The organism is Dickeya sp. ws52 (assembly GCF_007210685.1).
GTDB lineage: Bacteria > Pseudomonadota > Gammaproteobacteria > Enterobacterales > Enterobacteriaceae > Dickeya > Dickeya chrysanthemi.
In genome coordinates, this window is sequence record NZ_SZVX01000007.1 from 57,672 (window position 1) to 173,014 (window position 115,343).

Genomic DNA, 115,343 nt, shown 5'->3' on the forward strand with positions numbered 1-115,343 from the left:
GCGCCAGCAGCCGGATTTCTGGCACTATTTCTTCTGGGTTGAACATATTCAGCGCTTTGCCGATTCCGAAAACGCTCAGCACAAAGCACCGTTCTGGTATTACTTGCCGGTGTTGATAGCGGGCGTGCTGCCGTGGCTGGCGTTGTTGCCGTCGTCACTATTGCAGGGCTGGCGTGAGCGGCGTCAGGATAACAGCGTCTTCTATCTGCTGGGTTGGGTGGTGATGCCGTTGCTGTTTTTCAGCATCGCTAAAGGGAAACTGCCGACGTACATTCTGCCTTGTTTTGCACCGCTGGCGATCCTGATGGCCCGACGCGCCACCACCTTGCTGAACCCGCGAGTGCTGACCATCAACGGTTGGATCAATCTGGCGTTTGGTGTGCTGTGCGCATTGATTGTGGCGCTGGTGTTGGCGCCGTGGGGGCTGTCGCATCGCCCGCTCTATCAGCCGCAGGAAACCGTCAAGGTGGCGCTGGGCATCGCGGCGTTTCTGTTCTGGGGGATGATCGGCTGGTGGACGTCGCGTCAGGCGGCCGCTCGCTGGCATTGGGCGGCGGTCTGCCCGCTGGGTATTGCGTTGCTGATTGGCATGGCTATCCCGCAGCGGGTGATGGAGAGCAAGCATCCGCAGTGGTTCCTGCGTGCGCCCGAAGTGGCGTCCCACCTGGCGCAGAGCCGCTACATTCTGGTGAACAGCGTTGGCATCGCCTCTGCCGCCGCCTGGGAACAAAAGCGCAGCGATATTCTGCTGTACGATAATCAGGGCGAGCTGGAATACGGCTTGTCGTATCCGGATAGCGCCGATCGCATGGTGCCTGCCAGCGCATTTGCCGACTGGCTGGCGGCGCATCGCCGTGAAGGTAATGTCTCGCTGGTGCTGATATTCTCTTCGGCAACTGATCCGATCACCGGCGTACCGCCAGCGGATTACACTGACCGGAAAGGACGTGTCGCCTTATTGTGGTATCGTCAGCAATGATCAATTACCTGCTGATTTTGCTGGTCAGTTTATTGACCTGCGCCGGTCAGCTTAGCCAGAAACAGGCCGCCAGCTGGCAAAGCGGCGGCCGTTCTCGTCGTGCCCATATTCTGTTATGGATGGGGATAAGCCTGCTGCTGCTGGGGCTGGCGATGGTATTGTGGCTGGCGGTGCTGCAACGGGTGGCGGTCAGTGTGGCGTATCCGATGCTGAGCCTGAATTTCATTCTGGTGGCGCTGGCGGCGCGTTGGCTGTGGCGGGAAGCCATCAGTTTGCGTCAATGGGCAGGCATCGTGCTGATTGTTATCGGTGTCATTTTGATGGGAGGGAGTGCGTGAAAGGCTATGGATGGGCATTGTTGAGTGTGTTACTGGTCAGCGCAGCACAGCTGTCGATGAAATGGGGGATGTCTCAATTGCCCTCGCTGACGGAGCCGCTGCCGTTTATGTTCGCCATGCTGGTGTTACCGATCGCCGCCGCTGCGGTACTGGTGGGGTTGGCAGCCTATGCTTTCTCGATGCTGAGTTGGTTTAACGCCTTGCGCTTTCTGCCGCTAAGCCGAGCCTACCCCTTGTTGAGCCTTAGCTACGTACTGGTATGGGGACTGGCGGTGGCGTTGCCTATTTTTCCCGATACGTTCAGTACCGGCAAGTTGCTGGCTATCGCGCTGATTATTGCCGGCGTATGGCTGGTGTGCAGCCGGCAGGCTTCACAGCTGGATGATGAATCCTGATGTCTGTCTGACATGACGATGCCGGGTGGCGTCAGTTTCTCTTTTCCATTCCTCACTTCCCGGTTATCGTTTTCGATTTGATTCACTGGACTGTTCTTATGACCTTACATATCCGTTGGGCGGCGCAGCAGGATTCCGCCACCATCCTGAACTTTATTCGTGAACTGGCTGAATACGAGAAAGCGCTGCACGAAGTGAAGACCAATCAGCAGGAAATTGAGCAAACGCTGTTTGGCGAAGGGGCGTCAACTGAAGCGTTGATCTGTGAATGGAATGGCGAGCCGATCGGCTTTGCCGTGTTCTTCACCAGTTACTCTACCTGGCTGGGTCGCAATGGTATTTATCTGGAAGATTTGTATGTCTCGCCGCACTATCGCGGTTACGGTGCAGGTAAGGCATTGCTGAAATATATTGCTCGTCTGGCGGTTGAACGCGGTTGCGGGCGGCTGGAGTGGAGTGTGCTGGACTGGAACCAGCCTGCGATTGATTTTTACGACAGCCTGGGGGCGGCACCGCAAAACGAGTGGATCCGTTACCGGCTGGAAGGCGATAGCCTGCGACAGGTCGCACAAGAATAATCCGGGGCTATTTATAACAGGAAAAAACAGGCGGTGGAAAATCCGCCGCCTGTCGAGGGTAAAAGGGACACAGCCTGAACACAGGAAGCTAATCCCCCGTATGACTCAGTAACCAACGGTGAAACGCTGGCGGATGTGCTGCGGTTTTTCTACTTCATCCACCAGTGCAATGGCGTAGTCTGCGAAAGAGATACTACTGCCTTGCTCATTGGTCAGCAGATCGTCCTTACCGAGGCGGAATGTGCCGGTACGCTCACCGGGGATGAACATCATGGACGGCGACAGGAACGTCCAGTCCAGATCGGTAACGGTTTTCAGCAGATCGAGAAAATCGGCGCCCTTGGTCGCTTCTGCCTTATACTCCTCCGGGAAACCGGGTTGATCCACCAGACGCTGGCCCGGTGCCACCAACAGGCTGCCCGCTCCGCCGACCACCAGATAGCGTTTCACACCCGCAGCGCGTACCGCCTCGATCAAAATCTCCGGGTCGCTGCTGGTAAAGTGCACCGAACTGATGACCGCATCGTGGCCTGCCAGCAGCGCCGTCAGTCCTGCTACATCAAATACATCCCCTTGTTTGGCGGTCACGCCCGGCAGCGCGGCGATTTTTTCCGGGTGGCGGGCGATAGCGGTTATCTGGTGACCACGTTCAGACAGTTCTTTGAGAATTTGTGAGCCAGCGTTGCCGGAAGCGCCGATAAGTACAATATGAGCCATGTTCTGTTCCTTATATACCCGTCATACTTCAAGTTGCAGGCCCGTTGGCTTTCCTCGCTCACCCCAGTCACTTACTTATGTAAGCTCCAGGGGATTCACTGCGTCGCCGCCTTCCTGCAACTCGAATTATTTAGGGTAATGTCTTCATTAATGGAAAGGTCTACTATGTAGACCAGTGGAGGGATTATGCGTAAGGTCCAATCGTTGCGCAAGAAGTTACCTGTGTGTTATCTGGTCACCAAAAACTGACTATTGTGGAGTGTGCGATGCCAAAAACCGTGGTTGAGAAAGAGGTTTTTATCTTTGAACAGGCTTGCCCGATACGCGATGTACTCGATCGTATCGGCGATCAGTGGAGCTTGCTGGTGCTGGAAACCCTTAGTGGCGGCACGCTGCGGTTTAATGAGCTGATGCGCGATATCGGCGATATTTCCAGGCAAATGCTCTCTAAAACGTTAAAACTACTCGAGCAAGATGGCTTCATCAGCCGTACGGTTTACGCAGAGGTTCCGCCTCGGGTGGAATATCAGCTCACCGAGCTTGGGCGTTCTTTTTTACAACCCATGAAAGTGTTGGTGGAATGGGCGGATGCGCATCACCGTACTATTTGTGAAGCCCGCAAAACCTATGAGCAAAAAACGGATAACGTCTGATATCAACGGGCAACTGAGCGCCCGCGCGATGATTGCCAATGCTGCTGGCATGTAATCGATAGTAAGAGCCTATCCCTGTAGGCGTTAGCGGCCTTGAGCTGCTCAAGGCCGCGCCTGATACAAGCAGGGGGGTTAGACCGCTTCTGTCGTGACTTTGATTTCCCCGCGAGCCAGTTGGTCGCGCTCCATAGATTCAAACAGCGCCTTGAAATTGCCTTCGCCGAATCCCTCGTCCCCATCCCGTTCGATGAACTCAAAAAACAGCGGGCCGATCATCGTTTCCGAGAAAATTTGCAGCAGGAGTTTTTTCTGCCCGTTACGGGTATTGCCGTCAATCAGAATGCCGCGTGCCTGTAGTGCTGCGGTATCACGGCCGTGCCCAGGCAGGCGCTCCTCCACCATACGGTAATAAGTCTCTGATGGTGCAGTCATCAGCGGTAATCCCGCCTGGCGCAGCTGATCGAGCGTCGTCAGAATATCGTCGGTTTGCATCGCGATATGCTGGATACCTTCGCCATTAAACCGGCGCAGAAATTCCTGAATTTGCCCATTGCTGCCCTCTGCTTCTTCATTCAGCGGAATACGGATTTTACCGTCAGGGGCCGCCATCGCTTTGGAATGCAACCCTGTATATTCCCCTGCAATATCAAAATAACGAATTTGCCGGAAATTAAATATTCGGGTATAGAATTCAGACCAGTAATCCATTCTTCCCTGATAGACATTATTGGTCAGATGATCAATGGTATGCAGCCCAAATCCCTGCGGATTTCTTTCTACGCCGGGAATAAATGAAAAGTCGATATCAAAAATATCGATATCCGTATGATATTTTTCGATGAAATAGATTCTTGAACCGCCAATGCCTTCGATAGCCGGCACCCGAATTTCACCCGGATTGACGGTCTGCTCTACTGGTTTTGCACCGGACTGAAGCGCCCGCTCATAAGCCCGGTGTGCGTCTTTGACATAAAAACCCACGCCGCAGGCCCCGGCGCCATGCTCCTGTAAAAAGGTCTGTGGAAAACCGGTGGCTGTATTATTGACAAGGAAATTGATGTTGTTCTGCCGAAAGAGTGCAATATCACGGTGGCGATGGTGTGCAACACAGGTAAAACCCAGCGAAACGAATAATGTTGAGAGTGTTTCTGGGGTATCGGTAACAAACTCGACAAAAGCAAATCCATTCAAATCGAGAGGGTTGATTACTAATTCAGTCATACTATTTCCTTTGTCCATAAAGGAGGTGCATAAAATAAATCGACGACAGACATGTCGGAATAAATAATAGCGGCATTACTCATTTCCTGATAACAAGTTTTTCTTATTAAAATGATAATTAATAAATTCAAAGTAGTTTCATCTATTAATATTTATTCCTTAGGGAATAGATAAACAGTTGAACAGCCAAGGGTTGACGCTCGATCATGGATTGGCCCGAACGTATCGATAAATGACCTTTGGGCCACTGCCGGTGACGTGGGTTTTTAAGCAGAATGACGGTAATCCGCCATTTTTGTCTTAAAAAAGAGGAATACCACGATGAACATTACCCAGATCAGGAATGCGACACTGAAAATTGGCTTTGCCGGTAAAACGTTTCTCATCGACCCGATGCTGGCCGAAAAAGGCGCTTATCCCGGTTTTGAAGGGACGCTGAACAGCCATTTGCGTAACCCGTTGGTGGATCTGCCTGTTACGCTGGAGGACCTGTTTGCCGGTGTGGATGCGGTGATTGTCACCCATACCCATCTTGATCACTGGGATGATGTGGCGGTGGCCCGATTGCCGAAATCACTACCGATATTTACCCAACATGAGCACGACCAGGAAATGATTCGCGCCGCCGGGTTTAGCGATGTTCGGCTGTTGAGCGAGCAAAGCGCTTTTGGCGATGTCACACTGAGTAAAACACCGGGCCAACATGGCAGCGATGCCATTATGGAAAAACTGGGCGACAGGTTGGGTGAGGTATGCGGCGTCGTGCTGCGCCATCCGCAGGAAAAAACGCTGTATCTGGCGGGCGATACCGTCTGGAATGCGGAAGTGGCTGAAAACCTGCGCAGTTATGCACCGGAGGTGATTGTGCTCAACTGCGGCGATGCACAGGTCGTCGGCTTAGGGTCGATCATCATGAATCAGCAGGATGTGCTGGCCGTGGCGCAGCACGCACCGAATGCAACCCTCATCGCCAGCCACATGGAAGCGGTTAACCATTCGGCGTTGAGCCGTACGGCTCTGGCGGATTTTTTGCAGCAAAACGGTGTGGCGCATCAGGTATTAATCCCGGCTGATGGCGAGTCCTGTATGCTGTAGCGGGTATGATAAACGGGCGGCGATAACGCAGGGGAGAATGCAACGTGAGTAAGCCTATTCCGTCGGTCGCGGTGGTCGCCTGCGATCAGTTCAGCCCGTTTCATTTATCGGTGCCCTGCATGATTTTCGGCGATGTACTGCCGGGACAATCGTTATTCCGGTTGCATCTTTGCGCTGGTGAAGAGGGTGTATTGCGTTCCGCACAAGGGTTGCAGATTGATACCCCGTTCGGGCTGGATACGCTGGCACAAGCCGATATCGTGGTGGTGCCTTACTGGCGTAACCCGCAGGAGATGCCGAATCCGGCGTTGCTGGAGGCGTTGGCCGCCGCTTATGCGCGCGGCAGCCTGTTGGTTGGGCTATGTCTGGGCACCTATGTGCTGGCGTGGGCCGGGCTGCTTACGCAGCGCAACGCCGCGACGCACTGGGAGTTTGCGCAGGATTTTCAGCAGCGTTTTCCGGATGTACTGCTGGATACACAGGCGTTATATGTAGAGGACGAGCGGCTGCTCACCTCGGCAGGCACGGCCGCCGGGCTGGATTGTTGCTTACATTTGGTCAGGAAGTACCACGGTAGTGTGATAGCCAATAAAATCGCCAGAAGAATGGTGATTCCCCCGCATCGGGAAGGTGGTCAGGCTCAGTTTATTGAGCGGCCGATGCCGGCATCGACGCAGGACACCAGAATCAACGCATTGCTGGACTACCTGAGAAGCCGGCTCGACCAGCCCCATCACCTTGATGAATTGGCGCGCCGCACGCTTATGAGCCGTCGTACTTTTACCCGGCAGTTTCACAAGGCTACCGGTATGTCGGTCGGCGAATGGTTGATGGCCGAGCGCCTGCAACAAAGCCAGACGTTGCTGGAATCCACCACGTTGTCGATTGAGGCCATCGCCGGGCAGGTCGGCTTCGGCACCGCGGCGTCATTGCGCCAGCACTTTCGCCGCCAGTTTAACGTCACGCCCGGCGAGTGGCGCCGGACGTTTCTGGGTTGTAGGTGAAAATAGATAGAAAGTAGCGTCTTAGTTGGCTAGAGGCGCGATTGAGAGAAAACATAGTCTCCACGTGAGTCATTTGAGAATTCAGGGTAACTCATTGGACGCAATTCATTTGCGTCGACACGGTACACATGGAATCCTTTGGACTCGAAGAAGTTGGCAATTTCAGCTCCGATTCCAGGTCTCATGACAGACTCAGCCATAACCTTTTCGTATTCCATTAGGAATCGAACCTGAGGATAGTCCCGAATAGTTTTTTTACATCCTTCAAGAACTGAGGATTCAAAACCCTCCACATCTATTTTAATTAGGTCGGGAATGATGTTATAGCGGGATACCAAGGTATCAATTGTAATCGTATTTACTTCGGTTCGCTCTATTGTTCCGTTGAATTTTTCTAGTATTTCTTTTGATATTTTTAGTCCTGACATAGCCGGATGCTCAGCAAAGTACTCAAAAAGTACAGTACAGTTATCTTCATTTGAAACGGCTAGAGGAGATATTGTAACTCGATCCAGAAGACCGTTAATTTCGAGGTTTTTTCTCAGGATTTCTCGTGTAATTGGATGCGGCTCTAGCGCAATAATACGGCCCGATTCACCAATCAGTGTTGAAGCATACAATGTATGCAATCCAATGTTGGCACCCACATCAATGAATGTACTTGTAGGGGTAAGTAACCGTCGGAGTTCTCTGCGTACAGGGGTTTCCCATTCACCATGTTCAAGTAAATGTAATGTCATAAATGGCTCTTTAGCGTCAACAAATAGCCGATGTCCATCATTTGTATGGATAAAAGTTTGTCCATTTTCACTAAATTGAACCGGGAAGCGCCATCGAAAATAGAAATTGAGTTTCTCATCAAGCCTTTTTTGAATTAATTGATCAAATAGTTCTATCTGATCAATTTTATTATTATAAGATTGTGCTTGTATCGAATTCTGATTCAATTTACTAATTAATGTTCTTATCTCGTTAAGTTCTATATTGTTTTGGTGTAATTCTGAATGTAATTTATTTATTTCGGCGTGTATTCTGTTTAGTCCAATTGCTTTGAATATTAATTCTCTTATATTTCTTAACATGTTGTCCCTTAATTATTTACCATGCTATCTTGATAATAAAATCAACTATATAGGGAGCATAGTCCTTATCTATGTAAATTTTCAAGTGGTATTTTCAGAAAATAATCATGAATAAGTATATTAGTTTGGAGTTTCTGGATTTATTAGATAAAACTCCTGGTTTAAGGCGTTGAATGATAGGTGTAAAATCATAGGTTCATTTCTATATTATCCTCCCTAAATCACATTGAGCAGACTACAGATACAAAAATCCCGCATAGCGAGAAGCTATGCGGGATGAGTGGACGCTTACAAACTCAGCGTCACTTCCCAATACAAAAACTGGAGAAAATCCGCCCCAGCAGGTCATCGGAAGTGAATTCGCCGGTGATTTCACTCAATGCCTGTTGCGCCAGCCGCAGCTCTTCGGCCAGCAATTCACCGGCATAGGCACCGACCAGTTGTTCGTGGCCTTGCTGCAGATGTTGCGCTGCTTGTTCCAGCGCCTGTAGGTGACGGCGGCGGGCCAGAAAACCCCCTTCGGTGTTGCTGGTAAACCCCATGCTTTGTTTGAGATGGTCACGCAGCAGGCTTACACCGTCGCCGGTGCGGGCGGAAAGGCGGATAAGTGAGTGAGTATTTACCTCTTCAATACCCAGCGGTTCACCGGTGACGTCCGCCTTGTTGCGCACCACGGTGATCGGTAACCGAGCTGGTAGTCGCGCCATGAATTCCGGCCAGATAGCCGCCGGTTCTACCGCGTCGGTGGTGGTGCCATCCACCATAAACAGTACCCGGTCGGCCTGTTCGATTTCCTGCCACGCGCGTTCAATACCGATACGTTCCACTTCGTCGCCGGCCTCGCGCAGCCCGGCAGTGTCGATGATATGCAGCGGCATACCATCGATGTGAATATGCTCACGCAGCACATCGCGGGTGGTGCCGGCGATGTCGGTAACGATGGCGGCGTCGCGCCCGGCCAGCGCATTCAGCAGGCTGGATTTGCCGGCATTCGGCCGGCCGGCAATCACCACTTTCATCCCTTCGCGCAACAGGCTGCCCTGACGCGCTTCGCCGCGTACTGACTCCAGATCGCCGATCACCTCATTGAGCATGGCTTCAATTTTGCCGTCGGAGAGAAAATCGATCTCCTCATCGGGGAAATCGATCGCCGCTTCTACATAGATTCGAAGGTGAGTGAGTGCTTCCACCAGTTGATGAACGCGGGAGGAAAAGACACCCTGCAACGAGTTGACGGCGGAACGGGCGGCCTGCTCGGAACTGGCGTCGATCAGATCGGCAATCGCTTCGGCCTGCGCCAGATCGAGTTTGTCATTCAGAAATGCCCGTTCGGAGAACTCGCCGGGGCGGGCGATGCGTACGCCCGGCAGTGCCGCGACGCGCTTGAGCAGCAAGTCGAGAATCACCGGGCCGCCGTGCCCTTGCAGTTCCAGCACGTCTTCGCCGGTAAAGGAGTTCGGGCCGGGAAACCACAGGGCGATGCCTTGATCGAGCACGCTGCCGTCGGCGTCGTGGAAAGGCAAATAATCGGCGTAACGCGGTTTGGGCAGCTTGCCCAGTATGGCTTGCGCTACCACTGAAGCTTGCTGGCCGGAGATACGCAGAATACCTACGCCGCCGCGTCCCGGCGGGGTGGCTTGGGCAACGATGGTATCGGTATGGCTCATGGTGTTCTCTCTGCCTTTTCGCCTGTTTTCAGGCTCGGTTACGGGATTGTCTTAATGTAAAAAAATAAGGCGGTCAGTGACCGCCTCATAATGAGATTGATTGGGCAATCAACCGGTTATTTCTTCTCGCGGCTGTGCAGCCCGCGTTTTTCCAGCCCGCGGTAAATCATCTGCTGCTGGGCGATGGTCACCAGGTTGCTGACGATATAGTACAGCACCAGACCTGACGGGAACCACAGGAAGAACACGGTGAAGATCACCGGCATGTAAGTCATGATCTTCTGTTGCATCGGGTCGGTGACGGTAGTCGGCGACATCTTCTGAATGAAGAACATGGTCAGACCCATCAGGATCGGCAGTACATAGTACGGGTCTTGCGCCGACAGGTCATGAATCCACAGCGCGAACGGCGCGTGGCGCAGTTCTACCGAACCCATCAGCATGTAGTACAACGCCAGGAAGATAGGCATCTGGATAATCAGCGGGAAGCAGCCGCCCAGCGGGTTCACTTTCTCAGCCTTGTACAGCGCCATCATTTCCTGACTCATGCGCTGCTTGTCGTCGCCGATACGCTCGCGCATCGCCTGCAGTTTCGGTTGCAGCATACGCATTTTCGCCATCGAGGTGTACTGCGCTTTGGTCAGCGGGTACATGATGCCGCGCACGATAAAGGTGATGGCGATGATGGAGAAGCCCCAGTTGCCGATAAAGCCGTGCAGGAACTTCAGCAGCTTGAACAACGGCTGGGAGATGAACCACAGCCAGCCGTAATCCACGGTCAGATCCAGATGCGGTGCGACGGCGGCCATTTTATCCTGAATTTCCGGGCCGACCCACAGGGTGGCGTTCAGGTTTTGCTGGCTACCCGGCTGTACGATAACCGGTGCGGCCTTAAAGCCGATGGCGGCTAAGCCATTGCCAAGATTGGCGCTGTAAAATGTGTTGTTGGCAGCGGCAGTCGGCACCCAGGCGGTAGCGAAATACTGCTGCAGCATGGCAACCCAACCGCCTTGCGTGTTGATATTCAGGTTCTCTTTCATATCGCTAAAGCTGTATTTGCGATATTTGTCTTCGCTGGAAGAGAACGCTGCGCCACGGTAGGTGTGCAGGGCAAAGTTATTGCTGCCGGTGTCGCGGTGCGACGGCAGATCGATAGACTGTTTCAACTGACCAAACAAGGCCAGTTCCAGCGGCTGAGCGCTGGCGTTGTTGACGCTGTATTCTACATTCAGCGCGTATTCACCACGTTTCAGTACGAAGGTTTTGGTGAAGCTCACGCCGTTGGCATCGGTGTAGGTCAACGGAATACGCAATTCATTCTGACCGGCGGGCAGTTCAAAGCGATCTGCCGACGCGGTATACAGCGGACGTGAACCGTTCGCCGGGTTATCCGGGCCGTTTTTGCCGGTCAGGCCGCTCTGAGCCTGATAAGTGAAGGCCGGGGTGGTTTCCAGCAGCTTGAACGGCTGGCTGGAGCTCAGCTCCGCCGGGTAGGCCAGCAGGTCGGCTTCTTCGATGTCGCCGCCGCGCGTATTGATGTTCAACGACAGCACATCGGTTTTCACGGTAATCAGTTTACCCTGACCGCTGGCAGGTACGCCCTGGTTGGCTGCATCGCCCACAGCGCTATTCGCCAGTTGCGTGGTCTGGGTTGCCGCGGGTGGATTTTTATCCGTTTCCCACTGCTGCCAGATCATGAACGTCACGAATAGCAGAGCGATGAGAAGGAGATTGCGTTGCGAATCCATCGTTAGTGTTCTCTGTTATTGTCGGGTTTTGGCGGTACGGGATCATCACCACCAGGGTTCAAAGGGTGGCATTTTAATACGCGTTTAAGCGTCAACCAACAGCCTTTTATCATGCCGAACCGGCGTATTGCTTCAATGCCATATTGGGAGCACGACGGCTGAAAGCGGCAGTGCGGTCCAAGTAGCGGACTGATAAAGCGTTGATACCCGCGTATCAGGCCGATCAGCAGGCGTGAGCCAAACGACAGTGACGGCGCCATAATTTTTCCAACGCTTCCGTTAGCGTACGGTTATCCAGCTCAGACACCCCTTTTTTGGCGATGACGACAAAGTCCATCGCAGGCAGCTCGTGTTGGCGTAAGCGAAAGCTTTCACGCGTCAGGCGCTTGATGCGGTTGCGTTCGTGAGCCCGTCTGACGTGCTTTTTCGCGACGGTAAGACCAATACGAGGGTGTCCCAGCGTATTCGGGCGACCGAGGATGGTGATCTGCGGCGTGCCGGCCCGTTGGGGCTGCTGGAAGACGAAAGAGAAATGGCTGGGAGTTAACAGACGTAACTCCCTGGGAAAAGCGAGCGTAACCACTCGAAGGGTTAGCTTTTATTACTTGGAAACAGTCAGACGAGCACGGCCTTTCGCACGACGGCGGGCCAGAACCTGACGACCATTTTTAGTGGCCATACGAGCACGGAAACCGTGGCTACGGTTACGCTTCAATACGGACGGTTGGAAAGTGCGTTTCATGGCGATTTCTACCTAAACTTGATTTAAGACTTCACAGTAAACGCGTTTGGCTACTCGGCGTGAAAAGTGACCGACGCCTCAATCGCATAATAAAGAGGCGGGATTGTAATAATTGTACAGTCCCGAGTCAATTAACATCCGCGTTTTACCCGCCTGAAACTTCCCGGTTGTTCCGGATTTTCTGTTTGATCAGCACAGGAAACGGGCTGCTCCGCACAGAAAACAGGCGCTACGCGCAGGCCGGGGATTATACGGACTCTGCGATAAAGCGCAAGGATCCGCCTGCGATCCTGTCGGCGGGATCATGATCCCCATCACTCCTGATCGTGCTAATTACGTTTATGCTTAATCCCCGCGAGGGATCGGCAAGCTGATTGTGGGTAACCGTACGAACAGCCCGTAGGGGAAAGACGGGCGGAAGGCACACTATAAGAAGAGCCTGTGGATAAAAAGGATCGAAACTGTGCAGAAAGGGGAGATCTCTTTCGTGGTTTAGGTTATGATCCGCCGTCCCGCTAGCGATCCCTGGATCGGGATCGTCACGGTAAAGCCGCCTGCAGCGCGGCGCACCCCGGCGTAGTCGTGTCCATGCGCAGCCGGGTGCCTGAAAATCATGAGTTACATAACTAACGTCTGTTCCTTTTCTTGATTGACCTTGTTCGAGTGGAGTCCGCCGTGTCACTTTCGCTTTGGCAGCAGTGTCTTGCCCGTTTGCAGGATGAGTTACCTGCCACAGAATTCAGTATGTGGATACGCCCGTTACAGGCGGAACTGAGTGACAACACTCTGGCGCTTTACGCCCCGAATCGTTTTGTACTGGATTGGGTGCGTGATAAATACATCAATAACATCAATGGACTGTTGAATGATTTCTGCGGCATGGATGCGCCGTTGCTACGTTTTGAAGTCGGCAGTAAGCCGGCGACGCCCGCTGCCGTTCCTGCAGGTAACGGCAGCCACAATGCCGCCGTCGCGGCGCCTCAGGCACGCGTCGCTTCACCGGTACGCCCAAGCTGGGAAACCCCAGTGGCGCCGACAGAACACACTTATCGTTCCAACGTCAACCCCAAGCATACCTTCGACAACTTTGTAGAAGGTAAGTCTAACCAGTTGGCCCGCGCGGCGGCGCGCCAGGTGGCGGATAACCCTGGCGGCGCCTATAACCCTTTATTCCTGTATGGCGGCACCGGTCTGGGTAAAACCCACCTGCTGCACGCGGTGGGCAACGGCATCATGGCTCGTAAGCCGAATGCCAAGGTGGTGTACATGCATTCCGAGCGCTTCGTGCAGGATATGGTCAAGGCGTTGCAGAATAATGCCATCGAAGAGTTCAAACGCTACTACCGCTCCGTCGACGCGCTGCTGATCGATGATATCCAGTTCTTTGCCAATAAAGAGCGCTCGCAGGAAGAGTTTTTCCATACCTTCAACGCGTTACTTGAAGGTAATCAACAGATTATCCTGACGTCGGATCGTTACCCCAAAGAGATCAATGGGGTGGAAGATCGTCTCAAATCCCGCTTCGGCTGGGGGTTGACCGTGGCGATCGAGCCGCCGGAACTGGAAACCCGCGTGGCGATCCTGATGAAAAAGGCGGATGAGAATGACATCCGTCTGCCGGGCGAAGTGGCGTTTTTTATCGCTAAACGCCTGCGCTCCAACGTGCGTGAACTCGAAGGCGCATTGAACCGCGTGATCGCCAACGCCAATTTTACCGGCCGGTCGATCACCATCGATTTTGTGCGCGAAGCGCTGCGCGATTTGCTGGCATTGCAGGAAAAGCTGGTCACCATCGACAATATTCAGAAGACGGTGGCGGAGTACTATAAAATTAAAGTGGCCGACCTGTTGTCCAAACGGCGTTCACGTTCGGTGGCCCGTCCGCGTCAGATGGCGATGGCGCTGGCCAAGGAGCTGACCAACCACAGCCTGCCGGAGATCGGCGACGCGTTCGGTGGCCGTGACCATACCACCGTGCTACATGCCTGCCGCAAAATAGAGCAGCTGCGCGAGGAAAGTCACGACATCAAAGAAGATTTTTCCAATTTAATCCGAACCTTATCGTCATAACATCATGAAATTTATCGTTGAGCGTGAGCATCTGTTAAAACCGTTGCAACAGGTCAGCAGCCCGCTGGGCGGGCGACCGACGTTGCCGATTCTGGGCAACCTGTTGCTGCAGGTCAGTGAAGGCCGGTTATCGTTGACCGGCACCGATCTGGAAATGGAGATGGTGGCGCATCTGGCGCTGACGCAGCCCCATGAACCGGGCGCCACCACCGTACCGGCGCGCAAGTTATTCGATATTTGCCGTGGTCTACCGGATGGGGCGGAGATTACCGTTACGCTGGAAGGCGATCGGATGCTGGTGCGTTCCGGGCGTAGCCGTTTTTCGCTGTCCACACTGCCGGCGACGGATTTCCCCAATCTGGACGACTGGCAGAGCGAGGTGGAATTTACCTTGCCGCAGGCGACGCTGAAACGCCTGATTGAAGCCACCCAGTTCTCAATGGCGCATCAGGATGTGCGTTACTACCTCAACGGGATGCTGTTTGAAACCGGTGGTGAGGAGTTGCGTACCGTGGCGACCGATGGTCACCGTCTGGCGGTGTGCGCCATGCCGGTCGGCCAGTCGCTGCCGTCGCATTCGGTGATCGTGCCGCGTAAAGGGGTGATGGAACTGGTGCGTTTGCTGGATGGCGGCGACACGCCGCTACAATTGCAGATAGGCAGCAATAATATCCGTGCCCATGTCGGCGATTTTATCTTTACCTCCAAACTGGTGGATGGCCGCTTCCCGGATTACCGCCGTGTGCTGCCGAAAAACCCGGACAAGACGCTGGAAGCGAGCTGCGACCTGCTGCGTCAGGCATTTTCCCGCGCGGCTATCTTGTCGAACGAGAAATTCCGCGGTGTGCGGCTGTACCTGAACCAGAACCAACTGCGTATTACCGCCAACAACCCGGAACAGGAAGAAGCGGAAGAGATTCTGGATGTGGAATACGGCGGCACGGAGATGGAAATCGGTTTTAACGTCAGTTACGTGCTGGATGTGCTCAATGCGCTGAAGTGCGAAGAGGTGCGCATGTTGCTGACGGATTCTGTATCCAGCGTCCAGCTTGAGGATGCAGCCAGCCAGGCGGCGGCTTACGTGGTCATGCCGATGCGCCTGTAAATCATCTGTGCGCCTGCCTGCCGTTACACGCCGCGCCATTGGGTGCGGCGTGTTGTTATCGACGTTGTGATGGGTTTTATTATCGGTAAGGGCGCGACATTGTCTGGCATGGGCAACAAATCTGGCAAAATGGTTGTGATATGGCGCTGACCCGTCTTCTTATCCGCGATTTCCGCAATATCGAATCGGCCGATCTGGCACTGATTCCCGGTTTCAATTTTCTGGTAGGGGCTAACGGCAGCGGCAAGACCAGCGTGCTGGAAGCCATTTACACGTTGGGGCATGGCCGGGCGTTTCGCAGCATTCAGGCCGCCAGAGTGATTCGCCACGAGCAGGCGGAATTCATTTTGCATGGCCGCATTGAAGGGCAGGAGCGTGAGCGATCCGTTGGGTTGAGCAAAAATCGCGACGGCGACAGCACAGTGCGTATCGACGGCAGCGACGGCCACAAAGTGGCGGAGCTGGCGCAACTGTTACCTATCCAGCTTATCACCCCGGAAGGTTTCACCCTGCTTAACGGCGGCCCCAAGTACCGCCGCGCTTTTCTGGATTGGGGCTGTTTTCACAACGAACCCGGTTTCTTCAGCGCCTGGAGCAATCTGAAAAGACTGTTGCGCCAGCGTAACGCGGCGTTGCGCCAGGTCAGCCACTACGGGCAACTGCGTGCCTGGGATCGGGAACTGGTGCCGTTAGCTGAGGGTATCAGCCGGTGGCGCGCCGAGTACAGCAGCGCTATCGCCGCGGATATCGGTTCCACCTGCGCCCAGTTTCTGCCCGAGTTTTCCTTAAGTTTTTCTTTCCAGCGCGGCTGGGATAAAGAGAGCGACTACGCTGAACTGCTGGAGCGCCATTTCGAGCGCGACAGGCAGTTGGGCTACACCGCGCTGGGGCCGCACAAGGCCGATTTTCGCATCCGCGCCGGCGGCGTGGCGGTAGAAGACATGTTGTCCCGTGGCCAGCTCAAGCTGCTGATGTGCGCGCTCAGGCTGGCGCAAGGCGAGTTCCTGACCCGACAAAACGGGCTGAAGTGCCTGTACCTGATCGACGACTTCGCCTCGGAGCTGGACAGCACCCGCCGTCGGCTGTTGGCCGAGCGGCTGAAGGCGACGCAGGCGCAGGTGTTCGTCAGCGCCATCACCGCTGAGCAGATTAGCGACATGGTGGGCGAAAATGGCAAGATGTTCCGCGTGGAACAGGGTAAAATAACCGTTCAATCACAGGACTAAATGAGCGAGAAACGTTGATGTCGAATTCTTATGACTCCTCAAGTATCAAGGTATTAAAAGGGCTGGATGCGGTCCGTAAACGCCCGGGGATGTATATCGGTGATACGGATGACGGAACCGGTCTGCATCACATGGTATTCGAGGTGGTGGACAACGCTATCGACGAAGCGCTCGCAGGCTACTGTAAAGATATTGTCGTTACTATTCATGCGGATAACTCGGTATCGGTGCAGGATGACGGCCGTGGTATTCCCACCGGCATCCACGAAGAAGAGGGCGTATCCGCCGCCGAAGTGATCATGACCGTGCTGCACGCGGGCGGTAAGTTCGACGACAACTCCTACAAGGTATCCGGCGGTCTGCACGGGGTGGGGGTATCGGTAGTGAACGCCCTGTCCGAGAAGCTGGAACTGGTTATTCGCCGTGAAGGCAAAATTCATCGTCAGGAATACAAACATGGCGAACCGCAGGCGCCGCTGGGCGTGATCGGCGATGCCGACACCACCGGCACCACGGTGCGTTTCTGGCCGAGTCTGGAAACTTTCACCAATGTGGTCGAGTTTGAATATGACATTCTGGCCAAGCGCTTGCGCGAGTTATCGTTCCTCAACTCCGGTGTATCGATTCGTCTGCGCGACGAGCGCGAAGCAAACAAAGCCGACCATTTCCACTACGAAGGCGGCATCAAAGCGTTTGTTGAATACCTGAACCGCAACAAGACGCCGATTCACCCGCAGGTGTTCTATTTCAGCGCCGAAAAAGACGACATCGGCGTGGAAATCGCGATGCAATGGAACGATGGTTTCCAGGAAAATATCTACTGCTTTACCAACAACATTCCGCAGCGCGACGGCGGTACTCACCTGGCGGGTTTCCGCGCCGCCATGACCCGTACGCTCAACAACTATATGGACAAGGAAGGCTACAGCAAGAAAGCCAAAGTCAGCGCCACCGGCGATGACGCGCGCGAAGGGCTGATTGCAGTGGTATCGGTGAAGGTGCCGGACCCGAAATTCTCTTCCCAGACCAAAGATAAGCTGGTGTCTTCCGAGGTGAAGTCGGCGGTGGAATCGCTGATGAACGACCGTCTGGTGGACTACCTGATGGAAAACCCCAACGACGCTAAAATCGTGGTCGGCAAGATCATCGACGCCGCCCGCGCCCGTGAAGCCGCACGCAAAGCGCGTGAGATGACCCGCCGCAAGGGCGCGCTGGATCTGGCCGGTTTGCCGGGCAAGCTGGCAGATTGTCAGGAGCGCGACCCGGCGCTGTCCGAACTGTACCTGGTGGAGGGTGATTCCGCGGGCGGTTCCGCCAAGCAGGGCCGCAACCGTAAGAATCAGGCCATTTTGCCGTTGAAAGGTAAGATTCTGAACGTGGAAAAAGCGCGTTTCGACAAGATGCTGTCTTCGCAGGAAGTGGCGACGCTGATCACCGCGCTGGGTTGCGGTATCGGCCGCGATGAGTACAACCCGGACAAACTGCGTTACCACAACATCATCATCATGACCGATGCCGACGTCGACGGTTCTCATATTCGTACTCTGTTGCTGACCTTCTTCTATCGCCAGATGCCGGAAATCGTCGAGCGAGGTCATGTGTTTATCGCCCAGCCGCCGTTGTACAAGGTGAAGAAAGGCAAACAGGAACAGTACATCAAAGACGACGAGGCGATGGATCAGTACCAGATTATGCTGGCGCTGGATGGGGCCACGCTGCACACCAACGCCCATGCCCCGGCACTGGCCGGTGAGCCGCTGGAGAAACTGGTGGCCGGGCACTACGGCGTACAGAAGCTGATCGATCGTATGGAGCGTCGTTACCCGCGTGCGCTGCTTAATGCATTGATTTATCAACCATCTCTGACGGAGGCGATGCTGAACTCGCAGGCAGAGGCTCAGTCGTGGATGGAAGCACTGATTCAGTACCTCAATGAAAAAGAGCAGCACGGTAGTACGTACAGCTTCATCCTGCGTCAGGTCAATGAGCGTCACGAGCCGGTATTGCGCGTACGTACCCACGGCGTGGATTCAGATTACGCACTGGATCTGGCGTTTGTGCAGGGCAACGAGTATCGCAAAATCAATGGGCTGGGTGAGAAGCTGCGTGGTTTGATCGAAGACGGCGCTTTTGTTGAGCGTGGTGAACGTAAACAGCCGGTCGTCAGCTTCGAGCAGGCGTTGGACTGGCTGGTGAAAGAGTCGCGCCGTGGTCTGGCGGTTCAGCGCTACAAAGGTCTGGGCGAAATGAACCCGGAACAGCTGTGGGAAACCACTATGGACCCGGAAAGCCGCCGTATGCTGCGCGTGACGGTGAAAGACGCCATCGCCGCCGACGAGTTGTTTACCACTCTGATGGGTGACGCCGTTGAACCGCGCCGCGCCTTTATCGAAGAAAACGCCCTGAAAGCGGCGAATATTGATATTTGATCGGTATTTTTCTGATGTAGGCCCACAGAAACCCGCGTTCGACGCGGGTTTCTGCTTTTTAAATCCTGATATATTTTATACGGTTAGCGCCCGCTGCCGGTTGCTGTACCACTCCTGCGCCAACGCCATCACGGCGGTAATCAACATGAAGATAACCGCCGACCAGAAAATGGCGGAGGGATGCCCCTGGTCCAAAAACCAGCCGAAGACCACCGGGCCGCCGGCACCGCCGATATTAAAGCCGGTGGTGACCACGCCGAAGACCCGCCCTTCAGCACCTGCCGGCGATGCCGCGCGTACCAGCATATCCCGTGATGGCGCGATAATACCGGAGAGAAAGCCGGCCACACCCAGAATCAGTGTGGTTGCCAGCGACGGCAGGGTAGATACGGCGACGATGGCGACCAGCACCGCCGTGACCACCAGCGAACCGGTGGCAACCAGCCCGTGATGCCGGGTTTTATCCGCCAGTGAACCGCCCGCCAGCACGCCGAAGGCACTGGTAAACAAAAACGCCGTCAGCGCCAGGTTGGCTTCGGTCAACGGCATCCCGTAACCGTTCACCAGCGCGGTCACCGAGAAGTTTTGAATCGAGTTGGTGCTCAGGTTGAGCAGCATAAACAGCACCAGCAGCGACAAAATGGGCAGGGTAAATACCGCCACCTTTGGCGCAGCGGCTTTCTTGTCGTGCGCGGTGGCGGCAGGCAATGCCTCGTGTTCGCCGAGCAACATCGGTACGGTCAGCAGCCCAAACAGGCCGGATAAGACCAACGCGAACTCGATGCTGGTGAAGGCGGCGGCCGTCAGCAGAATCGCCGGCGCGACGGCGGTGCCGAGAAAACCGGAAAAAGTATGCACCGAGAAGGCGCGGCCCATGCGGTTTTCGGCAATGCCGCGTGACAACAGGGCGTAATCCGACGGGTGATATACCGCGTTGGCAAGCCCGGCCAGCGCCATGGCTATGAGCATCCAACTGTAGCTGGTAAAGAAGCCGAGCGACAGGAAACACAGACTGCCCAGCGTTAGCCCGGCTATCAGCGTACGACGTGGGCCGATGCGGTCAACGGCAAAGCCGATCGGCGTTTGCACCAGCGCGGAGACAATATTGAACACGCCGAGCGCAAAGCCCATTTCCACATAACTGATGCCGCGTTGTGCGGAGATGAGCGGCATCAACGCCGGTAGCACCATCATGTGAAAATGGCTCACCCAGTGAGCGGCAGAGACTTGTGCCAGCAGTGGTAACTTATTTATTTTCATCGTTATTTTAATAGATTGGCTGCGCGGGCGCGCAAGGGCGGATTCAGCAATAAGGTTAACATATCGCCATAGCAGTTAGCCGTCTATCTTTTGCGGACACGATCTTAACCGAGCGGCGGGGGAATTGAGGAACGATGGCGGAAACAGGATCTGACTGCTGCTGGTAAAGCGTGCAGTCAGAACAGCGGATTATTGTGTCATCGGCAGGTAAAAATCGAACCGATGGCTTTTGGTTTCCAGCGCCGACTGGGCCGGTATACCCGCCAGCGGCGGCGCGTAATCCGGGCGTTTGACCACGACCCGCTTTTTCGCCAGACGGCGTGCCGGTTCCAGCAAGGCGTCGGCGTCATCGTCGGCACCCACCAGCGACTGAAACACCCGCATCTCCTTTTTCACCAGCGCGCTTTTCTGGCGGTGGGGAAACATCGGGTCGAGGTAGACCACGTCCGGCGGTGGAGTAATGGCAGACAACGCGTCAATGCTGGAAGCGTGTAGTAGCGTCAGTCGCTCGCGCAGCCAGCCACCGATCTCCGGGTCCTGATAGCCGCGTTGCAGGCCGTCGTCCAGTAACGCCGCCACTACCGGGTGGCGCTCCACCATCCGCACCCGGCAACCGAGTGCGGCCAGCACGAAGGCGTCGCGACCCAGGCCGGCGGTGGCGTCCACCACATCGGGCAGATAGTCCTTTTTGATGCCGACCGCTTTGGCGACTGCTTCACCGCGCCCGCCGCCAAAGCGGCGGCGATGCGCCATTGCGCCGGAAACGAAATCCACGCAGATGGCGCCGAGCTTCGGTTCATCGCATTTGCGCAGCTCCAGCCGCTCGGGGGTGAGCACCAACGCCAGCATGGCGTCGGTGTCGTTTTCCAGCCCCCAGCGTTGGGCCAGTACCGCCAGCGCCTCGGGGTCGGCGCCGGCTTCGGTCAGTAACGCAATCTTCATCCCTGAATGCCGTAGTGTTTCAGCATCGCATCCAGTTGGGGTTCGCGGCCACGGAAACGCTTGAACAGTTCCATTGGTTCTTCAGAGCCGCCGCGGGACAGGATGTTTTCCAGGAATGACTGGCCGGTGTCGCGATTGAAGATGCCTTCTTCTTCAAAGCGGGAGAAGGCATCCGCCGCCAGCACGTCGGCCCACAGGTAGCTGTAGTAACCGGCGGCGTAACCACCGGCGAAAATATGGCTGAAAGAGTGCGGGAAGCGATTCCATTCCGGGCTTTTCACCACGGAAACCTGCGCTTTTATCTCCGCCAGCGTTTCCAGCACGCGTGCGCCGGTAGCCGGGTTATAACCGGCGTGCAGACGGAAATCGAACAGGCCGAACTCCAACTGACGCAGGATAAACAGCGCTGCCTGATAGTTTTTCGCCGCCAGCATCTTGTCCAGCATGTCTTGCGGCAGCGGTTCGCCGGTTTCGTAGTGACCGGAAATGAACGCCAGCGCATCCGGCTCCCAGCACCAGTTTTCCATAAACTGACTCGGCAGTTCGACGGCATCCCACGGCACGCCGTTGATGCCGGAAACCCCGGCGGTGTCGATGCGGGTCAGCATATGGTGCAACCCGTGGCCGAATTCGTGGAACAGCGTGGTGACTTCATCGTGGGTAAACAGCGCAGGTTTGCCGTTAACCGGGCGGTTGAAGTTACAGGTCAGGTACGCCACCGGTTTTTGCAGCTCGCCGTCGGCTTTGCGCAGGCGGCCGACGCAATCGTCCATCCAGGCACCGCCGCGTTTGTGTTCGCGGGCGTACAGATCAAGGTAGAAGCTTCCCAGCAGTTCGCCGCTTTCGTCAAACAGGTCGAAGAAACGCACTTCCGGATGCCAGACGTCAACGCCCTGACGCTCTTTGGCGGTGATGCCGTAAATACGTTTTACGACTTCGAACAACCCTTCCAGCACGCGCGGTTCGGGGAAGTAAGGGCGTAACTGTTCATCGCTGATGGAATAGCGGTGTTGTTTCTGCTGTTCAGCGTAGTAGGTAATGTCCCACGGGTTCAGCTCATCAACGCTGAAATGTTGTTTGGCGAAGGCGCGCAGTTGCGCCAGTTCCTGCTCTCCTTGCGGGCGAGCGCGTTTAGCCAGATCGGTCAGAAAATCCAGCACCTGCTGTGGGTTTTCCGCCATTTTGGTGGCCAGCGATTTGTCGGCGAAGCTGGTGAAGCCCAGCAGTTGCGCCAGTTCATGACGCAGCGCCAGCGTTTCGGCCATCACCTCGCCGTTATCCCACTTACCGGCGTTCGGGCCCTGTTCCGACGCGCGGGTCACGTAGGCGCGGTACATCTCTTCACGCAGCGCCTGATTGGAACAATACGTCATCACCGGCAGGTAGCTTGGGATATCCAGCGTCAGCAACCAGCCCTGTTGTTCCTTCGCCTCCGCCAGGGCTTTGGCCGCGGCCAGTGCGCTTTCCGGCAGACCTTCCAGCTCACTGACGTCGGTTATCAGTTTGGTCCAGCCCATGGTGGCGTCCAGCACGTTGTTGCTGAACTGCGAACCCAGTTCAGACAAACGGGAAGCGATGTCGCCGTAGCGTTTTTGCTGTTCCGGCGGCAATGCAATCCCGGACAGTTCGAAGTCGCGCAGGGCGTTATCCACCGCTTTTTTCTGCGCGATGCTCAGGTTTGCGTAGTGCTCGCCGTCACGCAGCTCGCGGTAGGCGCGGTACAACCCGGCATGTTGGCCCACCCAGGTGCCGTATTCAGACAGCAGCGGCAGGCACTGTTCATAGGCGCTACGCAATTCCGGACTGTTTTTTACCGAATTCAGGTGGCTGACCGGGGAGAAAATGCGCCCCAGTCTGTCATCACTTTCCGCCAGCGGCTGACACAGGTTATCCCAGGTGAACGGCCCCGGCTGCGCCACCACACGTTCGACCGTCTGGCGACAATCGTTCAGTGCGGCTTGTACGGCGGGGAGGATGTGTTCAATCTGGATCTGGGAGAACGGCGGCAGAGTAAAGGCGGAAAGCAATGGATTGGTCATGGCACAGTCCTGAAATTTATTAATGATGACTTAACATGAGGGGTAATGAGGGGAAAATCAATGGCAGGGGGCACAACAGGCCAAGGCCGGCGGTAAAAAGCGATGATCAGCGGTGATTGTGACGTTCAGGATGGTTGATCGTAACCGGCGTAAAACCACGCTATCAGCGACGGGTTACTGACGTCGGAAAAGAACTCCGCCACGATGTCGCGCATCAGCCCGTAACGGCGGCACAATTGCCCGGCTTCGAATGCGGCCTGTTGCCTTCCCCGCAGTGACGCGCGCTGGTGTGCATAACCGCAGACGTAGCCGCGGCGGTAATCGTCGCAGTAATGACGGATGTCGCTCATCGATTGCGGCGTGCTGGCGTGTAGCCCCGCCAGGATACCGTCGCCAAAGTGGTTTTTCATAAACGTCGTGTCCGAATATTCGATGTATAAATTATTATATAACGAAAAAGGTCGGTTATTGCACCATTCCATGAGGGATAACATCCGTGGGGGATTGCGGCGATTGTTGGGGTATTTTGCGGCGCTAACCGTTCGAATTATTTAGGGTATACTATGGCGATTAGCGGCAAACGCGCCCTCATTGACCGGAAATCCATTCGTTATGCTGAGTTATCGCCACAGTTTTCATGCCGGCAATCATGCCGACGTGCTGAAGCACACTGTCCAGAGCCTGATCATTAACGCGCTGAAAGAGAAGGACAAACCGTTCCTGTATCTGGATACGCATTCCGGCGCGGGTCGTTATCAGTTACAGAGTGAACACGCCGAGCGCACCGGCGAGTACCTCGACGGCATTGGCCGCATCTGGCAGCGGGACGATATTCCGGGGGAGCTGGAACCGTATATGCAAGTGGTGCGCTCCTATAATTCCGGCGACAAGCTGCGCTATTACCCCGGCTCGCCGCTGATTGCCCGTCAGTTACTGCGCGAGTACGACAAAATTCATCTGACTGAGCTGCACCCCAGTGATTTTCCGTTGTTGCGTCAGGAGTTTCTGCGTGACGACCGGGCGCGGGTGGTGCGTGAAGACGGCTACCAGCAGTTGAAGGCGCAGTTGCCGCCGCTGTCGCGCCGCGGACTGATTTTGATCGACCCGCCCTATGAACTGAAAACCGATTATCAGGCGGTGGTGAAAGGCATTCAGGAAGGGTATCGCCGTTTTGCCACCGGCGTGTTCGCGCTGTGGTATCCGGTGGTGCTGCGTCAGCACATCAAACGTTTGCTGAAAGATCTGGAAGACACCGGTATTCGCCGTATTCTGCAAATTGAACTGGCGGTGCTGCCGGACAGCGATCGCCACGGTATGACCGCCTCCGGCATGATTGTCATCAACCCGCCGTGGAAACTGGAATCCCAGATGAAAAGCGTGCTGCCGTGGCTGCATCAGGCGCTGGTGCCGGCCGGCACCGGCCACGCGTTGGTTGAGTGGGTGGTGCCGGAGTAAGCGTGCGGCTTAACTGAGCGAGGCGCTGCCCGTCGTTATACCCGGTCGTTATACCCGAAAGGTGGCCAAATCGGTGGCGACTTCGGTTGCCGCAAACAGCGTCTGGCATTCCTGACGCAGCCGTTCCAGATCTGCCTGACCATAGCGGGTGCTGAAATGGGTGATGATCAACCGTTTGGCGCCCGCGTCCCGTGCGGCGGCGGCGGTTTGCAGGGTGGTGGAGTGCCCGCGTTCGTTGGCGCGCTCCGCCATCACGCCTTCCAGCGTGGCTTCGTGCACCATCACATCGACCCCCGCAGCCAGCTTGAGTGCTTCCGGCGTTGGGCGGGTATCGCCGAAGATTGCCAGCGATTTGCCCGGCAGGCTGGGGCCGAGGTAATCCCAGCCGTTGAGTACCCGCCCGTCGTCCAGCGTTACCGTTTCCCCGCGTTTCAACTGCTGGAAATAGGCACCGGGCTTGATGCCCTGCGCCGCCAGTTTCTCCACATCCAGCGGGCCCGGTTTGGGGCGCTCCTCAATGCGGTATCCCACGCAATACAGGGTGTGCGACAGTTCATGCGCCGTCACCCTAAATTGATGATCCTCAAACACCGTGCCGGGAACGACCTCCACCACTTCCAGCGGATACGTCAGCCAGGAGCCGCTCAGCGTCAGCGCGGTTTCGACGAAGGTTTTCAGCCCGGCCGGGCCGTAGAGCGTCAGCGGTGTTTCGACGCCGGCCATGGATCGTGAACACAGTAAACCGGGTAGCCCGAACAAGTGATCACCGTGCAGATGGGTGATGAAAATCTTCTCCAGCTTGCCGGGTTTGATTGGGGTGCGCAAAATCTGGTGCTGAGTGCCTTCACCACAGTCAAACAGCCAGAACGCCGGGCGAATACCGTGCAAGTCGAGCGCGATGCTGGTGACGTTACGCTCTTTAGTGGGCACACCCGCGTTGGTGCCGAGAAAAATCAGTTCCATGTGACTCCCTTTATATCGATGCGGTGTTTTTCACGTCATCCCAGCTCAACCCAAAGCGGGCCAGATATTTACGTAGCCTGTCGGCGTCGTTGGGCTGTTTTTTTTGTCGGCGCGAAACGGCAAATAGCGTACGTCCGGCTTCCGACAGGCTGTGGGTTTGTCGGCATACCTCTAACACTCGCTCAAGCTGGCATTGCTCGAAGATATCCAGCTCACCGAGGTGGGCCGGCAATATCGTATTGGCGGTTGTGCTACGCCATTGCTGTTTAAGACGTTGAATTTCTTCATCTACCAGCACGGTATTAATGCGCCCTTGCTCGGATAGCGTCGCCATGCGGTGTACGCTGGCACCCAGTTCGCGAAAGTTGCCCCGCCAACTGGCGTGTTCCGAACAGGCAAAGGCCAGAAAACGCTGGCGTGCTTCTTTATCGAACCGCACCTGGATTTGTTGCTGTTGGGCAAAACGGTGTAACTCGAAGTCCAGATTAGGTTCGATATCTTCACAACGTTGCGCCAGACCCGGTAGCGGAAAAGTCCACATATTGATGCGTGCGTACAGGTCTTCACGAAAATACCCGGCCTCTACCCAATGCGGCATATCCCGGTGAGTGCCGGCAATCAACTGAAAATCGCTGCTGACTTCTTTATCGGAACCAAACGGCAGAAAGCGTTTTTCTTCTATCGCCTTCAGCAGCATCGCCTGTTCGTCCGGCCCCAACTCACCGATTTCATCAAGAAACAGGATTCCACCGTCGGCTTCCCGCAACAGCCCTGCCCGTGATTGCTGCGCTCCGGTGAATGCGCCGCGAACATGACCAAACAATGTGGACATCGCGTTATCGCCGCGCAGTGTGGCGCAATTGACGGCGACAAACTTTCCATTGACCTGATGGCGCGACGCCTTGAGCTGATAAATACGGTTGGCCAGAAAAGATTTGCCTGCACCGGTGGGGCCGGTTAGCAAAATAGGCGCGGAAGAACGCAGGGCAACCCGTTCAATTTGATCGATGATGCGGTTAAACGTTGCATTACGGGTGGCGATCCCCGCTTTCAGAAATGAGACGGATGCTTGTTGTTCCCGCAGGAATCGGCTGGTAATGGCGGTGTAACGGCTAAGATCGAGGTCAATAACGGTGTACTGCCCGGCGGGAGACGGTGTGGCGTCGTCATGGTCCGACGGGCTGGTTTGCAGCAGCCGGGCCGGCAGGTATCGCGCTTCCGTCAGCAGAAACCAGCAAATCTGTACCACATGCGTGCCGGTCGTAATATGTACCAGATATTCTTCGTTTTCCGTATCGAACGGGTAGTGCGCCGCGAAGTCGAGAAACGTGGTGTAGACCTCTTCGAAGTCCCAGGGGTCGGTCAGTTCAACCTCATGCAGATTCACCGTGGTGGAAGGCGATATCTGGCTTATATCTTCCTGAACCTGTTGCGCCAGCCCGAAACTGCGTGGCTGATAGAGCAATTCCAGTCGGTCAATCGGCAGATCCGGTTGCTGGCAGGCGGCGATTGTTGGCCGCCACCGATTCCAGCGATTTTGCCGCTTCCCGCGTTTATCCAACGCCGTGCCCAGCACGCCGATCATCACTCTGCGCTTCATGCTTATCCTTTTTTATAAGTCCTTATCTTTTCGGATATTACTTTACCGGGTTAATGATTAACAGGATAGAGGGTTTTTAAATAAAACTATTAAAAATCATCGGTTTAAATTTATGTCGTCAAATAAGAAAAGACTGGCACGGTTTTGGCAAAAATACCGGGCTATACACAGGGAGGGAAGCATACCCGGTTACGGCTGGGGGAACCGGTGATGTTGTTCCCGGATATTTTATGAAAGGGATTAAAAAGAAGATGTTCAAGAAAATAACAATAAGAAAAGGGCAACTCGGTTTACTCAGCCAAAACGGCAACGTGTGGCGAGTCCTGGAAACGGGTGCTCATATCGTATTGGGTTGGCCACGGAAACGGACGGTGGCGTTCATCGAGCAGGATGGTTCCAGGGTTGAAACCGCGCTTGCCGAACATTTACGTCGGTTTCATCCGGAGTGGGTTGCGCGCTACTGCCTGTCGGCGGATATGGCGGATGATGAGATTGGCTTGCGCTATGACCGCGAACACCTGTGCGAGATTTTGCCGCCGGGGACACGGCGTTTGTACTGGCGTCGGGATGAACAGCAGGCTATCGAGCGTATTTCCGTCAATGAGACTCAGGTGCCGGCCAGGCTGCTGCCGGCATTCATGCAGCCCGACTTACGTGGGCAGGTGGTCGCCGGTGAGGCCGGCGTATTGGTCGCTGCAGTACCGACATGGCATGTCGGGATTTTGCATCTTAATGGGCAACCTTCGGCACTGTTGCCGCCGGGTAATCATGGCTACTGGCGCTTCAATCGTAGCGTGAGTGTGACGATGGTGGACACGCGCTTACAGGCGCTGGATGTTGAAGATATCGAGGTGCTGACGGCGGATCGGATCAACGTGCGTCTGACGTTATTGGCGAATTGGCGCTACAGCGATGTTCTGGCCGCGTTTACGCAGTTGGCGAAACCAGAAGCGCATCTATGCCGGGCTTTACAGGTTGTGCTGCGGGATGTAGTGGGAACGCATACTTTTGATGAACTGCTGAACCGGAAACATACCGTTGGGGCGCAGGTCAGTGAGCAACTGGATCAGCAATTGACGGGTTACGGAATAGCGCTGCTTTCGCTGGCCGTGATGGACACCGCAGGCTATAACGCCGCCTGGTAACCGGCGCGGCGTTAACGTTAAATAAAAATAACTATTTGAATTAAAAATAAATTAAGGGATTTATACCATGCATAACGATTATCAGGTGCTGGATGCGCCGCATGGCGTACCGGTAAAAATGTGGACGCACGGTGTTCCGGTCGAGCCTGAGGCCCGCGAGCAATTACTGAATACGGCGAAGATGCCGTTTATTTTCAGTCATCTGGCGGTGATGCCGGATGTTCATGTCGGCAAGGGGTCTACGATCGGCAGTGTTATCCCCACTCGCGGCGCCATCATTCCGGCCGCGGTAGGGGTGGATATCGGTTGCGGCATGATGGCGGTGCGAACCTCGCTCCTTGCCGCCGATTTACCGGACAATCTGTTGGGTATTCGCAGCGCCATTGAGCAGGCGGTTCCTCATGGGCGTAGCGTGAATCGTGGTGGACGGGATAAAGGTGCATGGCATCAACCGCCGCCGCGCGTTGATGCCCACTGGCGGCAACTGGATGCCGGGTTCAAACGTATTACCGAACACTATCCGTCGTTGCTGAAAACCAACAATTACCACCACTTGGGCACGCTTGGAACCGGTAACCATTTTATCGAATTGTGTCTCGATGAGATGGATCGGGTGTGGGTGATGCTGCACAGCGGTTCCCGTGGTATCGGCAATGCCATCGGCAATCTGTTTATCACGTTGGCGCAGCAAGACATGCGGCAGCATATTGCGAATCTACCGGACCGTAATTTGGCGTATTTCGCCGAAGGTAGCCGTCATTTCGATGACTACATGTATGCGGTTGGCTGGGCACAGGGGTACGCGCGCCATAACCGTGAGGTGATGATGGAACAGGTGCTGCAGGCATTGGCACAGGCGATCCCCAGGCCGTTTACCGCCCGGCAGGAGGCGGTGGATTGCCACCACAACTATGTGCAACAGGAAACGCATTTTGGCGAGCCGGTGCTGGTCACGCGCAAGGGCGCGGTATCGGCCCATCGCGGGCAGATGGGGATTATTCCCGGCTCGATGGGAGCAAAAAGTTTCATTGTGCGTGGTTTGGGTAATCAAGAGAGCTTTTGTTCCTGTAGCCATGGCGCCGGGCGCACCATGAGCCGAACGGCGGCAAAAAAGCGATTTACGGTTGAAGACCACATTCAGGCGACGGTGCATGTCGAATGTCGAAAGGACCATGACGTGATTGATGAAATTCCCATGGCGTACAAAGACATTGATGCCGTCATGGCGGCGCAAGCGTCGCTGGTCGAGATTGTTCACACGCTGCGGCAGGTGGTGTGCGTAAAAGGATAAGGATAATGAGAGAAAAATATGGAAGATGAATCTGGTGTGAGTGCGCGAATGCGCGAACGGGTTTGCAGTGTGCTGGCAGACGTGGAACGCCGATTTGGCGTGCGGGTGCTGTATGCCTGTGAATCGGGCAGCCGAGGGTGGGGGTTTGCTTCGCCGGACAGCGATTATGATGTGCGTTTTATCTATGTCCATCCTCCGGAGTGGTATTTTCGGGTTGAGCAGGCTCGGGATGTGATTGAATTACCTATAGATGATGAGCTGGATGTCAGCGGGTGGGAACTGCGTAAAGCGCTGGGGTTACTGAAGCGCGCCAACCCGACGCTCATGGAGTGGCTGGATTCGCCGGTGGTGTACCAGCAGGATGATCAATCCATGATGCAGATACGTGCGCTGGCGCCGGATCATTTTTCGCCGGGGCGCGCCTGTTACCATTATTTATCAATGGCCCGGAAGAACTTTCGCGGATATTTGCAGGGGGAATCGGTCCGGCTGAAGAAGTATTTTTATGTACTCAGGCCGATACTGGCGGCGCTATGGATAGAATCGGGTAAGGGCGCTCCGCCGATGCGCTTTGAGTCATTGCTGGCAGAGACGGTGACCGATCAGGATTTGCTGGCGGAAATCGCGCATCTGCTGCGCATCAAACGTCAGTGCGGTGAGGCGCAATATGGTGCCCGATTGCCTGCTATCCATGCGTTTATAGAGCAGCATTTGGGGCGCGAATGGCCCGTACTGGATGCGTCGCTGGCAGGGATGGACCAGACGTTGAACCGGTTGTTGTTTGATACGGTGATGGAAGGGTGATTGAGGTGTAAAACCGGTGATAGCCGGTTTTACCTATCGCACCGATTTTCAAAACCGTTGCGAACCGCTACGCATTTCTTCATACAATCCCGCTTTCTGTCTTTGCCGGATACCGATTGCCGGCGTTACACTTTTCGCCGGCGTAACGTTTTGCGCCCAGCCAGAGCATGAACTGTAAGGCACCTGTCGCAGAGATGGCGGCGGGTACGGCCTATTTAATTTTATCGAACGTTTATCGAAAGCAAGCGTGGAGCCCTGATGACCAGACATTATGACTATCTCGCCATTGGTGGCGGCAGCGGCGGTATTGCCTCCATCAACCGTGCGGCCATGTACGGCAAGAAATGTGCGCTGATTGAAGCCAAACATCTGGGCGGCACCTGCGTCAACGTCGGGTGCGTGCCGAAGAAAGTGATGTGGTATGCGGCGCAGATCGCCGAAGCCATTCATCACTACGGGCCGGATTATGGCTTTGATGTTACCGTCAATCGGTTCAATTGGGATACGTTGCTGAAAAACCGCAGCGCCTACATTGACCGTATCCATCAGTCCTACAATAATGTGCTGGGGAAAAATCAGGTCGATGTGATTCAGGGCTTTGCCCGTTTTGTGGATGCGAAAACCGTGGAAGTGAACGGCGAGCGTATCACCGCCGACCATATTCTGATCGCCACCGGCGGCCGGCCGACGCGCCCGGACATTCCCGGTGCGGAATACGGCATTGATTCTGATGGCTTCTTTGAACTGACCGCGCTGCCGCCGAGGGTTGCCGTCGTGGGTGCCGGTTACATCGCGGTGGAAATCGCCGGCGTGCTGAATGCGCTCGGCTCTGACGTTCACCTGTTCGTGCGTAAGCACGCGCCGTTGCGCCAGTTCGACCCGCTGATTGTGGAAACGTTGGTGGAAGTGATGAACACCGAAGGTCCGGCACTGCATACCGAGTCCATCCCTAAAGCGGTGGTGAAAAATGCCGACGGTAGCCTGACGTTGCAACTGGAAAGCGGGCACGAACACACCGTGGATTGCCTGATCTGGGCGATTGGCCGTGAACCGGCGAACGATAAGGTAAACCTGGAAGCGGCAGGTGTCGCACTTAACAACAAGGGCTACATCGTGGTGGATAAATTCCAGAACACCACGGTGCCGGGTATCTACGCGGTGGGCGACAATACCGGTGCCGTTGAGCTGACGCCGGTCGCCGTAGCGGCGGGGCGCCGTTTATCTGAACGGCTGTTCAACAACAAGCCGGACGAACATCTGGATTATAGCAATATCCCGACCGTCGTATTCAGCCACCCGCCGATCGGCACTATCGGATTAACCGAACCGCAGGCGCGTGAGCAGTACGGCGACGATCAGGTTAAGGTGTATAAGTCCGCGTTTACAGCCATGTATACCGCGGTGACGCAGCACCGTCAGCCGTGCCGCATGAAGCTGGTATGTGTGGGGCCGGAAGAGAAAATCGTCGGCGTGCACGGCATCGGCTTCGGGATGGATGAAATCCTGCAGGGCTTTGCGGTGGCGGTGAAGATGGGCGCGACCAAAAAAGACTTCGACAACACCGTAGCGATTCACCCAACGGCGGCGGAAGAGTTTGTGACTATGCGATAACACGTAAGATCGTGATGTGCTTATATCGCGCTGTTCATCAGGGTGAAACTATTTTCACCCTGAGTCATGCGGTTAGGCAGAGTTCCTCAATGAATTGATGACTTTCATTCACCCTGAAATATCTTGTCTTATACCCGTTCACCAACATGACGTTTCTTCCTGCCGGGTAATTTCAGCCAGATTGTGGCGTGCGGTAATTATTGTTACAGCCGTTTGTTATGATGAAACCATTTGTCATTTCATGTCATAAAAAGGTATGTCGGGAAATAATTAGGTGGTTTTTTTTCAGGTATATCTGATTCATGTCTATATGATGATGTTGCCATGATCATGATGTTTGATTTTTTTAGTTATTCTCTGGTCAATGTATTTTTTCTTGTCAGTAATTTCTTTATGTTAAAAATCATTTTTTATTTCTGGGAAGGTGAAATAGGTGGTTAAGGTATATTTCTATACCCGTCATACTTCAAGTTGCAGGTGTGTTGGCTGCCCTCGTTCACCCCAGTCACTTACTGATGTAAGCTCCTGGGGATTCGCTCGGTTGCCGCCGTCCTGCAACTCGAATTATTTTGGGTATAAATCGCATTTTTAATAAGTGCATGGTGGTATTAATGAATTTCCTTTCTGTTGAGTTTTCCTTTTTATTTCTCGTTTTGTTTTTGATTTATTGGATTTTTTCTCCCTGGGTAAAAGTGCAGAATTTCATTCTGCTTGTGACGGGTTATGGCCTTGTGCTGCTATCCAGCTGGCAGTCTTTGATCGTGCTGCTATTGTTTAGTACTTGTGTTTGTTTTCTTTTGAAGTTGGCGACTCATACTGAGTTTAGAAAACTTTCTATTTGTTTGTTGATTTTTTTTACTGTTGTTTTCTTTGTTATGTTTAAGTATTACTCAGGTTTGCGTGATGACTTGCAAATGCTACTGAGTGAGTATCATATTGCCGTCACGCTTCCCGTGCTTAATGTATTGCTTCCTATTGGTTTATCATTTTATATATTTAATGCCGTTAGCCTGATCGTGTCAGTTGCAAAAGGTGAGATAAAGCAAAGTAATGTTTTTAATACTTTGCTTTATCTGAACTTTTTTCCCACCTTTATTTCTGGTCCCATCAACCGGGCAGCCTGGCTGCTACCCCAGATAGAGACAAAACGTCCACGCCGGCTAACGGAGTGGACACGGGCGCTGTTTCTTATTGCACTGGCGATAGCCAAGCTATTCTGTTTAAACGAATGGCTGGATGAAAACTATGTTTCATCTGTATTCATTGATCCCGAAAACTATACCGGCTGGCAGTGCATATTGGCAACGTATGCATGGGCCTGGCAGATTTATTTCAACTTTTCTGGTTACACCAATTTGGTAACAGGGATTGCCATTTTACTTGGCTTTCAGATAGATATGAATTTTTCACATCCTTATGCTGCTGATAACATAAAGGATTTTTGGCGAAGATGGCATATAAGTCTCTCTTCGTTCATTCGTGATTATATCTATATCCCGTTAGGCGGGAGTCGTCAGGGATGGTGGCACACGCAGCTCAATATCTTCATTGCGATGGTATTGTCTGGTATCTGGCATGGCACCAGTATTACCTTTTTAATCTGGGGGGGAATACATGGTATTGGTTTGATTACTTATAATTTTTGGATTAAATACCGGCAGAATAAAGAAATAATTCCGATACCAGGATGTCTCGCACGGTTATTCACCTTTCATTTTGTTTGTCTGGCCTGGATTTTCTTTAAGGCTGGCAGTGTGCATGATGCGTTGTACATTTTGAAAGCGATCTCCAGAGCGGATTCAGCACAGTTGACGGTAAACGATATATGGGGAATTTCTGGTTTCATTGTTTTATTGCTTATCTATCCATCGTTAATAACGCTGCGTGAAAATATTGCTACTACGTTGAAACGTCTCGAATGGTATATGGTGCCCTTCGTGATTTTTTCATTTTTAGCAGTGGTTTTCTTTTTTGCGCCTGCTGGCGTGCCGGGGTTTATCTATGCAAACTTCTGAATACCGCACCATGTTGGCTCATGTCTTTAAGAGCCTGCTTGTGATACTGAGCTGTATGGTGGGGTTGATATGGCTGGATCAGCAATCAATCAATAGTTATTGGGAGCTCCATTTTCATACTAAAAGTCCGTGGGATGGCATTACCAGCCCGTCATGGGTATTCGGTGATCGCCTGATGGAAGCCTCACAGGCAGCCAAAAATTCATTTGTAGAGAGCCTGACATCAGTTCCCGAAGGTCACGCACAGCAGCCGCTAGGTGATGGTGCGTCTGTCACACCACGGCAGGCAGCAAGGCCAATCGCTCTCCGGGAAAAGCCGTTACCCTCCGCTGCTGTCAAAGCCCCCTCCACTCATATTGACGGCAATTCAACCAACAGTGCCAGTACCAATATTAGGGATGACCATGTGGTATTGAACGCTGGGCAGACGGTCCTTTTTATCGGTGATTCTATGATGGAGGGGGTGGCGCCTCACGTCATTAAAATGTTACGCGATCGCTATAGTGTGGCGGGTATTGATTTAAGTAAACGTAGCACTGGCCTGACGTACCCTCATTTTTTCAACTGGCCGTTAATATTGAGCCGTGAATTGGAAAAAAGGCAGGATATTGGCGTGCTGGTGGTGTTTTTAGGGTCAAACGACCCTTGGGATATGCCGTCTGGTAATGGTAAGAATTTCCTGAAGTTTGAGTCGCCGGCATGGGAGAGTGCGTATCGTGACCGTATCCGCTCTATACTCCATTCAGCTCGTGAAAAGCGGATTTCCGTCATATGGATTTCTCCCCCGAATGTGGAGAATAAGAAGCTCAATCATGGAATTAATTATATTAATGATTTGTTTGAGTCTGAAGTAAAAGCTGGCAATGAAATATCCATTCGGGTGAATGAGATTTTTGGCTATCAGAGAGAGGTCTATTCTCCTGATATGGAACAGAATAAAGCGAAAGTGCGTATTCGCACTAATGACGGTGTTCATTTCTCGCTGACGGGACAAAAAATGATTGCCGAACGTATTTTTTCGAAAATAAATGTGAAGCCCTCGTTGAATGAGATAAATCATTAGAATGACAGATAAGGTAATGGATAAAAAAAGGTATTTAATGATGATGACGCTCTGTCTGATTCAGCTCACATCCTGTAGCCGGGAAAATAATAATGTTCCTCAAACCACTACATTTCCAATGGGCGGAGAGAATGGGATTCAGTTAATCGATTATGGCGATCCGGGGTTGCAGCGGCTTAAACGTAAATTGAACCATAGCGATAAAGAAAAGATTCACATCCTGCAATTGGGGGATTCGCATACCGCATCGGACTTTTTTTCCGGGCAACTGCGTCGTCATTTTAAACAGCAGTATGGAGATGGCGGCGTTGGTTTTATTAGTCCTTTGGCAATATCGGGTAACCGGTTTGATAACGTCTTGTTCTCAAATGCTAACGGCTGGGACATGGTAACCAGCCGAAAAACCACGAATGCTGGATTTACATTAGGCGGCAATATCGCCACGCCGCGTCGGGACAATAATGACGCAGAGTTGGTTGTACGTGACACTGACCCGGCCTTTTTAATGCAAGCGCTGTACCGTAATCAGGCGAACGGGAAGATACAGATCCAGCATCAGACGGTTGTGCTGCCATGCAGCCAGTCCCGCTGGGTATTGAGCCAGCCAGTGACTGTCCAGTCGCCCGTCAGGTATTCGCTGGCACCTTCGGGAGGGAGCCAACTGGCCGGATGGCTGCTGTCATCCAGTCATCGTGGCGGTGTCATGTTGAGTGCGCTTGGTATCAATGGCGCTCGGGTTTCCATGCTGGATAAATGGCGCGATAACTGGTTATCCACGTTACAAATGCTGAAGCCGGACATGGTAGTCATGGCGTACGGTACGAACGAAGCCTTTGACCAACAACTTGATATTCAACGTTATCAGCAAAATTATAGCGAATATGTGCAGGCTATCAGACGAGTGTTGCCGGAAGCGGTCATTCTGCTGGTTGGCCCCGGTAGCAGTATCAGCAATAAAAATGGCGCATCTTGTCGGCAGCACCAGCCGGTTTTGCTAAAACCGGTTATTCAGGCCCAGCGAGAGGTCGCCCAATCCTATCACACGCTGTTTTGGAGCTGGTTTGATTACATGGGGGGAGACTGTGCCATTGAACGCTGGCAACAGCAGGGAATAGCACGCCCTGATTTGATTCATCTGACCCAGCAAGGGTACCAGCGTAGTGCTGACGCGCTATGGCGGCAGTTTGTGGCATTACTGAATGCAACTCAGGAATAGCGGTATAGCTGTTCGCCGGATGGCTACCATTACACTGCCGTCTTACCCGCCCTGATAACGCCCCGGTTTATGCCAGTTCATCAGCATTGCGTTCATCGCCAGCGCGCTGAGCGCGGACCACAGCAGCAAAGTAATGGGCATGGTGAGCATGGATATCGCGAACACCAGCACATCCAACAGCATCTGGCTCTTGCCGGCATTGATATTGAAGCGTTTATAGAGCCATAGCGTGAGCACGCCGGTGCCGCCGACCGACGCGTTATGGCGAGCCAGCGAAAGGATGCCCATGCCGAGAAAGGTGCCGCCCACCAGCGCGGAAAACAGCGGATGCACATAGTCGATGGTCAGCAAACCGGGCACCGCCTGGGTGGCGAGGCTCAGGGCAATGTTGACGATCAGTGTCTTCAGCGTAAACGCGCGCCCCATGCTGAAGTAACAAAAAATCATGAACGGGATGTTGGTCAGGATAAATAGCACGCCGATCGACAGCGGAACAACGTAAGAAAGCAGTAGGGCGATGCCGGCAATTCCGCCGGTGATCATGCCTGAAAGTTTCAGCAGGTTCAGCCCGATCGCAATAAACATCACCCCCAGTATCAGGCCGTACACATCGTCTTTCAGCGTGTGGGCCAGCGCCAACTTCTGGCTGGTTTCCGCTGTATTGGGTAGTGCAGCAGAGTCTTTCAGCACGGTATTGCCCTCATCAATACGATGTCGTTCGGTTTAGTCATAAGTAATGCATATATCTGCGGTTTTCATGACTTAAAATTCAATTATGGCGCTCAAGTTAACATTGATCATGGAGTGAGTTTTAACTAAAAGAAAAGCCATTTATCGATTAGATTAGGGATTATCACTCGTAATGACGGCATAAATAGAGATTGTCACCCATGAAAATCGACCGTATCGATGCGCAGATTTTGAATGAGCTACAACAGGATGCGCGGCTGAAAACCACCGAGCTGGCTGAACGGGTGTGCCTGTCGGCCACGCCCTGCACCCGGCGGCTGAAACAGCTGGAAGACGCCGGCATGATCGACCGGTATGTGACGCTGCTGGATCAGGAAAAAGCCGGGTTTCCGGTGAATGCGTACATATCACTGACGCTGGAGCCTAAATCGGAAGCGACCTTTCGCAAGTTTGAACAGCAGATCGCCACCTTTGACGAGGTAATGGAGTGCCACCTGATGTCCGGCAGCCACGATTTCATGCTGCGGGTGGTGGCTGCCAGCCTGTCTGATTTTGAGAAATTCCTGCAAAAGAAGTTGATCAAAATCGAAGGACTGCGTGACGTGCAGTCCTCGTTTTCACTGCGGCGACTGATTCACAAAACCGCGCTGCCGGTTAAAGCGACGGTGTGAGCTCAGGCGGCGAATTCACCGCTGGCGACCAGAAAATCGATCAACGCGGTCAGCGTTTTCAGGTCGTCGAAGGCGATGTTGTGAAACAGCGCGATGCGTAACTGATTGCGCCCCAGCGCCCGGTAACCTTCGATGCCGTGCGCCAGCCCTTGTTCGTCCAGATAGCGGGTCAGCTTGTCTACCGAAATGGAGTCCGCTACGTCGATGGCGGCGACGGTGGTGGAGCGACACGCCGGGTCAGCCACATAGGCGGACAGATAATCCCGCTCGGCGGCCCACTGGTACAGCAGCGCCGCTTTGGCGGCGGCCTGACGCTCCACCTCGGCGAAGCCCAGCGCGTTCATGCGTTTGACCTGTTCGGCGAACAGAAACAGCGTCACCACCGCCGGCGTGTTGTAAGTCTGCTGCTGCTCGCTGTTGCTCAGCGCCAGCCGCCAGTCGGCGAACGCCGGGATGTAGCGGCTGGGATCGGCGGCGATCTCGGCGATCCGCGCTTTGGCTTTCGGCGACAAAATAGCGATAAACAATCCGCCTTCGCTGGCGAACACCTTTTGCGGCGAGAAGAAAAACACATCCACGCGGGACAGGTCGCAGGCGATTTGCCCCGCGCCGCTGGTGGCGTCTACCGCCAGCAGGCAATCCTCGCCGACCTCGGGCAAACGGGTGTTCATCACCCCGGTGGAGGTTTCGCTCAGCGTGCAGGCCACCACGTCCGCGCCTTCCGTCACAAAGGCGGTGTTTGCCTGACCGTATTCCACCGCGACGTTGTCCGCCTGAATCCACGGAATCCGGTGCGAGGCTTTAAACCACTTCTCCGAGAACTCGCCGCAGGTGTGATGGACGATGCGGCTTCTAACCAGCCCGAGGCCGACCATGTCGAACAGCACGGTGGCGCCGCCGTTGCCCAGCACGATGCTGTAGTCGTCCGGCACCGACAGGTAATCTCGCAGGCCCTGCTGAATCTCGCGGCACAGCGCACGCACCGGCTCTTTGCGGTGACTGGTGCCCAGCAGATGCGGCCCTTTATCTTTCAGGCGAGTCAGGTCATCAAGCTGAATCAGCGACGGGCCGCAGCCAAAACGCGGGTCGGCCGGAATCAGTGCTTCAGGAAGGGTTATCGCCACAGGTTTCTCCTCAGGTTCGGTATTTTTTTCATGATGTTGTTTTCATGAGAATACGCGGGATTGAGGGAAAAACGGTATGACTATTTCAACCTGCTGACGTTGATGCAAATAACCGGATTCGGCATCGGCATATTGCTGATGGTGCAGGGGGGGTTATCTGTTGTCATCGGCGTTGTTAAGGTGGGCGGTCTGGTGGGATGATAAAACCCCATCATGATTAAAAGGAGTAAGTTGTGTCAGCTCAATGGGAACAAGAGAACTATCAGGTGTCGACCGATCCGCAGCGGCTTGACCTGGACATTATTCATGGCTACCTCGCTACCTCCAGTTGGGCGGAAGGCATCGACCGGGAAACCGTTGCGTTGTCTATCGCCAACAGCTTGTGTTTCGGTTTATACCATCAGGCGCGTCAGATTGGTTTCGCCCGCATGGTGACGGATTTCGCCACCTTCGGGTATCTGTGCGATGTGTTTGTGCTGCCAAACTATCAAGGCACCGGGTTGGGTCGTTTTCTGGTGGAATGCACGGTAAACCACCCACGATTGCAGCGCCTGCGTCGCCAGTTGCTGCTGACTTCTACCGCGCCGTGGCTATACCAGAAGGTCGGATACGAGCCAATCAACCGGCAGGATTACACCTGGACGTTTCTCCGCAAGGATATCTACATCTAGGGCACACATAGCGCGGATACCCTTCACACCGGGTCATGACTGGATTTCGGTGTTATTCCGAAGCTATCAGGTTAGCCTTCATTTTCTGCAATACCTGTGCGAACTGCCGACGTTCTTCCGGCGTGACATCGACAAATGCACGTTGCAGCAGCTCGGTGCGCGCCTGCGCGAAACGACGATGTGTGTCCTCGCCTTTTTTCGTCAGCGACACCACCTGTGCCCGGCGGTCGGTTGGTGAAGGCTGTCGGGTGATCAACCCCAGCGTTTCCAGCTCTTTCAGTAGGCGGGCAATCTGCGCCTTATCCCGCCCCATATACTGCGCCAGAAAATGCTGACTCTGGCCAGGGTGATGGGCAATCAATCCCAACGTACGCGCCTGAAACGGGGCGAGCCCTGTCTGTGTGAGTGCGTCGCTCTCCTGTAGCCGTTGCTTAACGCCGTGGATCACTTCTCCCAGCAACTCAAAAGTTTGGGTATCAAGAGTGTCATGCATTAATTTGTTGACCTCATCAACTATTTGGATTATATGGTTGATATTGTCAACCATATGGCGAAAACCGCCGCCCATTCCATCACATCATCTAACCGCAAGGATAAAACCATGCCGTACCACTATCGTATCACGCTGGAAAAACTCACCGATAATCGCGACGAAACGCCGCAAAATCACGCATTGACGTTTGACGCCACCAATCATGACGATATTCTGGAAATTATTGAGAAAGTTCGGCTAAAAGGGATCTTGCCGGACTCGGAAGTTGCCGCGTTCTGCACCGGGCTGAAGTTGTTTAGCGAGGTCATGATGACCCACCGCAAAGAGGACCTGTTCCGGGACCTGGCACCTGCATTTCGGGACTTTATGCTGCGGCTGAAACGGGGGGAGACGGCCTGATTTCTTGTGTTACGTTTCCCCGACGGCATGTACTGCCAGTGAAGATGAGTGAGATTCGGGCGTGCTTGCCGTTAGCGGCGCACGGCTTTCTCCGTGTGCTCAAGTACGCATGATGATATTTCAATGGGAGAACGTAATTTATGCATCAGTATGCGCTGGTAGGTGACGTCGGTGGCACCAACGCACGTCTTGCGCTGTGTGAACTGGCGAATGGGAAGTTGTCGCACAGCAAGCAGTACGCGGTTCAGCAGCATGACAGTCTGGAAGAGGCGATTCGCCTGTTTCTGGCGGAACACGCGGAGCTCACCATCAAAGAAGCTTGTATTGCCATCGCCTGCCCGGTGACCGACGACTGGGTGGAGATGACTAATCATCACTGGGCGTTTTCGATTGCCGCCATGCGGCAGAGCCTGGGGTTTGAACGCCTGGCGGTGATCAACGACTTTACCGCCGTCAGCATGGCGATTCCGGCGTTGACGCAGGAAGATGTTATTCAACTGGGTGGCGCAGCGCCAGTCGCGGGCAAGCCGGTGGCGGTATACGGTGCCGGAACCGGGCTGGGCGTGGCGCACCTGTTACCGGTGGACGGGAAATGGCTCAGCCTGCCGGGCGAAGGCGGTCACGTCGATTTTGCGCCGAATAGCGAAGAAGAGGACATCCTGTTGCAGGTGTTGCGTCAGGAACTGGGACATGTCTCCGCCGAGCGCGTGCTGTCCGGACCGGGGCTGGTGAATATTTACCGGGCGATCGTTAAAGCGGACGACCGGGTGCCGGAAGCGCTGACGCCGCAGATAGTGTCTGAACGGGCGCTGGCGCACAGCGATGTCGACTGTCTGCGTGCGTTGTCGCTGTTTTGCGTGCTGATGGGGCGCTTTGGCGGCAATCTGGCGCTGAATCTCGGCACCTTCGGCGGCGTTTATATCGCCGGCGGCATTGTGCCGCGTTTTCTGGAATTCTTCCGCAACTCCGGTTTTCGTAGCGCATTTGAAGACAAAGGCCGCTTCCGTGATTATCTGGCCGACATTCCGGTGTTCATGATTTCTCACCCGCAGCCAGGGCTGCTCGGCGCCGGCGCATATCTGCGTCAGGCATTGGGCCAGACGCTGTAAGTCACTGTCCTGCGGCTGATATGCGAGTCGTCAGGTAACCAGCGGGTTGCCTGACGCAGTGTTTTCTGGCCGGGCTTCTTCGTTGCAACTGCCGGTATTCTATTGCAGCGAAGAAGCCGGCAAGGCCGAGAACAGTCATTCCTGCTCATTTTCCATCACGCTCATCTCAAATCTAGCCTAATTCGTCTTGTGTAAACGCAGCGAGGCCGCTTTGTCGCATCAGGTATTGGAGCCGATACCGACTTCAAACAGACCGTTGAAACCAGCCGTTAGTATCTGCTTTTGGCGTAAATAACGGTGAGAGAACAGGAAGAGCGGTTATGATGGTTTTTATGATTCATAAAATTTGAAAGATATCTGCAAATAAACCCGTTTTTAACGCGCCGTCAACAGGTCTATTATCACTTCCATCGAAGGCGATGACGCCTCCAGTTAAGAAAATAAACCGAATTCAACGTGAAGGATATTGACCATGAACGCCATCAAAAATATTGTTGCAGTTATCGCCCTGGCTACCGTTTCTTTCGGCACCTTTGCTGCGACAGAAGTACAGCACAGCGCCAACCCGTCCGTTGGTACTGTCAGCGCGATCGCAAGTACGTTGGACGGTCTGCAGAGCAGCTTGTCTGAAAAAGCCAACGCAGCCGGTGCCAAATCATTCCGCATCATCTCCGCGACCGGTAACGACAACCAACTGCGCGGCGTCGCAGAAATCTACAACTGATAATCGGTTTCTATCGCGAAAAAGACCGCACAAGCCGCCGCCTTCGGGCGGCTTTTTTACGTGCGTATTATCGCAGCGATTGACTGCCGCCCTCAAAAATAACGGAGTGCGGCAGCGAGGCGTGGTGATTCTTTCTGCATCGGGCGTTTTCCCGATATCAGACGCCGCCTTCTTGCCGCGCCCGCTCCACTTCTTCAGCCAGAATGGCCACACCCTGTTCGATTTTTTCCGGCTCCGGCACATAGTTCATGCGCAGGCACTGGTGGGCGTGCGGCCATTCCTGTTCCAGACCGGGGAAGAAGTAATGGCCTGGCACCATCAGCACGCCGCGCTGTTTCAGCCGCTGGTACAGCACCTCAGTGGTGATAGGCAGGTCTTTGAACCACAGCCACAGGAAAATCGCTCCTTCGGGTTTGTGGATCAGGCACACTTCCGGCGGCAGGTAGCGACGAATGATAGCGAGTGTCTGCTCCACCCGCTGGCGGTAAAACGGCCGCACCACGTCGTTGGACAGCCGCAGCAGGTCGCCACGCTGAATCATCTCGTGCGCCAGCGCCGGGCCGATGGACCCGGGCGCCAGACTGACGATGCCGTTCATGTTGCCGAGTGCTTCGATCACGTGTTCCGAGCCGATCACGATGCCGCAGCGCGAACCGGGCAAACCGAGCTTGGACAGGCTCATGCACAGGATAATGTTCGGGTTCCACAGCGGCGTGGCGTCGCTGAAAATAATACCGGGGAACGGTACGCCGTAGGCGTTGTCGATCACCAACGGAATCTGATGTTCGCGGGCCAGCGCGTCCAGATGCAGCAGTTCCTCGTCGGTCAGTACGTTGCCGGTGGGGTTGGTGGGCCGCGAGACGCAAATCATGCCGATGTCGTCGGTGATGCGCAGTTGCTCGAAGTCGACGTGGTATTTGAATTGCCCGGCCGGCAGCAGCTCGATCTGCGGGCGAACGGAGACGAACATGTCTTCATCCAGCCCGGAATCGGCATAACCGATGTATTCCGGCGCCAGCGGGAACAGAACCCGACGGCGTTGGCCGTCATCGGTTTGGCCGGCGAACAGATTAAACAGGTAGAAAAACGCGCTCTGGCTGCCGTTGGTCAGTGCAATATTCTGTGGTCCAATCTCCCAGCCGAACTGTTCGCGCAGCAGGCCGGAGAGTGAATGCAGCAGTACATCTTTGCCTTGTGGGCCGTCGTAGTTGCACAGCGCATCCGTCAGCTTTCCTTGATCCAACAGGTCGCGACACAACTGCTGAAAGTAGTCGTCCATCGCCGGGATATGGGCCGGATTGCCGCCGCCCAGCATGATGGCGCCGGGGGTGCGCAGCCCGTCGTTCAGGTCGTCCATCAGTTGGGTAATACCGGCATGGCGGGTAAATTTGTTGCCGAAACGGGAAAAGTTCATAGTTTGTCAATAAAGGGTGAAGCACAGGTAAACCGACACCTTAGCGTGCGTGCCGTGCCGGTGCAATCACGGCGGAAATACCATCACCTTGTTTTTAACTATATATTTTTGTTATGGCGGAGTATTACTCTGAAATATTGATTTGCCGCTTCAGCCTCTTCTTTCTGAAAGGCGCAGAAAGCTGAACATGCGTCAGCTTTTATCTGATCTTGATCGCGTTTTTTATGCAAAATCGTTAGCGATACTTAAATAGATTGTGATGAATCATGCAAATCTGATGTGAAAAAAAGGCCGTTGGTTATCTGGTGATTGCAGTCACATTCTCCCATCGGCCGGATTTGTAGTCTTTTAGCTCCACAGGCTTAATCAATTCAGCTAAAAGGACGAATGGGATGAAAAATGTACTGGCAATAAGTATCGCTTTGGCGCTGGTTTCCTGGCAGGCATCGGCTCAAACTTTCGTGCTGACGGACGTTGAAAGCAGCACCGAGAAAGGCAACTGGCAGATCAGCAGCGACGCGCTGAAGATCAAGGATCAGCGCTTCAGCATCGAGCAGAAAGTGCTGCACGGCGGGCGTCAGGAAGGCAGTAAAATTCTCACCATCACCAGTCCGAACGGGCTGCAAATTACCCTCAGCCCGACGCGCGGCATGGATTTACTGCATGTGACCGGTAAAAACATCCGGCTGGGCTGGGATTCGCCGGTGGATGAGGTGGTCAACCCGAATACCATCACACTGGAAGGCCGTAACGGGCTGGGTTGGCTGGAAGGTTTCAATGAAATGATGGTGCGCTGCGGCTATGAGTGGACCGGCCATCCGGTCACCAGCGACGGCATGATTTACACCCTGCATGGCCGCGCCGGCAATACGTCGGCGTCAAAAGTGATGGTGGATGTCAGCGATAAAGCGCCGTACACCATCACGGTGCGCGGTTTGCTGAAGGAAAACAGTTTTAAGAAATCCAACCTCGAAACCTGGACTGAACTGCGTTACGTGCCGGGCAGTGAGTCGTTTACCATTCATGACGTGCTGACCAATAAGTCGGATTACGCGCGCGACTACCAGATCATCTACCACAGCAATTTCGGTACGCCGATTTTGGAAGAGGGCGCACGTTTCCTGGCGCCGGTAAAAGAGATTTCACCGTTCAATGACTACGCCAAAGCCGGTCTGAAAAGTTGGCAGACGTATAAAGGGCCGACCAAAGGCTTCGACGAGATGGTGTTTAACATGACGCCGTACGCGGATAAAGACGGTAAGACGCTGGCCGCGCTGGTGAATCGCGCCGGCGACAAGGGGGTGTCCATCGCCTTTGATACCCATCAGTTGCCGCTGCTGACGCTGTGGAAAAACACCGATACCCTGAAACAGGGCTACGTCACCGGCATTGAGCCCGGCACTAACTACGCCTACCCGGTCACGATTGAGCGCCAGCAAGGGCGGGTGAAGAAACTGCAACCCGGCCAAAGCACTACGTTTGAGCTGACTTACAGCCTGCTGAGCAGCCCGGCGGCGGTACAACAAACCGAGCAGAAAGTGAAAGCGATTCAGGGTGACCGCACCACGACGCTGACTGAGAAACCGATCGCGGTGGAGTAATCACATCGCTCTTCGCGAGAGAATCCTCCTTCCTGATTTCGGGAAGGAGGAAGCGTCAATTAGCGCGCTGAATTACTTCAGCACGCCTGGATTAACGCAGTTTTCTTTAACGTTGCCGTTCAGGGCGGCGATCAGGTTATCCACCGCGCAGGCCGCCATGTTGTAGCGGGTTTCATGGGTGGCGGAGCCGATGTGCGGCAGCGCAACCACATTGGGCAACTTCAGCAGCGGTGAGTCCACCGATAGCGGCTCTTTCTCGAACACATCCAGACCGGCGGCGTGCAGAGTACCCTCAGTCAATGCCTCGATCAGCGCCTGTTCATCCACCACCGGGCCGCGACCGATGTTGATCAGAATGGCGCTGGATTTCATCTTCGCCAGTTGCGCTTTACCGATCAGGTGATGGGTTTCCGGCGTCAGCGGCAGGGTAATGCACAGAAAATCCGACTCCGCCAGCAGGGTATCAAGATCGCAGTGGCGGGCGTTGAAACGGGTGTCCGCCGCCTCATGACGTCGACGAGCGTGGTAGATAACCGGCATACCGAAACCAAAGTGCGCCCGTTGCGCCACCGCCAGACCGATGCGCCCCATCCCCAGAATACCGATGGTTTTGTGGTGAACATCAATGCCGAACCACTCTTCACCGATGTTGCGCGTCCACTCACCGGCTTTCACCCGTTCGGCGGATTCCATCGCCCGGCGGGCAGTCATCAACATCAGCGTCAACACGGTATCCGCCACCGTTTCGGTTAGTACCGTTGGGGTATGCATCAGCAACGCTTTCTTCTCGTTCAGCGCGCCAAGGTCAATGTTGTCGTAACCCACGGATACGGTGGATACCGCACGCAGTTTCGGCAGATGAGACAGATAGTCCCGGCTGACGGTATGCCCGGCCCCAATCAATCCCTCGGCACGCGCCAATACCGGATGGTCGGCAGGCGGCAGGCCATCAAATACGGAAAGGGTAACGTGCTGTGCCAGTTTTCGGCATAAATCGTCAGGGATCTTTTTGTAGAGGATGACTTCAGGTTTCATCAGTTCACTCCGGCTGATTAAAACGACGGTTATGTTTAAACGCAGGTGATTCCGTTAGCTTCGCATATCGCGGCCGGGCTGTTGCCGTGTCATTGCCCAGAAAGATTTATACCCGTCATACTTCAAGTTGCAGGTGTGTTGGCTGCGTTCGTTCACCCGAATCACTTACCTGAGTAAGCTCATCGGGATTCTCTCTCTTGCCGCCTTCCTGCAACTCGAATTATTTTGGGTATAGAGGGTTCAATAAAATACCATAGTAAACAATCAGATATGGTTCACTATTGCGTAACGGGGCACACTGCCTGCTTCAGGCATGATGGGCGACATGGCCGGAGACTGCAAGTCAGGCAGCGCGCCCTCTGATGGGCCAGAAGGCGCGCTCCTGCTAAAAACCCTGGTATTGACTGGAATCAACGGCACGATAAATCAAAGATGAGATGAGAGGCACTCACCCTGGCGGGGTGAGTGTTATGTTATAAAGTATCATTTTTTGGTGATAATGCAACCATGCCGGGTACGTTGAGGCTGGGGCGTTTTCCCGTAACCCAATGCGAGTTCAGGAGAGAACGGAGGCGAGCAACGCCTGATCTTGCCAGTGCATGATCAATAAGCGTGACTGGGTTTCGTGCTGGTAATTTTCCTGCACGGTAGTGAATCCCTGTTTGCGGTAAAAGGCGCAGGCGCGATGGTTCTGTTGGTATACCTCCAGGCTGAGCATCGGAAAGCGGTGCTGAATATGTTGCATCAGCGCCGCACCGACCCCTTGACCATACAGGCTGTGGTGCACAAACAACGCGCCGATAAAGCGTTGATCCATCACGCTGATAAAACCGCCGATGCCCTGACTGCGCTCATAAACCCAGGTTTGCGAGTGGGGAATGTAGTGGCCGCGCACCAGCTCTTCGCTTTCCTGCCAATAGCGCGGCGCGATAAACGGGTGTGCCAGCGTAGTGCTTTCTCGCCATAGCCGTACCAGCGGCTCCAGGTCTTGCGGCCGGTAAGGTCGAATCATGACGCCTCCGGATGGCGGCAACAGTCGGTAGTATGGTCGTTTACCAGCCCGGCGGCCTGCATGAAGGCGTAGCAGATAGTGGAGCCGATGAAGGTAAACCCGCGTTTTTTCAGCGCCTTGGACATGGCGTCCGACACGGCGGTTTTTGCGGGCACGTCGGCCAGCGACGCTGGGTGATTGATCACCGGCTGATGGTTGACGAAGGACCAGATAAAAGCGGCAAAGTCTTCCCCTTGTTGTTGCATCGTCAGCCAGGCGCGGGCATTGCGGATGACGGCCTCAATTTTCCCACGATGGCGGATGATGCCGGGGTCCAGCACCAGCCGGTTCACATCGTCATCGGTCATGGCCGCCACCCGGTGCGGATCAAATCCGTGGAAACAGTGGCGGTAGTGCTCGCGTTTTTTCAGCACGGTTATCCACGACAGCCCGGCTTGCTGGCCTTCCAGACAAAGCAGTTCGAACAGCGCACGGCTATCGGTGCAGGGTTTTCCCCACTCGTTGTCGTGATAATCCTGATACAACGTATCCTGCGTGACCCAACCACAGCGCGTCATCCTCTTCTCCTTCCCCCGGTTGTTATTACAGACGCCGTTATTACAGACGCCGTTATTACAAACATTGTTATCCGCCGGCATTGTTGGTATTGATGATGGCCGGTTTCAGCACCTCACCCGCCACCCGCGTGGTGAGGCGATCATCAGCCTAAGTGCGATGCGATGCAACCCCGGCCAGACAGGGCTGTATGTAACATGACACTGGAATCAAATTAAAAAAACGACGATGAGCATAAGTAACAGGGGACGATAATGGGGATCGAGTGGATGCTGGCCTATCTGGCGCTGGGCACCGTGGTGGGATTTATGGCCGGGTTACTGGGGATTGGCGGCGGCGGCATCATGGTACCGGTGTTGACGGCGTTGTTTGCCGCGCAGGGCGTGGAAACGGCGCATCTGGTGCATCTGGCGCTGGGTACGTCGATGGCGGCGATTGTGATCACCGCCATCTCCAGCCTGCGCACCCACCATCAACATCAGGCGGTGCTGTGGACGGTGGTATGGCGTATCACGCCGGCGATTCTGGTCGGGACCTTCGCCGCTACCTGGCTGGCGGCGCTGCTGCCGACTCGCGCGCTGGCGATTTTCTTTTCCTGCTTTATGGCCTATGTCTCGCTGCAAATGGTGCTGAACATCAAGCCCAAACCCAACCGCCAGTTGCCGGGTGTGCCGGGCATGTCGCTGGCCGGGCTGACTATCGGCGGTATTTCCGCGCTGGTGGCGATTGGCGGCGGCTCGCTCACCGTGCCGTTTCTCACCTGGTGCAACGTACGTATTCAGCAGGCGATCGGCACGTCGGCGGCGGTCGGCTTGCCGATTGCTCTCTCCGGCGCGCTGGGCTACATGATCAACGGCTGGTCCGCTACCGGCCTGCCTGCGTTCAGCGTCGGTTATGTTTCGTTACCGGCGGTGGCGTTGATCTCGGCGGTCAGTTTCTTCACCGCGCCGGTGGGCGCGCGGCTGGCGCATCGCTTGCCGGTCGCCACCTTGAAAAAAGCGTTTGCCGGATTGTTGCTGCTGTTGAGCCTGAAAATGCTGCATACCGTGTTTGCGGGGTGATCGCGACGCGGGAACCGGAAGGAAAACCCGGCTACAGAGTTATGCGGCTTAAGTTGTTGCCGCATTCTGGCTGTATATCTTGCACTCAGAGGGTATACTGGCGGCTTCATTGTAAAAACCACTTGTATCGCGTGCGAATCCAACATGCAAAAGTTTGATACCAAGACCTTTCAGGGCCTGATCCTGACGTTACAGGATTACTGGGCGCGTCAGGGCTGCACTATTGTCCAACCGTTGGACATGGAAGTCGGTGCCGGCACTTCTCACCCTATGACTTGCCTGCGCGCGCTTGGCCCGGAGCCGATCGCCGCCGCTTATGTGCAACCGTCTCGCCGTCCTACCGACGGCCGCTACGGTGAGAACCCCAACCGCCTGCAACATTACTACCAGTTTCAGGTAATCATTAAGCCGTCGCCGGACAACATTCAGGAACTGTACCTCGGTTCGCTGAAAGAACTGGGGATGGACCCGACCATTCACGATATTCGTTTCGTGGAAGATAACTGGGAAAACCCGACGCTGGGTGCCTGGGGACTGGGCTGGGAAGTGTGGTTGAACGGGATGGAAGTCACCCAGTTCACCTATTTCCAGCAGGTGGGCGGCCTGGAGTGCAAACCGGTGACCGGCGAGATAACCTACGGTCTGGAACGTCTGGCGATGTACATTCAGGGCGTGGACAGCGTCTACGACCTGGTGTGGAGCGACGGCCCGTTGGGTAAAACCACCTACGGCGACGTGTTCCATCAAAACGAAGTGGAGCAGTCCACCTACAACTTCGAATACGCCGATGTGGATTTCCTGTTTACCTGCTTCGAGCAGTACGAAAAAGAAGCCCAGCAATTGCTGGCGCTGGAAAAACCGCTGCCGCTGCCTGCTTACGAGCGCATTCTGAAAGCCGCCCACAGCTTCAACCTGCTGGACGCGCGTAAAGCCATTTCCGTGACCGAACGTCAGCGCTACATCCTGCGGATTCGTACCCTGACCAAAGCGGTGGCGGAAGCCTACTATGCCTCCCGCGAGGCGCTGGGCTTCCCGATGTGCAATCGTAAACAGAGCTGAGAGGCAGCGATGACAGACAAGACATTTTTGGTGGAAATCGGCACCGAAGAGCTGCCGCCGAAAGCTTTGCGTACGCTGGCGGAAGCTTTTGCCGCCAACTTTACCGCTGAACTGGATGCCGCCGGGCTGGGTTATCAGTCGGTCGGTTGGTTTGCCGCGCCGCGCCGTCTGGCGCTGAAAGTGACCGGTTTGAGTGCATCCCAGCCGGACAGGGAAGTGGAAAAACGTGGCCCGGCCATCGCGCAGGCGTTTGATGCTGAAGGTAAAGCGACCAAAGCGGCCGAAGGTTGGGCGCGTGGTTGCGGTATCACCGTCGAGCAGGCTGAACGCCTGACTACCGACAAGGGCGAATGGCTGCTGTTCCGCGCGCAGGTAAAAGGTGAGGCGGCGCAGACGCTGCTGCCGGGTATGGTCAGTACCGCGCTGGCGAAGCTGCCGATCCCGAAACTGATGCGCTGGGGTGATAACGACACCCAGTTTGTGCGCCCGGTACACACCGTGACGCTGCTGTTGGGTGATGAACTGATCCCCGGCACCGTGTTGGGCATCGATTCCGCCCGCGTGATTCGCGGCCACCGCTTTATGGGCGAGCCGGAATTCACCATCGATAACGCCGACCAGTACCCGCAGATTCTGCTGGAGCGCGGCAAGGTGCTCGCCGATTACGAGGCGCGTAAAGCCAAAATCAAAGCCGACGCCGAAGACGCGGCGCGCAAGATTGGCGGCAATGCCGACTTGAGCGACAGCTTGCTGGAAGAAGTCACCTCGCTGGTGGAATGGCCGGTGGTGCTGACGGCGAAATTTGAAGAGAAATTCCTGGCGGTGCCGGCAGAAGCGCTGGTGTACACCATGAAAGGCGACCAGAAATACTTCCCGGTTTACGACAATGCCGGCAAGCTGCTGCCGAATTTCATCTTCGTCGCCAACATTGAATCGAAAGACCCGCAACAGATCATCGCCGGTAACGAGAAGGTGGTGCGCCCGCGTCTGGCCGACGCCGAATTCTTCTTCAATACCGACCGTAAAAAACGCCTGGAAGATCATCTGCCGCGTCTGGAAACCGTGTTGTTCCAGCAACAGCTGGGCACGCTGCGCAATAAAACCGATCGTATTGCGGCACTGACCGGTTGGGTAGCCGGGCAGATCGGCGCCGATGTCAATCATGCCAAACGCGCGGGCCTGCTGTCTAAATGCGACCTGATGACCAACATGGTGTTTGAATTCACCGACACCCAGGGTGTGATGGGGATGCACTACGCCCGTCACGACGGCGAAGCCGAAGACGTGGCGGTAGCGCTGAACGAGCAGTATCAGCCGCGCTTTGCCGGTGATGAACTGCCGTCTTCCGCGGTAGCCTGTGCGCTGGCGATCGCCGACAAGATGGATACGCTGGCGGGGATTTTCGGCATCGGTCAGCACCCGAAAGGCGATAAAGACCCGTTCGCGTTGCGCCGTGCGGCGCTGGGCGTACTGCGCATCATCGTGGAAAAACGCCTGCCGCTGGACTTGCAAACCCTGACTGAAGAAGCGGTGCGTTTGTACGGCGACAAGCTGACTAACGCCAACGTGGTCGATGATGTCATCGAGTTCATGTTGGGCCGTTTCCGCGCCTGGTATCAGGAAGCAGGCCACAGCGTGGATACCATTCAGGCGGTGCTGGCGCGTCGCCCGACTCGCCCGGCGGATTTCGATGCCCGCGTGAAAGCGGTGAGCCACTTCCGTACACTGGAGCAAGCCGAAGCGCTGGCCGCCGCCAACAAGCGCGTGTCCAACATTCTGGCTAAGTCCACCGAAACGCTGAACGACAGCGTGCAGGCGGCGTTGCTGAAAGAGAACGAGGAAATCCAGCTGGCGACCTACGTTACCGCGCTGACCAGCAAGCTGGCACCGTGGTTTGCCGAGGGCCGTTATCAGGAAGCGCTGGCGGAACTGGCACAGTTGCGTGAGTCAGTCGATAACTTCTTCGATAAGGTGATGGTCAACGCCGATGACGCACAGGTGCGTATCAACCGCCTGACGCTGCTCAACGAACTGCGTAACCTGTTCCTGAAAGTCGCGGATATTTCAGTGTTGCAGTAATTGCACACAAATAATAAACGCAGAGAGTGTACTGTACATGCAAAGCCTCCGTTTCGGAGGCTTTCTTTTTATTGCCTTATCATTGCGTTCCGTTGACCTACGTATTGTTAAACGTGAGTCTGTTCGGCGTTGTTTGATATTTCCTGAATGACTTTTTCTACCCATGTGCAAAGTGTGTATTGCTGATAGATATTTTCCGGTACAGGTTGGTAAGGCGTATGGAAAAATTCGGGTTGAATATATTCATCCTGATCCAGAATGCATATATTCTGTGGGTTATAAAAATCGTAATCAATAATATGGGGATTGGTGGTAATTAATTTTCGCTGATAGGCCATCGATTCATAAGCGCGAAATGATAACCCCGTTTGTTGGCCTTGCAGGATATCCAGAATTGCTCTGGAGTTATTAATTTCATGGGCCAGTTCAGCACCCAGCAGTAATTTTTCTGATGTTTTTATTCTGTTATCTTTTATATACTTCGGTTTTCCTGCGTCCCCGACATAAAAAATAATATTTGATTTGATATCAGGGTTTTTATCAAGAAAATGGATGACTTGCCGGTATCTCTCCTGCGTGAAACTCATAATGGAAAAAATATCATACTCACATGCTTGATAAGGCATGGTACTTTTCCAGGTTGGATCAAGGTAATTGGTGATTTTGGCAAAGTGAAATTGTTCGCAGTCTTCACTGTCAAAACTGAGTACATGATCGAATTCACTGAGGTGCAAGCCGTTGCTCGGTGCTTTTTTCAGTCCATCCCACAATGTGGCGACAAGCTTTTTTCCATGCCGACGTAATATTTCCAGATGCTGTTTATTGAACAGCTTGGGTTCCGTCATAATAATCGCATCAAACGGTTCTCTGCCGATAAAGAAATTGTGCAGACCCAATTTTATTTGATTATCAAGCACCAGCCGTTTGTAATTTTTTCCGGTTATGGTTTTATAAATCTTTGCGACGATGCGGTGACGTGAATCAAAATAGCTAAATGTTGACAGATCGCAATGATCAATATGAATCACATCGTGACCCTGCCGTTTCATCTCCGTCACGATAGGTGTGGCCAAATTAGCCCAATCCGGGCAAATAAATAATAACCGCATTATGCGTTAACCTCAGGATCATTTTTATTATTCGTTCTGATGCGGTTGGTGTATCCCACATCCTGCTATACCCGGCATACTTCAAGTTGCGGGTGCGTTGGCTTTCTTACTCGGCTCATGCCGATCTGCCGCTCACCCCGGTCACTGGCTTGCTGGGGATTCAACACGCAACTCGAATTATTTAGGGTATAAGAGTAATACTAAATTCTAAACTTCGTGGGAATATAGCACTAAATGTCACGACGGATCTACCGGCCTTATTAGTTGCCGCCGCTTTCCCCTGATATGGCTTCCCGCAAAACATTGCCCTGCCTGAGTCCCGTCATGAACATCGTTACCGTTATTGCGCATAAAAATACCCGGCCGGTATGGGCCGGCCGGGTAAACGACAAAATAACGATATCAGGCGTCAGCCGGTTCGATCACCATCAGTAACTGCCCGGCCTGCACCTGCTGCCCCGCCTGACGGTACATCTTGTGGATAATGCCGGCGACCGGTGCCGTAATCGGGATCTCCATTTTCATCGATTCCAGAATACCGACGATTTGCCCGGCGGCGACGTTGTCGCCAGGGGTGGCCAGCCACTGCCATACGCTGCCTGCCACCTGGCTTTCCACGCCGTAACCGTTAGCAGGGATCACCTCATCGTCGGGAGCGATTTCCTGCAGGCTGCTGTCGAAGGTGAACTGGCCGTCGGCGCGCCAGCGTGCCAGCTCTTCGTCGAATGCCTGCTGGCGTTGTTGCTGAAACGCGTCTATCGCCGGTTGCTGTTCCGCCAGACTCCGCTGGTAATCGGCGAGGCGAAACTCCCCGTCTTCAATCCGTAACGGATAATCTCCCCACGGAAAGCGTTCACGAATTGTCAGCAGTTCCTGTGCGCTGACCGGATAAAAGCGAATCTGATCGAAGAAGCGCAGCAACCAGGGCTGACGAAAAGCGTCGGTTTGTCGATCGCGGTTCCACATCTGTAACGTGCGGCCAACGAACTGATAGCCGCCGGGGCCTTCCATGCCGTATACACACAGATACGCGCCGCCGATGCCGACCGAGTTTTCCGCCGTCCAGGTACGGGCCGGGTTGTACTTGGTGGTGACCAGGCGGTGACGCGGGTCGAGCGGGGTGGCGACCGGGGCGCCGAGGTAGACGTCGCCCAACCCCATCACCAGGTAGCGGGCGTCGAATACGATGTCTTTGACCTGCTCTACCGAATCCAGCCCGTTGATACGGCGGATGAATTCGATGTTGCTGGGGCACCAGGGGGCGCCGGGCCTGACCGATTGGGTATAGCGGGTGATGGCTTCGCGGCAGGCATCATCGTCCCAACTGAGCGGTAGCCAGACAGTGCGGGAGGGCACGGCGGCGTGCTGCAAGTCGCCGAGTGCGTCGTCTGCTTGTTGCAGGTGCGCCAGCAGCGCGCTGCGCGGGCAGTGCAGGCTATCGAAATGGATTTGCAGCGAGCGGATACCCGGCGTCAGCTCCTGCACGCCCGGCAATGGATGCTGTTCCAGCCACTGCATCAGCGCGTGCACGCGAAAACGCAGGGCGATATCCAACCGGTGCTCGCCGTATTCGACTAACAGGAAGCGGTCGCCGGCGGCGAGGCAGGTCACCGATGGTCGCTCGTCTTGTGCGGGGCGTTGGTACAAAACGGGCGACGGGCGATGGGGTACGATGGTTGGTTCCGTGACTGGAAGACCGGCGGTGATGGCGGATTCCGCCGCGCGCGCCAGTTCGTCCGCTTGTTCCGGCGTCACCGGAATAAAACGGACACTGTCGCCTGCTTTGAGCTGGCCGAGTTTCCACAAATCGGCGTGGATCACTGTAGCCGGGCAGACGAAACCGCCCAGCGATGGGCCGTCCGGCCCCAGAATAACCGGCATATCGCCGGTGAAGTCTACCGTGCCGAAGGCGTAGGCGTTGTCGTGGATATTGGACGGGTGCATACCGGCTTCACCGCCGTCGGTTCGTGCCCACTGGGGTTTGGGGCCAATCAGCCGAATACCGGTGCGGCTGGAGTTGTAATGCACCTGCCAGTCCGCGGCGAAGAAGGTGTCGATGTCTTGCGGGGTAAAATAGTCCGGTGCGCCGTGCGGACCATAAATCACCCGTAACGCCCAGTGTGCGCTCCAGTCGGGTGCCGGCAGAGCGACGTCTGTGGCTGGCAGCGCCGGGGCGGCCAGATGCAGTACATCGCCGGCGCGTAACGCCCGCCCGGCATGGCCGCCGAACTTGCCGAGCGTGAACGTGCTGCGGCTGCCCAGATAAGCCGGGCAGGCCAGACCGCCCGCCAGCAACAGGTAGCTGCGGCAACCGGCACCCTGAACATCACCGAGCGTGAGCGTTTGACCGGTACGGGCATAGTGAATTCGCCCACCATCGAGCGGGGCGTTATCCAGCCGGATGCCGATGATGGCGCCGGTCACCACGAATGCACAATCGTGGTTGAAACGCAGCGTCGGCCCACGCAGGGTGATCTCCAGTCCGGCGGCGTCCGGCGCGTTGCCCAGCAACTGGTTGCCGAGCCGGAAGGAGCGGGTGTCGAACGGGCCGGAAGGCGGCACGCCGACGTGCCAGTAACCGGTGCGGCCGGGGACATCCTGCACGGTGGTGAGCGTGCCGCCGCCAAGGACATCCAGCGTCGCCGGTTGCCAGACTACGCCGCCCAGCGTCGCAGTGATGATTTCTCCGCGTCTGACCGTCGGCAGGGTCAGCAGGTGGCGTAGCCAGTCAAGATTGGTTTCGATGCCGTACAACGATGTGGCGTCCAGCGCTTGCGCCATACCGTCGAGGGCAGCGTCGCGGCTGTCGCCGTGCACGATAATTTTTGCCAGCATTGGGTCATAGAACGGCGACACTTCGCTGCCGCTGTCCAGCCAGTGGTCGATGCGCAGGGTCAGGCCGGGCAGCGCGTCTGGAAAAGCGACGTGACTCAGTAAGCCGGCGCATGGCTGGAACTGTTTGGCCGGGTCTTCAGCGTATAACCGTACCTGAATGGCGTGACCGCGAGGGGGGGTGATGAGCGTATCAAGCGGCGGCAGGCAACCCGCGCCCAGCTCCACCATCCATTGCACGATATCGACGCCGTACACCAGCTCGGTGACGCCGTGCTCGACCTGCAAACGGGTGTTGACCTCGAGAAACCAGAACTGTTTGCTGCTCTCGTCGTACACATACTCTACCGTGCCTGCGCTGCGGTAGTTAACCGCCCGACATAACCGGATGGCGGTAGCCTGCAGTTCGGCACGGACGCCGTCGCTCAGGTGGGGAGCCGGCGTTTCCTCAATCACTTTCTGGTTGCGACGCTGGGCGGAGCAGTCGCGCTCGCCAAGGGCTATCACGTTGCCCTGGCCGTCGCCGAATACCTGCACTTCGATGTGACGGGCCTGAGCGATGAATTTTTCCAGAAATACGCCGTCATCGGCAAAATTGTTGCCTGCCAGTCGCTTCACGCGGGTAAACGCATCGATTAACTGGTCTTCGTCATTGCAGCGCTGCATACCGATGCCGCCGCCGCCCGCGGTGCTCTTTAACATCACCGGATAACCGATGCGCTGTGCCTGTTCGCAGGCGCTGTCCAGCGAAGTGAGCAGGCCGCTGCCGGGCAGCAACGGCACGTCGTTGTGTTGTGCCAGCGCCCGCGCCTGATGTTTGAGGCCGAACGCGGTCATCTGCGCCACGGTCGGGCCGAGAAATATCAGGCCAACCTGTTCACAGCGGGTAACAAAACCGGCGTTTTCGCTCAAAAAGCCGTAGCCGGGGTGAATAGCCTGCGCACCGCATTGAGCGGCGATGTGCAGTAATTTGTCCTGATTCAGGTAGGTATCGCGCACCGGGCCATCGCCTAGCGGCCAGGCTTCATCCGCCTGACGCACGTGTTGTGAATGACGGTCCGCTTCGGCGTAAACCGCGATGGCTTTCACGCCCATTTTTTTCAGGGTGCGGATGATACGCACTGCAATAGCGCCACGGTTGGCAATCAATACACGCTCAAACATGACCGAGTCTCTTACGGGCAGGTCGTCCTGCGCTGTTCTGGACGCGTGTTGCGGGTCGTCCCGCGCGTCGCTGTTCCCGATGTGTGTCTTTCGCCTTATTTACCAGACGGCGATATCGATCGGTGTGGGGTTGTAGCCGTTGCAGGGGTTATTCAGTTGCGGACAATTGGAGATCAGCACCAGTACATTCATTTTGGCGACCATCTCCACGTATTTCCCCGGTGCGGAGATACCGTCGGCAAAGGTCAGCCCGCCGTCCGGGGTGACCGGCACGTTCATAAAGAAATTGATGTTGTGGGTGATGTCGCGTTTAGTCAGGCGGTATTCCGGGTGTTGCGCCACCGCCAGCATCCAGCTGTCGCGGCAGGCGTGCATGTGGCGTTTTTCCAGGTCGTAACGTACCGTGTTGCTCTCGGTGGCGCAGGCGCCGCCAAGCGTATCGTGACGGCCGCAGGTGTCCGCCACGATTTCCAGCATCGGGCGGTCTTCATTGGAGCGCAGCACGCTGCCGGTGGTGAGAAACACGTTGCGTTGACCGCGCAGGGTGTCGCTCATGCTGTAGCGTTCGGCGGTATCGTCGGCATTGTAGAACAACGTATCGGCGGCCTGATTGCCTTCGAGGTCGGTGATGCGCAGCGTTTGACCGGCTTCGAGACGGTGAAGCCAGTAGTCGCCGGCCTGAACGGTGGCGCGGTAAACCGCTGTGGCGGGGTCGCGTTGACTGGTCTTTATCATGTTCAGACTCCTTGTGGTTGTTCAGCCAGATAGTAAAGCGTGTTGTTGCGCAGCCCGCGCCGGTTTTCCGGACGTGCCAGGCAGATGTCCGGCAGCGGCGCACGCTGCTGATCCAGCGTCAGGCGCACCGGGTGACGCGGATAGTCGGCGGCGGTACTGAGCGGGTGCGGGCAGGTGTGCAGAATCACCAGCGTATCCATGGCGAAACGCAGTGTGACGCCGGCGCCGGGTTTGCCTTGTTGCTCAAGCCGCAGGTTACCGTTGTCGTCGCTGCCGACATGGGCGAAAAAGTTGACGCAGGCGGCCATGTCGCGCTTGCCGAGACCGTATTTCGCCAGTTCCACCAGAAAGCCGTCGTAACCGTTTTGATGGCGGTCGTTACGGGCCTGCTGGTAGTTCAACTCGCCGAACTGACGTGCCACCTGCTGGGCATTGGCGGTGCCGCACACGGTGTCATGCCAGCCGAAACCGTCGGTTTCGATGCCGCAGAAAATGCGTCCCATATCCGAATACAGGCAGTGCCCGGCGGTTAGACGAAACGTGTGCTGGCATTTGAGCGTATCCGGTGCGTTATAGCGCTCCAGCGGATTTTCCGGGTTGTAGAACAGCATACCGACGTTGGCGCCGCCTTCGATGTCGGTCAGGTGTAGCGCAGTGCCGCGGCGCATGACCAGCGACCAGTGCGACCCGGCGGGCAGTTCAGTCTGATAATGATCATTCATGGTGTGATTCCTTCTGGTCAGGCGACATATCGCCGCCCATCAATCAGTTCTCCCACCGAGGCCCGCACGCTGGCAGGCGCACGATCCAGCGGAAGGTCATAGGTGATGCTGGCGCCAAACGCGTCCGGCGCTTGTGGGTCCTGACGGAGTTTGTCGAACACCCACAGACGTGACCCGAGTGAAAATCCCTCTTTAAGATCGTGGGTGATCATGAAGATGGTCAGGCGGTTTTCCTGCCATAACTGGCTGATTAACTGGTGCATTTCAGCACGGATGCCCGGGTCCAGCGCGCCGAACGGTTCATCCAGCAGCAGAATGCGCGGGCGTTTGATCAACGCCTGTGCCAGCGCCAGCCGTTGTTGCATACCGCCGGATAACTGATGCGGATACTTCTGGGCGGATTGCTCAAGCCCAACCTGGCGCAGCATCGCCATCGCCTGGTCGCGAAGCGCCCGGCGGCGTGTGCCCCACACCCGACCAAACCAGCGCGCTTCGGCGAACTCCGCGCCAATCATCACGTTTTCCACCACCCGCAGATGAGGAAAAACCGAGTAGCGCTGGAATACCACGCCGCGGTGTTCATCCGGCTCTTGCGGCATCGGCGCGCCGTCGAGTAGCAATTGACCGCTGCTAGGGCTTTCGGTGCCGAGCAGCATCTTGAGAAAGGTGGTTTTGCCGCAGCCGGAGGCGCCGACAATAGAGACGAACTCGCCCTCTTCAACGGAGATGTTGAGCCGTTCCAGCACGACCTGACCGTCGTACTCTTTTCTGAGATTTTTTAGCGTTAATAACGACATAGATTCTCCTGCGTTCTGGTCGACGGTTTATTTCGCGTAATACCAGGGCCAGCCGCGATGGCTGACGACCCGCAGCAGCACGTCGAGCAGAAACGCCAGCGCGGTTATCCAGGCGACGTAGGGCAGAATGACGTCCATCGCCAGGTAGCGACGCATCAGGAAGATGCGGTAACCCAGCCCCTCGGTGGCGGCGATGGCTTCGGCGGCGATCAGAAACAGCCAGGCGGAGCTGAGCGACAGGCGTACGGCGTCCAGCAAGCGCGGCATCAGCTGTGGCAAGATCACCCGCCACAAGATCTGGCCGCTGTGGCCGCCGAGGGTTTGCGCTTTCACCAGTTGTTCCTGCGGCAGGCTCTGGATGTAGAGTTGCAGGTCGCGCACGATAAATGGGGTAATTCCCACCATGATCAGCACCACCTTGGAGACCTCGCCCAGCCCGAAAACGATGAACAGGACTGGTAGCACCGCCAGCGGCGGGATCAACGCAAACAGGGTGATCAGCGGCGACAGGGCGGCCCGCACCGCCGGCAGTGCGCCGCACAGCAGGCCGAATACCAGCGCCAGCACGGCGCTTAAGCCAACGCCGGTCAACAACCGCAGCAGGCTGGCGGCGGTATCTACCCACAACAGGTATTCGCCGGTGCGCTCGTTGGGCTCAAACGCCATGCGATGCATGGCCTGTGCCATCGCGCCCAGCCCCGGCAACAGTTTGTCAGCGGCATTCACCGCCAGCCGGGCGTCGGACGCCATCAGGTAGACGAGCAACAGCGCCAGTAGCGGCAGAAACCCCATCATCCCGCGCGTCAGCGGCAACGGCTGGTAGTTGATCAATTTGCGCATCCGGCGTTCTCCCGTATTACAGCTTGTTGTCGACAGCCAGTTTCAGGAACTCGTCGCTGAAACGCAGTTTGACGTTGCCGGTGTTGCCCCACACGCCCGTCGGCGTGGAGACACCCACTATGTCGGCACTCGGCGCGCCCTCGCCCAATAAGCCGTGACGGAAGGAGAACTCCGCTACAGACTGCATGGTGGTTTTCAACTGAGCGTTTTGGACGAATTCCAGCGTCTGTTTCGGGGTTGCGAACAGGTGGGTGGCGGCCAGTTGTTCGTCAAATCCGGCCAGATCAGTACCGGCGGCTTGCCCCATGAAGGTGCGGGCTTGACGGGCGTTGGCGCTGTCGCCAGACATGACTTGCAGGGTTTCATACCAGGCGCCGGTCAGCGCTTTACCCAGCCCGGGGTGTTTTTTCAGCGTGGCGGTGTTGACCACCAGCAAATCGAGGATCTCGCCGGGAATTTGTGCGGAAGAAAACGCCAGTTGGCTGCCTGGCTGTTTCTTCGCTTCCGCCAGCAACGGGTTCCAGGTGACGATGGCCTGAACATCAGGTGTGCCGAACGCCGCGACGAGATCGGCATCGGCGGTATTCACCACCTTGATGTCCTTTTCGCTCATGCCGTTCTTTTCCAGCGCCCGCGCCAGCAGGTAATGCGAAACCGACAACTGCACCAGGTTAATCGGCTTACCCTTGAGCGCGTTCAGGTTATTGGTGCCTTTGAGCAGAATACCGTCGTTGCCGTTTGAGTAGTCGCCGACGATAAGCGCGGTGCTGTCTACGCCGCCGACGGCTGGGATGGTCAGGGCGTCCATGTTGGTCATGGCGCAGCCGTCAAAACCGCCGGAGGTGTATTGGTTAACCGATTCGATGTAATCATTGACCTGTACAAACTGGATATCGATGCCGTATTTGTCGGCCCATTTTTTGATGATGCCGTGCTGCTGGGCATAATCCCAAGGCATCCAGCCGGCATAAATAGACCAGCAGAGTTTGAACGCGGGTTTGTCGGCGGCCTGTATGCCGAGGCTGCACAACGCCAGCGCGCAAACAAGCAGTAATCGTAGAATCGTTTTCATGGTGAATGTCCTCTGACGTTGGGCGCAATCATTAAAGAAAGAAAAAGCAGGAGGGCGGCGAGCATGTATCTCGCTGTATCCTCCCGGGCTTTTTTCCCGCCGTGTAACCGCCAGAGGGCGGTCGGTGACTCTCGGACCTGCGCAGTGAAGCCGGAACCCTAGTCACCCATTTCCAAATTGTCTGGCGACACCGGTTTGCCCGCTATCGCTCCTGCTGCCAGCGATATAAAGCAAAATACTTGCCAGCTTGCGTGGCAGGATAAGAACTCTGGGGGGCGATTTGTTTTGTTTTTATTTATCTTTCAATTGATTAAAAAATTCGTCATGAAGCAAGACGGCAGGTTAACGGGTGGAGGTCTCGCTCTCGGTGCTCAGTGTGCATTGTCGGGGTGCACTATTTATGTGCAAGATGGCGTGTGTTATGTGCAAGATGGTGTGTTATGTGCAAGATGATGTGCAACTGTGCGCGCATGGCTAGAACAGAACAGAGGATTCTGCAGGTGGTACGGCACCATCCGGCGTAGAATAGTGATTCTTGATGAATGAGCAGGCTGTCGGGTGAAAAAAACAGGCGTCGCCTGTGCCATGCGGCAGCGGGTTCGGTTACGCTTATGGCGACATGACTCGTCGGGTGATGGCTCGTTGGTGATGAAACAAGGCCGCCGAGTCAGGGTAGTGAAAATAAACAGGAGTAGTAATGATGTTGGCGGATTACCGTTCGCGCTGGCTGCTGCCAGTGGTTATGTTGGTTATGGCATTGCAACTGTCGGCTTGCGGCGACAAAGATAAGGACGCACGTCAGGCGTTCATCACTTTCCTGCAGGGGGTTTCACAACAGGAAGGGCGTCAGTTGCCTGCGTTGACTGAACAGCAGAAACAGAGCTTCGGGCGATTTACCCAGGATTACGCGGTGATGACCGGTTTCAACCAGCAACTGGATCAGGCGCTGGCGGCCAGTCTGACGCCGGTGCTGGATGTGGTATCCCGCATTCGCGTACCGCAGGATTACATGACGCAGCGCGATAATCTGCGCCAGGCGCTTGGCGGCCTCAACATGCTGAGCCCGCAGGTGCAGAACGCGAAAACCCAGGCGGACAACGCCCGCAAGGCGCTTAAGCAGTCGGAAGAGTTGCAGTCGGTGTATGACAAGGTCTACAACCGCGCCGTTTCTTTGCCGGCCAATGCGATGGTGACGGTTGTGCCGGCCAGTACCTCATTTGCGCAGAGCGTTGTGCAGGTGGGTGATTATCTACAGGCTCAAGGCAATCAGGCGGTATTTGGCAACAACGGCGTGCAGTTCCACACCCAGCAGCAGGTGGACCAGTACAACAGTTTGATGACGGATATTGCTAATCAGCAGCAAAAACTGTTTACCACCCTCAAATCCCAGAATTTCCTGCCTCGCTAATAGCGCTTGTTACTGCTTGCGATATGGGCCGGTTTTCGTGTGAAGACCGGCCGATGCGAAAATATATTGTGATGTAAGTCACGTATCCATCATAAATTCAATTCAATAAAGTGTGATTTTAATCACCTTTTGTCGTTGGTGGATTGTTTTTTTTCTGAGCGATAACCCATCTTTATTATTTTTTTGTGAATCATGTCACTTATTTGTGGCTGATTTGTGGGTTTTTTATGTGATTTTGGTCACGTTTTTGTCTCGGGTTGCGGTCTGAAAATCACGTGCTAGAGTCCGCTGTGATAACGGGTTTTTGGGGCCACGCTATTGGGGTTTTTCGCCGTCACGGGATGTCGCTTCACGACGCGCCATAAAACAGTAATAGCGGCACGCGACCTCATGACGCCGACGGAAGTCATCACGCTGTCTAACAATCAATAATTATCGCGCGAACGCTTTCCGCCGCGCGTTTCAAAGGGGTGTATCGCTATGCTCTCACCAGATACCAAGGTCAAGGTGCAGAATTTTGGCCGCTTCCTGAGCAATATGGTGATGCCGAATATCGGCGCCTTTATTGCCTGGGGGATTATCACAGCACTGTTTATTCCTACCGGATGGATCCCTAACGCGACGCTGGCCAAGCTGGTCGGCCCGATGATCACCTATCTGTTGCCGTTGCTGATTGGTTTTACCGGCGGCCGTCTGGTCGGGGGGGAGCGTGGCGGCGTGGTCGGCGCGATTACCACTATGGGTGTCGTCGTCGGTACTGATATTCCGATGTTCCTCGGCGCCATGATTGCCGGTCCGTTGGGCGGCTGGGCGATCAAACGCTTTGATGCGGCGGTGGACGGCAAAATCAAAAGCGGCTTTGAGATGCTGGTCAACAACTTCTCCGCCGGCATCATCGGCATGTTGCTGGCTGTCTTGTCGTTCCTGGCGATCGGCCCATTAGTTGAAGCGCTGTCGCGTATTCTGGCTGCCGGCGTGCACCTGATGGTGCAGAACAACCTGCTGCCGCTGGCGTCGATTTTCGTTGAGCCGGCGAAGATTCTGTTCCTGAATAACGCCATTAACCACGGTATCTTCTCGCCGTTGGGTATCCAACAGGCGACGGAAGCCGGCAAATCGATCTTCTTCTTGATCGAGGCTAACCCCGGTCCGGGTATGGGCGTGCTGATGGCATACATGCTGTTCGGCCGCGGTAACGCTAAACAGTCCGCGCCGGGTGCGGCTATCATCCACTTCCTCGGCGGGATCCATGAAATTTACTTCCCGTATGTACTGATGAACCCGCGTCTGATCATCGCCGTTATTCTCGGCGGTATGACCGGTGTGTTCACGCTGGGCCTGCTGAATGGCGGCCTGGTATCGCCGGCGTCGCCGGGTTCCATCCTGGCGGTACTGGCGATGACGCCGAAAGGCGCGTATTTCGCCAATATCACGGCGATTGCCGCTGCTTTTGCGGTCTCTTTTGTGGTGTCGGCCATCCTGTTGAAAAGCAGCAAAGTGAAGGATGATGACGAGCTGGAGCAGGCGACTCGCCGTATGCAGGAGATGAAATCCGCCTCCAAAGGTCAGGCGGTCGGCGGCGTAAGCGGTGATCTGGGGACCGTGCGTAAAATCATCGTTGCTTGCGATGCAGGTATGGGGTCCAGCGCGATGGGCGCCGGGGTACTGCGTAAAAAAGTGCAGGATGCAGGTTTGCAGGCTATTTCAGTGACCAACTGCGCCATCAATAATCTGCCGGACGATGTGGATCTGGTGATTACGCACCGCGACCTGACGGAACGCGCTATGCGTCATGCACCGCAGGCACAGCATATTTCGCTGACCAACTTCCTCGATAGCCATCTGTACAACGATTTGGTGGCCCGCTTGCAGGCTGCGCAGTCCGGCAGCGTTAAACCGGCTCAGGCGGCCCCAGCCGTCGAACCGGCCGCCGCGCCGCAGACGCTGTTCCAACTGACGGAGAAAAACGTCTTCCTGAACTTGCAGGCGGCGGATAAAGAACAGGCTATCCGCTTTGCCGGCGAACAACTGGTAAAAGGCGGGTATGTTGAGCCGGCGTATGTCGATGCGATGCTGGAGCGTGAGAAACTGACGTCGACCTATTTGGGTGAGTCTATCGCCGTGCCGCACGGGACGATTGAAGCCAAGGACCGCGTACTGAAAACCGGCGTGGTGTTCTGCCAGTACCCGCAAGGGGTGCGCTTCGGCGACGATGAGGATGACGTGGCCCGCCTGGTCATCGGTATCGCGGCTCGCAACAACGAACATGTGCAGGTGATCACCAACCTCACCAGTGCGCTGGATGATGAGTCAGTCATAGAACGGCTGGCTCAAACGGAGAATGTGCAGGATGTCCTTGACCTGCTCTCCGGCAAGTCTCCTGCCTGACAGATAAAAAAGTGCCGCCTTCGGGCGGCGCTTTCTTTCACGGATTGTTAAATCTCAGCAGTAAGGTTATGCATGATGAAAGCATTACATTTTGGGGCCGGCAATATCGGCCGTGGGTTTATCGGCAAGCTGCTGGCGGATGCTGGCATTGCCCTGACGTTTGCCGATGTGAATCAGCCGTTGCTGGATGCCATCAATCAGCGTGGCAGCTATCCGGTGCGGATTGTCGGCGAACAGCAGCGTGTGGAAACGGTCAATCAGGTTAATGCGGTACACAGCGGCAGCCCGCAGGCGGTTGAACTGATTGCCGAGGTTGACCTGGTGACGACGGCGGTGGGGCCGCAGATACTGGCGAAGATCGCCGGGGCGATTGCTCAGGGGCTGGTGAAGCGTCAGGAAAGCGGTAATACGTCGCCGCTAAATATCATTGCCTGCGAGAACATGGTGCGAGGCTCCAGCCAGCTCAAACAGCATGTGCTGGCGCAACTGCCGGAGAATACACAGGCGTGGGTCGCGCAGCATGTCGGTTTCGTGGATTCGGCGGTAGACCGTATTGTGCCGCCGGCCGAAGCGGGTGAATCCGACCCGCTGGCGGTGACGGTGGAAACCTTCAGTGAATGGATCGTGGATAAAACCCAGTTTACCGGCGAGCCGCCGGCGATCGCTGGTATGGAGCTGACCGATAACCTGATGGCTTTCGTTGAACGCAAGCTGTTCACCCTTAACACCGGCCATGCGATTACCGCCTATCTCGGCCAGCGTGCCGGGCACGGCACCATCCGCGATGCGATTCTGGACCCGGCTGTCCGCCAGGTTGTGCAGGGTGCGATGGAAGAGAGCGGTGCCGTACTGATTCGTCGCTATGGTTTTGATGCCGATAAGCATCAGGCTTATATCCGCAAAATTCTTACCCGTTTTGAAAACCCGTGGCTGCACGACGAGGTGGAACGCGTCGGCCGTCAGCCGTTGCGTAAACTCAGCGCCGGCGATCGGCTGATCAAACCACTGCTGGGCACGCTGGAATACCGCCTGCCGCACGATAATCTGATCCAGGGGATTGCCGCGGCGATGCACTACCGTAGCGAGCAGGATCCGCAGGCGCAGGAGCTGGCGGCGTTAATCGCTTCCGAGGGGCCGCAGGCTGCGCTGGCGCAGATTTCAGGTCTGGACGCTGATAGCGAGGTTGTCGGAAAAGCGGTGAGTGTGTATAACGCCATGCAATAATCGGCGCGTCTCGGCACAGGTCAGGCTGTGTCCCTGCTTTTCAATCGAGTGCGTTGGATAGGGAGGGCGTTGGCGATGAAAAACCATGCCCTCGTGGCGTCAGCCGCTCCACCGCTCAGGGGGCAATACTGTGCGCAGAATTAACGTACGAGAAGCGACGATGGACGATACGCAGGCATTTGAAAATCGGGTACTGGAATCCCTGAATGCATCGAAGACAGTCAGAAGTTTTATGCTGATGGCGGTCGAATTATTGGCGGAAGCCGTCAGCCTGTTGATGTTGCAGGCGTTTCGTAAAGACGACTATGCCGTGAAGTACGCCGTCGAGCCGCTGTTATCCGGCAGCGGGCCGCTGGGCGAACTGTCGGTGCGGTTGAAGCTGATTTACGGGCTGGGCATGATTAGCCGCAAAGAGTATGAAGATACGGAGCTGCTGATGGCGTTGGGCGAAGAATTGGCCCACGATGAGCACGCGTATCGGTTTACTGATGACGAAATCCTGGGGCCGATCAGCGAATTGCATTGCGTGAGCAGCCTGCCGCCGTCGCCGATACCGCCGTCCGGCGTTGATCCCGACGATGCGCTGCTGGCGGCCATGCAACAGCAGCGTTATCAACAGATGGTGCGCTCCACGTTGGTATTGTCGTTGACTGAGCTTATCGCCGGCATCAGCCTGAAAAAGGCATTCTGATTTCAGCGAATCACCGCAATAAAACAGGGCAACCTATTCGGGTTGCCCTTTGTTTATCTTTCCATTTTCGCGCTTTGCGCTATCGCCGGTTTTAATGCTTATAAGATAACTGTTGCTGGTGGCCGGCGAACGGCAAACCGTGACTGGCAGGCGCCAGTTCGTGGGAGGAGGAGAGACGGAAAGCCGATACCGTATTGGAGAGTATCATGGCCTGGTCTTCCAGTGAGCTGGCTGCCGCAGAAGACTGCTGCACCAGTGCGGCGTTTTGTTGGGTGGTGCTGTCCATCTCGACAATCGCCTGATTGACCTGAGCGATACCGCGGCTTTGCTCGTCGGACGCAATCGTAATTTCACCCATGATGTCGTGTACATGCGTTACCGCAGTCACAATCTCCTGCATGGTTTTACCCGCCGAGTGAACCAGATTCGCCCCTTTCGAGACCTGCCCGACCGAGGTGGAGATCAAGCTTTCAATCTCTTTGGCTGCCTGCGAACTGCGCTGAGCCAGATTACGCACTTCATTGGCAACCACGGCGAAACCACGCCCTTGCTCACCCGCCCGCGCCGCTTCCACCGCTGCGTTCAGCGCCAGAATATTGGTTTGGAAGGCAATACCGTTGATAACGGAGGTGATTTCCGCAATACGTTTGGAACTGCCTTCAATATCGGACATGGTTTGCACCACATCAGCGACCAGCTTACCGCCTTCCTGCGCCGTATGCGTGGCATCCAACACCAGTTTATTGGCTTGGTGCGCGTTGGCGGCGTTTTGTTTCACGGTGGACGTGAGTTCTTCCATGCTGGCGGCGGTTTCTTCAACGGACGCCGCCTGAGATTCGGTACGTGCGGCCAGATCGTTATTACCGGTGACGATTTCGCTGGCGGCGGTAGTAATCTGGCTGACCCCCATACGAATATCGTCAATCATGTTATGCAGATTGGCCTTCATTTTTGCCATGGCGCTAAACAACATGCCCAGTTCGTCGCGGCGCGTTGTTTCAATGGCGACGGTCAAATCGCCGGTGGCGATACTCTCGGCGATGGCCACGGTGTTGTTCAAGGGGTGAGTGATTTGGCGGGAAATATACCAGGCAATCAGCGCGCCGAGTATCAGCGTGATAAGCGAGGTGATGGCGATCTGCCATTCGGCGGTGATGATATCGTTCTGGGTAGCGGCGGTTTCTTCGGCGACCATCTTATTGACGTTGTCGATAAGCAGATTGGCGGTATCGCCCAGCAACTTACCTTGCGCCATTTCTTCCTGATAAGCCGGCAGATAAGCCATGACCTGCGTTTTATACGTCGACAGCGTAGAAACAACCGGCGCCATAATCGCTTGCTGTTCCGGCGTCAGTGCCTGGACGAATTGGCCAAGCGCTTTTTGCGCGTCGTCCAGTGCGCTAATCAGCGGTTTTTCCGAGTCGCTGTTCAACGATAACAACAGGCCGCGCACCAGATAGCGGACGTTAACCAGTTTCTGGTGCAGTGAGGTCAGTTGCAACTGCAAAGGCATATTGCCGGCTACCTGCTGTTCTATTTGCTTGAGCGGCTTTTCAGAATCGGACAGGTTCCAGCTTTTTCTGACGTCATCTTTTTTGGCGACGGCGTCGGTATAGTTTTTCCGCCGTTCTTTATACTGATTAATCAACTTATTGATATTATCCAGCCGCTCGTCGTAATCGCTTCGCCAGTTTTTATCCTGAATAGAAGATATTAACCCGATGATGTTATCAATGTGTTTACTATTCTCTTTAAGACTATCCGGGTTATAACTGGTGCCGTATAGCAACCGATAATAACGGGCTTCACTCACCTCATTATTAATTTGGTTGCTAAAAATAACTTTTTCAAAACGCCCTTTCAGTGTTTCGATATAGCGAACACTCACGGCGGCAATGATAACGGTCAGTAGCAGAATCAGGGAAAACCCTAATCCTAACTTCCTGCCGACTTTGATATTTTCGAGTTTTATAGCCATTGATTTTCTTCCATCGTAGATAGGCTGAGTGACTAAGTAAGGTACCAGGCTCTTTATGATTAGCACGCTGACAGACTTGGCTTCGTATCACGATACGAATAAGCCAGCTGTTGGTTTCCGGCCTTCCTGACCGAGCTTGTCATTGTAAAGATAGCGAGCTGTGCTCAAATCTGCTTCCGATGGATTTGTCTTTTTTCATTCGCCGGCCTGAGTGGGCGAATGAAGCTTTATCTACCTACCGTTTCACCATGTCCTGAAATCTATAACGTATATAAAATGCCACCATGGCGGTTGTGTATAGACTGCGGGGAGAACACGCTGAATCTATCGGCGTACCCTACTAAAACTTTATACTGTTTTTTCCATTATTGATCCGAAAAACAAAATAAAAAAAACCCGGTATAACGAAGGTTATTCCGGGTTTGTCGGGATTAATTTCCGGTGTGGAAATTAATTGTTACTTTTTTGCTTCTGCGAAACGTTTAGCCGCTTCGTCCCAGTTTACGACGAACCAGAACGCTTTAATGTAGTCCGGGCGACGGTTTTGGTATTGCAGGTAGTAGGCGTGCTCCCACACGTCCAGTGCGATGATCGGGTAGCCGGATGCGCCGGAAATCGCTTCGCCCATCAGCGGGCTGTCCTGGTTGGCGGTGGAAACGACAGCCAGCTTGCCGTCATCTTTCAGTACCAGCCACGCCCAGCCTGAACCGAAACGGGTTGCGGCAGCCTGCTCGAATTTTGTTTTGAACTCGTCGACGCTGCCGAAATCACGCTCAATTGCCGCTTTCAGTTCGCCTTCCAACGTGGTGCCCAGCTTCAACCCTTTCCAGAACAGGCTGTGGTTGGCATGGCCGCCGGCGTTATTACGCAGCGGGCCTTTTTTATCGGCCGGCAGTTGATCCAGTTTGGTAATCAACTCTTCGGCAGACAGGCCGGCGAATTCAGGCAGGGACTCCAGCGCTGCGTTAGCGTTATTGACGTAAGCCTGATGGTGTTTGGAGTGATGAATCTCCATCGTCCGTGCGTCGAAGTGCGGCTCCAGTGCGTCATAAGTATAAGGCAGGGATGGCAGTGAATAACTCATGTTTAGCATCTCCATTGTTGTGGTGCGCAAATTCTTGTCATGTACAAATCGTTATCATGCACAAGGCGGTTGTGACTGGTTTGTGCGGCACCGTCGTTTGTTAGCGCCGCGTAAGCATTAAGTTCATTATAGTTAATTAAATGATCTTGAAAACGATTATTCGCGGCGAAAACCGGTTTGATGTGGGGTTTTATCCTATCATTACAATCGGTTATACCATAATTGGGTTAGCTAACAATAAATTGATCTAAGCTATACCCGGCGCAGCCGTTATGGCTGCAACCGTTGCGGATGGGTATAGATGGTGGCGCGCCCAGGACGGCAGAAGCCGACCAGCGTCAGATTGCAGCGCTCGGCGACTTCTACGGCCAGTGAGGTCGCGGCGGAGACCGCAAACAGAATTTCCACGCCGCACATGGCGGATTTTTGCACCATTTCATAACTGGCGCGGCTGGATACCAGCGCGGCACCGTGCTGCCAGGGCTGACGCGCCCGCGTTCCCAGCAGTTTGTCCAGCGCCACGTGGCGGCCTACGTCTTCACAACCGCCCAGTAATTCCCCTTGCGGCGATAGCCAGGCGGCGGCATGAGTCGCACCGGTCAACGCGCCTGCCTGCTGTACGTTTTTCAACGCCTGTAATGCGGGCTCCAGGCGAGACAAGGAGAAATGTTGCGTGAACGGCAGCGGCGACATCGGCTTGCCGATTTCCGCCAGTTGTTCAACTCCACAGACGCCGCAGCCGGTACGCCCGTCCATCGCTCGCCGCCGTGCTTTTAGCCCGGCGAAACGGCGGCTGGAAAGCTCGATTTGTACTTCGATGCCGTTACACGCCGGCACGACATCCATGCCGTAGATATCCTGAGCTGACTCAATGATGCCTTCCGACAAAGAGAAGCCGAGCGCGAACGGCTCCAGATCTTTTGGCGACGCCATCATCACGACGTGCGAAATGCCGTTATAAACCAGCGCTACCGGCACTTCTTCCGCCAGCCAGTCCTGCTGCGGCAAATCCAGCGCACCCTGACGCCAGACGCTGTGCTGGCAGGCGCCGGAACGCTCTGCAACGCCCTGAGAATCATCACTGTTCACTGTGTTGTGCCTGTTGTTGGGGGAATCTATTGCGACATTATTTCACCGCCGTGGCGGCGATGCGAATTTTTATCCCGTCAATGCCCTGCTATCCCATTGAGTGTAAAAGTGATGGCGCAGATCCGGGGATAACAAACTGTGCGCTGCGTCGAAGACTGATATTTTTTACTGCTACAGGGCTTTTACAACCCGGCAACACTGTATACGATTTAACCATTACTTTCTGTGAGGACTTATCAGCCAGATAAGGGTTTATCTTTGTCGGCGTTTGCGTCGGCGAAGTCTGGCTGCCGCGGCGCAGGGGCACCGGCATGAGGCCGAGTATCTTCCTGCAATGACACTTCGTGTTACCAAAGGAGAACGGAATGGATATCGATAATGCAAGCCGGGTACAACCCGGTGAATACGGCCCCGCTCTTACACTGAAAAAGCGCTACGACAACTTTATCGGCGGCGCATGGGTTCCTCCCTCCGGCGGCGAGTATTACGTCAATTTGACGCCGGTAACCGGGCAACCGCTATGCGAGGTTGCCAGTTCCAGTAGCCGCGATGTGGATCATGCGCTGGATGCCGCTCACAAGGCCAGTGCCGAGTGGGGGGCGCTCTCTACGCGTGAGCGGGCGCAGATCCTCAATCGAATAGCCGATCGTATGGAGGCCAATCTGGAACTGTTGGCCAGTGCGGAAACCTGGGATAACGGAAAACCGATCCGGGAAACCCTGAATGCCGACGTACCGCTGGGTATCGATCATTTCCGCTACTTTGCCGCCTGTATTCGTGCACAGGAAGGGGCGATCAGCGAAATCGACCACGATATGGTCGCCTACCATTTCCACGAACCGCTCGGCGTCGTCGGGCAGATTATTCCCTGGAACTTCCCGCTGCTGATGGCCTGTTGGAAGCTGGCGCCGGCGTTGGCTGCCGGTAACTGCATTGTGCTCAAACCCGCCAAACTGACCCCACTGTCGGTGCTGCTGCTGATGGAGTTGATTCAGGATATTCTGCCGCCGGGCGTACTCAATGTGGTTAACGGTGCGGGTGGGCAGATCGGCGAATATCTGGCAACCTCGCCGCGTATCGCCAAAGTCGCCTTTACGGGTTCGACCGAAGTCGGCCAACAGATCATGGGGTATGCGGCGCAAAACGTTATTCCGGTGACGTTGGAACTGGGCGGTAAATCGCCGAATATCTTCTTTGCCGACGTCATGGATCAGGAAGATAGCTTCTTTGATAAGGTGCTGGAAGGGTTCGCGTTGTTTGCCTTCAACCAGGGCGAAGTCTGTACCTGCCCGAGTCGGGCGTTGATTCAGGAGTCTATCTACGAACGGTTTATGGAGCGTGCCATCAAACGCGTCGAGTCTATTCGGGTCGGTAACCCGCTCGATAGCCAGACCATGATGGGGGCGCAAGTATCGGCCGGGCAGTTGGACACCATTCTGAATTACATTGATATCGGTAAGAAAGAAGGCGCGCAGGTACTGACCGGCGGGCATCGCAAAGTGCTGCCGGGTGATCTGGCGCAGGGCTATTATCTGGAGCCGACGATTCTGTTCGGCCAGAACAGCATGAGGGTGTTCCAGGAAGAGATCTTCGGGCCGGTGCTGGCGGTAACCACCTTCAAAACGCCGGAGGAGGCGCTGGCGATAGCCAACGACACGCCGTACGGTCTGGGAGCCGGGGTATGGAGCCGTAACGCCAACATCGCCTACCGCATGGGGCGCGGCATTCAGGCCGGCCGCGTCTGGACTAACTGTTACCATGCCTATCCGGCACATGCAGCGTTTGGCGGCTATAAACAGTCTGGTATCGGGCGTGAAACCCACAAAATGATGCTGGAGCACTACCAACAGACCAAATGCCTGCTGGTGAGCTACTCCGAGAAGCCGCTCGGCCTGTTCTAAGCCAACAACAGCCTGTTATGAAAGGGTCGCAAGAGCGGCTCTTTCTTTTTGCTAGCAAACCACTGATTTTTCTAACAAACCACTGAAATGCGAGGTGACGGTTTTTCCGGGGGCCGAAATCGTACAAAGCCACCATTGACGTTATCACGCACGAAACTTTTCACTCCTCTTGCATAAATCACCGGCAACAAAACAAGACGGCTTTTTGTCGACGGCTTCAGTTTAGCCATCGGCAGTGGCGTGACCTGCATCAGGTCATCAGCGGGCTGAGCTGCTGGTAAAGCCGGCGGAACACTGCGCGCTGCTGTGCGTACTGCGCATGACGCGTTGGGTCCGGCTGGTGGACTTGCTCCAGTGGTAAAGCAGGCAGTAACTGTGCCAGCGGTATGGCTGGGTTCAGTGCGATTTGCGCCAGCCTTGCGGCCCCCAGCGCCGGGCCGACATCACCGCCGGTACGGTATTCCAGCGTCTTGCCGCTGATATCCGCCAGCATCTGCCGCCAGTAGGCGCTGCGCGCGCCACCGCCAATCAGCGTGACCTGCCGAGGCTCAAGCCCGGTCGCGTGCAGCGCGTCCATGCCGTCCGCCAGTGCAAACCCCACCCCTTCCAGCACCGCGCGTGCCAGCGCTGCGCGACCATGTGAGTGCGTCAGCCCCCAAAAAGCGCCTTTAGCCTGTGGGTTGTTGTGCGGCGTGCGTTCGCCAGACAGATAGGGCAGAAACCACACGGGGGTGGCGGTTTCTTCTGCACCCGCCTGTTCGGCTTCGGCGAGCAGAGACGCCACGCTATCGGCGTGGGTGAGTCGGGCGGCCCAGTCGAGACAGGATGCCGCGCTCAGCATCACGGACATCAGATGCCAACTGTTGGGCAGTGCATGGCAAAAGCTGTGAACGGCGCGTTGGGGATTGCTGAGAAAGCCATCGCTAACCGCGAAGTAAACGCCGGACGTGCCGAGCGATAGCATGGCCTGCCCGGCTTGATACAACCCGACGCCGATAGCGCCGGCCGCATTGTCGCCGCCGCCGGCGACTACCGGCACCGGCGGCATACCCCAGCGTGCGGCGATGTCGGCACGCAACTGCCCGGTAATCTGGTTGCCTTCGAATAGTGCAGGCATCTGATCGCGGTTAAGCCCGCAGGCGGCGAGCAGGTCATCGTTCCAGTCGCGTCGGGCGACATCCATCCACAGCGTGCCGGCCGCATCGGACATGTCGCTGGCGAAATTGCCGGTCAGGCGCCAGCGCAGGTAATCTTTGGGCAACAGCACCTTGTCGATGAGCCGAAAAATATCCGGCTCGTGCTGCTGTACCCATTTCAGCTTCGGTGCGGTAAAGCCGGGCATCATCAGGTTACCGGTGATGCGGCGGGCGTCCGGCACCAACTGTTCCAGTTGCAGGCATTGTGCGGCGCTGCGCCCGTCGTTCCATAAAATGGCGGGCCGCAGTACCTGCTGCTGCGCATCCAGCAGGGTCGCGCCGTGCATCTGGCCGGTCAGCCCGATGGCCCGCACGCCCTGCAACGTCTGTTGTGCGGCTAACCCGCTCAGGGCGGCGTCGGTTGCCTGCCACCACTTTTCCGGGTCCTGTTCCGACCACAACGGATGCGGACGCGAGACGCTCAACGGTGCGCTGTGGCTGGCCGCCACGTCGCCGTTTTCCCGTAATAAGATGGCTTTCACGCCCGATGTGCCAAGATCGATGCCGATATACATAATGCCTCACTGTGACTCATGTGCGGTTATCAGGCTGAACCCTGAAGGTGTGTACCGCCGGCGCATACCGTCAACAAACGTGGTTTTCTGCGCGACCGGGCGTGCGCCAGCCTATACCTATTTAGCCGAACAGATAGCGATTAACCAGATTTTCCAGTCGTTCCTGCTGCCCGCTGTGATGTTGCGGATTAAGCGGGTGGCGGGCGGCGTAACCTGCCAGCATCTCCAGCGACGCGTTGCCTTGCAGGATTTGTTGCCCTAACTCGCTATTCCAGCCGGCGTAACGGTTGGCGACCTGTTGGTTTAATTCGCCGTCTTCCAACATGCGGGCCGCTACCTTGAGCGACAACGCCATAGTGTCCATCGCGCCGATGTGAGCGTGGAACAGGTCATAGCGATCGGTGCTTTGGCGGCGGACCTTGGCATCGAAATTAAGGCCTCCGGTGGTGAATCCGCCCGCTTTCAGGATTTCATAGAGCACCAGCGCGTTTTCCTCCACACTATTGGGGAACTGGTCGGTATCCCAGCCGAGCTGCGGGTCGCCGCGATTGGTGTCAACCGAGCCGAAGATGCCGAGTGCAATCGCGGTGGCGATCTCGTGATGGAAGGTATGCCCCGCCAGCGTGGCGTGGTTGGCCTCAATATTGACCTTGATCTCTTTTTCCAGCCCGAACTGTTTGAGAAAGCCGTAAACGGTGGCGACATCGTAATCGTACTGGTGTTTGGTCGGTTCCTGCGGTTTGGGCTCGATCAGCAGCGTACCGTTGAAACCGATCTTGTGCTTGTGTTCCACCACCATCTGCATGAAACGGCCAATTTGCTCACGTTCCTGGCGCAGGTCGGTATTGAGCAGGGTTTCATAGCCTTCACGGCCGCCCCACAACACATAATTCTCACCGCCCAGCATTTTGGTGGCGTTCATGGCGGTGAACACCTGCGTCGCGGCCCAGGCGAACACGTCCGGGTCGGGATTGGTGGCGGCACCGGCGGCATAACGCGGGTTGGTAAAGCAGTTGGCGGTGCCCCACAGCAGCTTCACCCCGGTTTCCTGCTGTTTGGCTGCCAGAACCTCGGTCATGGCGGCAAAGTTGTTCAGGTATTCCGGCAATGAACCCCCTTCCGGCGCGACGTCGACATCGTGAAAACAGTAATAGGGCGCGCCCAGTTTGTGCAGGAATTCGAAGGCGATATCGGCCTTGCGTTTCGCCAGCGCCAGCGCGTCGCCGGGCTGTTGCCACGGCCGGGCGAAGGCACCGGCGCCGAACATGTCGGAACCGTTCCAGCAGAAGGTGTGCCAATAACAGACCGCAAAACGCAAATGGTCGGCCATACGCTTGCCGAGGATGACTTCGTCGGGGTTGTAATGGCGGAAGGCGAACGGATTGCGGCTGCCCTGACCTTCAAAGCGAACTTTTTCTATCTGATCAAAATAAGCGTGCATTGTTATCTCCTTGCAAACCACCGGAATGACTGTTTTCAGCCTTGTCTCAATATTCCGTTTACCTGCCGGTTTCCTCAATTACGTTATTTCACACTGAAATTCAGATAATTATTAAATGTGCGCGTGATCGCAAAAAATAGCCGGAATAATCTGCAAAACCGCTCGCACTCACTGGTGTGATGAAAGCAATTAACACGGTGAAAATATGACCGCTATCAAAAAATAACAATTAAACCAAAAAACGTAATTCAGAGATAAAAATCAGCAATTGCTGACCCTGACTTTTCTTGTCAACAATTTCACGCAACGTAGCCGTAAGTGAAGTGACGCTTTTATCCTGCCGTCCTATAACAAAGGTACTCTACGATGAAAATGAAACACGTATTACTGTCAGCCTGTGCCGCACTTGTCATGCTGTGTCAGCCGGGGTTCGCCAAAGAGGTTAAAATCGGTATGGCTATCGACGACCTGCGTCTTGAGCGCTGGCAGAAAGATCGGGATATTTTTGTGAAGAGCGCCGAAGAAAAAGGGGCGAAAGTGTTTGTTCAGTCCGCCAACGGCAATGAAGGAACGCAAATATCCCAGATAGAAAATATGATTAACCGTGGCGTCGATGTGCTGGTGATTATCCCTTATAACGGTCAGGTTTTAAGTAACGTGATTGCCGAAGCCAAACGCGAGGGAATAAAAGTACTGGCTTATGACCGTATGATTAATAATGCGGATATCGATTTTTACATTTCGTTTGATAATGAAAAAGTCGGAGAGCTTCAGGCACAATATTTGATTAATAAAGTGCCGCAGGGCAGTTATTTCCTGATGGGCGGCTCGCCGGTTGATAATAATGCCAAACTGTTCCGTCAGGGACAGATGAAAGTATTAAAACCATTAATTGATAGCGGCAAAATTAAGGTCGCGGGCGACCAGTGGGTGGATGCCTGGCTGCCGGAAAATGCGCTGAAAATCATGGAAAACGCGCTGACCGCCAACAACAACAACATTGATGCGGTGGTGGCGTCGAACGATGCGACCGCGGGCGGTGCGATTCAGGCGCTCTCCGCTCAGGGCCTGGCCGGCAAGGTGGCGATATCCGGTCAGGATGCCGATCTGGCGGCCATCAAGCGGATCGTGTCCGGCACTCAGACCATGACCGTGTACAAACCGATTAGCAAACTGGCGCAGGACGCGGCGAATATCGCGGTGTTGCTGGGACAGGGGAAAAAACCGGAGTCTAACGCCACGCTCAATAACGGCAAGAAAGAGGTGCCTGCCTTCCTGTTGACGCCTATCCCGGTCGATAAGGCGAATATCGATAGCACCGTCGTCGCCGACGGATTCCATAAGAAAGCGGATATCTATTAACCCGTTCGTTCGTCGTCCGGCGAACCGCAGCCGCGGTATTGCCGGATGTGCGGCATCGGCCAGGTGGAGGGGGTATGCCGTATCTGTTGGAAATGAAAAACATCACCAAGGCTTTCGGGGCGGTGAAGGCGGTAGACAATGTCAGTCTGCAACTGGACGCTGGGCAGGTGTTGTCGCTGTGCGGCGAGAACGGTTCCGGCAAGTCGACATTGATGAAAGTGCTGTGCGCGGTGTATCCCTACGGCAGCTATGAGGGCAGCATACGGTTTGCTGGCGATGAGCTACGGGCCGGGCATATCCGTGATACCGAGCAGAAAGGGATCGCCATCATTCATCAGGAACTGGCGCTGGTTAAAGAGATGACGGTGCTGGAGAACGTCTTTCTTGGTAATGAATGGACGTATGCCGGTGTGATGGATTACGACGCCATGTACCTGCGTTGCCAGACCATGCTGGCGCAGGTGCGGCTGGACATTGACCCGAATACCCGCGTCGGCGAACTGGGGTTAGGTCAACAGCAACTGGTGGAGATCGCCAAGGCGTTGAACAAGCAGGTGCGCTTGCTGATTCTTGATGAGCCGACCGCGTCGCTGACCGAACGGGAAACCGGCGTATTGCTGGATATCGTGCGTGACCTGCGTCACCACGGTATCGCTTGTATCTACATCTCTCACAAGCTTAACGAGGTTAAGGCGATTTCCGATGTGATCTGCGTGATCCGCGACGGCAGACACATCGGTACCTGTCCGGCGGATTCGCTCAGCGAGGATCAGATTATCGCCATGATGGTGGGGCGTGAGCTGACGGAGCTGTATCCGAACGAGCCGCATGATATCGGTGAAGAGGTGTTGCGGGTGGAGCACCTGACCGCCTGGCACCCGGTCAACCGGCATATTCGCCGGGTAGACGATGTGTCGTTCAGCCTGCACCGTGGTGAAGTGCTGGGGATCGCCGGGCTGGTCGGCGCCGGGCGTACCGAGACGGTTCAGTGCCTGTTTGGCGCCTATCCGGGGCAATGGCAGGGCGAAATCCGTGTAGAAGGAAAGCCGGTCGTTATCCGTCACTGCCGGCAGGCGATGGCGCTGGGGATCGCCATGGTACCGGAAGACCGTAAAAAAGACGGCATTATTCCGGTAATGAGCGTGGCGCAGAATATTACACTGGCGGCGCTCGACCAGTTCACCGGCGCACTGTCGGTGTTGCGGGATGCTGATGAACAGCACAGCCTGCGGGAGTCGATAACCCATCTGAAAGTCAAAACCGCCTCGCCGGAACTGGCGATTGCCCGTCTCAGCGGCGGTAATCAGCAAAAGGCCATTCTGGCGAAATGCCTGCTGTTGCGCCCGAAAATCTTGATTCTGGATGAACCGACCCGCGGGATCGATATCGGTGCGAAATATGAAATCTACAAATTGATCAATCAGTTGGTGAAGCAACAGATCGCCGTCATCGTGATTTCCTCTGAACTGCCTGAAGTGTTGGGCTTGAGCGACCGGGTGCTGGTGATGCATCAAGGGCGGCTCAAGGCGGATTTACCCAACCGCGGCCTGACGCAGGAGCAGGTGATGGAAGCTGCATTAAGGAGTGAGCCTCATGCTGAAAACCTGGCTGTCTGACCGTACGCCTGCACTGGCGTCGTCTTCCGGCGGAACGTCTCGTCGGCGTTCTTTCAATTTACAGGTGCTGGTGATGATCGCGGCGATTATTGCGATCATGCTGTTTTTCACCGTGATGACCGATGGCGCGTACCTTAGCGCCCGCAACATTTCCAACCTGCTGCGTCAAACCGCCATCACCGGCATTCTGGCGGTGGGCATGGTATTTGTGATTATTTCCGCCGAGATCGACCTGTCGGTCGGCTCCATGATGGGGCTGTTGGGCGGCGTGGCGGCGATTCTGGATGTCTGGTACGGCTGGCCGTTGCCCCTGACCGTGGCGGTGACGTTGTTATTGGGGTTGTTGCTCGGCGCCTGGAACGGCTGGTGGGTGGCGTATCGGCGCGTGCCGTCGTTCATTGTGACGCTGGCCGGCATGTTGGCGTTTCGCGGCGTGCTGATTGGTATTACCAATGGCACCACGGTATCGCCTACCAGCCCGGCAATGTCGCAGATTGGCCAGAGTTATCTGCCGGAAGGCGTGGGATTTTTGTTCGGTATCGTTGGGCTGACGCTGTTTGTGGTGTGGCGCTGGCGTCAGCGGTTGCGTCGTCAGCGTTTGGGGTTGCCGGTGGCCGCCGCTTCCGGCGATGCCGCTCGCCAGTCGCTGATGGCGGTGCTGGTGCTGGGCGCTATCTACTTACTGAATGATTATCGGGGTGTGCCGACACCGGTACTGCTGCTGACGCTTATCATGCTGGGCGGCATGTTTATGGCGATGCGTACGGCTTTCGGACGACGCATTTATGCCGTCGGCGGCAATATCGATGCCGCCCGTCTGTCGGGGGTGAATGTCGAGCGTACCAAGCTGGCGGTGTTCGCCATCAACGGGCTGATGGTGGCGGTCGCGGGGCTGGTGCTCAGTTCCCGACTGGGTGCCGGGTCGCCGTCTGCCGGGAATATCGCGGAACTGGACGCTATCGCCGCCTGCGTCATCGGCGGTACTAGTCTGGCGGGTGGGGTCGGCAGTGTGGCCGGTGCGGTGATGGGGGCATTCATCATGGCGTCGCTGGATAACGGTATGAGTATGCTCGATGTGCCCACCTTTTGGCAGTACATCGTCAAGGGCGGCATTTTGCTGTTGGCGGTGTGGATGGATACCGCCACCAAGCACAAAGCCTGACCACTGTGGATGACAGGGATGACGGTACGTCTGCGGCAAAATCAGCGAAACAGTTCGCAAAGTAAGGAAATGGATTTTGGGCTGCCGGTCGGCCGTGCTATTTAGGCGAAAGACCCGCTTTCGACGCCGGATTTCGCCTGAGGGAAGGTGATGCCCGCTATCACACTGTCCAACGAGAACGTATCGTCATGTTTGAGAAACGCTACCGTATTACATTGCTGTTTAATGCCAACAAAGTGTACGACCGGCAGGTAGTCGAAGGTGTGGGAGAATACCTGCAAGCGTCTCAGTGTGACTGGGATATCTTCATTGAGGAAGACTTCCGTTGCCGTATCGACAATATCCGCGACTGGCTGGGGGACGGCGTGATCGCGGATTTCGATGACCCGGCGATTGTCGCGTTGTTATCCGGGGTGCGCGTGCCGCTGGTGGGCGTAGGCGGCTCTTATCACCATCCACAGGATTATCCGCCGGTGCATTACATCGCCACCGACAATTACGCGCTGGTGGAGAGCGCGTTTTTGCATCTCAAAAATAAAGGGTTGAACCGATTCGCGTTTTACGGCCTGCCGATATCGGTGGGGAAGCGATGGGCGCAAGAGCGGGAACAGGCTTTTCGCCAGTTGGTATCGGCGGAGCAGTATCAAGGCGTAGTGTATCAGGGCATGGAGACGTCGCCGGACAACTGGCAGTATGCCCAGAACCGGCTGGCGGACTGGATCCAAACCTTGCCGCCACAAACCGGTATTATCGCCGTAACGGATGCCCGCGCCCGCCATCTGTTGCAGGTGTGCGAGCACCTGAACATCGCGGTGCCGGAAAAGCTGTGCGTAATTGGTATCGACAATGAAGAACTCACCCGTTACCTGTCGCGCGTCGCGCTATCTTCGGTAGCGCAGGGGACGCGGCAGATGGGGTATCGAGCCGCCAAATTGCTGCACCAGTTGTTGCTGGCGCCCTATTCGCTGCCGTTGCAACGCGTTCTGGTGCCACCGTTACGGGTGGTGGAACGCAGCTCCACCGATTACCGTTCGGTGCGCGACCCGGCGGTGATTCAGGCGATGCACTTTATCCGCCATCATGCCTGCAAAGGCATTAAGGTGGAACAGGTGTTGGATGCGGTTGGGTTGTCGCGTTCCAATCTTGAAAAACGCTTTAAAGATGAAACCGGGCAAACGATTCACGGCATCATCCATGCTGAAAAGCTGGAGAGGGCAAGAAACTTGCTGGTGTCGACCTCGTTGTCGATTAACGAGATTTCAACGATGTGCGGGTATCCTTCGTTACCGTACTTTTATTCTGTTTTTCGCAAAGATTACGACCTGACGCCGCGCGAATACCGTGAGCGTTATGGTGAAGGCGGTTACGACGATAGTCGCTATGACAATGTTCAGGCGTCCTATCGGTGTTACCGATGAGCGACGGGGATGATCGAACGACGATGAGAGTTTCGGGGGGTATAACATGCTCGACGATGACGAGCGAGAAATAACGTTGGGAGCGACGGCGCGTGCGCGCCGTCGTCATGGTTGCCTGGTTTAGGCGGGCACACGCCAGTAATCGTAATAAATATGCTCGACCTGAAAATTCACATCGTCCTTGTCGTTACTCAGCCGGCTGGCCAGCGTGAATGCGAAATCGAACGCGACGCCGAGTCCTTTGCCACTGATCAGGTTGCCGTCTTCCACCACTTTTTGGTCGACATATACGCCGTCGGTCACGTCTTTCCAGAGGTCGCCTGAGCAGACGTAGCGGCGACCTTTCAGCAAATGGTTACCACCCAGCACTCTGGCGGCTGCCGAGCAGAGTGGGCAAATCAGTTTGCCTGCCTCGTCATGGCGGCGGATAAATTCCGTTACCAGCGGGTTGGCCGCCAGGTTCACTGTGCCTTGCGGCCCCCCCGGAATTACCACGGCATCAAACAGCTGGTCCATACTTCTTTCCAGCAGGGCATCTGCAAACATGCGGATATTATGGTAACTAGGCAATTCCAGCCTATCGTGACAGGAAAGCAGGGTGACGTTTAGCTTCGTACGATGCAACACATCGATCACCATAATCGCTTCCGCTTCTTCGAATCCGGGAGCCAACAGAATGGCGACGTTCTTGGCCATGGTATCTCCAGCAATAATCAAGGGGGGAGGGACGAACATCTGTGCCGCCGAGGATAGCAAAGAAACCAACTTCAATTGAAACATCGTTTCAATATTGAGTGGTGGGTCGCGTAATCGATGTTTGCTCGTCTGCACCGTCGATAAATAGCGCTATACTCGCTCTCTTACTGCTGTAACCGCCGGAAGGACAGGGGAGTCGCAGGTGTCTGGAATGAAGCTGTGGCTACGCGGTTTTATACGCGCCCCCTCTTTAACGGCTATTTCATATAAGAACGAATCACCGTCACGATTGCTTCCAAATCGGTAGCGCGTTCCGCAGGATCGGCTTCTTCATTCATCAGATGGTCGCGGATGTGGCCTTCCAGCACTTCACCCATCAATCCGTTCACTGCCCCTCGAATAGCGGCAATCTGTTGCAGAATTTCCAGACAGGAGCGCCCGCCGCCGTCCAGGGCTTTTTCCAGCGCTTCTGCCTGACCTTTGATGCGTCTGACGCGCGTCAGCAGTTTCTTTTTTTCATGAACAGTGTGAGGCATGGCGGCTCCCGTCTTGTATCACCCTATACTGGGGTATAGTATATTTTCATCATTTCATTTTCAGGCTGGCCTATCGGCTGCCTGATTCGGACGCTAACTATGACGGATTTTTCCTTACTTTTGCAGCAGGGTGTCGCTAATGCCTGGTTATTTATCCCCAGCGCTGTTCTGTTGGGGGCACTGCATGGCCTGGAGCCGGGTCACTCCAAGACCATGATGGCGGCGTTTATCGTGGCAATCCGCGGCACGGTGAGGCAGGCGGTAATGCTGGGCGTCGCCGCTACATTGTCTCATACCGCCGTGGTCTGGTTGATTGCGTTGGGCGGGATGTATCTGAGCCGGCAGTTTACCGCTGAATCCGCCGAGCCCTGGCTACAATTTATTTCCGGCATCATTATTTTGGGGACTGCCATCTGGATGTTCTGGCGTACCTGGCGCGACGAATGGGCATGGAAACAACACCAGCATAGTCATGGTCACCATCATGACCACGGCCACGAGCATCATCATCACGACCATGAACATGCCCATCATCACGAACATGCTCATCATCACCATGATGTTTCTCATGCTGATCATCATTCTGGTCATCAACATGATCACGCACAGCCTCAAGGTGAATATCAGGATGCGCATGAACGGGCGCACGCCGACGAGATTCGCCAGCGCTTTGCCAACCGGGAGGCGACCAATGGGCAGATTCTATTGTTTGGCCTCACCGGCGGATTGATTCCCTGTCCGGCCGCTATTACGGTGCTGCTGTTGTGTATTCAGGTGAAGGCTTTTACGCTGGGGGCGGCACTGGTGGTCTGTTTCAGTATCGGACTGGCATTGACGCTGGTAGCGGTTGGGGTCGGCGCGGCGCTCAGCGTACAACATGCCGGCCGCCGCTGGCCGGGATTCGCCGCACTGGCGCGGCGGGCGCCTTACTTTTCCAGTGTGCTGATCGCGGTGGTAGGGATGTATATGCTGTTGCATGGCTGGGTACGTTTGCCGTTATAACCGTGCCGACCGTTGTAAAAACGGCGATGTTGTGGCCTTGCTTGCAAGCCTGAGGTTGCCGTTGTGAATTTTTTTCCTGAAAATCCGCCTCTTCTCTTCCGGTCCGCAGGAAAAGATGTTTAAATTATCAATCATAAAATTTGCATAAATATGCATTGATGCGCGATGATTCATCGCAGTCGATTCTGATGGCGCCGTGTCGTGCGCGTCTCAATGCATAACCAGACATTGCGTAACCCGGCGGCAGGGCTGCTAAGCTTAACGCCATCGAAATCAAGCAGGGACTAATAGTTATGACGACGATTTTGAAACATCTTCCGGTGGGCCAGCGGATTGGGATTGCTTTCTCCGGTGGTTTGGATACCAGCGCAGCCTTATTGTGGATGCGTCAGAAAGGCGCTGTGCCGTATGCCTATACCGCGAATCTGGGCCAGCCTGATGAAGATGACTACGACGCCATTCCACGTCGTGCCAAAGAGTACGGTGCTGAAAACGCCCGTCTGATCGATTGCCGTAAACAGTTGGTAGCGGAAGGCATTGCTGCGATTCAGTGCGGTGCGTTCCATAACACGACCGGCGGTATGACCTACTTTAACACTACCCCGCTGGGCCGCGCAGTGACCGGCACTATGCTGGTCGCCGCGATGAAGGAAGACGGCGTTAATATCTGGGGCGACGGCAGTACTTACAAAGGTAACGATATTGAGCGTTTCTATCGCTACGGTCTGCTGACCAACGCCGAGCTGAAAATTTACAAACCCTGGCTGGATACCGACTTCATCGACGAACTGGGCGGCCGTCAGGAGATGTCCGAGTTTATGACAAAGTCGGGCTTCGATTACAAAATGTCGGCGGAAAAAGCTTACTCCACCGACTCCAACATGCTGGGCGCAACGCACGAAGCGAAGGATCTGGAATTCCTCAACTCCAGCGTGAAAATCGTCAATCCAATCATGGGTGTGAAGTTCTGGGACGAAAACGTACGTATTCCGGCCGAAGAAGTAACGGTACGGTTCGAACGCGGCCACCCGGTAGCGCTGAACGGGCAGACATTCTCTGATGACGTGGAATTGCTGCTGGAAGCCAATCGCATCGGCGGTCGTCACGGTCTTGGTATGAGCGATCAGATCGAAAACCGTATCATTGAGGCGAAAAGCCGCGGTATTTATGAAGCACCGGGAATGGCGTTGCTGCACATTGCTTACGAGCGCCTGGTTACGGGGATTCATAACGAAGACACCATCGAGCAGTACCATGCTCATGGTCGCCAACTGGGTCGTTTGCTGTATCAGGGGCGCTGGTTCGATCCGCAGGCGTTGATGCTGCGTGATGCCCTGCAACGTTGGGTGGCCAGCGAAATTACCGGCGAGGTGACGCTGGAATTGCGTCGCGGCAACGACTACTCGATTCTGAACACCGTATCGGACAACCTGACCTACAAGCCGGAACGTCTGACGATGGAAAAAGGCGAATCCGTCTTCTCGCCGGATGACCGTATCGGCCAACTGACGATGCGTAATCTGGATATCACGGATACTCGCGAAAAACTGTTTAATTACGTGGAAAGCGGGCTGATTTATTCCGGCAACGCCGGCCTGCCGCAGGTTGCTACCCCGTCGCTGCAAGACAAGTCGGCAAAATAATCTCGGACTGAATGTAACAAAGGGCATCCCATCAGGATGCCCTTGTTTTTTTGCGCGCCGTCTTTTGCTTCCCGGCTCCGATGCTCATGTGAATATCAGCGGTTGTTGACCAGATGTTTTTCAACACGGCCCAGCAAGGTGCGCAATTGGTTTTTTTCGTCGTCACTGAATGGGGAGAGAATATCGCGTTCATTTGCGACGTGTTCTTCCACTACCCGGTTGATGAGGGCAAAACCTTCATCGGTCAACTGGATATTCACGGAGCGGCGGTCACCTTCAATCGGCATTCGACGCAGCCAGCCGGCTTGTTCCAGCCTGTCGAGCCGGCTCGTCAACGTGCTGTTGTTAATCATCAGTGCGCTGACAATCTGGGATGGGCTGATGGCATAAGGCGCGCCGCGTCTGCGTAGCGTCGCCAGAATGTCGAACTCGCGTGCGCTCAATTTATATTTGCTGAACACTTTGTCCAGTGCGCGGTCAATCAACAAACTGGCGCGAGAGAGGGTGCCAATCACCAACATCGGTTCAACATCAAGATCGGGGCGTTCATTGCGCCATTGTTGAACTATATCAGATACTTCCAGGTAGCGTGCCATTAACTAATATCCTTAATTAATATAAAGACCATTCCTTTTTATTGCAGCGTAGGTCAATACCGTTACGCGATCAACCCTACTGTAATATTCTTGAGAGAAATATTCAACGTAGTATGTTATTGACACGGTAGTTACGTGAACGTATATTACGAAATCGTAATATGTAGTGTTGTTTATCGGTGTCACAGGATGTGATGCATCAAGATAAAGGACTATCACAGTGAGTAAGTCAGGAGAACTGCACATGGATGTGCGCCTTCTGTACGGCCGGAGAGGCTGTACATGCCTCAGGCTGAGCTGGTTCGGTAAGCCGGATCGCGCTTTTTGACAGAAACAGTTTGAGGAAGGTTCATCTCGTGAAATTAAAAGACTTCGCTTTCTATGCCCCTTGCGTCTGGGGCACCACCTACTTTGTTACGACCCAGTTTCTTCCTGCCGACAAGCCGTTGCTGGCTGCGCTGATTCGTGCGCTGCCGGCGGGCCTTGTTCTCATTTTCGGTAAAAAGCTCCCGCCGGTCAGCTGGTTATGGCGATTATTTGTGCTAGGTGCACTCAATATCGGCGTATTTTTCGTCATGCTGTTTTTTGCGGCTTATCGTCTGCCCGGCGGTGTCGTGGCGCTGGTGGGGTCACTTCAACCGCTTGTCGTCATTCTACTGTCTCTCCTGTTGTTGACGCAGCCGGTGCTGAAAAAACAGATAATGGCGGCGGTGGCCGGCGGGATCGGCATTGTCTTGCTGATTTCATTACCGGAAGAGTCGTTAAATCCGGCTGGGCTGGCGGCATCGGTACTGGCGACGGTGAGTATGGCGTCGGGGTTGGTGCTGACCAAGAAATGGGGCCGCCCGGCCAAAATGACGATGCTGACGTTCACCGGCTGGCAGCTATTCTGTGGCGGGTTGGTGATTCTGCCGGTACAGATATTTTTGGAGCCGCTGCCGGATGCCATCACCTGGACTAACCTCGCCGGTTATTTTTACCTGGCTATCCCCGGCTCGTTGTTGGCGTATTTTATGTGGTTTTCCGGTCTTGAGGTTAATTCTCCGGTCATTATGTCGATGTTGGGCTTTCTCAGTCCAATGGTTGCGTTGTTAGTGGGATTTTTATTCCTTCACCAGGGGTTGTCCGGTCCACAATGGGTGGGTGTGGTACTGATTTTTTCAGCAATTATTATTGTGCAGGATATCTCGTTATTTTTCAGAAGAAAAAATCAATGCAGTTAATACGGTCTGATTTTACTTCTAAATGAAATAATATTTTTTGATGTGTGTAGAGAAATTTAACTGATTGGGCAATGTACTGAGGTGTTGAAAGTTGCAATACATTGAATATTCTATATGCCAATTTTTTAAATGTTAAAAAACAATTAACCTAATACATTTTGGTGATTAAATTAATCGTTAATATCTTGCAGACAGGAAAATAATTTTTTAATTTAATGAGAAGGTGATGTGACGATCGGCAACGTCAGCTGTCGAGGGTAATATCACTCGATAATAATGCAGGATGCATTGTTATCAATAATATCATGTACTCATGATTGCTATGTCATTGATGCCAGACGTGAGTCATACCTGCGTCTGCAGGAAAGACATCGTCCGGATATAAACTGACATAATCCCCCCCAGGATGAGAGAATATTATGTCTAAAACGGATTTTTCGCATGAATTGCTGCGGTTTAGTGACGAAGTAAAGGACGCGTTGCATACCGGTAAGCCGGTGGTGGCGCTCGAGTCAACAGTGATTGCCCATGGCCTGCCTTACCCCGACAATGTCGCCACCGCCCAAAAGATCGAAGCGGTCGTGCGTGCCGAAGGGGCGATTCCTGCGACGATTGGTATCGAAAACGGCCGATTTCTGATTGGCATGTCGGATGCCGATATCGAACGGTTTGGTGCGACCAACGGTATTCCAAAAGCCAGCAGCCGTGATATTCCGGTGATTCTGGCGCAAGGGGGAAAAGGCGCCACCACCGTGGCGTCGTCGTTAGTGGCGGCGGATCTGGCCGGCATCCCGTTTTTCGCGTCGGCCGGTATTGGCGGCGTACACCGCGGGGCGGAAAAGTCGATGGATATCTCTGCCGACCTGGTCCAGTTCACCCGCTCCCGGGTTGCCGTCGTGTGCGCCGGCGCCAAGAGTATTTTGGATCTTGGTCTGACGCTTGAATACCTGGAAACCCAGTGCGTACCTATCATTTCCTATCAATCTGACGATTTTCCCGCGTTTTACTGCCGTTCCAGTGGTTTCCCCAGCCCCCATCGCCTGGATGACCCTGCAGTGGTTGCTCGTTCCATTGAGATGCACTGGAAGCTGGGTAACCGTAGTTCAGTGCTGATTACCCACCCTATTCATGAAAACGACGCTATCGATAAAGATGAGGTCGAGTCGATTATCCGTGAAGCCGCGCTTCAGGCGGAACATGAGGGAATTCGCGGGCCGGGCGCCACGCCGTATTTGATGCGTGCCGTCGCCAGGGCGACGCAAGGACGAACAGTAAAAGCGAATATGTCGGTACTGATCAGTACGGCGGCGTTGGCCGGCAAACTGGCCTGCGCCCATACCGATTACCTGCGACAGCACAATCAGGCATAAGGATGTGTCTCATGAAACCACTGGTTATTTTTGATTTAGACGGCACGCTGGTCGATACGCCGAGCGGTATCGTCAGTGCGTTTGTGACGACATTGCGTGATCTGGGCCTGCCGTTTGAGGACCGCCGCGCCATTCGCGCCACCATCGGCTTACCGTTGGAAAAAGCGTTTAGCCAGCTTTTGTCGCTGCCGGTTGACGATGAACGGGTTGCGGCGGCTATCAGGCGATATCAGGCTGTATTCCGCGAACAGGTGCTGCCTCTGGCGCCAGGGCTGGTATTCCCGGGGGTGGTGGACGGCCTGAGCCTGCTCCAACGCCAGGGCTATGCGTTGGCGGTAGCCACCAGCAAGGTATTTGTCAGCGCTCAGGCATTGCTGGAGGCGGCGGGATTGTGGCCGTTCTTCGATCTGGTGCTGGGGGCCGATATGGTAACGCACCCTAAGCCGCACCCTGAAATGGGGTTGCTGGCGATGTCGCGTCTGGGTGCCCGTGCCTCAACCACCGCCATGGTGGGAGACACCACCCATGATCTGTTGATGGCGAAACAAGCGGGGATGGTGGCTATCGGGGTTACCTGGGGTATTCATCACGTCGAGCAGCTTAAATCGGCGGAGCCGCAGGTTATTGTTGATACATTCGGCGAGGTAGTCGGGGCTGCCCACGCATTATTAAAGTTGTCTTCGTCCCCGGTGTCCTATTGTTGATTCTTTCTGATTTTTCTTAATCGATTTATTTGTTCTGTATAGGTATTTGGCCTGAAGACAGGAGTCTTCGGTCAAATATTTTATATGACGTTTTTACCTTGAAATAAACCTGTTAATTATATTTTTACCGATTCATGTATGAGGATTGTAATGGATAACATCTCGAATCACGCGATGAATTACCCCGCATTGGTATTGGATAAAGGATTATTACCGAATGATGACACCGCTTCGCTGTCTCGTTATCTTTTTTCTGTCCTGACATTGGCTGTGTCGCGTATTACTCAAAACGAGGAAATGGTGGTTGGTTTTCATTTGCCGCCACAAGAAGTCTCTGTTTGGGAAAATAACAATCATATTCATGGGGATATTATTCCCCTGAATATTCCATTGAATAGTTCTACGCCGATTTGCGGATTTATTCAGAATATAACGGACTGGATGACGCCGGAGACTATTCAGCAGAACAACGACATGAACATCCGGGCGCTGACATTGGGCAGACAACAGGCACCGCATGATGTCTTTGACCTGGAAGTGACATGGCGGCCGCCCGTGGATAATGAGCCGGTTCGGGCGTTGGTTTGTTATGTCGACAGCAGCGAAGAGACATTCACGTTAACGCTACGGTCTAATCCCGCTCGTTTTAGTTCGGCACTGGTGCAGAAATTGCCTGCGGTATGGCGCCAGATAATCGAATTTGCCGGAAAAAACGGTGTAGAAACGCTACGAGATATCCGTCTGATTGACGACGACGAGCGTGACCATGTCCTGCATCGCTTTAATCAGACCGACCACGAATGGAGCGGTGAGACAAGCATCGTCGCGCAACTGAAAAAACGGGCGCAATACCAGCCGGAACAGACCGCGGTGGTGTTTCGCGATCAACAACTGAGCTTCCGGCAGCTTTATCAACAAGCCGGTGCGCTGGCGCATTACCTGAGTGCGCAGAGTACGGCGCGCGAGCGTTGTGTCGGGTTGTTTGTCGAGCCGTCGTTGACGCTGATGACCGGTGTCTGGGGGATTCTGCTTTCCGGCAACGCTTACCTGCCGCTGTCGCCGGAATACCCGGAAGACCGGTTGGCTTATATGCTGGAAAACAGTCAGGCTCGCATCGTGGTGACTCAGCCCCATTTACGTGAACGGTTGCTGGCGCTGGCGCCGCCGGGTGTGCAGGTGGTTACGCCCGATGATGTCGACGCGTTTATGCGCCGACAGGCGTCGGCGCTGCCCGAGGCACCGGCAGTCGAGATAGCCCCGCATCATCTGGCCTATGTGATTTACACCTCCGGCAGCACCGGCAAGCCTAAAGGCGTGATGATCGAGCATCACAGCGTGCTGAATCAAATGAACTGGCTGGCACAAACCTTTGCGCTGAATAATGAGACGGTGATTTTGCAGAAAACGCCGATGAGTTTTGATGCGGCGCAGTGGGAAATTCTGTCGCCGGCGTGCGGTTGCCGGGTGGTCATGGGGGAGCCGGGCGTGTACCGCAACCCGGAACAACTGGTGGAGATGCTGGCGGAGTACCAGATAACGACGTTGCAGTGTGTGCCGACGTTGCTGCAGGCGTTGCTGGATACCGAACGCCTGACGGATTGCCCGGCGCTGCGGCAAATTTTCAGCGGCGGCGAGGCGCTGCAAAAACATCTGGCGCAGGCGTGTCTGGAAACGCTGCCGGAGTGCGAGCTCGTCAATTTGTACGGGCCGACCGAATGTACTATCAACAGCTCCGCTTTCCGTGTAGACCTTGCCGGGGTCAGACAAGGGCCGGACACCTTGTCGATTGGCGCGCCGGTGGCGAATACCCGGTATTATATTCTGGATAACTGCCTGACGCCGGTGGCGGTCGGGCAGACCGGGGAGTTGTACATCGGTGGCGATGGGGTCGCCCGCGGGTATCTGAACCGCGACGATCTCACCGCCGAACGTTTCATTATCGATCCGCTTGCCCCCGTCGGGGCCGGGCGACGTTTGTACAAAACCGGCGATATCGCCAGTTGGAATCCTGACGGTACGGTCCAGTATGCCGGCCGCGCCGATAATCAGGTGAAGTTACGCGGTTACCGTGTCGAGCTGGATGAAATTCGTTCGGCGATCGAAACCCATGAATGGGTGAAAGCGGCGGCCGTGATCGTCAAGCATGATCCTTTCACCGGTTATCAGAACCTGATTTCGTTTATTGAATTGAACGCCCGTGAAGCGGCGCTGATGGATCAGGGCAATCACGGCTCGCATCACCAGTCCAAAGCCAATAAAGCGCAAGTGATGTTGCAATTGGCGAACAAAGGATGCCGGGAGTTTCCGGCGGACTGCGCGTTCTATACGCTTGATCTGCCGGGTAAGCAACCGGATGAAAAACAACGAATCACGGCATTTTCCCGCAAAACGTATCGGTTTTACGACGGCGGCGCCGTCCGTCGCGACGATATTTTATCGCTGTTGCGTCAGCCGTTATTGACGGCGGTTTCCCGTCAGCCTGATGAACTGACGCTCGATGAGCTGGGGCATTGGCTGCGTTATCTCGGCCAGTTCACCAGCGCGGAACGGTTGTTGCCCAAATACACCTACGCTTCGCCGGGGGCGTTGTACGCGACGCAGGTTTTTCTGGAGCTGAATGGCGTGGGCGGCCTTGCTGCCGGGCATTATTACTATCAGCCGGTTCACCATCAGTTGATTCGGGTCAGCGAGTGCGTCTGCGTAGCGCCGGGTAGTTTACGGTTGCATTTTGTCGGCAAGAAAAGCGCGATTGAGCCCATCTATAAAAACAATATCCGTGAAGTACTGCAAATGGAGATGGGGCACATCATCGGTATGTTGGATAACGTTCTGCCGGGTTACGGTTTGGGCGTGGAACTGTGTGACGCAGCAGGGCTGGACCCGGCGCCGTTGGCCATTGGCCAGGACGACGATTATCTGGGGGCTTGCGATGTGCTGTGCGGGCCGCGTCTGCCTGCGGATGATTGCCTGGATATTTACGTGCAGACAGCGGGCACTCGCCTCGCCGACCTGCCGGCCGGGACGTATCGTTATGTCCACGGCGACCTGCAACACATTGCGGACGGCGTTATCGATAAAAAGCATGTGATCGCCATTAATCAGGCCGTCTATGAGCGTGCGTCGTTCGGCATCAGCATCGCCAGCCGAACCGAGGGTTGGGCGGGGTATGTGCATGTCGGGCGTTATCTGCAACATCTACAGATGAATGACATCAACATCGGTTTGATGTCTTCCGGGTATAGCTCGGAAACGGGTAACGATCTGCCTGCCGCCCGCCGTTTTTGGCAAATACTCGGCCATCGCACCGGGCCGTATTATTTCTTCATCGGCGGACGCATCAGCGATGAGCAGAAATACAGTGAAGGCATGAAAGAGGATACGGTGCACATGAAAGGGCCGGCGGAGATGATTCGTGATGATCTGGCGGCTTTCATGCCGGATTACATGATGCCGAACAAGGTGCTGATTGTGGATGAGATGCCGCTGACGGTAAACGGCAAAGTCGATATGAAAGCGCTGGCGAATATTAATGTCGAGTTGAAGCATAAAACCATCGTGGCGCCGCGAAACCCGCTGGAACAGCAAATCATGGCTGTCTGGCAGGCGAAGCTGAAACGCGAAGCGATGTCGGTGGATGACAATTTCTTCGAGTCGGGGGGCAATTCGCTGATCGCGGTGAGTCTGATCAATGAGTTGAACGCCACGCTGAATGCCAATCTGCCGCTGCAGGTGTTGTTTCAGGCGCCTACCGTTGAAAAACTGGCGGCGTGGTTGAGCCGAGCGCGTCAGGAGCCGATATCCCGGCTGGTGCAGTTACAGCCGAAAGGACGTCAGGCGCCGATCTACTGCTGGCCCGGCCTGGGGGGATATTGCATGAACCTGCGGTTGCTGGCGCGTCAGTTGGGAACGGAGCGACCGTTTTTGGGGATTCAGGCGCACGGCATCAATCCAGACGAGGTGCCTTACGCCACCATCAGTGAGATGGCCGCCAGGGATATTGAACTGATTCGCCGGCATCAACCGCACGGGCCCTATACGCTGTGGGGATACTCTTTCGGCGCGCGGGTCGCATTCGAAACCGCCTGGCGACTGGAGCAAGCCGGCGAAGTGGTGGAGAGCCTGTATCTGCTGGCGCCGGGGTCGCCGAAACTACGTAATGACCGTGTGGCTGCTATGCATCGGTCCGCGGATTTTGATAATCCCGGTTACCTGACCATTCTGTTTTCGGTGTTTATCGGCAGTATTACTGACCCGGCGTTGGCCCGCTGTCTGGAAACGGTGCGTGACGAGGAAAGCTTTGTCACCTTTATCACCGAGCTGAATCCGGCGTTGGATGACGGCCTGGTGCGGCGGATTACCCGTATTGTGGCGCAGACTTTCGAGTTCTCTTATACCTTCAGCGAGCTGCAACAGCGGCAACTGAATACGCCCGTCACCATCATCAAGGCGCAAGGTGACGACTATTCATTTATCGAGAATCACGGCGGGTTTTCTGCCTTGCCGCCTACGGTGCTGGATTTAACGGCGGATCACTACAGCATGTTGAAAGAAGCCGGCATCGCTGAACTGACGAGCGTTATTCAGTATCAACAGACGCCGCCCAGCCAGGTGGGGTGAGACGGCGTTAGGCGCAACGCGCGCGGGGTGATACCTGCGCGTTTTTTCAGGGTTGTCCCGCTATTGAGCCGATTTTTTCGCTATTTTGCGGGTGATATCCCATATTTTGGCGTAATTATCCCATTTTTGAGACGAGAAGCGTGCTGAAAAACCGGCGTCGGCAATTGCGGATAAAAACAAAATGCGTTTGTTGGCAAAGTGTCTGATGCTGACTGCGATCGTTCGTAAGTCATAAACGGTGCTGCTGGAAACAGTTGCGTGCTCTGCGTCTATCCATGATGCGTCTGTACTATAAGCCTCTGTGCGACATGAGGATGGTGACCGTGCGAACTTCATCGGAAACCGGCATGTTTTGCCTGAATGCCATTCATCATGAAGCGCCGGAGCGCATTCGGCGCTTTCCTTTGGCTGAACTGGGGGATTCGCACCAGTTGCGGGAAGGGCAGCGTCGGATGATGGAAAAGCTGTACCAGTTGAAATCGGTGCCGATGCGTTCCGACAGCCATGAAGAGATGCTGGAATCCGTGGTGGCTGGGCTGATTAATGATTGGCCGGCGCTGCCTTCGCAGGATGGGTTGCTGATTTACGCTAAAACGCAGACGCACAACACGTTCTTCGACCGCCACTGGCTGGATGACATTCTGCTGCGCCAGCAACTGGGGCGCTGGGACGTCACGACGTTGGGCCTGAATCATTGTGCCGGCGCATTATCGGCATTGCATCTGGTGCGGCACAGCGCGGTGCGGCGGAACAGGCCGGTGTTGTTGTTGACGGGAGAAAAAGCGTTTCACCCCGAAATCAATCGTTTCACGGTCGGCGTACAAGGAGAGTTACCGGTGGCGGCGCTGTTCAATGCTGCCCGCAGTCCGTGGCGGGTAACGTTTACGGCAGTCAGGCACCTGAGCCGTTTTTATAACAACCCGGATACTATGACCCGGCAGGAAAAAGCAGAACTTAATCGCTGCCTGCTGGATGAGTTGTGCCTTTTTATTGTCGATGCCGTCAGGGATAGCGGCATGAGCATGGACGAGATGGACTATTTTGTTCCCTGCAATCTTAATTTCCCGTTATTACGCCAGATGGCAACGCGTCTGAATATGGGTGAGCGTTTATTCAGTCAGCAAGTGTCTGATTATGGACACCTGTATTGTTCGGACGTGTTATTTAATTTTTCTTCACTCATTAAAACTACAACCGGCTGCGCGAAAAATTATTTTTGTTTTTCGATGGGAATGGGCGTCACGCTTTCCTGCGCGCTAATACAGCAAATTGATCGTTAAACAGGAGACAGACATGTCTGCGTTATTACTCACAATTCAACAAGCGTTACGTGACGTCATGGAGAATGACGATATCGAGATTAATGAAAAAACGGATTTTGATCATGACCTCGATCTGGACTCGGTAATGTTTGTGCAATTTTTGCTGACGCTTGAAGATAATATTGACGGACTGCTGTTCGATCCTGATCAAATCAATATGGATGCATTTACTACCGTAGGCAGCCTGATTGGTTGGCTGAACGCGAATGTGCTGGCGGAGGTTCGGCATGTCGGTTGAGCGTATTCGGCACGTCTGGGAAGCCTTTCGGGATCAGCCGTTGTCTGAGGCGCTATTGGTGTTGTTGCAGCCGCCGCCGGGCGAAGCGCAATGCCTTCGCCCGGAAACGCAATACCTTCACCCGGAAGCGCACTACCTTCACCCGATTGGGTATCAGATTCAGGATATCAGCCGCCTGCCCGATGCAAGCCAGCCGCAGCGCCTATTCGACCGGGTGCTTAACCACCTCGGTCTGGACGCGGTTCGCGGCACGGAGACCATCGTTCTGCCGGCCAGTTTTCCGATACTGGTGTGCGCCGCGCGTCTGGGGGTGTTGGCCCGTATACAAACCATGAGCTGGCAGCATCTGTCGGGCCGCCAAAGCTTTGGTACTAAAACCACCCGCCATCAACTGATTAAAGCCAGCTTTGCCGATATCGCGGGCAAAGCCTCGCTACTGCTGGAGCAGCAGTACCAGCGTTTGCGGGAGGGTGACTTTGCCGGGCTGGAAGATGATCACTACCAAATTACCCAGCTTAATAATGAGGCGGAAAAGATGATGGGCGGGCATGGCTTCCTGCTGGGCAATACCCACAGTTTGTCTTATTTCTCCATGATGCTGTACAGCATTTATGGCAAGGCGAGCAGTCTGGCGGCGGCCTGAATACGAATCGAGGAAGGAATGATGAGCCTGATCGCGCGTGTGGTATCCAGAGCCGCCCCGGCTGCAAGCGGGGATATACGGCAGATCATGGCATTGGCGTGGCCGATGATGGTCACCGCCGTGGTGGTTTCGCTGTCTCAGAATATGCAGATTGCGATTCTGGGCAACGGAGCTGAAAGCCAGACATTGCTGACACTCTCTTTTTTGCAGCCGTTCAACTTTCTGTTTATTGCCATTCTGGAATGTCTGGCGATCACCAATCAGGTGTTCAGCGCCCGCTCCCGCCATGACTGGCCGCGACAACGTATTCGGCATAGCACGTTGTTGCTGGGCGTGATCGGGATATTGGCGACGGCGCTGACGGCGCTGTTGTGTCGGGTGCTGGCGCTGCCGTTGTCCAACTGGATGAACAGCCCGGATCTGGCATTGATGCAAAACGCCGCTCCCGGATATCTGTTATCGATGACGCCGTTTCTGGCGCTGGAAATGTGCAATGCCGCGTTACGCGGGCAGGGCAAAACCGTACCCGCCATGACGCTGATGTGCGGCTATGTGTTGCTGAGCGCGGCAGGTTGCTATCTGGGTTTTCATGTTTATCAGTTAGGGTTTGATGCGGTGCTGCTGGCGAATAGCCTCCCGGCGTTGGTGTTGCTGCCGCTGGCGGTGCGGTCATTGCGTCAGGTTGCCAGGCCGGTGCCGGATGAGAGGCCACGCGCGTTTTTGCCCCGTCTGCTGGCGTTGCTGACTCATGCGGGTTTACCGGTCGGATTTTCGATGTTGGTGGTGTTTTTCAGCTCGATGGTGATTTTTCCACTGGTCGCGGCATTGGGGGCCGGGTTTCTGCCTGCGTTTCTGATCGTAATAAAACTGCGGGCTTTTTTCATCATCCCAGCGGTGGCGACGGGGTCCGCCATCGCCATTTTGCTGAATCAGCACCGCAAAACCCACTCCGCGCCACGACAGGTGAGCCTGCTGAACAACGGCGTCTGGCTAATCGTGCTGGCCTATTTGGCGCTAACTCTTGGGGTATGCTGGGCGCGCAACGGTATTCTGGCCGGGTTTTCTAATGACGAGCTCATTCGGCAGTCCAGTCAGCTCTTGTTGCTGCTGTTGTTGCCGACGTTCTTTCTCACTTCGCTGGTCGCGGCGCTGCAAACGTTGCTGGAGCAGGTGGATAGGGGAAAACGGGTGTTGCTCTTCACGCTGGCGTTGGAGTTGCTGATGGTGGCGGTTGCCTTGGGCGCACACCGTTACTTTAATGATGTCCAGACGATTGCCGGGTTGATCGTCGCGTTCAGCCTGGCATATGCGGTGGTGTTCTTGCGTGAGTACCGGCTACTGGCCTGCGCGCTGGGAGAACAGGATGCTGCTGTATAACCTGTGTTACCCCTTGATGTGGCTGGCCACGCTGGTGCAATACAACTATTACCGCGTGCTGGTGAAGTTAAAACGCCGGCCATCGTTGCTGCTTAAAGTACGGATCAAACCGGAAACCCACTATGTCCGGTTGTGCCGTATGTTGCGTCTGGCGGATTTGTGGCTGCTGGAGCGTTGTTCTCTGCATCTGGCGGCGCGTTACCTGTTGAGTCTGTTCGAGACCACGCGTTATGTCGCCTATAAGCAGGTAGACCATGCGTATCTGGCCGGTTTTCAGCAGGAGTGCGTCAGTTTTCAGCACCAGACCGTATATGTGTTTCGCTGGATGCCGCCGGCGGCGGATACGCCGACAAAAACCGTCTTGCTGGTGCATGGCTGGGAAGGTCGCGGCATTATGTTTCGGCCGTTGTGCGAGGCGTTAAAAGCACAGGGGTACGGTGTGGTTATGCCGGATTTGCTGGCGCATGGGTTGTCTGAAGGGAAACGGGTATCCAACTACGAGCTGGCCGGTTTGATTATCGAATTGGGGCGGCGCTATGGCCCGTTTCACGCGGTTGTGGGGCACTCCAGCGGCGGCCTGGTGTGTAGTCTGGCGTTGGCGCAAGGTTTGGCGGCGCAGCGGCTGGTACTGCTGGCAAGTCCGGACAACTTCGGCAAGATGATCGATCGATTTCTGGCGGGGGCCTCGGTGTCGGCGTCGTTGGCCGTACCAATGAAAACGATTTATGCGCAGCGTTTCGGCTTCCATCCAGACCAGATCGGCGAAGCGCTGTATCGCTCGCTGAATTGCCCGGCGTTGATTTGTCATGACCAGCAGGATGCGCGGGTGCATCCTGCTGTTGCCGACGAGATTCATCGCGCGTTCGCCCGCAGTGAGATTTTTTACACCCGCGGGCTCGGGCACCTGGGGATTTTACGCAGCCCTCTGGTACATCAGCGCATTTTGTCGTTTTTATCTGATGCCGGGGCGGGAACCGAAACGCCGTGCGCGCCACTCATTCATGATCCGGCAACATGTCATGCGCCCTCGGCGGCATGTGGTGGCCCGATGCCGGTGGTATCAAAACCGATGTGATGGCGGCAGCGTCTCGTCTGGGGCGGGGGTAATCAGGCCCGCCACCGTCATGGCGGGCACATGATCAATTACAAAGATTATGGATATTATCCAGCAGCACGTGACGAGAAAACAGGTGACGCTGTTTGCCGAAAATAATATCGAAACTCATGTTTTGCAGCGTTCGGGGTGACTCGTTTTCTCGCTCCAGTGAAACCGATTTGCGGTATTTCAGCGGCGGAATATTGTATGTCTTGGTAAAACAACGCGAGAAATGGGGGAGTGAGGAAAAACCGCAGGCGTAGCAAATATCGGTAAGCGACCAGTTAGGGGAAATATGAATGATCTCTTTGGCCAGCGTGAGACGTACACGCCAAATCCAGCGCATCGGTGTAATGTTATAAACCTGATTGAAAAGACGGCAGATATCGAATTTTGATTTACCGCTGACGGCTTCAAGATCTTCCAGCGTAATATTGTTGCCGATATTATCGATAATATAGTCAATAATTCCCGCCAGGCTGGTTGCTTTATTACTGGCTGCCAGTGTTTTTCGCAGGTTAGGGTGGCGGCGGTACATATCCTGAATCAGATTATTGTTGAAAATATCATTGTCTAACGTGTGGGCGAAAGTGTTCTGTAAGCTCATGGTGTCATCCCAAAAAAAATAGACTCCCCGCGTCTGGTCCTGCTTAATCCAAAAATCCTTACAGCGGTGAAGTCAGTGGTTAATTATTGTCCCTTGGTCGGATGTACGAGCTGTCTGACGCAAATTGTGTGCCATGTTGTGAAGGGTTGTTTTTCAAGGGAAAAGCTTACTCCTACCTGTAAATCGTCCCATTAATGGGATGCTCGCGTGCCGAACATGGGATTATTCGTCTCGTAATTGGCAATCCAGATACGTTCCCCCCGCGATGATTTGCGTGTGCGTACGCAGCGTCGATAAGAAGCCAGCCTACGCCGTGGCTGGCGACTGCTGGCTAACAAACAACGCATCAGATGTAATTGGTATGATTTATGCTGGGACTCATCGACATGAGGGAATCGGTTTGCCGGCGATCCGGCATGTGCAGTCGTGATGCCGATGGACAGGCGCAGTACGCAACGGCCGATTAGCGCGAGAAAAAAAAGGCGACCACAGTGGCGAGATGGGCGTATTTTGGACACATTTTTAAAACCAGAGATAAAAGTGAGAGGCCCGCTGCCTGTAAGATACCCTCGGCCTCAGGAAGGCTGACTCTACTTATACACTGAGGATTTCCCATGACGGTGCTGGTTCAACTTGATAATGTGCATAAAATTTTTCTTACCGATGAAATTGAAACTCATGCCCTTAGCAAGATAAACCTTTCTATTCACACGGGAGAATACGTCTCTATCGCGGGGCCGTCCGGTTGTGGGAAGTCGACGTTGCTGTCCATTATGGGATTGCTGGATACGCCGACGGAAGGGCAATACCGATTGAACGGCACGGATGTGGAACGCATCAGCCGCCGGGAGATGGCCCGGCTGCGCAACCGGGAAATCGGTTTTATCTTTCAGTCCTTCAACCTGATAAGCGATTTGACCATCGCGGAAAACGTGGCGCTGCCGCTGACTTACCGTAAAGAGTTGTCGCGTGCTGAGCAGAAAGCGCGGGTGATTCAGGCGCTGGAGAAGGTCAATATGTCGCATCGCGTACGGCATTACCCTTCACAGTTATCCGGTGGGCAGCAGCAACGGGTTGCCGTCGCGCGCGCCATTGTCGGCAAACCGTCGTTATTGCTGGCGGATGAACCCACCGGCAACCTGGATTCCGCTAATGCCGAAGCGGTGATGAATATTCTGGATGAGTTGCATCAGGACGGCGCGACCATCTGCATTGTTACCCATGACCCGCGTTCCGCCATGCGCGCTCAGCGTACCATTGTGCTGTCCGACGGACAGGTCGTGGCCGATGGCGAAAACGGGCAACTGCGTCAGGCGGTATAATACGATGAATTTCTGGTTTGATATTCGTTATGCCCTGCGCCTGTTGCTGAAAAGCCCCGGATTCAGCGTACTGACTATTACCGTCATGGCGTGTGGCCTGGGGCTAGCGCTGTATATGTACTCTGTTATCAACACCATCATGTATAAAACGCTGCCGTACCCGAAGGGTGAAGGTATGGTGATGGTGACGCCGAAAATGGACGGCGAGAGTCTTAATGATGCCGGGCTAAACTTTTTAGACTATGAGTTTATCCGGCAGAAGGCGACGAATCTGAAAGATATCAGCTATTTTTATGCGGATTACGCCGATCTGAAAGATAGCGAAAAGTCGGTCCGGTATATTGCGGTGTACAACACCCCGGACATGTTTAGTTATACCGGCGTTATGCCTTTTCTCGGTCGTGCCTTCACTTTGCAGGATATGCAATCCGATGCGGCGCCGGTTGCGGTAATTAGTTATCAGCTTTGGCAAAGTTACTTTAATGGCCGTAGCGATATTCTTAATCAAACCGTCAAAGTGAACGGCAGTAATACCCGGGTGGTCGGCGTAATGCCCAAGGGGTTCGCTTTTCCTTTCTATCATGACCTGTGGCTTCCTTCGCGTCTCGACCCCAAACTCTTTCCCGACCGGGAAATGGCGCCGGAGGTATTTGTCTTCGGGCGGTTGCCGTCAGGGGGCAAGGCGATGGTTACCACTCAAGAGCTGGATAGCCTGCTGCAGGACGCGGCGCGCCAGTATCCGACTAAGACGAATAAAAGTATTTCGGCGAACGTGTTGTCTTTTCAGGAAAGTTTTACCGGGGAAGAAACGGCGCAAACCTTTTTCGTCATGTTGTCCGCAGTGGGTTTTATCCTGTTGCTGGCTTGTTTCAACGTTGGCAACCTGTTGTTGGCGCGCTCTAACCAGCGTACCCGGGAAATCGCTATTCGCATGGCGATAGGGTCGCCGATGTCCCGGCTGGTAATGCAGATGCTGTGGGAAAGTCTGATCATCAGTTCTATTGCCGGAGTCATCGGTGTGTTGCTGGCTTCCTGGGGATTGGATATCACCAATTATATTTTTCCTAAATTTGTACCGAACAAAGTACCGGTCTGGTGGCATTTGTCGCTGGATGGCGGATTGATTCTGGATGCGATCATCCTGATTCTTGCCACCGCGCTGATCACCAGCGCACTGCCGGCATGGAAAATCGCTAACGGCAAATTTGCTTACGCATTGCGTGACGGTGCCAATGGTGATCAAGGAAGAAAAGCCGGGCGTTTCAGCCGATCGTTGGTGGTCGTTGAGGTAGCGTTGTCTTGTTCAATACTCTGTATCAGTGTATTGCTGTTGTTTCTGGTGATGCGAGCCACCAAAGCCGATTATGGCGTGCCTATCGATAATTTTTTGGTCGCGAAAATCAATGTCGATCAGGATAGCTATCCGGATGATGATAGCCGCCGGAAGCTGTATTCCTCGTTGATTGATCAGATTTGTGCGATTCCGGGTGTGCAAGCTTGTGGTATTACGTCCAGTACTCCGGGACAATTCACCTTTCCTCATCAGATAGTAACGGAAAATAGGGTGCCCGAGGGGCAGGATGCTTCGCCTTATTCACTTGTGAATGATGTACGCGTCATGCCGGGCAGCCTGACGGCGATGGGCGCAAAATTGTTGAGCGGCCGGGAGTTTACCGAGAGCGACGTTGATTCCACGTTGCCGGTTGCCGTGGTAAGCGATTCGTTTATCACTAAATACTGGCCGCATGAAAAAGCGGTGATTGGGAAGCAGCTGCGTTTTCGCGACGGCAATGACTACCGTTGGTTCACCGTCGTGGGGGTGGTTTCACATATTATCCACGGGCGGCCGTTCAGCGAGTTCAAGACCCGTCCGACAGTGTATCGTTCCCTGACGCAACTTCGGCAGGTCAATCCGTCACTGACGATGATGATTAAGGCTCCACAGCCGCAGCGGTTTTCAAAACCGCTACTCAATGTACTCAATACATTAGGTCCAACTATAGAAAGTACCCCGCCGCAGACGCTAAGCGAGCAACTCTCCCGCAATACCATTGGCGTACAGTTCGTCACCAATCTGTTTCTGCTGTTTGGCGCGGCGGCGATGGTACTTGCCGCCAGCGGCATTTATGGTGTGACGCAACACGCTATAAACCAACGAACCCAGGAGATTGGCATCCGGCAGGCGTTAGGTGCGACACCGACCCGATTACTCCGTATGCTTATGTTCTCGGGGTTCAGGCAGTTATTCGCCGGCCTGGCGCTTGGATTACCGTTAGCGATATTTGCCGCGCCCAAAATCAATCGGGTATATGGCGATGGCGGCGGTAACTTCATGCTGTTGTTTGGCGGCGTCGCTCTGTTTATCGTGATTATCGTCGCGCTGGCCACCTGGATCCCGTCCCGACGCGTCATCATGATGAAACCGGGTGATGCGATACGTTATGAATAAACGGGGCGGGCAGCATATTGCTCAACGCTCCAGTTTCCCGCAACAGAGCCGTTAATAGCTACCACTGATCGATATAGTTACCACGGATCGATTATGCTGTAAGGGGCTCGCGGCAGGTGCTTCCCTGCGGCGTAGTCCGTCAGTGTGAATTTCAGTATCAACCCGCGTGATAAGGACCCATATGGCGGATAAGCAACATATCCTCATTGTTGATGATGACGCACATATTCTGGCCAGCTTGCAGATGCTGTTGTCCATGGAAGGTTATCAGGTCACACTCTGCTCCGCTGTCGAGCAGGTGCCTGTTCAGTTATCCCAACATGATTTTGATTTGATCTTGATGGATATGAACTATCAGCGCGATACCACGTCCGGGCAGGAGGGATTGGTATTGCTGGAAGAGATCAAACGGTATGACGAATACCTGCCTGTGGTGGCGATGACAGGCTGGGGCAGCGTCGATATTGCCGTCAGCGCGATGCGGGCGGGAGCGGTGGATTTTATCCAGAAACCCTGGGACAACGAGCGGCTGCTGAATGTGATTCGTCAGCAGATCTCTTTTAGCCTCAGCCAGCGCTCCGGTAAACGCCTGAAAGAAGAAAATAAGCTGCTGAAGCTGGAGCTGGAAGACAATTTTAATGGCGAGTGGGTGGTGGAGTCCGCGCCGATGAAACAGCTGATGCGGATGGTGGAGCAGGTCGCGGCGACGGAAACCAACATCCTGATTTTGGGTGAAAACGGTACCGGCAAAAGCCTGTTGGCCCGGGTTATCCATCAGCTTTCTTCGCGCCGTGACGAGAACATGGTGTCGGTGAACGTGGGGTGCATCAACGAGAACCTGTTCGAAAGCGAAATGTTCGGTCATGTAAAAGGGGCGTTTACCGATGCGCGGGAAAGCCGTGTCGGGCGTTTCGAACTGGCGGATAAAGGTACGCTGTTTCTGGATGAGGTCGGCAACCTGCCGATGACCCAGCAAAGCAAGTTGTTGCGCATTCTGGAGGAGCGGAATTTTGAGCGGGTGGGGTCATCCCGTACCTTGAAAACCAACTGTCGCATTATTGCCGCCACGAACGCCGATTTAAGCGCCAGAGTGCGGGAAGGGACGTTTCGTCAGGATCTCTATTACCGTCTCAATACTATTGAGTTACACGTGCCGTCGCTGGCGGAGCGGCGGCAGGATATTATGCCGTTGGCGCTGAATTTCATCGACCGGTACGCCAGAAAATACAACAAGCCGGTGCCGGAGCTCAGCGCGTCCGGGCAGGCGGCGTTATATGGCTATCACTGGCCGGGTAATATCCGCGAATTGAGTCATTTGCTGGAACGTGCGGTGCTGCTGTGTAGCTCATCACGGCTGAACAGTGAGGATATTTTCCCGTCACTGCCCGGCGCACCGCAAAAAATGGCGAGAGCCGAGCCGGAGCTGGCTTGTGATGCGACTCTGGCCGATATTGAAGAACGTCTGCTGTGTCAGCGTATGGCGAAATTTGAGGGGAATGCCATCAAGGCGGCCCGTTCGCTGGGGCTGAGCCGCAGTGCGTTTTACCGACGACTGGAAAAATACAAGATTAACCATGAGTAAACTCGACTCCTCTTTTGAGCCTCCTCACCTGTTGTCATTCAATGTCGCGGCAATCGCGGGGTTGCTCGGGTATTTTCTGCTATGGCTGTTCCCCGATCAGTCGGTATATCTGAAGATACTGACGGTATTCATCATTTTCCTGTGTCTTATCTACAGCAGCTTTACGTTTTCCGAGCGCCTGAACGGCAAGATCCATGTCGTCTCCAACCTGCTGGAAGCGCTGGAACAGGAGAATTTCAGCTTGCGCGGCGTGACCAAGGGTAAAAGTGCGTTCGATAATCTGATCCGACAGATTAACCAACTGTCCGGCACCATGGCGCGCAGCCGTCAGCAACAAAAAGAGACTTACTATGTGCTGCACAAGGTTATCTCCAACATTAATATCAGCGTGTTTGCGCTGGATGCCGAGCGACGCATCATCTGGTGCAACGATGCCGCGGCGGCATTAGTCAACAAGCCGCCGTCGTTACTGATAGGGCAACCGGCGGCGGAGTTCGGCCTGGAAGGTTTGTTGCAGCAGTCGTCCGATGCCGAACCCGTTGACTGGCGTTTCCCCAGTTCGCGGGGAATGTTCCAGATTCGCCATGATTCTTATATTGAAGATGGCCGACAAAACCATCTGTTATTCATCAGCGACGTGAGCAAACTGTTGCGTAACGAAGAGCAGAAAACCTGGCAGAACCTGCTGCGGGTGATCAGCCATGAGATCAACAATTCGTTGACGCCGATTGCGTCCATCAGCCAGACGCTGTTGCAGGTATTCAGGAGAGATAATCAGCACCCGTCGGCGCCGGATCTGATTAATGGCATGGAAATTATCAATAATCGCGCCCGCGAGCTGATCGCTTTTGTCGGTAGTTATCGGCAGTTAAATCGCTTGCCGCCGGCCAACAAACAACCGTGCGATATCGCCGGGCTGATGATGCAAATGGCGATGCTGTTTCCACAACGCAAGCTGGTTTTTTCCGGTGAGACGCCGCAGCCGGCGATGATTGACGCCAATCAAATACAGCAGATGCTGATTAATTTGCTCAAAAATGCCGATGAAGCGATGGCGCCTGGGAAGGGTGAAATTGTGCTGCGCTGGAAAGTGATTGCCCGGCAATTACACATCGAGATTATCGATCAAGGTAAAGGGGTGGCGAATATCGAAAATCTATTCGTGCCGTTTTATACCACCAAAACGCATGGCAGCGGCATTGGCCTGATCCTGTGTCGACAAATTGTCGAAGGGCATGACGGGCATCTGACGCTGGAGAACCGTAAGGATGCAGAAGGTTGTGTCGTCAATATCTTCCTGCCGCTGGGATGACCTGACGGCGAGAGCAGAGTCGTTCCCCCATTGCGTCGTGGTGCTGCGAGCGCAACTGGCGCATCCGACGATAGTCGCACAGGCTCGTCAGGCCTGCGGTCTTGACGGAACGGCGGAATTGACGTCGCGTCAGTTGGCGGAAGGAATGCTGCGAACGCTGCTGGCTCCGTTATGTCGGCAGGAAGCCGCGGCGCTACGCTTTGAGCGTAACCCACATGGCAAACCGTTTTTACCGCAACACTCGGCCATTCAATTCAACCTGTCCCATACGCATAGCGCGTTCGCGTTTGCTTTTGCTCGTCACGGCGCGGTAGGCGTGGATGTAGAAAGCTGTCAGGGGCAGGTGAACCGCAAGCGAGCGGTGGCGGCACGCTTTTTTCACCATGACGAAGTTCGCTGGCTGGATTCGCTCGATGATGCAGGCTTCCTGCCTGCCTTCACCCGCTTGTGGAGCCGCAAAGAAGCCTATATTAAGGCGTTGGGGTTAGGGTTGCATAAATCGCTGGCGTCGTTCAGTTGTCTGGACGACGGGCAGGGCGCCATTCAGGTGGTGGATTCCGGGCAGGCGATTGACGGCGGGTTGGGTGAAGAATGGATAACGGGCGAGCCATCCGTCGCGCTGAGCTACTGCCTGTTGCCTGACGGTGCAGCCCGGCAGGATGCGTGGCGCGTGTTGTTAATACAGGATGATGCGCAGATAAGCTAACACCCTGATTTTAGCAGCCGTCATGCTCTATCAGACTGGCGATACCGTTGTCGACCTGAACGTGCGTATCAGGCGCTACCCGCACTCTGGCGCCGGTAGTCACGGTGCCGCTCAATTGCCGCACATGGCATAACCGCGCATCAACGCCCATGGCGATATTCACGACGGCTTCTTGTGCGGAAAAGGCTTTTTCATGGGAATTAAAGGCGGCGCCCATCGCCAACGACAGGTCGAGCCGATGCGTCGTGCCTGCGATAGTAAGGTCTGCGCCCATGCTGCCGTTGACGGTGAATGTATCGGGTGACACCGCACAGGCGGGAACGGCCATCTTAACCCCGGCTTGTGCTTTAACGGTATTGATCGGAGCGGCGACGGTGATTCTGATCGTCGCGTCGTGATTACGCAGGATGCTGTCGTCGCTGGCGTGGTTTTCTATGAGTAGACTTTGTCCCTGAGGGCGGATGACCAGCTTTTCCAGGACATCCTGTCTGGCGCTGGTCTCCACGCGGTATCCATTACCGCAAACCAAAGTGACGTTAAGGCCACGGCTGACATCCAGTGTCGTAAAGGAGGGCACATCCACATTTTGCTGATTCACCGGTGAACAGGCTACCGTCAATGGCAGCAACACCAGCGCGGAACAAAGCAGCGCTTTCATCCCTCTCTCCTTTTTCCGTTGCGCTCCCTGCAGGTCAAACCTGATATTCCTTATCAGGAGGGAACCCGCGGCCAGTCTGTCCTTGTCTGGCCATCCCGTCCGATTATTCGTCCATAGTATCGGGCGGGGCGGTTCGGTTACATCCTTGTCTCTTCATCGCCGGCACGCCGGTGAAAAGCTTTCCCTGATCACTATTATGCCTAGCGGAATAATCGATTGTTGTCTGAAATTGAGTGTTACTCTGATAAATGCGGCTAAATAATCGACATGACCGAAAAAGCGTCAGCCTGGCGTACCGGCGTAACTTATCCGGCAACTGCCGATCCAGGCTCCCAAACCGACGGATAGCATGATATGCGGCTTGCCGGAGCGAATCGCCGGCAGCGCGTCGGGCAGCAATAGCAGCGGATCGACGGTATAACAGTGGCCGATATCCGGCATCAGGCCGAGCGCAATATTTTCCAATGGGTGGTGATGACGGCGGGAATAATTGAGCCAGCTTAACCGATTAACGTTATGGGGCAGCAGATACAAGTGACGTCGCTCAGCGTCGGTTTGCCGGGAAAGTGCGCCCCATAAGGCGGTATTGACCATGTCGTCGTGAGCCAGATAGAACGCCTTCAGCCTTTCACTACTGCCATACAGCCCTTCATGAAACTCACTACGTTGCGTCATAAAAACGGGGTCGAGTTGCAAACCGCCCGGTTCGGCTTCCAGCAATAATGCAGCGAAGGCATCACCAGCGAGTGAACAGCCAGGCACGTAACGTTCTTGTACCGGATAAGCGGCGAAAGTATCGCCGGCGATGATAACCACCCGTTCTGCCCGCTGTTGCGACAACAGTCGTTGCGCCAACCCTAATGCCCAGAACAACGTGGCGCAGTTTTGCTGGTCGAGTTCGTAACAAGGGGCTTGTGGATGAATAAACGGATGTTCACGGCCCAGTTGAGTCAACCAGGTGGACTGTTCCGCCGCCTGCACCGGCATCCCGTGTGCGTAAATCAGTACATCGGCCGGGCGCTCAGGGTGTGGCGACTGGCGTTGTAACTCAGTGAGTAACCCGGAGAACACCGATGCCGGCGGTATGCCGCTATCCAACGCGGCGACCTGCTGAAAGCCGAACAGTTGAGAGAAGACCCGCGCTTCTGATGCGCTGGCGCCTGCCGCATGGATAATTTCGCCGGCGTTCAACCGTCGCTCCGGTATCCAGGTGACGAAATGGGTCAGACGCACTATTCCAACCCCTGTAGCGCGACGGCGCTGAGCGTATCCTGATGATGGACCAGCAGCAGATAATCGCAGCCTGGCTGATAATTTTCCGCCAACGCGACGAAGGGGGCCGCACAAACCTGATGTGGATTGGTGGCGATACCGGTCATCGACGGCGGCAGTGCGGCCAGCAATAGCGGGTCCGCCACGACGCACAGGCGTTCTTGTTGCAGTTCAAAGCGCCGGCATAATGTATCGACGCTTTGCGTCAGCGTATCCGCCGTGTACTGAGGATGACGGCAAAAACCCTGATAATGCAGCGGGCGCTCATCACAGCAGACGGAAAACAGACAGGCATTATTCTCCGGTGCGAGCGAATCGAGCAGGGAAGAGTGATAAGGCAGATTGCTTTGATCGGCGATCAGCAATAGCGAATCGTGATTATCTTCCCGCTGGCAATTTGCGATGCTGGAGAGCGCAAACAGCGCGGCATCCGGCCCACGATCGCTGATGGTCAGCGCCAGACAAGCTGGTAGTCTGAGCTCCTCAATCACATAATTGATCACCGAACTGCCAAGATGCAGGTCCGGCGTCCAGTGCGCCATAAGCACGCTGTCGATATGCGACAGATCATTTCTGGCCTGATACACCGGCAGCAACTGACTGATCATGTTGATGAAGGATGTCAGGTCGCCGGTTTGGCGACTGTGCTGCAGGTTGGCGAGCCTTTCATGCCAGTCAAGACCATTGCTTTCGAAGAAACGGGAGGCATAGCTGTGCCAGTAATACTCCTGCGCCGGGCTTATCACCTGCTGGGACATGCTGGCTGGCGGTGTAAAGCTGCGGTGCAGTATCGACCGAGGGTCAATATACGTGGGCACAGACGCCTCCCCGGGCGGTATAGCAACGGAAACTGTTCATCAGGTGAATATTGGCGGTGCCTTCCATGTATTCGAATGCCAAAGCATCACGGCAGCGACGGCGCAGCGGCGCATCTTCCAGCCAGGCCTGCTCGCTCAACAGATGCGGCATACGGTGCGCGACCATTTCCACGAACAGGGTACAGTGACGTTTTAGCTGGCTGGTGGTGTGATAGTGCGACTGGCCTGACTGATAACGTTCGGCAATGTCCGACAACTGCTGACGCAGCAGATGGTAGGTGCGCCATTGTTGGGCGCGCCAGCGCTGTTGATCCGGGGTCAATGCCGTATTATCCAGTACCTTGAGCAGTCCGTAGGCGGTGCCGAGCGCCATGGCGCTGACCATCGGACGGTGGCGTTCAAAGACGTGCCCCAGTGCCACCAGCCCCTGATTTAACCCTTTACGGTCATAACCCAAAATATGCTCCGGCGTAACCGGCAGCCCATTGATCTCGATTTCCGTCAGGTTGGAACCCTGCAAGCCGAACTGCTGTAGCGGCGTGATCGTCATATGGGACGCCGCTTGCTCCGGCTCGACCATGACCAGCCGCTGGAAGTGACCTTCACGAGCGAACACCAGACCGACCGACGCCAGTTGCGCGCCGCCGATGAATTTCTTGCGCGCATGTAGCACGTAGCCGTCGTCGGTCGGCGTCAGTGACGAGGCGATAGATTGCGTGTCGGAGCCGACCTCAGGCTCGGTAACGGCAAAAAACGCCCAGCAGGGAGGATGGGCAAAGCGCGAAAAAAAGAACGCCTGCTGTTCCGGCGTGCCCAACGTCGTCACGGCTCGCGCCGACAACGATGCGCCGGGCAGCATCATGAGCCCGCTGGCATCAAAACGGCTCAGGTATTCCAGCATATCGATGTGATCGCTGTAGTGGCAGGCCTGATAATCCCATTGCCGAAAAGGAATAAATTCAGTCGGGATACCGATATACGCGATGGTATACAGCAATTCATCTTCGAGGCAGGACAATGCCCGATGACGATCGGATTCTACCTGACTGGCCGCGTGCCGTAATTTTTCGCCCAGTGCATCCAATTCTGTTAATACATTCCTGAATGTAAGCGCTTTCATGAGCTGTCCTGTTAGTCGAGTCGCAAAACATACCATTCGCACGATAACTCTGTACCTTATCGGGAATTGCGGTTTTGTATTGTCCGGTATTGCAAAAGGGTCAAATTTCAAGCAATAGCGACGAGTAGGTTGCGCCCAACCCGACGCTGACCAGCAACACGGTGTCGCCTTTTTGAAGGCGCTGCTGTTGCTGCAACTGATGCAAATTGATAAATGGATCGGCGCCAAAGCAGTGCCCATAGCGCGGAACGTTTTCCAGAAAGATTTTTTCCCGTGGGAAGTTCATTAACTGCGCCAATCGATGCCATGACGAGAGGTTGACGTTATGTGGGGCAATCCAGTCGATACGGTCCATGGTGACGTCGGCTTTATCCAGCGCCGCCTGCAAGTGCTGACGGGTAAAATCGACATAATGCTGCCCGAAGTCGGACGTTTCGTGTTCGTCGGCGCCTTTCTGGATGCTGAAGCGGCCATCCTGACCGGTATAACGGCTTAGAATCGTGGGGCCGTTCCCCTGGCGGGCCAGCAATACCGCGCAGGCGGCTTCGCCCATCAGCGTGGTGTCTTTGATCAGTTTGACTCTGGGGTGGAACGCTTTCTCGCCGATCAGCATCAGGCCGAAACGGCCGGGTGAGAGCTGTTTCAGCAACCATTCCGCCGCAGTGAGCGGGGTGGCGCAGTGCCCCATGGTCAGGCTGGCAAACTCGGTGTGAGGGGCGAATCGGTCCAGCCAGGCAGGTTTCTGACTGACGGTTTCGAACACCCGCACACAAGGGACGGTATGGCAATGCACAACGTGGCTGATGGCGGCGAACGCCTGAGGCTGGTTGCGTTGCATCTGGTCGATGACCGGCGTCAGCAGGTCGTCCAGCGTACCGGGGCCGCCGTGAAAACGGCGCAGCCCATAAAAACGGTCAAACATACGGATGTCGAGCCGGCTCAGGCCGACTTCCTGCGCCACCTCGTCCAGTGACTGTATTTCCGGCGGGAATGCGATTTCTATCGCCTCAAGATGTCCTAGCATAAGCGCGCTCCTGGCGGTTAGCAGGGTGAGAAGGGGAGAGCGGCGAGCCCGGCGTCGTGGCAAGAGGCATCATCATAACGACGGATTAAGGCTAGCGCGGGTAAAACCGGCAGTAATGGTAGACGACCGGCTCGGCGTCGGCGCACGGACTGATGCGACGCAATGGGTCGCTGAGATAGAGCACGGCGCCATCGCGGTCCAGCAACGTGCAGGCCAGATCATGTTCGGCCAGTGGCCTGCCCTGAGTTTTAATACCCAAACTGTGATGAAAACCCGGTGCGGCATGGAGCAGGCTTTGCAGCAGCGGAGTACGAAACTGGAGCGGCGCACTCTGATACTCGTACAGCAGGACGCTATTGGCATGGCGGGTGCAAAAACGGCGACAGAGCGCGATAACTTCGTCGGCATGTAGGCCGGATTCATCACGGTGTACCGGTTCATGCAGAAACCACGGCGTATCAGGGGCGACGCGATTCAGAGCAAACCAGGGAGACAGCAAAACACGCTGACTTGCCGTCAGCGGTGTGGCGCGCGTTTCCACCGTCAGGCTACCGGTTTCCTGCGCGATGAGCGCGCCGGCGGGGGCGAGAACCGGGTCAGCCACGTTATGCCCCGCGATAGCCGTGGTTAATCAGATGGATAAAGGTCGTGCCTTCGGTATATTCAAACGCTTTCACATCGCGCCAGGCTTTCGCCAGTCGAGGGTATTCGCCCATCGCCGCCGGTGGGGCATGATGAATGACGGCCATAACCACCTGTTCCGCCACCCGGGTGGCGGTGATTTTCGTCAGCCCGGCGTCGCGACCGCAGTTTTCACCCAGTTCAAAACGCTCACAGACCATTCGAACCTGCGCCATGGCGGCTTGTAACTGTCGTCTGGCTTTCATCAGCCAGGCGGCGCGCGGCGTGACCCAACGCTGCTGCAGTGCGAGATCCAGCGAAGAACGGGCGATGCCGAGCGCGATTGCGCCGACGCAAGGGCGCAACGAGTCGAATGTGACCATGGCGGAGCGGGCAAAACGCTCGGTGGGTTTCAGGTGCTGCCCCAGCAGAGCGCTGTCCGGCACGAACAGATCCCGAAAGGTCAGATGCGATACGTTGCAACCCGGTACGCCGTTGATCGGAATACGTTCGGCGAACACACCGTGCTGATGGCGTGGCGAAAAGGTAAACACATTAATGCCGAGCGGGCCGGAGGCGGTACGGGCAAACAGTACGCCGGTATCGGCAATGACGCCGTTGCCAATCAGGTACTTCTCGCCGTTGATCAACCAGCCGCCGTCCACCTTGATGGCGCTGGTCTGGATTTGTTGTGCGTCGCTGCCCACTTCCGGCTCGGTCATGGCAAAACAGCCCCAGGTTAATTCGCGAGTAAACTGGGAGAAGAACGCCTCTCGCTGTTCCTGGCTGCCCATGCTCTCCACCACCAGCGCCGCCATACCCGGCCCCGGCGCGGCGAAGAGCAGGTTTGGATCGATATAACCGAATGACTCATAGGCCTCGCATCGCAGAGGCAGCGGCAACGTCCTCAGGGCGACGCCTTGTTCTTCCAGCCAGCAGGTTGGTTGGTAGTCGGCCGGTACACCCAGCGTGTTGAGCATCGGCGCCAGTGAATACTGCGCCGTCAGACGCGCTTTTTCCGGTGCAATATCGATTTGTCCGCCAAGGTGGCGCCCCTCGGACTGCGTGTCTTCAATCAGGCGCTTTAGGGGCGAAAGGAAGAGGACGTAATCATTCACGCGGTTTCTCCTTGCGCGATCAGGCTGGTGCTGCCGGACATAATCTCCATGATGCCTGCCTCCGGTTTATACAGATGACTGGCCAGCGGCCCCTGTGGGTAGGCATGGAATGGGCGGGTCAGCGCCAGCCAGCCATCAGCGCGCAACTGCTGGTATTTCTTGTTGAAATCATCCACTTCAAAGCAAATATGGTACGGCAGACAATCTTTGTGCTCTTTGTCCAGCATACCGCTGAGCAGCCGGTTCTCCGGCAGCGGTTCCACCAGTTCGATTTGCATATCCTGGCGGGTGGTATTCATAAAGGTGACGTAAATCTGCTGAGCGCTGACTTTTTTACGATGTACCGTGATATGCGGGAAAAAAGCCGCCATCGCGGCGATAGTCGCCTCACTATCTCTGACGATGTATCCAAGATGGCTGAATTTCATGGCTTTTCTCCCGTCACTACCTTTTGTAACAGACTACCGACGGCAGCGGTTTTTTTTTATGCCTGCTTGCAGGTCGTCGCGCTATTTTGAGGGAGTGCTATCTGGCGCGGCGTCGGCTTCGGCTTGCCGCATCAACGCCTGACGATCGGTTTTGCCGTGTAACGTCAGCGGGAAGGGACCGGTGAAGTGAATGACGCGCGGCACCATATAAGCGGGTAGCCGTTGCGCCAGATCCCGCCGTAGGCCGATGCGTTTCTCGTGGGTATCGGATGATAAATGTACGAACAGCATCAACTCCGTTACGCGGTTATCCCGTTTCCCGACAATAACAGCCGCTTGTTGTACATCGGTAAGTTGGTTGGCTATCGCTTCGATTTCGCCGGTTTCTATCCGGTTTCCCTGCCATTTTATCTGCCCGTCGTTGCGACCTTTAACAAACAGATTGCCTTGCGCATCCAGATAACCGAGATCACCGGTCTGGTAGCAGCGCTGGCCGTGTCGCCAGCCGAAAAGGCGATTACGCAGATCGGTTTCCGGTAAGTAGCCTGGGCTAATTTGGGGGCCGAACAGTACGATTTCGCCCGTCGTACCGGCAGGCAGCGGCTCACCGTGCTCATCAACGATGATTGCCTTGCCGTTACCGCCGGCCGAGCCAAGCGACAAGGGCGGTGCGCCGGCGAGATCCTCTAACGTTACGCGTGCGGCGTGCGTCATGCAGGTCGCCTCTGTTGGGCCATAACAGTGTAGTAAGGCGGTATGTGGAAAACGTTGCTGAAGTGTATGTACCAACGGCGGTAGCAGCGCTTCTCCGCCGATAGCGATGCAGGTCAGGTCGGGCAGCGTGTGTTGGTTGAAGTCGGGGTCTGAGCACATCAAATCAAGAAAGCCAGGGGTGGAAAACCAACTGTCGATCCGCAAGGCCGATTGCGTCAGCAGCGAGAGGTTTTTCCGTGGGCGGATATTATTGATATGGTCCAGCATAGCCAGCGTTTTCCCCGCCGCCAGCGTCAAAAAAATATCCATAATGCCCAGATCGAACGACAAACAAGCGTGATTGACGTGTACGCCGCTTCTTTGTCCATGCAGGAGCGGCATTGCCCAGCGCGCCAACGCATCGTAGTTGCCATGGGTAATTTTTACCCCTTTCGGTTCGCCGGTGCTGCCGGAGGTGGTCAAAATATAGAATACCTGCTCAGGCACCGCGCTGACCGGGCGATGATGTGACGACATATCCGGCAGCGAAGCCGTAGCGAGCGTCGGGATGGATAACTGCGGTAGCGCCGTACGGGGCGGGCAGGTGAGCAACAACAGATCCGCCTGCGTCACGTCGATAATGTGGGCAAGACGAG

101 protein-coding genes and 1 riboswitch (2 of these 102 cut by a window edge) are annotated in these 115,343 nt (G+C 55.1%); of the genes, 55 read left to right on the forward strand and 46 right to left on the reverse strand.

Features of this window, described 5'->3' with window-relative positions:
• From arnT to FDP13_RS08460, 4 genes are all read left to right on the forward strand, one after another.
• On the forward strand, positions 1 to 979 hold the 3' portion of the coding sequence (gene arnT / locus FDP13_RS08445) for a lipid IV(A) 4-amino-4-deoxy-L-arabinosyltransferase (protein ID WP_143839198.1). 680 nt of this gene lie to the left of the window's left edge; the window shows 979 of its 1,659 coding nt (coding positions 681–1,659); its start codon lies beyond the left edge, outside the window; it ends in the stop codon at positions 977 to 979.
• The gene (gene arnE / locus FDP13_RS08450; protein WP_027713634.1) at positions 976 to 1,317 is read left to right on the forward strand and encodes a 4-amino-4-deoxy-L-arabinose-phosphoundecaprenol flippase subunit ArnE; all 342 of its coding nucleotides are present in this window, start codon (positions 976 to 978) and stop codon (positions 1,315 to 1,317) included. Before arnT ends, arnE begins: the two co-directional genes overlap by 4 nt.
• Positions 1,314 to 1,712, forward strand: a complete 399-nt coding sequence (gene arnF, locus FDP13_RS08455; protein WP_143839199.1) for a 4-amino-4-deoxy-L-arabinose-phosphoundecaprenol flippase subunit ArnF — start codon at positions 1,314 to 1,316, stop codon at positions 1,710 to 1,712. The genes arnE and arnF overlap by 4 nt, the downstream gene beginning before the upstream one ends.
• Before the next feature lie 98 nt (positions 1,713 to 1,810).
• Positions 1,811 to 2,290, forward strand: a complete 480-nt coding sequence (locus FDP13_RS08460; RefSeq protein ID WP_015848514.1) for a GNAT family N-acetyltransferase — start codon at positions 1,811 to 1,813, stop codon at positions 2,288 to 2,290.
• 105 nt (positions 2,291 to 2,395) lie between these two features.
• On the opposite strand, the gene FDP13_RS08465 is transcribed toward FDP13_RS08460, so the two are convergent.
• Positions 2,396 to 3,007 (reverse strand): NAD(P)-dependent oxidoreductase, encoded by a 612-nt coding sequence (locus FDP13_RS08465; RefSeq protein WP_143839200.1) that lies wholly within the window; start codon positions 3,005 to 3,007, stop codon positions 2,396 to 2,398.
• Between the two features lie 266 nt (positions 3,008 to 3,273).
• Here FDP13_RS08465 and FDP13_RS08470 point away from each other — a divergent pair, with 266 nt between their 5' ends.
• On the forward strand, positions 3,274 to 3,660 hold the full coding sequence (locus FDP13_RS08470) for a helix-turn-helix domain-containing protein (protein WP_143839201.1): 387 nt from the start codon (positions 3,274 to 3,276) through the stop codon (positions 3,658 to 3,660).
• A 132-nt stretch (positions 3,661 to 3,792) separates the two neighbouring features.
• Here FDP13_RS08470 and hppD read toward each other — a convergent pair whose 3' ends face one another.
• Positions 3,793 to 4,881 carry a 4-hydroxyphenylpyruvate dioxygenase gene (hppD, locus tag FDP13_RS08475; protein WP_143839202.1) on the reverse strand — a complete coding sequence of 363 codons (1,089 nt, stop codon included), beginning with the start codon at positions 4,879 to 4,881 and terminating at the stop codon, positions 3,793 to 3,795.
• Positions 4,882 to 5,202: 321 nt separating this feature from the next.
• Between hppD and FDP13_RS08480 the strand changes: the two genes are divergently transcribed.
• Both FDP13_RS08480 and FDP13_RS08485 read left to right on the forward strand, forming a co-directional pair.
• Complete coding sequence (locus FDP13_RS08480; protein ID WP_015848518.1) at positions 5,203 to 5,976, forward strand: MBL fold metallo-hydrolase; 774 nt, start codon at positions 5,203 to 5,205, stop codon at positions 5,974 to 5,976.
• Positions 5,977 to 6,020: 44 nt separating this feature from the next.
• Complete coding sequence (locus FDP13_RS08485; protein ID WP_143839203.1) at positions 6,021 to 6,980, forward strand: GlxA family transcriptional regulator; 960 nt, start codon at positions 6,021 to 6,023, stop codon at positions 6,978 to 6,980.
• 29 nt (positions 6,981 to 7,009) lie between these two features.
• Here FDP13_RS08485 and FDP13_RS08490 read toward each other — a convergent pair whose 3' ends face one another.
• The 6 genes from FDP13_RS08490 to rpmH all read right to left on the reverse strand — a co-directional run bounded on the left by FDP13_RS08490 (position 7,010) and on the right by rpmH (position 12,219).
• Complete coding sequence (locus FDP13_RS08490) at positions 7,010 to 8,062, reverse strand: FkbM family methyltransferase (RefSeq protein ID WP_143839204.1); 1,053 nt, start codon at positions 8,060 to 8,062, stop codon at positions 7,010 to 7,012.
• 302 nt (positions 8,063 to 8,364) lie between these two features.
• The gene (gene mnmE / locus FDP13_RS08495) at positions 8,365 to 9,729 is read right to left on the reverse strand and encodes a tRNA uridine-5-carboxymethylaminomethyl(34) synthesis GTPase MnmE (protein WP_143839205.1); all 1,365 of its coding nucleotides are present in this window, start codon (positions 9,727 to 9,729) and stop codon (positions 8,365 to 8,367) included.
• A 116-nt stretch (positions 9,730 to 9,845) separates the two neighbouring features.
• On the reverse strand, positions 9,846 to 11,477 hold the full coding sequence (gene yidC / locus FDP13_RS08500) for a membrane protein insertase YidC (protein ID WP_015848544.1): 1,632 nt from the start codon (positions 11,475 to 11,477) through the stop codon (positions 9,846 to 9,848).
• A 2-nt stretch (positions 11,478 to 11,479) separates the two neighbouring features.
• On the reverse strand, positions 11,480 to 11,737 hold the full coding sequence (gene yidD, locus FDP13_RS08505; protein WP_012886807.1) for a membrane protein insertion efficiency factor YidD: 258 nt from the start codon (positions 11,735 to 11,737) through the stop codon (positions 11,480 to 11,482).
• Complete coding sequence (rnpA, locus tag FDP13_RS08510) at positions 11,701 to 12,060, reverse strand: ribonuclease P protein component (protein ID WP_012886808.1); 360 nt, start codon at positions 12,058 to 12,060, stop codon at positions 11,701 to 11,703. The genes yidD and rnpA overlap by 37 nt, the downstream gene beginning before the upstream one ends.
• 18 nt (positions 12,061 to 12,078) lie before the next feature.
• On the reverse strand, positions 12,079 to 12,219 hold the full coding sequence (gene rpmH / locus FDP13_RS08515) for a 50S ribosomal protein L34 (protein WP_000831330.1): 141 nt from the start codon (positions 12,217 to 12,219) through the stop codon (positions 12,079 to 12,081).
• Positions 12,220 to 12,894: 675 nt separating this feature from the next.
• On the opposite strand from rpmH, the gene dnaA reads away from it, so the two are divergent.
• From dnaA to gyrB, 4 genes are all read left to right on the forward strand, one after another.
• Positions 12,895 to 14,289 (forward strand): chromosomal replication initiator protein DnaA, encoded by a 1,395-nt coding sequence (gene dnaA, locus FDP13_RS08520; RefSeq protein ID WP_027710525.1) that lies wholly within the window; start codon positions 12,895 to 12,897, stop codon positions 14,287 to 14,289.
• 4 nt (positions 14,290 to 14,293) lie between these two features.
• The gene (gene dnaN / locus FDP13_RS08525; protein WP_012767786.1) at positions 14,294 to 15,394 is read left to right on the forward strand and encodes a DNA polymerase III subunit beta; all 1,101 of its coding nucleotides are present in this window, start codon (positions 14,294 to 14,296) and stop codon (positions 15,392 to 15,394) included.
• A gap of 140 nt (positions 15,395 to 15,534) precedes the next feature.
• Positions 15,535 to 16,620, forward strand: coding sequence for a DNA replication/repair protein RecF (recF, locus tag FDP13_RS08530; RefSeq protein WP_012767787.1), 1,086 nt, complete (start codon positions 15,535 to 15,537; stop codon positions 16,618 to 16,620).
• 17 nt (positions 16,621 to 16,637) lie between these two features.
• Positions 16,638 to 19,049 carry a DNA topoisomerase (ATP-hydrolyzing) subunit B gene (gene gyrB, locus FDP13_RS08535; protein ID WP_143839206.1) on the forward strand — a complete coding sequence of 804 codons (2,412 nt, stop codon included), beginning with the start codon at positions 16,638 to 16,640 and terminating at the stop codon, positions 19,047 to 19,049.
• A gap of 75 nt (positions 19,050 to 19,124) precedes the next feature.
• On the opposite strand, the gene FDP13_RS08540 is transcribed toward gyrB, so the two are convergent.
• The 4 genes from FDP13_RS08540 to FDP13_RS08555 form a co-directional block, all read right to left on the reverse strand.
• Positions 19,125 to 20,309: an MFS transporter gene (locus FDP13_RS08540; protein ID WP_143839207.1), complete on the reverse strand. Its 1,185-nt coding sequence runs from the start codon at positions 20,307 to 20,309 to the stop codon at positions 19,125 to 19,127.
• A 189-nt stretch (positions 20,310 to 20,498) separates the two neighbouring features.
• Positions 20,499 to 21,251: a 16S rRNA (guanine(1516)-N(2))-methyltransferase RsmJ gene (gene rsmJ / locus FDP13_RS08545; RefSeq protein WP_143839208.1), complete on the reverse strand. Its 753-nt coding sequence runs from the start codon at positions 21,249 to 21,251 to the stop codon at positions 20,499 to 20,501.
• Positions 21,248 to 23,290, reverse strand: a complete 2,043-nt coding sequence (gene prlC, locus FDP13_RS08550; protein WP_143839209.1) for an oligopeptidase A — start codon at positions 23,288 to 23,290, stop codon at positions 21,248 to 21,250. The genes rsmJ and prlC overlap by 4 nt, the downstream gene beginning before the upstream one ends.
• A gap of 125 nt (positions 23,291 to 23,415) precedes the next feature.
• Positions 23,416 to 23,700, reverse strand: coding sequence for a DUF2623 family protein (locus FDP13_RS08555; protein WP_012767792.1), 285 nt, complete (start codon positions 23,698 to 23,700; stop codon positions 23,416 to 23,418).
• Positions 23,701 to 23,902: 202 nt separating this feature from the next.
• Here FDP13_RS08555 and FDP13_RS08560 point away from each other — a divergent pair, with 202 nt between their 5' ends.
• Positions 23,903 to 24,745 carry a 23S rRNA (adenine(2030)-N(6))-methyltransferase RlmJ gene (locus tag FDP13_RS08560; RefSeq protein ID WP_033577052.1) on the forward strand — a complete coding sequence of 281 codons (843 nt, stop codon included), beginning with the start codon at positions 23,903 to 23,905 and terminating at the stop codon, positions 24,743 to 24,745.
• A 48-nt stretch (positions 24,746 to 24,793) separates the two neighbouring features.
• Here FDP13_RS08560 and rnz read toward each other — a convergent pair whose 3' ends face one another.
• Both rnz and rtcR read right to left on the reverse strand, forming a co-directional pair.
• Positions 24,794 to 25,708: a ribonuclease Z gene (rnz, locus tag FDP13_RS08565; RefSeq protein ID WP_143839210.1), complete on the reverse strand. Its 915-nt coding sequence runs from the start codon at positions 25,706 to 25,708 to the stop codon at positions 24,794 to 24,796.
• 10 nt (positions 25,709 to 25,718) lie between these two features.
• On the reverse strand, positions 25,719 to 27,308 hold the full coding sequence (gene rtcR / locus FDP13_RS08570) for an RNA repair transcriptional activator RtcR (protein ID WP_033577054.1): 1,590 nt from the start codon (positions 27,306 to 27,308) through the stop codon (positions 25,719 to 25,721).
• A gap of 230 nt (positions 27,309 to 27,538) precedes the next feature.
• Between rtcR and FDP13_RS08575 the strand changes: the two genes are divergently transcribed.
• The 7 genes from FDP13_RS08575 (at position 27,539) to FDP13_RS08610 (ending at position 36,453) form a co-directional block, all read left to right on the forward strand.
• The gene (locus FDP13_RS08575) at positions 27,539 to 28,453 is read left to right on the forward strand and encodes an SPFH domain-containing protein (RefSeq protein ID WP_143839211.1); all 915 of its coding nucleotides are present in this window, start codon (positions 27,539 to 27,541) and stop codon (positions 28,451 to 28,453) included.
• A 67-nt stretch (positions 28,454 to 28,520) separates the two neighbouring features.
• Positions 28,521 to 29,744, forward strand: coding sequence for an RtcB family protein (locus FDP13_RS08580; RefSeq protein ID WP_143839212.1), 1,224 nt, complete (start codon positions 28,521 to 28,523; stop codon positions 29,742 to 29,744).
• An 18-nt stretch (positions 29,745 to 29,762) separates the two neighbouring features.
• Complete coding sequence (locus FDP13_RS08585) at positions 29,763 to 30,548, forward strand: nucleotidyltransferase domain-containing protein (protein WP_033577056.1); 786 nt, start codon at positions 29,763 to 29,765, stop codon at positions 30,546 to 30,548.
• Positions 30,549 to 30,806: 258 nt separating this feature from the next.
• Positions 30,807 to 32,159: a glutathione-disulfide reductase gene (gene gorA, locus FDP13_RS08590; RefSeq protein WP_012767798.1), complete on the forward strand. Its 1,353-nt coding sequence runs from the start codon at positions 30,807 to 30,809 to the stop codon at positions 32,157 to 32,159.
• Positions 32,160 to 32,770: 611 nt separating this feature from the next.
• The gene (locus FDP13_RS08600) at positions 32,771 to 34,174 is read left to right on the forward strand and encodes an MBOAT family protein (RefSeq protein WP_143839213.1); all 1,404 of its coding nucleotides are present in this window, start codon (positions 32,771 to 32,773) and stop codon (positions 34,172 to 34,174) included.
• Positions 34,161 to 35,237 (forward strand): DUF459 domain-containing protein, encoded by a 1,077-nt coding sequence (locus FDP13_RS08605; RefSeq protein WP_143839214.1) that lies wholly within the window; start codon positions 34,161 to 34,163, stop codon positions 35,235 to 35,237. The genes FDP13_RS08600 and FDP13_RS08605 overlap by 14 nt, the downstream gene beginning before the upstream one ends.
• 37 nt (positions 35,238 to 35,274) lie before the next feature.
• A complete protein-coding gene (locus FDP13_RS08610; RefSeq protein WP_081638994.1) occupies positions 35,275 to 36,453 on the forward strand; it encodes an SGNH/GDSL hydrolase family protein in 1,179 nt (392 codons plus the stop codon).
• Between the two features lie 42 nt (positions 36,454 to 36,495).
• On the opposite strand, the gene FDP13_RS08615 is transcribed toward FDP13_RS08610, so the two are convergent.
• A complete protein-coding gene (locus FDP13_RS08615) occupies positions 36,496 to 37,143 on the reverse strand; it encodes a YitT family protein (protein WP_143839215.1) in 648 nt (215 codons plus the stop codon).
• A gap of 200 nt (positions 37,144 to 37,343) precedes the next feature.
• On the opposite strand from FDP13_RS08615, the gene FDP13_RS08620 reads away from it, so the two are divergent.
• Positions 37,344 to 37,814 (forward strand): Lrp/AsnC family transcriptional regulator, encoded by a 471-nt coding sequence (locus FDP13_RS08620; RefSeq protein ID WP_012767803.1) that lies wholly within the window; start codon positions 37,344 to 37,346, stop codon positions 37,812 to 37,814.
• A gap of 2 nt (positions 37,815 to 37,816) precedes the next feature.
• Here the strand turns inward: FDP13_RS08620 and FDP13_RS08625 are convergent, their stop codons facing one another.
• On the reverse strand, positions 37,817 to 38,938 hold the full coding sequence (locus tag FDP13_RS08625) for an aminotransferase class V-fold PLP-dependent enzyme (RefSeq protein WP_143839216.1): 1,122 nt from the start codon (positions 38,936 to 38,938) through the stop codon (positions 37,817 to 37,819).
• A 60-nt stretch (positions 38,939 to 38,998) separates the two neighbouring features.
• Here FDP13_RS08625 and FDP13_RS21650 point away from each other — a divergent pair, with 60 nt between their 5' ends.
• Both FDP13_RS21650 and FDP13_RS08630 read left to right on the forward strand, forming a co-directional pair.
• Entirely contained in the window at positions 38,999 to 39,139 is a 141-nt protein-coding gene (locus FDP13_RS21650; protein WP_156128041.1) for a hypothetical protein, read from the forward strand.
• Between the two features lie 32 nt (positions 39,140 to 39,171).
• The gene (locus FDP13_RS08630) at positions 39,172 to 39,609 is read left to right on the forward strand and encodes a GNAT family N-acetyltransferase (protein WP_143839217.1); all 438 of its coding nucleotides are present in this window, start codon (positions 39,172 to 39,174) and stop codon (positions 39,607 to 39,609) included.
• 52 nt (positions 39,610 to 39,661) lie between these two features.
• Here the strand turns inward: FDP13_RS08630 and FDP13_RS08635 are convergent, their stop codons facing one another.
• Positions 39,662 to 40,102: a MarR family winged helix-turn-helix transcriptional regulator gene (locus FDP13_RS08635; protein ID WP_012767806.1), complete on the reverse strand. Its 441-nt coding sequence runs from the start codon at positions 40,100 to 40,102 to the stop codon at positions 39,662 to 39,664.
• A gap of 33 nt (positions 40,103 to 40,135) precedes the next feature.
• Here FDP13_RS08635 and FDP13_RS08640 point away from each other — a divergent pair, with 33 nt between their 5' ends.
• The 3 genes from FDP13_RS08640 (at position 40,136) to FDP13_RS08650 (ending at position 42,334) form a co-directional block, all read left to right on the forward strand.
• Complete coding sequence (locus tag FDP13_RS08640; protein ID WP_231389514.1) at positions 40,136 to 40,501, forward strand: DUF3861 domain-containing protein; 366 nt, start codon at positions 40,136 to 40,138, stop codon at positions 40,499 to 40,501.
• 140 nt (positions 40,502 to 40,641) lie between these two features.
• Positions 40,642 to 41,610, forward strand: coding sequence for a glucokinase (glk, locus tag FDP13_RS08645; protein ID WP_012767808.1), 969 nt, complete (start codon positions 40,642 to 40,644; stop codon positions 41,608 to 41,610).
• A gap of 472 nt (positions 41,611 to 42,082) precedes the next feature.
• On the forward strand, positions 42,083 to 42,334 hold the full coding sequence (locus tag FDP13_RS08650) for a DUF1471 domain-containing protein (protein WP_143839218.1): 252 nt from the start codon (positions 42,083 to 42,085) through the stop codon (positions 42,332 to 42,334).
• 157 nt (positions 42,335 to 42,491) lie between these two features.
• Here the strand turns inward: FDP13_RS08650 and FDP13_RS08655 are convergent, their stop codons facing one another.
• A complete protein-coding gene (locus FDP13_RS08655; RefSeq protein WP_012767818.1) occupies positions 42,492 to 43,748 on the reverse strand; it encodes a valine--pyruvate transaminase in 1,257 nt (418 codons plus the stop codon).
• 392 nt (positions 43,749 to 44,140) lie between these two features.
• On the opposite strand from FDP13_RS08655, the gene FDP13_RS08660 reads away from it, so the two are divergent.
• A complete protein-coding gene (locus FDP13_RS08660; RefSeq protein WP_143839219.1) occupies positions 44,141 to 45,349 on the forward strand; it encodes an aldose 1-epimerase family protein in 1,209 nt (402 codons plus the stop codon).
• Between the two features lie 72 nt (positions 45,350 to 45,421).
• On the opposite strand, the gene ghrB is transcribed toward FDP13_RS08660, so the two are convergent.
• From ghrB to FDP13_RS08675, 3 genes are all read right to left on the reverse strand, one after another.
• The gene (gene ghrB / locus FDP13_RS08665; RefSeq protein WP_033577062.1) at positions 45,422 to 46,384 is read right to left on the reverse strand and encodes a glyoxylate/hydroxypyruvate reductase GhrB; all 963 of its coding nucleotides are present in this window, start codon (positions 46,382 to 46,384) and stop codon (positions 45,422 to 45,424) included.
• Between the two features lie 556 nt (positions 46,385 to 46,940).
• A complete protein-coding gene (locus tag FDP13_RS08670) occupies positions 46,941 to 47,396 on the reverse strand; it encodes an N-acetyltransferase (RefSeq protein ID WP_143839220.1) in 456 nt (151 codons plus the stop codon).
• Positions 47,393 to 47,953, reverse strand: coding sequence for a DNA-3-methyladenine glycosylase I (locus FDP13_RS08675; protein WP_012767823.1), 561 nt, complete (start codon positions 47,951 to 47,953; stop codon positions 47,393 to 47,395). The genes FDP13_RS08670 and FDP13_RS08675 overlap by 4 nt, the downstream gene beginning before the upstream one ends.
• Here FDP13_RS08675 and FDP13_RS08680 point away from each other — a divergent pair.
• The 4 genes from FDP13_RS08680 (at position 47,931) to glyS (ending at position 52,150) form a co-directional block, all read left to right on the forward strand.
• Positions 47,931 to 48,152 carry a hypothetical protein gene (locus tag FDP13_RS08680; protein ID WP_143839221.1) on the forward strand — a complete coding sequence of 74 codons (222 nt, stop codon included), beginning with the start codon at positions 47,931 to 47,933 and terminating at the stop codon, positions 48,150 to 48,152. The genes FDP13_RS08675 and FDP13_RS08680 overlap by 23 nt on opposite strands.
• A 53-nt stretch (positions 48,153 to 48,205) precedes the next feature.
• Positions 48,206 to 49,012 (forward strand): sulfite exporter TauE/SafE family protein, encoded by an 807-nt coding sequence (locus FDP13_RS08685; RefSeq protein ID WP_143839222.1) that lies wholly within the window; start codon positions 48,206 to 48,208, stop codon positions 49,010 to 49,012.
• A 144-nt stretch (positions 49,013 to 49,156) separates the two neighbouring features.
• The gene (gene glyQ / locus FDP13_RS08690) at positions 49,157 to 50,071 is read left to right on the forward strand and encodes a glycine--tRNA ligase subunit alpha (protein ID WP_012767825.1); all 915 of its coding nucleotides are present in this window, start codon (positions 49,157 to 49,159) and stop codon (positions 50,069 to 50,071) included.
• A gap of 9 nt (positions 50,072 to 50,080) precedes the next feature.
• On the forward strand, positions 50,081 to 52,150 hold the full coding sequence (gene glyS, locus FDP13_RS08695; RefSeq protein WP_143839223.1) for a glycine--tRNA ligase subunit beta: 2,070 nt from the start codon (positions 50,081 to 50,083) through the stop codon (positions 52,148 to 52,150).
• A gap of 107 nt (positions 52,151 to 52,257) precedes the next feature.
• Here glyS and FDP13_RS08700 read toward each other — a convergent pair whose 3' ends face one another.
• From FDP13_RS08700 to FDP13_RS08730, 7 genes are all read right to left on the reverse strand, one after another.
• Positions 52,258 to 53,259, reverse strand: a complete 1,002-nt coding sequence (locus FDP13_RS08700) for a hypothetical protein (protein ID WP_143839224.1) — start codon at positions 53,257 to 53,259, stop codon at positions 52,258 to 52,260.
• 402 nt (positions 53,260 to 53,661) lie between these two features.
• Positions 53,662 to 57,255 carry an urea carboxylase gene (uca, locus tag FDP13_RS08705; protein ID WP_143839225.1) on the reverse strand — a complete coding sequence of 1,198 codons (3,594 nt, stop codon included), beginning with the start codon at positions 57,253 to 57,255 and terminating at the stop codon, positions 53,662 to 53,664.
• A 99-nt stretch (positions 57,256 to 57,354) separates the two neighbouring features.
• Complete coding sequence (locus tag FDP13_RS08710; RefSeq protein ID WP_012767829.1) at positions 57,355 to 57,990, reverse strand: urea amidolyase associated protein UAAP2; 636 nt, start codon at positions 57,988 to 57,990, stop codon at positions 57,355 to 57,357.
• 2 nt (positions 57,991 to 57,992) lie between these two features.
• Positions 57,993 to 58,712 (reverse strand): urea amidolyase associated protein UAAP1, encoded by a 720-nt coding sequence (locus tag FDP13_RS08715; protein ID WP_143839226.1) that lies wholly within the window; start codon positions 58,710 to 58,712, stop codon positions 57,993 to 57,995.
• A gap of 17 nt (positions 58,713 to 58,729) precedes the next feature.
• Complete coding sequence (locus FDP13_RS08720) at positions 58,730 to 59,509, reverse strand: ABC transporter ATP-binding protein (RefSeq protein ID WP_143839227.1); 780 nt, start codon at positions 59,507 to 59,509, stop codon at positions 58,730 to 58,732.
• 27 nt (positions 59,510 to 59,536) lie between these two features.
• Positions 59,537 to 60,349, reverse strand: a complete 813-nt coding sequence (locus tag FDP13_RS08725) for an ABC transporter permease (protein WP_143839228.1) — start codon at positions 60,347 to 60,349, stop codon at positions 59,537 to 59,539.
• A 16-nt stretch (positions 60,350 to 60,365) separates the two neighbouring features.
• Positions 60,366 to 61,421, reverse strand: coding sequence for a putative urea ABC transporter substrate-binding protein (locus FDP13_RS08730; RefSeq protein WP_143839229.1), 1,056 nt, complete (start codon positions 61,419 to 61,421; stop codon positions 60,366 to 60,368).
• A gap of 78 nt (positions 61,422 to 61,499) precedes the next feature.
• Positions 61,500 to 61,594: riboswitch (guanidine-I (ykkC/yxkD leader) on the reverse strand.
• Positions 61,595 to 62,118: 524 nt separating this feature from the next.
• Between FDP13_RS08730 and FDP13_RS08735 the strand changes: the two genes are divergently transcribed.
• The 4 genes from FDP13_RS08735 to FDP13_RS08750 all read left to right on the forward strand — a co-directional run bounded on the left by FDP13_RS08735 (position 62,119) and on the right by FDP13_RS08750 (position 67,132).
• Positions 62,119 to 62,829 (forward strand): DUF3053 domain-containing protein, encoded by a 711-nt coding sequence (locus FDP13_RS08735; RefSeq protein WP_012767834.1) that lies wholly within the window; start codon positions 62,119 to 62,121, stop codon positions 62,827 to 62,829.
• Between the two features lie 480 nt (positions 62,830 to 63,309).
• The gene (locus FDP13_RS08740; protein WP_143839230.1) at positions 63,310 to 65,217 is read left to right on the forward strand and encodes a PTS mannitol transporter subunit IICBA; all 1,908 of its coding nucleotides are present in this window, start codon (positions 63,310 to 63,312) and stop codon (positions 65,215 to 65,217) included.
• Between the two features lie 75 nt (positions 65,218 to 65,292).
• Positions 65,293 to 66,441, forward strand: coding sequence for a mannitol-1-phosphate 5-dehydrogenase (locus FDP13_RS08745; protein WP_027710562.1), 1,149 nt, complete (start codon positions 65,293 to 65,295; stop codon positions 66,439 to 66,441).
• A 160-nt stretch (positions 66,442 to 66,601) separates the two neighbouring features.
• Positions 66,602 to 67,132 carry an MltR family transcriptional regulator gene (locus tag FDP13_RS08750; protein ID WP_027710563.1) on the forward strand — a complete coding sequence of 177 codons (531 nt, stop codon included), beginning with the start codon at positions 66,602 to 66,604 and terminating at the stop codon, positions 67,130 to 67,132.
• 91 nt (positions 67,133 to 67,223) lie between these two features.
• Here the strand turns inward: FDP13_RS08750 and FDP13_RS08755 are convergent, their stop codons facing one another.
• The 3 genes from FDP13_RS08755 to fdhD all read right to left on the reverse strand — a co-directional run bounded on the left by FDP13_RS08755 (position 67,224) and on the right by fdhD (position 71,283).
• Positions 67,224 to 69,110, reverse strand: coding sequence for a methyl-accepting chemotaxis protein (locus FDP13_RS08755; protein ID WP_143839231.1), 1,887 nt, complete (start codon positions 69,108 to 69,110; stop codon positions 67,224 to 67,226).
• A gap of 457 nt (positions 69,111 to 69,567) precedes the next feature.
• Positions 69,568 to 70,194 (reverse strand): superoxide dismutase [Mn], encoded by a 627-nt coding sequence (gene sodA, locus FDP13_RS08760; protein ID WP_143839232.1) that lies wholly within the window; start codon positions 70,192 to 70,194, stop codon positions 69,568 to 69,570.
• A gap of 270 nt (positions 70,195 to 70,464) precedes the next feature.
• A complete protein-coding gene (gene fdhD / locus FDP13_RS08765) occupies positions 70,465 to 71,283 on the reverse strand; it encodes a formate dehydrogenase accessory sulfurtransferase FdhD (protein ID WP_143839233.1) in 819 nt (272 codons plus the stop codon).
• A gap of 365 nt (positions 71,284 to 71,648) precedes the next feature.
• Here fdhD and FDP13_RS08770 point away from each other — a divergent pair, with 365 nt between their 5' ends.
• Positions 71,649 to 73,184: an aldehyde dehydrogenase family protein gene (locus tag FDP13_RS08770; RefSeq protein ID WP_027710565.1), complete on the forward strand. Its 1,536-nt coding sequence runs from the start codon at positions 71,649 to 71,651 to the stop codon at positions 73,182 to 73,184.
• A 250-nt stretch (positions 73,185 to 73,434) separates the two neighbouring features.
• On the opposite strand, the gene xylB is transcribed toward FDP13_RS08770, so the two are convergent.
• Positions 73,435 to 74,895 (reverse strand): xylulokinase, encoded by a 1,461-nt coding sequence (xylB, locus tag FDP13_RS08775; protein ID WP_012767842.1) that lies wholly within the window; start codon positions 74,893 to 74,895, stop codon positions 73,435 to 73,437.
• A 121-nt stretch (positions 74,896 to 75,016) separates the two neighbouring features.
• Positions 75,017 to 76,336, reverse strand: a complete 1,320-nt coding sequence (xylA, locus tag FDP13_RS08780) for a xylose isomerase (protein WP_143839234.1) — start codon at positions 76,334 to 76,336, stop codon at positions 75,017 to 75,019.
• Between the two features lie 366 nt (positions 76,337 to 76,702).
• Here xylA and xylF point away from each other — a divergent pair, with 366 nt between their 5' ends.
• The 4 genes from xylF (at position 76,703) to xylR (ending at position 81,894) form a co-directional block, all read left to right on the forward strand.
• A complete protein-coding gene (gene xylF / locus FDP13_RS08785; RefSeq protein WP_143839235.1) occupies positions 76,703 to 77,698 on the forward strand; it encodes a D-xylose ABC transporter substrate-binding protein in 996 nt (331 codons plus the stop codon).
• Positions 77,699 to 77,772: 74 nt separating this feature from the next.
• Positions 77,773 to 79,314, forward strand: a complete 1,542-nt coding sequence (locus FDP13_RS08790; RefSeq protein ID WP_143839236.1) for a xylose ABC transporter ATP-binding protein — start codon at positions 77,773 to 77,775, stop codon at positions 79,312 to 79,314.
• Positions 79,292 to 80,476 (forward strand): xylose ABC transporter permease XylH, encoded by a 1,185-nt coding sequence (gene xylH / locus FDP13_RS08795; protein WP_143839237.1) that lies wholly within the window; start codon positions 79,292 to 79,294, stop codon positions 80,474 to 80,476. Before FDP13_RS08790 ends, xylH begins: the two co-directional genes overlap by 23 nt.
• 188 nt (positions 80,477 to 80,664) lie before the next feature.
• Positions 80,665 to 81,894, forward strand: coding sequence for a D-xylose utilization transcriptional activator XylR (xylR, locus tag FDP13_RS08800; RefSeq protein ID WP_143839238.1), 1,230 nt, complete (start codon positions 80,665 to 80,667; stop codon positions 81,892 to 81,894).
• Between the two features lie 120 nt (positions 81,895 to 82,014).
• On the opposite strand, the gene FDP13_RS08805 is transcribed toward xylR, so the two are convergent.
• The gene (locus FDP13_RS08805) at positions 82,015 to 82,590 is read right to left on the reverse strand and encodes a DJ-1/PfpI family protein (RefSeq protein ID WP_012767848.1); all 576 of its coding nucleotides are present in this window, start codon (positions 82,588 to 82,590) and stop codon (positions 82,015 to 82,017) included.
• Positions 82,591 to 82,847: 257 nt separating this feature from the next.
• The gene (locus FDP13_RS08810; protein ID WP_012767849.1) at positions 82,848 to 83,126 is read right to left on the reverse strand and encodes a metal/formaldehyde-sensitive transcriptional repressor; all 279 of its coding nucleotides are present in this window, start codon (positions 83,124 to 83,126) and stop codon (positions 82,848 to 82,850) included.
• A gap of 99 nt (positions 83,127 to 83,225) precedes the next feature.
• On the opposite strand from FDP13_RS08810, the gene FDP13_RS08815 reads away from it, so the two are divergent.
• Entirely contained in the window at positions 83,226 to 84,128 is a 903-nt protein-coding gene (locus FDP13_RS08815; protein ID WP_143839239.1) for a nickel/cobalt efflux protein RcnA, read from the forward strand.
• Positions 84,129 to 84,421: 293 nt separating this feature from the next.
• Complete coding sequence (argG, locus tag FDP13_RS08820) at positions 84,422 to 85,771, forward strand: argininosuccinate synthase (RefSeq protein ID WP_012767851.1); 1,350 nt, start codon at positions 84,422 to 84,424, stop codon at positions 85,769 to 85,771.
• A 95-nt stretch (positions 85,772 to 85,866) separates the two neighbouring features.
• On the opposite strand, the gene FDP13_RS08825 is transcribed toward argG, so the two are convergent.
• The gene (locus FDP13_RS08825; protein WP_012767852.1) at positions 85,867 to 86,367 is read right to left on the reverse strand and encodes a MarR family winged helix-turn-helix transcriptional regulator; all 501 of its coding nucleotides are present in this window, start codon (positions 86,365 to 86,367) and stop codon (positions 85,867 to 85,869) included.
• A 356-nt stretch (positions 86,368 to 86,723) separates the two neighbouring features.
• Here FDP13_RS08825 and FDP13_RS08830 point away from each other — a divergent pair, with 356 nt between their 5' ends.
• The 9 genes from FDP13_RS08830 (at position 86,724) to FDP13_RS08870 (ending at position 98,936) form a co-directional block, all read left to right on the forward strand.
• Positions 86,724 to 87,590 (forward strand): carboxylate/amino acid/amine transporter, encoded by an 867-nt coding sequence (locus FDP13_RS08830; RefSeq protein WP_050516145.1) that lies wholly within the window; start codon positions 86,724 to 86,726, stop codon positions 87,588 to 87,590.
• A gap of 419 nt (positions 87,591 to 88,009) precedes the next feature.
• The gene (locus tag FDP13_RS08835) at positions 88,010 to 88,960 is read left to right on the forward strand and encodes a pseudouridine-5'-phosphate glycosidase (RefSeq protein WP_012767854.1); all 951 of its coding nucleotides are present in this window, start codon (positions 88,010 to 88,012) and stop codon (positions 88,958 to 88,960) included.
• Positions 88,961 to 88,971: 11 nt separating this feature from the next.
• Complete coding sequence (locus FDP13_RS08840; RefSeq protein ID WP_033577081.1) at positions 88,972 to 89,664, forward strand: HAD family hydrolase; 693 nt, start codon at positions 88,972 to 88,974, stop codon at positions 89,662 to 89,664.
• A 150-nt stretch (positions 89,665 to 89,814) separates the two neighbouring features.
• Positions 89,815 to 94,281 carry an amino acid adenylation domain-containing protein gene (locus FDP13_RS08845; protein WP_143839240.1) on the forward strand — a complete coding sequence of 1,489 codons (4,467 nt, stop codon included), beginning with the start codon at positions 89,815 to 89,817 and terminating at the stop codon, positions 94,279 to 94,281.
• Between the two features lie 347 nt (positions 94,282 to 94,628).
• On the forward strand, positions 94,629 to 95,561 hold the full coding sequence (locus FDP13_RS08850) for a 3-oxoacyl-[acyl-carrier-protein] synthase III C-terminal domain-containing protein (RefSeq protein WP_143839262.1): 933 nt from the start codon (positions 94,629 to 94,631) through the stop codon (positions 95,559 to 95,561).
• Between the two features lie 13 nt (positions 95,562 to 95,574).
• A complete protein-coding gene (locus tag FDP13_RS08855; RefSeq protein WP_012767858.1) occupies positions 95,575 to 95,841 on the forward strand; it encodes an acyl carrier protein in 267 nt (88 codons plus the stop codon).
• The gene (locus FDP13_RS08860) at positions 95,831 to 96,484 is read left to right on the forward strand and encodes an acyl-CoA dehydrogenase family protein (RefSeq protein WP_143839241.1); all 654 of its coding nucleotides are present in this window, start codon (positions 95,831 to 95,833) and stop codon (positions 96,482 to 96,484) included. The genes FDP13_RS08855 and FDP13_RS08860 overlap by 11 nt, the downstream gene beginning before the upstream one ends.
• Before the next feature lie 18 nt (positions 96,485 to 96,502).
• Complete coding sequence (locus tag FDP13_RS08865) at positions 96,503 to 97,861, forward strand: MATE family efflux transporter (protein WP_234424394.1); 1,359 nt, start codon at positions 96,503 to 96,505, stop codon at positions 97,859 to 97,861.
• Positions 97,848 to 98,936 carry an alpha/beta hydrolase gene (locus tag FDP13_RS08870; protein WP_143839242.1) on the forward strand — a complete coding sequence of 363 codons (1,089 nt, stop codon included), beginning with the start codon at positions 97,848 to 97,850 and terminating at the stop codon, positions 98,934 to 98,936. Before FDP13_RS08865 ends, FDP13_RS08870 begins: the two co-directional genes overlap by 14 nt.
• A 64-nt stretch (positions 98,937 to 99,000) precedes the next feature.
• On the opposite strand, the gene vfmE is transcribed toward FDP13_RS08870, so the two are convergent.
• Complete coding sequence (vfmE, locus tag FDP13_RS08875) at positions 99,001 to 99,564, reverse strand: AraC family transcriptional regulator VfmE (protein ID WP_012767862.1); 564 nt, start codon at positions 99,562 to 99,564, stop codon at positions 99,001 to 99,003.
• A gap of 614 nt (positions 99,565 to 100,178) precedes the next feature.
• Here vfmE and FDP13_RS08880 point away from each other — a divergent pair.
• From FDP13_RS08880 to FDP13_RS08900, 5 genes are all read left to right on the forward strand, one after another.
• Positions 100,179 to 100,886 (forward strand): ABC transporter ATP-binding protein, encoded by a 708-nt coding sequence (locus tag FDP13_RS08880; protein ID WP_012767863.1) that lies wholly within the window; start codon positions 100,179 to 100,181, stop codon positions 100,884 to 100,886.
• 4 nt (positions 100,887 to 100,890) lie between these two features.
• Positions 100,891 to 103,335 carry an ADOP family duplicated permease gene (locus FDP13_RS08885; protein WP_143839243.1) on the forward strand — a complete coding sequence of 815 codons (2,445 nt, stop codon included), beginning with the start codon at positions 100,891 to 100,893 and terminating at the stop codon, positions 103,333 to 103,335.
• A 181-nt stretch (positions 103,336 to 103,516) separates the two neighbouring features.
• Positions 103,517 to 104,917, forward strand: coding sequence for a two-component system response regulator VfmH (vfmH, locus tag FDP13_RS08890; protein WP_143839244.1), 1,401 nt, complete (start codon positions 103,517 to 103,519; stop codon positions 104,915 to 104,917).
• The gene (gene vfmI, locus FDP13_RS08895) at positions 104,910 to 106,229 is read left to right on the forward strand and encodes a two-component system sensor histidine kinase VfmI (RefSeq protein ID WP_033577088.1); all 1,320 of its coding nucleotides are present in this window, start codon (positions 104,910 to 104,912) and stop codon (positions 106,227 to 106,229) included. Before vfmH ends, vfmI begins: the two co-directional genes overlap by 8 nt.
• Entirely contained in the window at positions 106,198 to 106,935 is a 738-nt protein-coding gene (locus tag FDP13_RS08900) for a 4'-phosphopantetheinyl transferase superfamily protein (RefSeq protein ID WP_234424395.1), read from the forward strand. The genes vfmI and FDP13_RS08900 overlap by 32 nt, the downstream gene beginning before the upstream one ends.
• 10 nt (positions 106,936 to 106,945) lie before the next feature.
• On the opposite strand, the gene FDP13_RS08905 is transcribed toward FDP13_RS08900, so the two are convergent.
• The 9 genes from FDP13_RS08905 to FDP13_RS08945 form a co-directional block, all read right to left on the reverse strand.
• Entirely contained in the window at positions 106,946 to 107,593 is a 648-nt protein-coding gene (locus FDP13_RS08905) for a GIN domain-containing protein (RefSeq protein ID WP_143839245.1), read from the reverse strand.
• A gap of 282 nt (positions 107,594 to 107,875) precedes the next feature.
• Entirely contained in the window at positions 107,876 to 108,826 is a 951-nt protein-coding gene (locus FDP13_RS08910) for a 3-oxoacyl-ACP synthase (protein ID WP_143839246.1), read from the reverse strand.
• Complete coding sequence (locus tag FDP13_RS08915) at positions 108,826 to 109,683, reverse strand: hypothetical protein (RefSeq protein WP_033577092.1); 858 nt, start codon at positions 109,681 to 109,683, stop codon at positions 108,826 to 108,828. The genes FDP13_RS08910 and FDP13_RS08915 overlap by 1 nt, the downstream gene beginning before the upstream one ends.
• The gene (locus tag FDP13_RS08920; protein WP_143839247.1) at positions 109,667 to 110,803 is read right to left on the reverse strand and encodes an acyl-CoA dehydrogenase family protein; all 1,137 of its coding nucleotides are present in this window, start codon (positions 110,801 to 110,803) and stop codon (positions 109,667 to 109,669) included. Before FDP13_RS08920 ends, FDP13_RS08915 begins: the two co-directional genes overlap by 17 nt.
• Positions 110,804 to 110,903: 100 nt before the next feature.
• A complete protein-coding gene (locus FDP13_RS08925; protein WP_143839248.1) occupies positions 110,904 to 111,827 on the reverse strand; it encodes a 3-oxoacyl-[acyl-carrier-protein] synthase III C-terminal domain-containing protein in 924 nt (307 codons plus the stop codon).
• Positions 111,828 to 111,918: 91 nt separating this feature from the next.
• Positions 111,919 to 112,431: a hypothetical protein gene (locus FDP13_RS08930; protein ID WP_234424396.1), complete on the reverse strand. Its 513-nt coding sequence runs from the start codon at positions 112,429 to 112,431 to the stop codon at positions 111,919 to 111,921.
• A gap of 1 nt (position 112,432) precedes the next feature.
• A complete protein-coding gene (locus FDP13_RS08935; RefSeq protein WP_143839249.1) occupies positions 112,433 to 113,566 on the reverse strand; it encodes an acyl-CoA dehydrogenase family protein in 1,134 nt (377 codons plus the stop codon).
• A complete protein-coding gene (locus FDP13_RS08940; RefSeq protein WP_027710591.1) occupies positions 113,563 to 113,994 on the reverse strand; it encodes a VOC family protein in 432 nt (143 codons plus the stop codon). The genes FDP13_RS08935 and FDP13_RS08940 overlap by 4 nt, the downstream gene beginning before the upstream one ends.
• An 81-nt stretch (positions 113,995 to 114,075) precedes the next feature.
• Positions 114,076 to 115,343, reverse strand: the 3' portion of a protein-coding gene (locus tag FDP13_RS08945; protein WP_143839250.1) for an AMP-binding protein. The gene runs 259 nt beyond the window's last position; the window shows 1,268 of its 1,527 coding nt (coding positions 260–1,527); the start codon falls outside the window, past its right edge — the gene reads right to left on this strand; its stop codon occupies positions 114,076 to 114,078.

Bases quoted from the DNA above. Each gene is read 5' to 3' on its own strand.
- arnE (WP_027713634.1), top strand. From the start codon at position 976: ATGATCAATTACCTGCTGATTTTGCTGGTCAGTTTATTGACCTGCGCC.
- FDP13_RS08460 (WP_015848514.1), top strand. From the start codon at position 1,811: ATGACCTTACATATCCGTTGGGCGGCGCAGCAGGATTCCGCCACCATC.
- FDP13_RS08465 (WP_143839200.1), bottom strand. From the start codon at position 3,007: ATGGCTCATATTGTACTTATCGGCGCTTCCGGCAACGCTGGCTCACAA.
- FDP13_RS08470 (WP_143839201.1), top strand. From the start codon at position 3,274: ATGCCAAAAACCGTGGTTGAGAAAGAGGTTTTTATCTTTGAACAGGCT.
- hppD (WP_143839202.1), bottom strand. From the start codon at position 4,881: ATGACTGAATTAGTAATCAACCCTCTCGATTTGAATGGATTTGCTTTT.
- FDP13_RS08480 (WP_015848518.1), top strand. From the start codon at position 5,203: ATGAACATTACCCAGATCAGGAATGCGACACTGAAAATTGGCTTTGCC.
- FDP13_RS08490 (WP_143839204.1), bottom strand. From the start codon at position 8,062: ATGTTAAGAAATATAAGAGAATTAATATTCAAAGCAATTGGACTAAAC.
- mnmE (WP_143839205.1), bottom strand. From the start codon at position 9,729: ATGAGCCATACCGATACCATCGTTGCCCAAGCCACCCCGCCGGGACGC.
- yidC (WP_015848544.1), bottom strand. From the start codon at position 11,477: ATGGATTCGCAACGCAATCTCCTTCTCATCGCTCTGCTATTCGTGACG.
- yidD (WP_012886807.1), bottom strand. From the start codon at position 11,737: ATGGCGCCGTCACTGTCGTTTGGCTCACGCCTGCTGATCGGCCTGATA.
- rpmH (WP_000831330.1), bottom strand. From the start codon at position 12,219: ATGAAACGCACTTTCCAACCGTCCGTATTGAAGCGTAACCGTAGCCAC.
- dnaN (WP_012767786.1), top strand. From the start codon at position 14,294: ATGAAATTTATCGTTGAGCGTGAGCATCTGTTAAAACCGTTGCAACAG.
- recF (WP_012767787.1), top strand. From the start codon at position 15,535: ATGGCGCTGACCCGTCTTCTTATCCGCGATTTCCGCAATATCGAATCG.
- gyrB (WP_143839206.1), top strand. From the start codon at position 16,638: ATGTCGAATTCTTATGACTCCTCAAGTATCAAGGTATTAAAAGGGCTG.
- FDP13_RS08540 (WP_143839207.1), bottom strand. From the start codon at position 20,309: ATGAAAATAAATAAGTTACCACTGCTGGCACAAGTCTCTGCCGCTCAC.
- rsmJ (WP_143839208.1), bottom strand. From the start codon at position 21,251: ATGAAGATTGCGTTACTGACCGAAGCCGGCGCCGACCCCGAGGCGCTG.
- prlC (WP_143839209.1), bottom strand. From the start codon at position 23,290: ATGACCAATCCATTGCTTTCCGCCTTTACTCTGCCGCCGTTCTCCCAG.
- FDP13_RS08555 (WP_012767792.1), bottom strand. From the start codon at position 23,700: ATGAAAAACCACTTTGGCGACGGTATCCTGGCGGGGCTACACGCCAGC.
- FDP13_RS08560 (WP_033577052.1), top strand. From the start codon at position 23,903: ATGCTGAGTTATCGCCACAGTTTTCATGCCGGCAATCATGCCGACGTG.
- rnz (WP_143839210.1), bottom strand. From the start codon at position 25,708: ATGGAACTGATTTTTCTCGGCACCAACGCGGGTGTGCCCACTAAAGAG.
- rtcR (WP_033577054.1), bottom strand. From the start codon at position 27,308: ATGAAGCGCAGAGTGATGATCGGCGTGCTGGGCACGGCGTTGGATAAA.
- FDP13_RS08575 (WP_143839211.1), top strand. From the start codon at position 27,539: ATGAAAGGGATTAAAAAGAAGATGTTCAAGAAAATAACAATAAGAAAA.
- FDP13_RS08580 (WP_143839212.1), top strand. From the start codon at position 28,521: ATGCATAACGATTATCAGGTGCTGGATGCGCCGCATGGCGTACCGGTA.
- FDP13_RS08585 (WP_033577056.1), top strand. From the start codon at position 29,763: ATGGAAGATGAATCTGGTGTGAGTGCGCGAATGCGCGAACGGGTTTGC.
- gorA (WP_012767798.1), top strand. From the start codon at position 30,807: ATGACCAGACATTATGACTATCTCGCCATTGGTGGCGGCAGCGGCGGT.
- FDP13_RS08600 (WP_143839213.1), top strand. From the start codon at position 32,771: ATGAATTTCCTTTCTGTTGAGTTTTCCTTTTTATTTCTCGTTTTGTTT.
- FDP13_RS08605 (WP_143839214.1), top strand. From the start codon at position 34,161: ATGCAAACTTCTGAATACCGCACCATGTTGGCTCATGTCTTTAAGAGC.
- FDP13_RS08610 (WP_081638994.1), top strand. From the start codon at position 35,275: ATGATGATGACGCTCTGTCTGATTCAGCTCACATCCTGTAGCCGGGAA.
- FDP13_RS08620 (WP_012767803.1), top strand. From the start codon at position 37,344: ATGAAAATCGACCGTATCGATGCGCAGATTTTGAATGAGCTACAACAG.
- FDP13_RS08635 (WP_012767806.1), bottom strand. From the start codon at position 40,102: ATGCATGACACTCTTGATACCCAAACTTTTGAGTTGCTGGGAGAAGTG.
- FDP13_RS08640 (WP_231389514.1), top strand. From the start codon at position 40,136: ATGGTTGATATTGTCAACCATATGGCGAAAACCGCCGCCCATTCCATC.
- glk (WP_012767808.1), top strand. From the start codon at position 40,642: ATGCATCAGTATGCGCTGGTAGGTGACGTCGGTGGCACCAACGCACGT.
- FDP13_RS08650 (WP_143839218.1), top strand. From the start codon at position 42,083: ATGAACGCCATCAAAAATATTGTTGCAGTTATCGCCCTGGCTACCGTT.
- FDP13_RS08655 (WP_012767818.1), bottom strand. From the start codon at position 43,748: ATGAACTTTTCCCGTTTCGGCAACAAATTTACCCGCCATGCCGGTATT.
- FDP13_RS08660 (WP_143839219.1), top strand. From the start codon at position 44,141: ATGAAAAATGTACTGGCAATAAGTATCGCTTTGGCGCTGGTTTCCTGG.
- ghrB (WP_033577062.1), bottom strand. From the start codon at position 46,384: ATGAAACCTGAAGTCATCCTCTACAAAAAGATCCCTGACGATTTATGC.
- FDP13_RS08670 (WP_143839220.1), bottom strand. From the start codon at position 47,396: ATGATTCGACCTTACCGGCCGCAAGACCTGGAGCCGCTGGTACGGCTA.
- FDP13_RS08675 (WP_012767823.1), bottom strand. From the start codon at position 47,953: ATGACGCGCTGTGGTTGGGTCACGCAGGATACGTTGTATCAGGATTAT.
- FDP13_RS08685 (WP_143839222.1), top strand. From the start codon at position 48,206: ATGGGGATCGAGTGGATGCTGGCCTATCTGGCGCTGGGCACCGTGGTG.
- glyQ (WP_012767825.1), top strand. From the start codon at position 49,157: ATGCAAAAGTTTGATACCAAGACCTTTCAGGGCCTGATCCTGACGTTA.
- glyS (WP_143839223.1), top strand. From the start codon at position 50,081: ATGACAGACAAGACATTTTTGGTGGAAATCGGCACCGAAGAGCTGCCG.
- FDP13_RS08700 (WP_143839224.1), bottom strand. From the start codon at position 53,259: ATGCGGTTATTATTTATTTGCCCGGATTGGGCTAATTTGGCCACACCT.
- uca (WP_143839225.1), bottom strand. From the start codon at position 57,255: ATGTTTGAGCGTGTATTGATTGCCAACCGTGGCGCTATTGCAGTGCGT.
- FDP13_RS08710 (WP_012767829.1), bottom strand. From the start codon at position 57,990: ATGATAAAGACCAGTCAACGCGACCCCGCCACAGCGGTTTACCGCGCC.
- FDP13_RS08715 (WP_143839226.1), bottom strand. From the start codon at position 58,712: ATGAATGATCATTATCAGACTGAACTGCCCGCCGGGTCGCACTGGTCG.
- FDP13_RS08720 (WP_143839227.1), bottom strand. From the start codon at position 59,509: ATGTCGTTATTAACGCTAAAAAATCTCAGAAAAGAGTACGACGGTCAG.
- FDP13_RS08725 (WP_143839228.1), bottom strand. From the start codon at position 60,349: ATGCGCAAATTGATCAACTACCAGCCGTTGCCGCTGACGCGCGGGATG.
- FDP13_RS08730 (WP_143839229.1), bottom strand. From the start codon at position 61,421: ATGAAAACGATTCTACGATTACTGCTTGTTTGCGCGCTGGCGTTGTGC.
- FDP13_RS08735 (WP_012767834.1), top strand. From the start codon at position 62,119: ATGATGTTGGCGGATTACCGTTCGCGCTGGCTGCTGCCAGTGGTTATG.
- FDP13_RS08740 (WP_143839230.1), top strand. From the start codon at position 63,310: ATGCTCTCACCAGATACCAAGGTCAAGGTGCAGAATTTTGGCCGCTTC.
- FDP13_RS08745 (WP_027710562.1), top strand. From the start codon at position 65,293: ATGAAAGCATTACATTTTGGGGCCGGCAATATCGGCCGTGGGTTTATC.
- FDP13_RS08750 (WP_027710563.1), top strand. From the start codon at position 66,602: ATGGACGATACGCAGGCATTTGAAAATCGGGTACTGGAATCCCTGAAT.
- FDP13_RS08755 (WP_143839231.1), bottom strand. From the start codon at position 69,110: ATGGCTATAAAACTCGAAAATATCAAAGTCGGCAGGAAGTTAGGATTA.
- sodA (WP_143839232.1), bottom strand. From the start codon at position 70,194: ATGAGTTATTCACTGCCATCCCTGCCTTATACTTATGACGCACTGGAG.
- FDP13_RS08770 (WP_027710565.1), top strand. From the start codon at position 71,649: ATGGATATCGATAATGCAAGCCGGGTACAACCCGGTGAATACGGCCCC.
- xylB (WP_012767842.1), bottom strand. From the start codon at position 74,895: ATGTATATCGGCATCGATCTTGGCACATCGGGCGTGAAAGCCATCTTA.
- xylA (WP_143839234.1), bottom strand. From the start codon at position 76,336: ATGCACGCTTATTTTGATCAGATAGAAAAAGTTCGCTTTGAAGGTCAG.
- xylF (WP_143839235.1), top strand. From the start codon at position 76,703: ATGAAAATGAAACACGTATTACTGTCAGCCTGTGCCGCACTTGTCATG.
- FDP13_RS08790 (WP_143839236.1), top strand. From the start codon at position 77,773: ATGCCGTATCTGTTGGAAATGAAAAACATCACCAAGGCTTTCGGGGCG.
- xylH (WP_143839237.1), top strand. From the start codon at position 79,292: ATGCTGAAAACCTGGCTGTCTGACCGTACGCCTGCACTGGCGTCGTCT.
- xylR (WP_143839238.1), top strand. From the start codon at position 80,665: ATGTTTGAGAAACGCTACCGTATTACATTGCTGTTTAATGCCAACAAA.
- FDP13_RS08805 (WP_012767848.1), bottom strand. From the start codon at position 82,590: ATGGCCAAGAACGTCGCCATTCTGTTGGCTCCCGGATTCGAAGAAGCG.
- FDP13_RS08810 (WP_012767849.1), bottom strand. From the start codon at position 83,126: ATGCCTCACACTGTTCATGAAAAAAAGAAACTGCTGACGCGCGTCAGA.
- FDP13_RS08815 (WP_143839239.1), top strand. From the start codon at position 83,226: ATGACGGATTTTTCCTTACTTTTGCAGCAGGGTGTCGCTAATGCCTGG.
- argG (WP_012767851.1), top strand. From the start codon at position 84,422: ATGACGACGATTTTGAAACATCTTCCGGTGGGCCAGCGGATTGGGATT.
- FDP13_RS08825 (WP_012767852.1), bottom strand. From the start codon at position 86,367: ATGGCACGCTACCTGGAAGTATCTGATATAGTTCAACAATGGCGCAAT.
- FDP13_RS08835 (WP_012767854.1), top strand. From the start codon at position 88,010: ATGTCTAAAACGGATTTTTCGCATGAATTGCTGCGGTTTAGTGACGAA.
- FDP13_RS08840 (WP_033577081.1), top strand. From the start codon at position 88,972: ATGAAACCACTGGTTATTTTTGATTTAGACGGCACGCTGGTCGATACG.
- FDP13_RS08845 (WP_143839240.1), top strand. From the start codon at position 89,815: ATGGATAACATCTCGAATCACGCGATGAATTACCCCGCATTGGTATTG.
- FDP13_RS08850 (WP_143839262.1), top strand. From the start codon at position 94,629: ATGTTTTGCCTGAATGCCATTCATCATGAAGCGCCGGAGCGCATTCGG.
- FDP13_RS08855 (WP_012767858.1), top strand. From the start codon at position 95,575: ATGTCTGCGTTATTACTCACAATTCAACAAGCGTTACGTGACGTCATG.
- FDP13_RS08860 (WP_143839241.1), top strand. From the start codon at position 95,831: ATGTCGGTTGAGCGTATTCGGCACGTCTGGGAAGCCTTTCGGGATCAG.
- FDP13_RS08865 (WP_234424394.1), top strand. From the start codon at position 96,503: ATGATGAGCCTGATCGCGCGTGTGGTATCCAGAGCCGCCCCGGCTGCA.
- FDP13_RS08870 (WP_143839242.1), top strand. From the start codon at position 97,848: ATGCTGCTGTATAACCTGTGTTACCCCTTGATGTGGCTGGCCACGCTG.
- vfmE (WP_012767862.1), bottom strand. From the start codon at position 99,564: ATGAGCTTACAGAACACTTTCGCCCACACGTTAGACAATGATATTTTC.
- FDP13_RS08880 (WP_012767863.1), top strand. From the start codon at position 100,179: ATGACGGTGCTGGTTCAACTTGATAATGTGCATAAAATTTTTCTTACC.
- FDP13_RS08885 (WP_143839243.1), top strand. From the start codon at position 100,891: ATGAATTTCTGGTTTGATATTCGTTATGCCCTGCGCCTGTTGCTGAAA.
- vfmH (WP_143839244.1), top strand. From the start codon at position 103,517: ATGGCGGATAAGCAACATATCCTCATTGTTGATGATGACGCACATATT.
- vfmI (WP_033577088.1), top strand. From the start codon at position 104,910: ATGAGTAAACTCGACTCCTCTTTTGAGCCTCCTCACCTGTTGTCATTC.
- FDP13_RS08905 (WP_143839245.1), bottom strand. From the start codon at position 107,593: ATGAAAGCGCTGCTTTGTTCCGCGCTGGTGTTGCTGCCATTGACGGTA.
- FDP13_RS08920 (WP_143839247.1), bottom strand. From the start codon at position 110,803: ATGAAAGCGCTTACATTCAGGAATGTATTAACAGAATTGGATGCACTG.
- FDP13_RS08925 (WP_143839248.1), bottom strand. From the start codon at position 111,827: ATGCTAGGACATCTTGAGGCGATAGAAATCGCATTCCCGCCGGAAATA.
- FDP13_RS08940 (WP_027710591.1), bottom strand. From the start codon at position 113,994: ATGAAATTCAGCCATCTTGGATACATCGTCAGAGATAGTGAGGCGACT.